The 84539-nt window shown below is 73.3% G+C and carries 88 protein-coding genes (1 of these 88 only partly in view); 59 read left to right on the top strand and 29 right to left on the bottom strand.

The features are described from left to right. Nucleotides 1-640, bottom strand: the 5' portion of a protein-coding gene (locus tag G6553_RS00870) for an MBL fold metallo-hydrolase (protein ID WP_347565428.1). Its footprint begins 50 nt before the window's first position; only the first 640 of its 690 coding nucleotides appear in the window; the start codon lies at nt 638-640; its stop codon lies off the left edge, out of view. Then, the gene (locus tag G6553_RS00875) at nt 637-1374 is read right to left on the bottom strand and encodes a maleylpyruvate isomerase family mycothiol-dependent enzyme (RefSeq protein ID WP_166188283.1); all 738 of its coding nucleotides are present in this window, start codon (nt 1372-1374) and stop codon (nt 637-639) included. The genes G6553_RS00870 and G6553_RS00875 overlap by 4 nt, the downstream gene beginning before the upstream one ends. 165 nt (nt 1375-1539) lie before the next feature. Here G6553_RS00875 and uvrA point away from each other — a divergent pair, with 165 nt between their 5' ends. From uvrA to G6553_RS00930, 11 genes are all read left to right on the top strand, one after another. Beyond that, nucleotides 1540-4593, top strand: coding sequence for an excinuclease ABC subunit UvrA (uvrA, locus tag G6553_RS00880; RefSeq protein ID WP_347565429.1), 3054 nt, complete (start codon nt 1540-1542; stop codon nt 4591-4593). 39 nt (nt 4594-4632) lie between these two features. Next, nucleotides 4633-5118 carry a Rieske (2Fe-2S) protein gene (locus tag G6553_RS00885; protein ID WP_166188285.1) on the top strand — a complete coding sequence of 162 codons (486 nt, stop codon included), beginning with the start codon at nt 4633-4635 and terminating at the stop codon, nt 5116-5118. Nucleotides 5119-5163: 45 nt separating this feature from the next. After that, the gene (gene uvrC, locus G6553_RS00890) at nt 5164-7179 is read left to right on the top strand and encodes an excinuclease ABC subunit UvrC (protein ID WP_166188286.1); all 2016 of its coding nucleotides are present in this window, start codon (nt 5164-5166) and stop codon (nt 7177-7179) included. Then, nucleotides 7176-8048, top strand: coding sequence for an RNase adapter RapZ (rapZ, locus tag G6553_RS00895; protein WP_166188287.1), 873 nt, complete (start codon nt 7176-7178; stop codon nt 8046-8048). Before uvrC ends, rapZ begins: the two co-directional genes overlap by 4 nt. Next, nucleotides 8045-9049: a uridine diphosphate-N-acetylglucosamine-binding protein YvcK gene (yvcK, locus tag G6553_RS00900; RefSeq protein WP_347565430.1), complete on the top strand. Its 1005-nt coding sequence runs from the start codon at nt 8045-8047 to the stop codon at nt 9047-9049. The genes rapZ and yvcK overlap by 4 nt, the downstream gene beginning before the upstream one ends. Before the next feature lie 47 nt (nt 9050-9096). Beyond that, nucleotides 9097-10083 (top strand): DNA-binding protein WhiA, encoded by a 987-nt coding sequence (whiA, locus tag G6553_RS00905; RefSeq protein WP_166188288.1) that lies wholly within the window; start codon nt 9097-9099, stop codon nt 10081-10083. A gap of 104 nt (nt 10084-10187) precedes the next feature. Continuing rightward, on the top strand, nt 10188-11186 hold the full coding sequence (gene gap, locus G6553_RS00910; protein WP_166188289.1) for a type I glyceraldehyde-3-phosphate dehydrogenase: 999 nt from the start codon (nt 10188-10190) through the stop codon (nt 11184-11186). 2 nt (nt 11187-11188) lie between these two features. Next, entirely contained in the window at nt 11189-12427 is a 1239-nt protein-coding gene (locus G6553_RS00915; RefSeq protein WP_166188291.1) for a phosphoglycerate kinase, read from the top strand. A gap of 1 nt (nt 12428) precedes the next feature. Beyond that, nucleotides 12429-13223 carry a triose-phosphate isomerase gene (tpiA, locus tag G6553_RS00920; protein WP_166188293.1) on the top strand — a complete coding sequence of 265 codons (795 nt, stop codon included), beginning with the start codon at nt 12429-12431 and terminating at the stop codon, nt 13221-13223. 29 nt (nt 13224-13252) lie between these two features. Then, the gene (gene secG, locus G6553_RS00925) at nt 13253-13483 is read left to right on the top strand and encodes a preprotein translocase subunit SecG (RefSeq protein ID WP_166188294.1); all 231 of its coding nucleotides are present in this window, start codon (nt 13253-13255) and stop codon (nt 13481-13483) included. A gap of 57 nt (nt 13484-13540) precedes the next feature. Beyond that, on the top strand, nt 13541-13900 hold the full coding sequence (locus G6553_RS00930) for an RNA polymerase-binding protein RbpA (RefSeq protein WP_166188296.1): 360 nt from the start codon (nt 13541-13543) through the stop codon (nt 13898-13900). 34 nt (nt 13901-13934) lie between these two features. Here G6553_RS00930 and pgl read toward each other — a convergent pair whose 3' ends face one another. Genes pgl through tkt form a run of 4 tightly spaced genes read right to left on the bottom strand, consistent with a single transcriptional unit; the run spans nt 13935 to nt 19623 of the window. Continuing rightward, nucleotides 13935-14684 (bottom strand): 6-phosphogluconolactonase, encoded by a 750-nt coding sequence (gene pgl / locus G6553_RS00935; RefSeq protein WP_166188298.1) that lies wholly within the window; start codon nt 14682-14684, stop codon nt 13935-13937. Next, the gene (pgi, locus tag G6553_RS00940) at nt 14681-16372 is read right to left on the bottom strand and encodes a glucose-6-phosphate isomerase (RefSeq protein WP_166188300.1); all 1692 of its coding nucleotides are present in this window, start codon (nt 16370-16372) and stop codon (nt 14681-14683) included. The genes pgl and pgi overlap by 4 nt, the downstream gene beginning before the upstream one ends. After that, entirely contained in the window at nt 16369-17475 is a 1107-nt protein-coding gene (gene tal / locus G6553_RS00945; RefSeq protein ID WP_166188302.1) for a transaldolase, read from the bottom strand. The genes pgi and tal overlap by 4 nt, the downstream gene beginning before the upstream one ends. 48 nt (nt 17476-17523) lie before the next feature. Next, nucleotides 17524-19623, bottom strand: coding sequence for a transketolase (tkt, locus tag G6553_RS00950; RefSeq protein ID WP_166188304.1), 2100 nt, complete (start codon nt 19621-19623; stop codon nt 17524-17526). Between the two features lie 164 nt (nt 19624-19787). On the opposite strand from tkt, the gene G6553_RS00955 reads away from it, so the two are divergent. From G6553_RS00955 to G6553_RS00965, 3 genes are all read left to right on the top strand, one after another. After that, nucleotides 19788-20744 carry a heme o synthase gene (locus tag G6553_RS00955; RefSeq protein ID WP_166188306.1) on the top strand — a complete coding sequence of 319 codons (957 nt, stop codon included), beginning with the start codon at nt 19788-19790 and terminating at the stop codon, nt 20742-20744. Nucleotides 20745-21360: 616 nt separating this feature from the next. After that, on the top strand, nt 21361-22395 hold the full coding sequence (locus G6553_RS00960; RefSeq protein ID WP_166188308.1) for a glycosyltransferase family 2 protein: 1035 nt from the start codon (nt 21361-21363) through the stop codon (nt 22393-22395). 16 nt (nt 22396-22411) lie between these two features. Next, complete coding sequence (locus tag G6553_RS00965; RefSeq protein WP_166188309.1) at nt 22412-23383, top strand: polysaccharide deacetylase family protein; 972 nt, start codon at nt 22412-22414, stop codon at nt 23381-23383. A gap of 39 nt (nt 23384-23422) precedes the next feature. Here G6553_RS00965 and G6553_RS00970 read toward each other — a convergent pair whose 3' ends face one another. Genes G6553_RS00970 through G6553_RS00980 form a run of 3 tightly spaced genes read right to left on the bottom strand, consistent with a single transcriptional unit; the run spans nt 23423 to nt 26072 of the window. Next, entirely contained in the window at nt 23423-24379 is a 957-nt protein-coding gene (locus G6553_RS00970) for a COX15/CtaA family protein (RefSeq protein ID WP_347565431.1), read from the bottom strand. Nucleotides 24380-24384: 5 nt separating this feature from the next. Then, nucleotides 24385-25179: an ABC transporter permease gene (locus G6553_RS00975; protein ID WP_166188311.1), complete on the bottom strand. Its 795-nt coding sequence runs from the start codon at nt 25177-25179 to the stop codon at nt 24385-24387. After that, entirely contained in the window at nt 25176-26072 is an 897-nt protein-coding gene (locus G6553_RS00980) for an ABC transporter ATP-binding protein (RefSeq protein ID WP_166188456.1), read from the bottom strand. Before G6553_RS00980 ends, G6553_RS00975 begins: the two co-directional genes overlap by 4 nt. 132 nt (nt 26073-26204) lie before the next feature. Between G6553_RS00980 and G6553_RS00985 the strand changes: the two genes are divergently transcribed. The 15 genes from G6553_RS00985 (at nt 26205) to G6553_RS01055 (ending at nt 37502) form a co-directional block, all read left to right on the top strand. After that, the gene (locus G6553_RS00985; RefSeq protein WP_207619175.1) at nt 26205-26567 is read left to right on the top strand and encodes a hypothetical protein; all 363 of its coding nucleotides are present in this window, start codon (nt 26205-26207) and stop codon (nt 26565-26567) included. Continuing rightward, on the top strand, nt 26560-26958 hold the full coding sequence (locus G6553_RS00990; protein WP_166188313.1) for a hypothetical protein: 399 nt from the start codon (nt 26560-26562) through the stop codon (nt 26956-26958). The genes G6553_RS00985 and G6553_RS00990 overlap by 8 nt, the downstream gene beginning before the upstream one ends. A gap of 48 nt (nt 26959-27006) precedes the next feature. After that, complete coding sequence (locus G6553_RS00995) at nt 27007-27720, top strand: helix-turn-helix domain-containing protein (RefSeq protein ID WP_166188315.1); 714 nt, start codon at nt 27007-27009, stop codon at nt 27718-27720. Continuing rightward, nucleotides 27717-29135: a Fe-S cluster assembly protein SufB gene (gene sufB / locus G6553_RS01000; RefSeq protein ID WP_166188317.1), complete on the top strand. Its 1419-nt coding sequence runs from the start codon at nt 27717-27719 to the stop codon at nt 29133-29135. Before G6553_RS00995 ends, sufB begins: the two co-directional genes overlap by 4 nt. Nucleotides 29136-29188: 53 nt before the next feature. After that, complete coding sequence (gene sufD, locus G6553_RS01005; protein WP_166188318.1) at nt 29189-30406, top strand: Fe-S cluster assembly protein SufD; 1218 nt, start codon at nt 29189-29191, stop codon at nt 30404-30406. Then, on the top strand, nt 30403-30750 hold the full coding sequence (locus G6553_RS01010) for a non-heme iron oxygenase ferredoxin subunit (protein ID WP_166188320.1): 348 nt from the start codon (nt 30403-30405) through the stop codon (nt 30748-30750). The genes sufD and G6553_RS01010 overlap by 4 nt, the downstream gene beginning before the upstream one ends. Continuing rightward, nucleotides 30747-31508 carry a Fe-S cluster assembly ATPase SufC gene (sufC, locus tag G6553_RS01015; protein ID WP_166188322.1) on the top strand — a complete coding sequence of 254 codons (762 nt, stop codon included), beginning with the start codon at nt 30747-30749 and terminating at the stop codon, nt 31506-31508. Before G6553_RS01010 ends, sufC begins: the two co-directional genes overlap by 4 nt. Then, a complete protein-coding gene (locus tag G6553_RS01020; RefSeq protein WP_166188324.1) occupies nt 31508-32770 on the top strand; it encodes a cysteine desulfurase in 1263 nt (420 codons plus the stop codon). Before sufC ends, G6553_RS01020 begins: the two co-directional genes overlap by 1 nt. Nucleotides 32771-32773: 3 nt before the next feature. Continuing rightward, the gene (gene sufU / locus G6553_RS01025) at nt 32774-33223 is read left to right on the top strand and encodes a Fe-S cluster assembly sulfur transfer protein SufU (protein ID WP_166188326.1); all 450 of its coding nucleotides are present in this window, start codon (nt 32774-32776) and stop codon (nt 33221-33223) included. After that, nucleotides 33220-33600, top strand: a complete 381-nt coding sequence (locus tag G6553_RS01030; protein WP_166188327.1) for a metal-sulfur cluster assembly factor — start codon at nt 33220-33222, stop codon at nt 33598-33600. Before sufU ends, G6553_RS01030 begins: the two co-directional genes overlap by 4 nt. A gap of 7 nt (nt 33601-33607) precedes the next feature. After that, a complete protein-coding gene (locus G6553_RS01035; RefSeq protein WP_166188329.1) occupies nt 33608-34126 on the top strand; it encodes an ASCH domain-containing protein in 519 nt (172 codons plus the stop codon). Then, nucleotides 34123-34755 carry an acVLRF1 family peptidyl-tRNA hydrolase gene (locus G6553_RS01040; RefSeq protein WP_347565432.1) on the top strand — a complete coding sequence of 211 codons (633 nt, stop codon included), beginning with the start codon at nt 34123-34125 and terminating at the stop codon, nt 34753-34755. The genes G6553_RS01035 and G6553_RS01040 overlap by 4 nt, the downstream gene beginning before the upstream one ends. A gap of 92 nt (nt 34756-34847) precedes the next feature. Further along, entirely contained in the window at nt 34848-35780 is a 933-nt protein-coding gene (locus G6553_RS01045) for an ATP-binding cassette domain-containing protein (protein ID WP_166188331.1), read from the top strand. Next, nucleotides 35777-36532, top strand: a complete 756-nt coding sequence (locus tag G6553_RS01050; RefSeq protein WP_166188333.1) for a hypothetical protein — start codon at nt 35777-35779, stop codon at nt 36530-36532. The genes G6553_RS01045 and G6553_RS01050 overlap by 4 nt, the downstream gene beginning before the upstream one ends. A 64-nt stretch (nt 36533-36596) precedes the next feature. Beyond that, a complete protein-coding gene (locus G6553_RS01055) occupies nt 36597-37502 on the top strand; it encodes a phosphotransferase (RefSeq protein WP_166188335.1) in 906 nt (301 codons plus the stop codon). A 58-nt stretch (nt 37503-37560) separates the two neighbouring features. Here the strand turns inward: G6553_RS01055 and G6553_RS01060 are convergent, their stop codons facing one another. Next, nucleotides 37561-38523: a neutral zinc metallopeptidase gene (locus tag G6553_RS01060; protein WP_166188337.1), complete on the bottom strand. Its 963-nt coding sequence runs from the start codon at nt 38521-38523 to the stop codon at nt 37561-37563. A gap of 67 nt (nt 38524-38590) precedes the next feature. Here G6553_RS01060 and abc-f point away from each other — a divergent pair, with 67 nt between their 5' ends. The 4 genes from abc-f (at nt 38591) to G6553_RS01080 (ending at nt 43724) form a co-directional block, all read left to right on the top strand. Then, nucleotides 38591-40189, top strand: a complete 1599-nt coding sequence (abc-f, locus tag G6553_RS01065; protein WP_166188338.1) for a ribosomal protection-like ABC-F family protein — start codon at nt 38591-38593, stop codon at nt 40187-40189. A 73-nt stretch (nt 40190-40262) separates the two neighbouring features. After that, entirely contained in the window at nt 40263-41066 is an 804-nt protein-coding gene (locus tag G6553_RS01070; RefSeq protein ID WP_166188340.1) for an enoyl-CoA hydratase/isomerase family protein, read from the top strand. Nucleotides 41067-41076: 10 nt separating this feature from the next. Continuing rightward, nucleotides 41077-42951: an ABC transporter ATP-binding protein gene (locus G6553_RS01075; protein WP_166188342.1), complete on the top strand. Its 1875-nt coding sequence runs from the start codon at nt 41077-41079 to the stop codon at nt 42949-42951. Nucleotides 42952-42965: 14 nt separating this feature from the next. Further along, nucleotides 42966-43724, top strand: coding sequence for an SDR family oxidoreductase (locus tag G6553_RS01080; protein WP_166188344.1), 759 nt, complete (start codon nt 42966-42968; stop codon nt 43722-43724). Here the strand turns inward: G6553_RS01080 and G6553_RS01085 are convergent. Continuing rightward, nucleotides 43610-44542, bottom strand: coding sequence for an SURF1 family protein (locus G6553_RS01085; RefSeq protein WP_166188346.1), 933 nt, complete (start codon nt 44540-44542; stop codon nt 43610-43612). The genes G6553_RS01080 and G6553_RS01085 overlap by 115 nt on opposite strands. 87 nt (nt 44543-44629) lie before the next feature. Between G6553_RS01085 and moaA the strand changes: the two genes are divergently transcribed. Continuing rightward, nucleotides 44630-45628 carry a GTP 3',8-cyclase MoaA gene (moaA, locus tag G6553_RS01090; RefSeq protein ID WP_166188348.1) on the top strand — a complete coding sequence of 333 codons (999 nt, stop codon included), beginning with the start codon at nt 44630-44632 and terminating at the stop codon, nt 45626-45628. 34 nt (nt 45629-45662) lie between these two features. Here the strand turns inward: moaA and G6553_RS01095 are convergent, their stop codons facing one another. Beyond that, nucleotides 45663-45869 carry an acetone carboxylase gene (locus G6553_RS01095; RefSeq protein WP_166188459.1) on the bottom strand — a complete coding sequence of 69 codons (207 nt, stop codon included), beginning with the start codon at nt 45867-45869 and terminating at the stop codon, nt 45663-45665. A 10-nt stretch (nt 45870-45879) separates the two neighbouring features. Beyond that, a complete protein-coding gene (locus tag G6553_RS01100; RefSeq protein ID WP_166188350.1) occupies nt 45880-46221 on the bottom strand; it encodes a DUF3099 domain-containing protein in 342 nt (113 codons plus the stop codon). A gap of 57 nt (nt 46222-46278) precedes the next feature. Between G6553_RS01100 and G6553_RS01105 the strand changes: the two genes are divergently transcribed. The 5 genes from G6553_RS01105 to G6553_RS01125 all read left to right on the top strand — a co-directional run bounded on the left by G6553_RS01105 (nt 46279) and on the right by G6553_RS01125 (nt 49768). Next, entirely contained in the window at nt 46279-46491 is a 213-nt protein-coding gene (locus tag G6553_RS01105) for a dodecin (RefSeq protein ID WP_166188351.1), read from the top strand. Between the two features lie 65 nt (nt 46492-46556). Next, complete coding sequence (locus tag G6553_RS01110; protein WP_347565433.1) at nt 46557-47294, top strand: beta-ketoacyl-ACP reductase; 738 nt, start codon at nt 46557-46559, stop codon at nt 47292-47294. A 1-nt stretch (nt 47295) separates the two neighbouring features. Beyond that, nucleotides 47296-48102, top strand: a complete 807-nt coding sequence (gene fabI / locus G6553_RS01115) for an enoyl-ACP reductase FabI (RefSeq protein ID WP_166188355.1) — start codon at nt 47296-47298, stop codon at nt 48100-48102. Nucleotides 48103-48133: 31 nt separating this feature from the next. Continuing rightward, a complete protein-coding gene (locus G6553_RS01120) occupies nt 48134-48655 on the top strand; it encodes a histidine phosphatase family protein (protein WP_166188356.1) in 522 nt (173 codons plus the stop codon). A gap of 153 nt (nt 48656-48808) precedes the next feature. Continuing rightward, nucleotides 48809-49768, top strand: a complete 960-nt coding sequence (locus tag G6553_RS01125) for a type IV toxin-antitoxin system AbiEi family antitoxin domain-containing protein (protein WP_207619176.1) — start codon at nt 48809-48811, stop codon at nt 49766-49768. A gap of 131 nt (nt 49769-49899) precedes the next feature. Here G6553_RS01125 and serB read toward each other — a convergent pair whose 3' ends face one another. Both serB and G6553_RS01135 read right to left on the bottom strand, forming a co-directional pair. Beyond that, nucleotides 49900-51108 carry a phosphoserine phosphatase SerB gene (serB, locus tag G6553_RS01130; RefSeq protein ID WP_166188360.1) on the bottom strand — a complete coding sequence of 403 codons (1209 nt, stop codon included), beginning with the start codon at nt 51106-51108 and terminating at the stop codon, nt 49900-49902. Nucleotides 51109-51140: 32 nt separating this feature from the next. After that, on the bottom strand, nt 51141-51881 hold the full coding sequence (locus tag G6553_RS01135; RefSeq protein ID WP_166188362.1) for a hypothetical protein: 741 nt from the start codon (nt 51879-51881) through the stop codon (nt 51141-51143). 61 nt (nt 51882-51942) lie between these two features. Between G6553_RS01135 and G6553_RS01140 the strand changes: the two genes are divergently transcribed. From G6553_RS01140 to G6553_RS01155, 4 genes are read left to right on the top strand one after another with little or no spacing between them, the layout of a single operon-like run. Next, a complete protein-coding gene (locus G6553_RS01140) occupies nt 51943-52752 on the top strand; it encodes an ABC transporter ATP-binding protein (RefSeq protein WP_166188363.1) in 810 nt (269 codons plus the stop codon). A 10-nt stretch (nt 52753-52762) separates the two neighbouring features. Next, a complete protein-coding gene (locus G6553_RS01145; RefSeq protein WP_166188365.1) occupies nt 52763-53224 on the top strand; it encodes an NfeD family protein in 462 nt (153 codons plus the stop codon). A 9-nt stretch (nt 53225-53233) separates the two neighbouring features. Continuing rightward, nucleotides 53234-54418 (top strand): SPFH domain-containing protein, encoded by a 1185-nt coding sequence (locus tag G6553_RS01150; RefSeq protein ID WP_166188367.1) that lies wholly within the window; start codon nt 53234-53236, stop codon nt 54416-54418. Continuing rightward, the gene (locus G6553_RS01155; RefSeq protein ID WP_166188369.1) at nt 54419-55180 is read left to right on the top strand and encodes a sulfite exporter TauE/SafE family protein; all 762 of its coding nucleotides are present in this window, start codon (nt 54419-54421) and stop codon (nt 55178-55180) included. Nucleotides 55181-55228: 48 nt separating this feature from the next. Here the strand turns inward: G6553_RS01155 and G6553_RS01160 are convergent, their stop codons facing one another. The 3 genes from G6553_RS01160 to G6553_RS01170 are packed head-to-tail and all read right to left on the bottom strand — an operon-like array spanning nt 55229 to nt 57339. Next, nucleotides 55229-55600, bottom strand: a complete 372-nt coding sequence (locus G6553_RS01160; RefSeq protein ID WP_166188370.1) for a DUF4267 domain-containing protein — start codon at nt 55598-55600, stop codon at nt 55229-55231. Between the two features lie 48 nt (nt 55601-55648). Beyond that, nucleotides 55649-56596 (bottom strand): alpha/beta hydrolase, encoded by a 948-nt coding sequence (locus G6553_RS01165; RefSeq protein WP_166188372.1) that lies wholly within the window; start codon nt 56594-56596, stop codon nt 55649-55651. Continuing rightward, nucleotides 56593-57339 (bottom strand): glycerophosphodiester phosphodiesterase, encoded by a 747-nt coding sequence (locus G6553_RS01170; protein WP_166188374.1) that lies wholly within the window; start codon nt 57337-57339, stop codon nt 56593-56595. Before G6553_RS01170 ends, G6553_RS01165 begins: the two co-directional genes overlap by 4 nt. Before the next feature lie 50 nt (nt 57340-57389). On the opposite strand from G6553_RS01170, the gene G6553_RS01175 reads away from it, so the two are divergent. Then, nucleotides 57390-58055: a nitroreductase family protein gene (locus G6553_RS01175; RefSeq protein ID WP_166188375.1), complete on the top strand. Its 666-nt coding sequence runs from the start codon at nt 57390-57392 to the stop codon at nt 58053-58055. A gap of 5 nt (nt 58056-58060) precedes the next feature. Here the strand turns inward: G6553_RS01175 and G6553_RS01180 are convergent, their stop codons facing one another. The 7 genes from G6553_RS01180 to G6553_RS01210 all read right to left on the bottom strand — a co-directional run bounded on the left by G6553_RS01180 (nt 58061) and on the right by G6553_RS01210 (nt 65002). Continuing rightward, entirely contained in the window at nt 58061-58549 is a 489-nt protein-coding gene (locus G6553_RS01180; RefSeq protein WP_347565434.1) for a GNAT family N-acetyltransferase, read from the bottom strand. Then, nucleotides 58546-59268, bottom strand: a complete 723-nt coding sequence (locus G6553_RS01185; protein WP_166188377.1) for a gamma-glutamyl-gamma-aminobutyrate hydrolase family protein — start codon at nt 59266-59268, stop codon at nt 58546-58548. Before G6553_RS01185 ends, G6553_RS01180 begins: the two co-directional genes overlap by 4 nt. Before the next feature lie 10 nt (nt 59269-59278). Then, nucleotides 59279-60058: a 3-oxoacyl-ACP reductase gene (locus G6553_RS01190; protein WP_166188379.1), complete on the bottom strand. Its 780-nt coding sequence runs from the start codon at nt 60056-60058 to the stop codon at nt 59279-59281. 96 nt (nt 60059-60154) lie between these two features. Then, nucleotides 60155-61513, bottom strand: a complete 1359-nt coding sequence (locus G6553_RS01195) for an aldehyde dehydrogenase family protein (protein ID WP_166188381.1) — start codon at nt 61511-61513, stop codon at nt 60155-60157. Nucleotides 61514-61549: 36 nt separating this feature from the next. Beyond that, on the bottom strand, nt 61550-62941 hold the full coding sequence (locus G6553_RS01200; RefSeq protein WP_347565435.1) for a glutamine synthetase family protein: 1392 nt from the start codon (nt 62939-62941) through the stop codon (nt 61550-61552). After that, the gene (gene eat, locus G6553_RS01205; protein WP_166188382.1) at nt 62938-64347 is read right to left on the bottom strand and encodes an ethanolamine permease; all 1410 of its coding nucleotides are present in this window, start codon (nt 64345-64347) and stop codon (nt 62938-62940) included. The genes G6553_RS01200 and eat overlap by 4 nt, the downstream gene beginning before the upstream one ends. Before the next feature lie 157 nt (nt 64348-64504). Continuing rightward, complete coding sequence (locus tag G6553_RS01210) at nt 64505-65002, bottom strand: thioesterase family protein (RefSeq protein ID WP_166188384.1); 498 nt, start codon at nt 65000-65002, stop codon at nt 64505-64507. 83 nt (nt 65003-65085) lie between these two features. On the opposite strand from G6553_RS01210, the gene G6553_RS21960 reads away from it, so the two are divergent. From G6553_RS21960 to G6553_RS01230, 4 genes are read left to right on the top strand one after another with little or no spacing between them, the layout of a single operon-like run. Next, nucleotides 65086-66168 carry a PP2C family protein-serine/threonine phosphatase gene (locus G6553_RS21960; RefSeq protein WP_166188386.1) on the top strand — a complete coding sequence of 361 codons (1083 nt, stop codon included), beginning with the start codon at nt 65086-65088 and terminating at the stop codon, nt 66166-66168. Further along, the gene (locus G6553_RS01220; protein WP_166188388.1) at nt 66168-68906 is read left to right on the top strand and encodes a hypothetical protein; all 2739 of its coding nucleotides are present in this window, start codon (nt 66168-66170) and stop codon (nt 68904-68906) included. Before G6553_RS21960 ends, G6553_RS01220 begins: the two co-directional genes overlap by 1 nt. Continuing rightward, a complete protein-coding gene (locus tag G6553_RS01225; RefSeq protein WP_166188390.1) occupies nt 68893-69732 on the top strand; it encodes an ATP-binding cassette domain-containing protein in 840 nt (279 codons plus the stop codon). Before G6553_RS01220 ends, G6553_RS01225 begins: the two co-directional genes overlap by 14 nt. Next, the gene (locus G6553_RS01230) at nt 69729-70376 is read left to right on the top strand and encodes an ATP-binding cassette domain-containing protein (protein WP_166188392.1); all 648 of its coding nucleotides are present in this window, start codon (nt 69729-69731) and stop codon (nt 70374-70376) included. Before G6553_RS01225 ends, G6553_RS01230 begins: the two co-directional genes overlap by 4 nt. On the opposite strand, the gene G6553_RS01235 is transcribed toward G6553_RS01230, so the two are convergent. Beyond that, nucleotides 70342-70974: a hypothetical protein gene (locus tag G6553_RS01235; protein ID WP_166188394.1), complete on the bottom strand. Its 633-nt coding sequence runs from the start codon at nt 70972-70974 to the stop codon at nt 70342-70344. The genes G6553_RS01230 and G6553_RS01235 overlap by 35 nt on opposite strands. Nucleotides 70975-71092: 118 nt before the next feature. On the opposite strand from G6553_RS01235, the gene G6553_RS01240 reads away from it, so the two are divergent. Beyond that, a complete protein-coding gene (locus tag G6553_RS01240) occupies nt 71093-72235 on the top strand; it encodes an LLM class flavin-dependent oxidoreductase (RefSeq protein WP_166188396.1) in 1143 nt (380 codons plus the stop codon). Next, nucleotides 72232-72855 carry an FMN reductase gene (locus tag G6553_RS01245; protein WP_166188397.1) on the top strand — a complete coding sequence of 208 codons (624 nt, stop codon included), beginning with the start codon at nt 72232-72234 and terminating at the stop codon, nt 72853-72855. Before G6553_RS01240 ends, G6553_RS01245 begins: the two co-directional genes overlap by 4 nt. A gap of 85 nt (nt 72856-72940) precedes the next feature. Here G6553_RS01245 and G6553_RS01250 read toward each other — a convergent pair whose 3' ends face one another. Then, on the bottom strand, nt 72941-73474 hold the full coding sequence (locus tag G6553_RS01250; RefSeq protein ID WP_166188399.1) for a YbhB/YbcL family Raf kinase inhibitor-like protein: 534 nt from the start codon (nt 73472-73474) through the stop codon (nt 72941-72943). A gap of 95 nt (nt 73475-73569) precedes the next feature. On the opposite strand from G6553_RS01250, the gene cobA reads away from it, so the two are divergent. Then, nucleotides 73570-74829 (top strand): uroporphyrinogen-III C-methyltransferase, encoded by a 1260-nt coding sequence (gene cobA / locus G6553_RS01255; RefSeq protein ID WP_166188401.1) that lies wholly within the window; start codon nt 73570-73572, stop codon nt 74827-74829. Next, a complete protein-coding gene (locus tag G6553_RS01260; RefSeq protein ID WP_166188403.1) occupies nt 74830-75633 on the top strand; it encodes an RNA methyltransferase in 804 nt (267 codons plus the stop codon). It begins immediately after the preceding gene. A 419-nt stretch (nt 75634-76052) separates the two neighbouring features. Here G6553_RS01260 and G6553_RS01265 read toward each other — a convergent pair whose 3' ends face one another. Continuing rightward, nucleotides 76053-76631, bottom strand: coding sequence for a hemerythrin domain-containing protein (locus G6553_RS01265; RefSeq protein ID WP_166188404.1), 579 nt, complete (start codon nt 76629-76631; stop codon nt 76053-76055). Nucleotides 76632-76959: 328 nt separating this feature from the next. Between G6553_RS01265 and G6553_RS01270 the strand changes: the two genes are divergently transcribed. The 7 genes from G6553_RS01270 to G6553_RS01300 all read left to right on the top strand — a co-directional run bounded on the left by G6553_RS01270 (nt 76960) and on the right by G6553_RS01300 (nt 84007). Then, entirely contained in the window at nt 76960-77820 is an 861-nt protein-coding gene (locus G6553_RS01270) for a resuscitation-promoting factor (protein ID WP_207619177.1), read from the top strand. Between the two features lie 264 nt (nt 77821-78084). After that, complete coding sequence (locus tag G6553_RS01275) at nt 78085-79194, top strand: NAD-dependent epimerase/dehydratase family protein (protein WP_166188406.1); 1110 nt, start codon at nt 78085-78087, stop codon at nt 79192-79194. Further along, a complete protein-coding gene (locus G6553_RS01280) occupies nt 79191-80045 on the top strand; it encodes a UbiA family prenyltransferase (RefSeq protein ID WP_207619178.1) in 855 nt (284 codons plus the stop codon). The genes G6553_RS01275 and G6553_RS01280 overlap by 4 nt, the downstream gene beginning before the upstream one ends. Further along, nucleotides 80042-81256, top strand: coding sequence for a geranylgeranyl reductase family protein (locus G6553_RS01285; protein ID WP_166188408.1), 1215 nt, complete (start codon nt 80042-80044; stop codon nt 81254-81256). Before G6553_RS01280 ends, G6553_RS01285 begins: the two co-directional genes overlap by 4 nt. Continuing rightward, nucleotides 81253-82401, top strand: coding sequence for a 3-oxoacyl-[acyl-carrier-protein] synthase III C-terminal domain-containing protein (locus tag G6553_RS01290; protein ID WP_166188409.1), 1149 nt, complete (start codon nt 81253-81255; stop codon nt 82399-82401). The genes G6553_RS01285 and G6553_RS01290 overlap by 4 nt, the downstream gene beginning before the upstream one ends. Continuing rightward, nucleotides 82398-82943 (top strand): isoprenylcysteine carboxylmethyltransferase family protein, encoded by a 546-nt coding sequence (locus G6553_RS01295; protein WP_166188411.1) that lies wholly within the window; start codon nt 82398-82400, stop codon nt 82941-82943. The genes G6553_RS01290 and G6553_RS01295 overlap by 4 nt, the downstream gene beginning before the upstream one ends. Then, nucleotides 82940-84007, top strand: coding sequence for an NAD(P)/FAD-dependent oxidoreductase (locus tag G6553_RS01300; RefSeq protein ID WP_166188413.1), 1068 nt, complete (start codon nt 82940-82942; stop codon nt 84005-84007). Before G6553_RS01295 ends, G6553_RS01300 begins: the two co-directional genes overlap by 4 nt. Here the strand turns inward: G6553_RS01300 and def are convergent. Beyond that, nucleotides 83974-84539 (bottom strand): peptide deformylase (gene def / locus G6553_RS01305; protein WP_242679817.1); only part of this gene is annotated, 566 nt, incomplete at its 5' end. The genes G6553_RS01300 and def overlap by 34 nt on opposite strands.

Here is an 84539-nt window from a genome sequence, read left to right on the forward strand (position 1 = left end):
TCGTGGAGTCGTCGCCGTGGCCGGGGTAGAACCAGGTGTCGTCCGGGAGCCGGTCGAAGACCTTGGTGGACACCTCGTCGAGCAGCTGGCGGAACGCGTCCGCGTCGCCGAACGTGTTGCCCACGCCACCGGGGAACAGGCTGTCGCCGGTCCACAGGTGCGGGTGGCCCTCGGGGTCGTCGTACAGCAGCGCGACCGAGCCGGGGGTGTGCCCGGCCAGGGCGATGACCTCGAGCGAGCAGCGGCCGACGGTGACGGTGTCGCCGTGGCCCAGCGGCCGCGTGACGTCGACGCCGGTCTGCTCGGTGATGGCGACCGCGTCGGGTTCCCCCGCGAGCACGGCCGCGCCGGTCGCCCGCACGACGTCGGCGAGCGCGCGGTGGTGGTCCCAGTGCTGGTGGGTCGTGACGACCGTGGTCAGGCCCGCGTCGCCGACCAGCGGAAGCAGCGTGTCGGGCTCGGCCGCCGCGTCCACCAGCAGCTGCTCGCCGGACGCGCGGCAGGTCAGCAGGTAGCAGTTGTTCGACATCTGCTCGTCGACGGCGACCTTCGCGATCCGCAGGTGCCCGAGCTCGCGCACGTCGGCGGGGCCGCCCGGCCGCACGGCTCCGGTGTACTCGGTCCCGGCGTGGTCGTTCACAGTCCCTCGATCCTCGGCAGCTCGCCGTCGTCGGTGGTGGGCCCGGCCGTCCCGGGCACGGCCGTCCTGCCGCTCAGCCACCATCCCAGGTCGGCCGCGGTGCCCCGGACGGTGGTGGCGGCGGCTGTCGCAGCCGGGCCGAGCTCCCAGGCATGACCGGTGTCGGTGGCCTCCAGCCGCAGCGGCACCGAGGTCGGTCGGCGCGCGACCATCGCCTCGACGAGGGCCAGCGCGAACGGCTCGGACCAGGAGGCCGGCGTCGCGCCGAGGCCGAGGTCGACGTGGTGCACCTCCACCTCGGACAGACGCATGGCCGGCACGTCGGTCACCGGCCGCGGGCGGACCCCCGGGGTGCGGTCGAACGTGCCCCGCCACCCGTCCTCGGGCAGCGCGGCCACCGCGTCGGCGTACCTCGTGGTGGAGGCGAGGAAGCGGTCCCGCAGCTCGCGGACGTCGAGCGCGGCCCTTGCCTCGATGTCGGCGTCGCGCTGCTCCTGGGAGGCGTACATCGCGACCGGCTCGTCGCGTCCGGCGGCGTCGAGCACACCTGCGAGCGCCTCGGCGTTGAGCGTCAGGTGGGCGACGACGTGCGCGCGGCTCCAAGCGGGGAGCAGGCTGGGTGCCCGCCAGGCCTCGTCGTCCATCTCGTCGACGCTGCGCACCAGCCGCGTGGTCGCCTCCGCGAGGGGTGACGCGTCACTCGTCGTGGCGGGGAAGGGCTCGGGGTCCGGCATGGTTGTCATCCAAGCCGGTCACCGGCCCGGTCGCCACTGTCGGCGGCGTGTGGCAGCGTCGCCGGTGGCTCGCCCTCCGTCCGCCGCGGCCCGGCGGGGGAGGGCCCGGCCGGTACGATGGACGAACACGTGTTCGAACGCCCGCATCCGACTCGAGGGACAAACGTGGCTGACCAGCTCATCATCCGGGGCGCCCGGGAGCACAACCTGAAGGACGTCTCGCTGGACCTCCCGCGCGACTCCCTGATCGTGTTCACCGGTCTGTCCGGGTCCGGCAAGTCGTCGCTGGCGTTCGACACGATCTTCGCCGAGGGCCAGCGCCGGTACGTCGAGTCGCTGTCGGCGTACGCCCGGCAGTTCCTCGGCCAGATGGACAAGCCGGACGTCGACTTCATCGAGGGCCTCTCGCCGGCGGTCTCGATCGACCAGAAGTCCACCTCGAAGAACCCGCGCTCGACGGTCGGCACGATCACCGAGGTCTACGACTACCTCCGCCTGCTCTACGCCCGCGCCGGCCGCCCGCACTGCCCGACCTGCGGCGCCCCGATCGAGCGGCAGACGCCGCAGCAGATCGTCGACCGCGTGCTGGGGCTCGAGGAGGGCCGACGGTTCCAGGTCCTCGCGCCGGTCGTGCGTGCGCGCAAGGGGGAGTACCTCGAGCTGTTCCGCCAGCTGCAGGCGCAGGGCTTCTCCCGCGCCCGCGTCGACGGCGAGACCCACGCCCTGGACGACGTGCCGAAGCTCGACAAGCAGAAGAAGCACACCATCGAGGTCGTCGTCGACCGGCTCGCGGTCAAGGAGTCCTCCAAGCGCCGGCTCACCGACTCGGTCGAGACCGCGCTGACCCTGTCCGGCGGCCTGGTGCTGCTGGACTTCGTGGACCTCGACGTCAAGGACCCGGGCCGGGAGCTGCGCTTCAGCGAGAAGATGGCCTGCCCCAACGACCACCCGATCGACGTCGACGAGCTCGAGCCGCGGTCGTTCTCGTTCAACTCGCCGTTCGGTGCGTGCCCCAAGTGCCACGGCATCGGCACGCGGATGGAGGTCGACCCCGAGCTCGTCGTCCCCGACCCCACGGCCACCCTCGGCGAGGGCGCGATCCAGCCGTGGAGCCAGGCGCACGTCGCCGACTACTTCCTGCGGCTGATGGGTGCGCTGGGCAAGGAGCTCGGCTTCGACCTCAACACCCCCTGGCAGGACCTCGGCACGAAGGCGCAGAAGTCGCTGCTCGACGGTCACTCGACCAAGGTCCACGTCGTCACCCGCAACCGCTACGGCCGCGAGCGGGCCTACTACGCCGAGTTCGAGGGCGTGCGGACCTACGTCGAGCGCCGGCACCGCGAGGCGGAGTCCGACACCAGCCGCGAGCGCTTCGAGGGCTTCATGCGCGAGGTGCCGTGCCCGGCCTGCCGCGGCAGCCGCCTCAAGCCGGTCTCGATGGCCGTCACCCTCGGCTCCAAGGACGGCGGCGGGCTCAACATCGCCGAGGTCTGCGCCCTGCCGATCAACGAGACCGCTGAGTTCCTCCGCGACCTCGAGCTCTCCTCGCGGGAGCGGCAGATCGCCGAGCAGGTGCTCAAGGAGATCCAGGAGCGCCTGCGCTTCCTCCTCGACGTCGGCCTCGACTACCTCTCGCTGGACCGGCCCTCCGGCTCGCTCTCGGGCGGCGAGGCGCAGCGCATCCGCTTGGCGACGCAGATCGGCGCCGGCCTGGTCGGCGTCCTCTACGTCCTCGACGAGCCGTCGATCGGCCTGCACCAGCGCGACAACCAGCGGCTGATCGAGACCCTGGTCCGGCTCAAGGACCTCGGCAACACCCTCATCGTCGTCGAGCACGACGAGGACACGATCAAGGTCGCCGACTGGGTCGTCGACATCGGCCCCGGCGCCGGCGAGCACGGCGGCCAGGTCGTCCACACCGGCACGGTCGAGGACCTCTACTCCCACCCGGACTCGATGACCGGGCAGTACCTCTCCGGTCGTCGCGAGATCCCCGTCCCGGCCGTACGCCGCCCGCGGACCGTGGGCCGCGAGCTCACGGTGGTCGGTGCCCGCGAGCACAACCTCCAGGACGTCGACGTGACGTTCCCGCTGGGCATGTTCGTGGCGGTCACCGGCGTGTCCGGCTCCGGCAAGTCGACGCTGGTCAACGACATCCTTTACACGTCGCTGGCCAAGCACCTCTACCGCGCACGCACCGTGCCCGGCCGGCACCGCAGGATCACCGGCCTCGAGCACATCGACAAGGTGATCCACGTCGACCAGTCGCCGATCGGACGCACCCCGCGGTCCAACCCGGCGACGTACACCGGGGTCTTCGACCACGTCCGCAAGCTGTTCGCGCAGACGCCCGAGGCGAAGATGCGCGGCTACCTCCAGGGCCGGTTCTCGTTCAACGTCAAGGGCGGCCGCTGCGAGGCGTGCGCCGGCGACGGCACGATCAAGATCGAGATGAACTTCCTGCCCGACGTCTACGTCCCGTGCGAGGTCTGCCACGGCGCCCGCTACAACCGCGAGACGCTCGAGGTGCACTACAAGGGCAAGACGATCGCCGAGGTCCTCGACATGCCGATCGAGGAGGCCGTCGACTTCTTCGCCGCGGTCCCCGCGATCAACCGGCACCTCAAGACGCTGGTCGAGGTCGGCCTGGGCTACGTCCGGCTCGGCCAGCCCGCGACGACGCTGTCCGGTGGCGAGGCGCAGCGCGTGAAGCTCGCGGCCGAGCTGCAGAAGCGCTCGGCCGGGCGCACGCTCTACGTGCTGGACGAGCCGACGACCGGCCTGCACTTCGAGGACATCCGCAAGCTGCTGCTCGTCCTCGGCCGGCTGGTCGACCAGGGCAACAGCGTGCTGGTGATCGAGCACAACCTCGACGTCATCAAGACCGCGGACTGGATCGTCGACATGGGTCCCGAGGGCGGCTCCCGCGGCGGCACCGTCGTCGCCGAGGGCACTCCGGAGACGGTGGCGGCCGTCCCGGAGAGCCACACCGGCCGCTACCTCGCGCCGTTGCTCGAGGGCAAGGAGGCTGAGCAGCCGAAGGGCAAGGCGCCGGCGTCGTCCGCGCCCCTGAGCCGCGGCGAGGCCGCCGCCAAGGCGAAGGCCGACGCGGCAGCGTCGCGCGCCGCGGCGAAGAAGGCCGCCACCGCCGCGAAGAAGGCCGCCGTCAAGAAGGCCCCCGCGAAGAGCGCCGCCGCCTCGAAGCGGGCGGCTGGCTAGGGTCGTCCCGACCGCGACCGCCTCGGAAGGACCACCGACGTGACCGAGAAGCACCCGCTCGACTCCCTCACCCGTCGCCGCGCCCTGACCGGGGCAGCCGGCGTGGGCGTCGCCCTGCCGGTGCTCGCCGCCTGCGGGGGTGGCGACGACGACCCGTCGACCGCGTCCGACCCCGCGGCGAGCACCTCGGAGCCGGGGGGTGCCTCGTCCTCCGCCGGTGAGGACGGCGTGCAGGGGAGCGAGGCGCTCGCGGAGACGGCCGACATCGAGGTCGGTGGGGGCGCCATCTACCCGGACGAGGAGGTGGTGGTGACGCAGCCGAGCGAGGGCGAGTTCAAGGCATTCTCGATCGTGTGCACCCACCAGGGCTGCGCGGTCTCGGAGGTCTCCGACGAGGGGATCGTCTGCCCCTGCCACAACAGCGTGTTCTCGATCTCCGACGGGTCGCCGCAGACGGGGCCGGCCACGGTCCCGCTCGAGGAGCGGGCGATCACCGTCGAGGGCGGCCGGATCACGCTCGGCTAGCCCGGCGACGGCAGGACGGTCGGCGCCGGAACGTAGGCTTGCCGGGTGCCTGCTGCTCCATCCCGACGCTCCGCCCGCGGGCCGCTGTCCTACCGCCCGGAGCCCGGGTCGATCCCGACGCAGCCGGGGGTCTACCGCTTCCGCGACGCCCGCGGTCGCGTCATCTACGTCGGCAAGGCCAAGAACCTCCGCGCCCGCCTGTCGTCGTACTTCCAGGACATCGCGAACCTGCACCAGCGCACCGCGACGATGGTCACGACGGCGGCCAGCGTCGAGTGGACGGTGGTCAACACCGAGGTCGAGGCGCTCCAGCTGGAGTACTCCTGGATCAAGGAGTTCGACCCCCGCTTCAACGTCAAGTACCGCGACGACAAGTCCTACCCGTGGCTGGCGGTGACGACCGGCGAGGAGTTCCCGCGGGTGATGGTCGGCCGCGGCGCCAAGCGGAAGGGCACCCGCTACTTCGGCCCGTACAGCCACGCCTGGGCGATCCGCGAGACCGTCGACGTGCTGCTGCGCGTCTTCCCGATGCGCTCGTGCAGCAACGGCGTCTTCAAGCGCTCCGCCCAGATCGGCCGGCCCTGCCTGCTCGGCTACATCGACAAGTGCGCCGCGCCGTGCGTCGGCAACGTCAGCCCCGAGGAGCACCGGGCGATCGTCGACGACTTCTGTGACTTCATGGGCGGCCAGACCCGGCCGTTCATGCGCCGCATCGAGAAGGAGATGTACGCCGCCTCCGACGCGATGGACTTCGAGAAGGCCGCACGGCTGCGTGACGACCTCGGCGCCATGCAGCGCGCGCTGGAGAAGCAGGCGGTGGTGCTCGGCGACGGCGCGGACGCCGACGTCATCGCACTGGCGGAGGACCCGCTCGAGGTCGCCGTGCAGATCTTCTACGTCCGCGGCGGCCGCATCCGCGGCCAGCGCGGATGGGTGGCCGACCGCGTCGACGAGGGGGACACCCCCGAGCTCGTCTCGGACTTCCTGCTCCAGCTCTACGCCGGTGACCCCGAGTCGGTGCCGCGGGAGATCCTCGTGCCGGCGCTGCCGACGGACGTCGCGACATTCGAGGAGCTGCTCACCGAGCTGCGCGGCTCGAAGGTCGCGATCCGGGTGCCGCAGCGCGGCGACAAGAAGACGCTGCAGGAGACCGTCGCCCGCAACGCCTCGCAGGCGCTCGCGCTGCACAAGACCAAGCGCGCCAGCGACCTCACCACCCGCAACCGCGCGCTGGAGGAGATCCAGCAGGCGCTGGAGCTCGACGAGGTGCCGTTGCGCATCGAGTGCTACGACGTCTCCAACCTCCAGGGCACCGAGGTCGTCGCCTCGATGGTCGTCTTCGAGGACGGACTGGCCCGCAAGGGGGAGTACCGCCGGTTCGTCATCCGCGGGGTCGAGGGGCAGAACGACGTCGCCTCGATGCACGAGGTCATCACCCGGCGCTTCCGGCGGCTGCTCGACGAGCAGGCGCGCTCCGAGCTGCGACCCGGCGACGAGACCAGCGGGCCGATGCTGGTCGACCCCGAGACCGGCCGGCCCCGCAAGTTCGCCTACGCACCGGGGCTGGTCGTCGTCGACGGTGGCCCGCCGCAGGTCGCCGCGGCGCAGCGGGCCCTCGACGAGCTCGGCATCGACGACGTACCGGTCTGCGGCCTGGCCAAGCGGCTCGAGGAGGTCTGGCTGCCCGACCAGGAGGACCCGGTCATCCTGGCGCGCTCGTCGGAGGGCCTCTACCTGCTCCAGCGGATCCGCGACGAGGCGCACCGGTTCGCGATCAACCACCACCGCTCGCGTCGGTCGAAGTCGATGGTCGAGAGCGTCCTCGACGACGTCCCCGGCCTGGGCGAGGTGCGCCGCAAGACCCTGATGAAGCACTTCGGCTCGCTCAAGAAGCTGCGCGAGGCGACCGTCGAGGAGATAGCGACCGTGCCGGGCATCGGGCAGCGCACCGCGACCTCGATCAAGGACGCGGTGGCGGCGTCCTCGCCCGCGGGGCGCGGCACAGGCGGCAGGATGAGCGTCAACACCGCGACGGGCGAGATCATCGAGGAGGACGGATGAGCGAGCAGACGCCTCCCGGCGAGCTGGTCGTCGTGACCGGCATGACCGGGGCCGGGCGCAGCACGGCCGCCAAGGAGCTGGAGGACCTCGGCTTCTACGTCGTCGACAACCTGCCGCCGAGCCTGCTGCGCGACGTCGTCCGGCTCGTCGACGAGAGCGCCGGCCCGGGCCAGGCGATCGCCGTCGTCGTCGACGTGCGCTCCGGGTCGTTCTTCCAGACGCTCCAGGCCAACCTCGCCCAGGGCGCCACCGGCCGCAACGCGACGTTGCTGTTCCTCGACGCGACCGACGAGGTCCTGGTGCGGCGCCAGGAGGCGGTCCGCCGCCCCCACCCGCTCCAGGGCACCGGCCGGCTGCTGGACGGGCTCCAGCGCGAGCGCACGGTGCTGGCCGACCTGCGCAGCGGCGCCGACCTGGTCATCGACACCAGCGGCCTCAACGTCCACCAGCTCACCCGCGCGATCGCGGACGCCTTCGGCAAGGCCGACCACGTGCGGCTGAGCGTCAACGTCATCAGCTTCGGCTTCAAGTACGGCATCCCGATCGACGCCGACTTCGTCGCCGACATGCGGTTCCTGCCCAACCCGCACTGGATCCCCGAGCTGCGCCCCGGCACCGGCCGCGACACCGAGGTGTCCGACTACGTCCTGAGCCGCCCGGGCGCCGAGGAGTTCCTCGACGGCTACGTCCCGGTGCTCGCCGGCGTCGCCGAGGGCTACCTGCGCGAGGGCAAGCGCTTCATGCGGGTCGCGATCGGCTGCACGGGCGGCAAGCACCGCAGCGTCGCGATGACCGAGGAGATCACGCGCCGCCTCTGCGAGCAGGGGTACGACGCCCGGCCGGTCCACCGCGACCTGGGTCGCGAGTGAGCACCCCGCCCGGCGCCCCGGTCCGCGCCGCGGACTCCGCCCGCGCCCAGGCCGTCGTGGCGCTCGGCGGCGGCCACGGCCTGCACGCCTCGCTGAGCGCGCTGCGCCGGCTGGTCGACGACCTGACCGTCGACGACCTCACCGCGATCGTCACCGTCGCCGACAACGGCGGGTCCTCGGGCCGGCTGCGCGGCGAGTTCGGCGTGCTGCCGCCCGGCGACCTGCGGATGGCGCTCGCCGCGCTCTGCGGCGACGACCAGTGGGGCGACACGTGGGCCCAGGTGCTCCAGCACCGGTTCGCCGGCAACGGCGAGATGCGCGGCCACGTCGTCGGCAACCTGCTCATCGTCGGCCTCTGGGAGCTGCTCGGCGACCACGTCGACGCGCTCGACTGGGTGGGCAAGCTGCTCGGCGCCAAGGGGCGGGTGCTGCCGATGGCGCTGTCCCCGATGGACATCACCGCCGAGGTCCGCGGCCTCGACGCCGACGACCCCGACGCGCTGACCACGGTCCGCGGCCAGGTCGAGGTCGCGACCACCGATGGCGTCATCTCCTCGATCAGCCTCGACCCGGCCGACCCGCAGGTCTGCCCCGAGGCGGTCGCCGCCGTGGAGGCGGCGGACTGGGTGCTGCTCGGCCCCGGCTCGTGGTTCAGCTCGGTGATCCCGCACCTGATGGTCCCCGACCTCCGGGACGCGCTCGTGCGCACGAGCGCCCGCGTGGTGGTCAACCTCAACCTCGCGGAGCAGGCGGGGGAGACCGGCGGCTTCGGCCCGGCCGACCACCTGGCGGTGCTCGCCGAGCACGCACCGGAGCTGGTCGTCCACACCGTGCTGGCCGACCGGGAGAGCGTCGGGGAGGGGCTCGACGAGCTCGAGCACGTCGTCGCGGCGTACGGCGCGAAGCTCGTCGTCGACGACGTCGCGGTCGGGGACGGGACGCCCCGGCACGACCCCGAGAAGCTCGCCGCGGCGTACGAGCGGATCCTCGCCGCGGGCTGAGGCGGTTGCTGCCCTGGGTCGTTGACCCGCGTGCGAGGATGCGGGTCATGGCGATGACGGCACAGGTGAAGGCTGAGCTGGCGAGCACCCAGATCACGAAGACCTGCTGCCGCAAGGCGGAGGTGGCCTCGATGCTGCGCTTCGCCGGCGGCCTGCACATCGTCAGCGGACGCATCGTCATCGAGGCCGAGCTCGACACCGGCGCCGCGGCGCGGCGGCTGCGCAAGGACATCGCCGAGGTCTACGGCCACCAGTCCGACGTGGTCATGGTGCAGGGCAACGGCATCCGCCGGGGCAGCCGCTACCTCGTCCGCATCGTCCGCGACGGCGAGTCGCTCGCCCGGCAGACCGGCCTGCTCGACCAGCGCGGGCGCCCGGTCCGTGGCCTCCCGCCGGCCGTCGTCTCCGGCGGTGGCTGCGACGCGGTGGCGGCGTGGCGGGGCGCGTTCCTCGCCCACGGCTCGCTGACCGAGCCCGGCCGGTCCTCCTCGCTCGAGGTGACCTGCCCCGGCCCCGAGGCGGCGCTCGCGCTGGTGGGCGTTGCCCGACGCCTCGGCATCTCTGCGAAGGCGCGTGAGGTCCGCGGCGTCGACCGGGTCGTCATCCGCGACGGCGACGCGATCGGCCAGCTGCTGACCCGGCTCGGCGCCCACGAGTCGCTGATGGCCTGGGAGGAGCGCCGGATGCGGCGCGAGGTCCGGGCCACCGCGAACCGGCTCGCCAACTTCGACGACGCCAACCTGCGCCGCTCCGCACGCGCCGCGGTCGCCGCCGGCGCACGCGTCGAGCGGGCGATGGAGATCCTCGGGGACGAGGTGCCCGACCACCTCAAGATGGCCGGCGCGCTCCGCCTCGAGCACAAGCAGGCCTCGCTGGAGGAGCTCGGGCAGCTCCACGAGCCGGTGCTCACCAAGGACGCCATCGCCGGCCGGATCCGCCGCCTCCTGGCGATGGCCGACAAGCGCGCCGAGGAGCTGGGGATTCCCGACACCGAGGCGTCGCTGACCCCCGAGATGCTGGCCGAGGAGGCCTGAGCCGCGGCGGCCCGCCGTACCCCGGACGCCGCCGACCGCGCTCCCAGCCGCTTCGGTAGGGTCCGTCACACCAGACACCCGATGGAGAAGCAGGAGCAACCGCAGTGACTGTTCGCGTAGGCATCAACGGGTTCGGCCGGATCGGCCGCAACTTCTTCCGCGCCGTCCGGGCGTCCGGGCTCGACATCGAGATCGTCGCCGTCAACGACCTGACCGACAACACGTCGCTCGCGCCGCTGCTGAAGTTCGACTCGATCCTCGGTCGCCTTGACGCCGACGTGTCGGCCTCCGCGGACGAGATCCGCGTCGGCGACCAGGTCATCAAGACCTTCGCCGAGCGCGACCCCGCCAACCTGAAGTGGGGCGACCTGGGCGTCGACGTCGTCGTCGAGTCCACCGGGTTCTTCACCGACGCCACCAAGGCGCGCGCCCACGTCGACGCCGGCGGCGCCAAGAAGGTCATCATCTCCGCGCCGGCCTCCAACGAGGACGTCACCGTGGTCATGGGCGTCAACCACGAGAGCTACGACCCGAGCGCGCACACGGTCATCTCGAACGCCTCGTGCACGACCAACTGCCTCGCGCCGATGGCGAAGGCGCTCAACGACGAGTTCGGCATCGTCAAGGGCCTGATGACCACGGTCCACGCCTACACGGCCGACCAGAACCTCCAGGACAACATCCACAAGGACCTGCGCCGTGCCCGCGCCGCCGCCCTCAACGTGGTCCCCACCTCCACCGGTGCCGCGAAGGCCATCGGCCTGGTGCTCCCCGAGCTCAAGGGCAAGCTCGACGGCTACGCCCTGCGCGTCCCGGTCCCGACCGGCTCGGCCACCGACCTCACCTTCGAGGCCGGCCGCGAGACCACCGTCGAGGAGGTCAACGCCGCGATCGAGAAGGCCGCGGACGGTCGCTTCCTGCGCTACTCCACCGACCCGCTGGTCTCCTCCGACATCGTGACCGACCCGGCGTCGTGCATCTTCGACGCGCCGCTGACCAAGGTCATCGGCAACCAGGTCAAGGTCGTCGGTTGGTACGACAACGAGTGGGGCTACTCCAACCGCCTCGCCGACCTGATCGACTACATCGGCGAGACCCTCTGACCGTGGCGTCCTACACCACCCTCGCCGACCTCGTCGAGCAGGGGGTCGCGGGCAAGCGCGTCCTCGTCCGCTCGGACCTGAACGTCCCGCTCGACGGCCCGGCGGACCAGAAGGTGATCACCGACGACGGCCGCATCCGCGCCAGCGTCCCGACCATCCGCACGCTGGCCGAGGCCGGCGCGCGCGTGGTCGTGACCGCCCACCTCGGGCGGCCCAAGGGCGCCCCGGACCCGGCGTACTCGCTGCGTCCGGTGGCCGCGCGGCTCGGCGAGCTGCTGGGCCGGGACGTCCGCTTCGCCCGCGACACCGTCGGCGAGTCCGCCCACGAGGTCGTCCACGGCCTCGAGGACGGGCAGGTCGCCGTGCTCGAGAACGTCCGCTTCGAGGCGGGCGAGACCAGCAAGGACGACGCCGAGCGCGGCGCGTTCGCGGATCGGCTGGCCTCGCTGGCCGAGCTCTTCGTCTCCGACGGCTTCGGCGTCGTCCACCGCAAGCAGGCCTCGGTGTACGACGTGGCGCAGCGGCTGCCGCATGCCGTCGGTGGGCTCGTGCAGGCGGAGATCGAGGTGCTCCGCCGGCTGACCGTGGAGCCCGACCGGCCCTACGTGGTCGTCCTGGGCGGCTCGAAGGTCTCCGACAAGCTGGGCGTCATCGACAACCTGCTCGGCAAGGCCGACAAGCTGCTGGTCGGCGGCGGGATGGTGTTCACCTTCCTCAAGGCCCAGGGCCACGAGGTGGGCAAGAGCCTGCTGGAGGAGGACCAGGTCGAGGTCTGCCGGGAGTACCTCCAGCGCGCCGCCGAGAGCGGTGTGCAGCTGATCCTGCCGACCGACGTCGTCGTCGACACGGCGTTCCCCTCGGGCGACGTGACGCCGTCGCCCCAGGTGGTCGCCGCCTCGGAGATCCCCGCCGACAGCCTGGGTCTCGACATCGGCCCCGAGTCGGCCCGCGCCTTCGCGGGCGCGCTCGTCGGCGCGCGGACCGTCTTCTGGAACGGCCCTATGGGCGTGTTTGAGGTCGACGCGTTCGCCGATGGCACCCGCGCGGTCGCGCAGGCGTTGACGGAGGTCACCGCCGACGGCGGCCTCTCGGTGGTCGGCGGTGGCGACTCCGCCGCCGCGGTGCGGACGCTCGGCTTCGCCGAGGACGCCTTCGGCCACATCTCCACCGGTGGCGGCGCCAGCCTCGAGTACCTCGAGGGCAAGGAGCTGCCCGGCGTTCGAGTCCTGGAGGACGACTGACATGGCAGTGACCCGGACCCCGCTGATGGCGGGCAACTGGAAGATGAACCTCAACCACCAGGAAGCGGTGGTGCTGGTCCAGAAGCTCGCCTGGACGCTCTCGGACAAGCGGCACGACCACGCGAAGGCGGAGGTCGTCGTGGTGCCGCCGTTCACCGACCTGCGGTCGGTGCAGACGCTGGTCGACGGCGACCGCCTCGCGGTGAAGTACGGCGCGCAGGACGTCTCCACGCACGAGTCCGGCGCCTACACCGGCGAGATCTCCGCGGGGATGCTGGCCAAGCTCGGCTGCTCCTACGTCGTGGTCGGCCACTCGGAGCGCCGCGAGCACCACGGCGAGACCGACGAGGTCGTCAACGCCAAGGCGCAGCGCGTGCTCGCCGCCGGCATGACGCCCATCGTCTGCGTCGGCGAGGGGCTCGAGGTGCGGCAGGCCGACGGGCAGGTCGACCACTGCGTCGCCCAGGTCACCGGCTCGCTGGCCGGTCTCAGCGCCGAGCAGGTCGCCGGGCTGGTCGTGGCCTACGAGCCGGTCTGGGCGATCGGCACCGGCGAGGTCGCCACCCCGGACGACGCGCAGGAGGTCTGCGCGGCCGTCCGTGAGTACGTGCGCGCCTCCCACGGCGACGAGGTGGCCGACGCCGTGCGCGTGCTGTACGGCGGCTCGGTCAAGGCCGCGAACGTCGCCGGGATCATGGCGCAGCCCGACGTGGACGGGTGCCTGGTGGGCGGCGCCAGCCTCCAGGCCGAGGAGTTCGCAGGCATCTGCCGCTTCTACGACATGCCGGTCCTGTGACCGGCCGTCGTTGACGTAGGATCCGAGCCGTGGAAACACTCTTCACCGTCATCCTCATGCTCACGAGCGCCTTCATGATCCTCCTCGTGCTGCTGCACAAGGGTCGCGGCGGCGGCCTCTCCGACATGTTCGGCGGTGGCGTCTCCAGCTCGCTGGGTGGCTCGTCGGTCGCCGAGCGCAACCTCGACCGGCTCACCGTCGGCATCGGTGTCATCTGGTTCGCGACCGTCATCGCCCTGGGCCTCCTGCTCGCCTACTAGGCAGCAGACGGCCCCCGACCCCCTGATACCCGAAAGCTCCGGAAAGGGAGTACGCACGTGGCTGGTGGAGGAAACGCGATTCGCGGGAGCCGGGTCGGAGCCGGCCCGATGGGCGAGGCGGAGCGCGGCGAGGCCGCGCCGCGCCAGGCGGTGACCTACTTCTGCTCCAACGACCACCGCTCCGTGGTCACCTTCTCGGTCGAGGCGACCGTCCCCGAGTCCTGGGACTGCCCGAAGTGCGGCCTCCCAGCCAGCATGGACTCCGACAACCCGCCCCCGGCTCCGAAGATCGAGCCGTACAAGACGCACCTGGCCTACGTGAAGGAGCGGCGCTCCGACAAGGAGGCCGCCGACATCCTCGACGAGGCCCTCCAGCTCCTCCGCTCCCGCCGCAAGTCGGGCGACCTGATCTTCTGAGCAGCGCCGGCCCGGCTGGTCGACCAGCGGTCGGTCAGAGGCGGGAGGCGGAGGCGCGGTCGAGGAACCAGATGGTCTCCTCGCCGCCGGTGACGCCGACGGCGGGGACCTCGTGGACGTCGGCCAGCTCGCCACCGGCCCCGGTCCGGCCGGCGAGCGCGCGGGCGACCGCCTCGGCCTTGCCCTCGCCGCTGACGAGGATCCACAACGCTCGGTTGCGGTTGAGGGCCTCGAAGGTGAGGCTGACCCGCTCCGGCGGCGGCTTGGGGGAGTCGTGCACGGCCACGGTGAGCGCGTCGCGCACGTCGAGGGCCGGGTGACCGGGGAACAGCGAAGCGACGTGGGCGTCCGGCCCGAGCCCGAGCATCACCACCTCGAACCCGCCACCGCCGTGCTCGCGCAACGCCTCGGCGTACGCCGTCGCGGCCTCCTCGACGCTGGAGCAGTCCGCGGTGGTCGGCACCTCGTGGACGTGGGCGTCGGGCACCCCGACGGCGGAGAGGAACGCCTCGCGCGCCTGGCCGGCATTGCGGTCGGGCGAGCCGGGCTCGACGTACCGCTCGTCGCCCCACCACACCTCGACACGGGTCCAGTCGACCTCCGCGCCGGGCGCCAGCCGGGCCAGCTCGCGGTGCACGACCTCGGCGATGGTGCCGCCGGTCAGGGCGATGTGCGGGACGCGCCCGGCGGCCTGGGCGTCGGCGAGGCGGGTCAGCAGCTCACCCGCGACGGCGGTGGCCAGCGCCTGGTCGTCGTCGTGGACCTCGATGCGGGGAGTGGTCATCGGCGCCGGTGCTCCTGGTAGTAGGCGATGAGGGCGCGGGTCGAGGCGTCCTGCTCGGCCAGCGCGTCGGCGTCGCCGGCCAGGGCGGGCCCGACCTGCTGGGCCAGCTGCTTGCCGAGCTCGACACCCCACTGGTCGAAGCTGTCGATGCCCCAGACGACACCCTGGGTGAAGGTGATGTGCTCGTAGAGCGCGACCAGCTGGCCGAGCACCGACGGCGTGAGGTCCGGCGCGATGATCGAGGTGGTCGGCCGGTTGCCCGTGAAGACCCGGGCCGGGACGACGGACTCCTCGGTGCCCTCGGCGCGCACCTCGTCGGCGGTCTTGCCGAAGGCGAGGGCGCGGGTCTGCGCGAGGAAGTTCGCGAGGAACAGCTCGTGGACGTCCTCGTCGCCGTCGGCGAGGGGGTACGCCGGGTTCGCGAACGCGATGAAGTCCGCAGGCACGAGCCGGGTGCCCTGGTGGAGGAGCTGGTAGAACGCGTGCTGGCCGTTGGTGCCGGGCTCGCCCCAGAACACCTCGCCGGTGTCGGTGGTCACCGGGCTGCCGTCCCAGCGCACGCCCTTGCCGTTGGACTCCATGGTCAGCTGCTGGAGGTACGCCGGGAAGCGGTGCAGCAGCTGGGAGTACGGGAGGACCGCGTGGGTCCCGGCTCCGAGGAAGTCGGTGTACCAGACGTTGAGCAGCCCCATGAGCACCGGCACGTTGTCCGCCGCCGGCGCGGTGCGGAAGTGCTCGTCCATCGCGTGGAAGCCGGCCAGGAGCTCGGCGAAGCGCTCGGGACCGATGGCGATCGCGAGCGAGGTGCCGATGGCGGAGTCGAGCGAGTAGCGCCCGCCGACCCAGTCCCAGAACCCGAAGGCGTTGTCGGGGTCGATGCCGAAGTCGGCGACCTTGTCCAGGGCCGTCGAGACGGCCACGAAGTGCTGCGCGACCGCCGCGCGGTCGCCAGGACCGTCAGTCAGGTCGCCGACCCGCTCGCGCAGGCCGTCGAGCAGCCACTGCCGGCAGAGCCGCGCGTTGGTGAGCGTCTCCAACGTCCCGAAGGTCTTGCTGGACACGATGAACAACGTGGTCGCGGGGTCCAGGCCTGCGAGCGTCGTGGCCGCGTCGGTGGGGTCGATGTTGCTGATGAACCGGCACTCGAGGCCCTCCTGGCGGTAGGCCGCCAGCGCCTCGTAGGCCATGACCGGCCCGAGGTCGGACCCGCCGATGCCGATGTTGACGACCGTGCGGACCCGCTCACCGGTGACCCCGGTCCAGTCGCCGTTGCGGACCCGGTCGGCGAAGGCGTAGACCCGGTCGAGCACCTCGTGCACGTCCGCCACGACGTCCTGCCCGTCGACGGTCGGCCGCCGGTCGGCCGGGGTGTCGCGAGGCAGCCGCAGCGCGGTGTGCAGCACGGCGCGGTCCTCGGTGACGTTGATCCGCTCACCGCGGAGCATCGCCTCCCGCCGCGCCGCCAGCCCGACCTCCTCGGCCAGGTCCAGCAGCGCGGCGAGCACGTCGTCGTCGACCAACGACTTCGACAGGTCGACCCGCAGGTCGCCGGCGGTCCGGGTCAGCCGCTCGACGCGTCCCGGGTCCTGGTCGAACCACGCACGCAGGTCGGGGGAGAAGCCCTCCGCCAGCGACGCGAGCCGCGCCCAGGCCGACGTCGAGGTCGGGTCCACCGGCGCAGCGGTCACGCCCCGGCCTTCTCCATCTGGCCCCGGACCGTCTCGACCAGCTCGGTCCAGGACTTCTTGAACTTCTCCACGCCCTCCTGCTCGAGCACGAGCAGGACGTCGTCGAAGTCCACCCCGAGCTCGCCCAGCCGCTCGAGGATCGCGCGGCCCTCGCCGCCCTTGCCGGTGACGACGTCGCCAAGGACCTCGCCGTGGTCGGCGAACGCCTCGAGGGTCTTCTCCGGCATCGTGTTGACGGTGTCGGGGACGACCAGGCCCGTGACGTACATGGTGTCGTCGTAGTCCGGGTTCTTCACCCCGGTCGAGGCCCACAGCGGGCGCTGCATGTTCGCGCCCGCCTCCTCCAGCGCACGCCAGCGGTCGGACGCGACGACCTCGGCGAAGGCGTCGTACGCCACCAGGGCGTTCGCGATCGCGGCCTTGCCCCGCAGCGCCAGCGCGACGTCGCTGCCGATCGCCTCGAGCCGCTTGTCCACCTCGGCGTCCACGCGGGAGACGAAGAACGACGCCACCGAGCGGATCGTCGACAGGTCGTGACCGGCGTCGCGGGCCTGCTCGAGGCCGGTGAGGTAGGCGTCCATGACGTCGCGGTACCGCGCCTCGCTGAAGATCAGCGTGACGTTGACGCTGATGCCCTCTGCGATCGCCATCGTGATGGCCGGCAGGCCCTCGACGGTGGCGGGGATCTTGATCAGCGCGTTCGGCCGGTCGACCGCCTGCCACAGCTGGCGGGCCGAGGTGATCGTGCCCTCGGTGTCGGTGGCCAGGTCCGGCTCGACCTCGATGGACACCCGCCCGTCGGCGGCGGTGCGCTCGGCGACCGGCGCCAGGACGTCGCAGGCGTTGCGGACGTCCTCGGTCGTGAGCTCGAAGATCACCTCGTCGACCGAGCGGCCCTCGGCGACGAGCTTGCGCACCTGCTCGTCGTACCGCTCGCCGTCCGCGATGGCGGAGGCGAAGATGGTCGGGTTGGTCGTCACGCCGACGACGGAGCGCTGGTCGACGAGCTCGGCCAGGTTGCCGGTCTCGATCCGCTCGCGCGACAGGTCGTCGAGCCAGATCGACACCCCGGCGTCCGCCAGGGCCTTCAGACGATCACTCATGGTGTTCCCTCCTGAGGTCAGTGCTCCAAGTACCCGGGGCGGGGTCGGTCAGTCGGTGCTGACGCGGATGCTGTCGCGCGCGGCGTCGGCGACCTTCTGCGCGGTCATGCCGTACTCCTCGTAGACCCGCTGGAAGTCCGCCGAGGCGCCGTAGGTGTCGATCGAGACGATCCGGCCGTGGTCGCCGACCAGCTCGCGCCAGCCCTGCGCGACGCCTGCCTCGACCGAGACGCGCGCCTTGACCACCGGCGGGATGACGGTCTCGCGGTACGCCGCCTCCTGCTCGTCGAACCACTCGCGGCAGGGCATCGAGACCACCCGGGCGCGGATGCCGTCCTCGGCGAGCAGGTCGCGAGCGGCGACGGCCACCTGGACCTCCGAGCCGGTGCCGATGAGCACCACGTCGGGCTGGCCCTCCTCCACGTCGCACAGGACGTAGCCGCCGCGGTGGACGTTGGAGGTGTCCGAGAAGCCGTCGGTGCCGCGGGGGAAGACGGGGACGTTCTGGCGGGTCAGCGCGATGCCGGCCGGGCGGTCGGTGCGCTCGAGCACGGCCTTCCACGCGGCGGCCGTCTCGTTGGCGTCGGCCGGGCGGACCACGTCGAGGCCCGGGATCGCGCGGAGCGCGGCCAGGTGCTCGATCGGCTGGTGGGTCGGACCGTCCTCGCCGAGGCCGATGGAGTCGTGGGTCCACACGTAGGTGACCGGCAGGCCCATCAGCGCGGCGAGCCGGACCGAGCCGCGCATGTAGTCGGAGAACGTCAGGAACGTGCCACCGAAGACGCGGGTGCCGCCGTGCAGCGTGATGCCGTTGAGGATCGCGCCCATGCCGTGCTCGCGGATGCCGAAGTGGAGCACGCGGCCCTGCTGCGGGTCGCCCTCCCACTGGTCGGTCGAGCGGGAGACCGGCACGAACGACTTCGCGCCCTCGATGGTCGTGTTGTTGGACTCCGCCAGGTCGGCCGAGCCGCCCCACAGCTCGGGCATGATGCCGGCGACGGCGTTGATCACCGCGCCGGAGGCCTTGCGGGTCGCGACGCCCTTGGGGTCGGCGTCCCACGTGGGCAGCACGTCGTCGAGGCCCTCGGGGAGCGCACGGGTCTGCATCCGCTCCCACACCGCGACGGTCTCGGGCGAGGCCGCGGCCTTCCACTCCGCGAACCGCTGCTCCCACTCGGCCTGCTGCTCCTTGCCGCGGGCCACGAGCGAGCGGGTGTGCTCGATGACGTCCTCCGGCACCGCGAAGTGCTCGGCCGGGTCGAGGCCGAGGATCTCCTTGGTCGCCGCGACCTCCTCCTCGCCGAGGGCGGAGCCGTGGGACTTGCCGGTGCCCTGGGCGTTCGGCGCGGGCCAGGCGATGACGGTGCGCAGCACGATCAGGCTCGGCTGGTCGGTGACCTCGGCCGCGGCCTGGACCGCCGCGTGCAGGGCGGGCACGTCCTCGACGTAGGTCGTCGCGTCCTGCGTCCAGTCGACGGTCTGCACGTGCCAGCCGTACGACTCGTAGCGCTTGGCGACGTCCTCGGTGAACGCGATGTCGGTGTCGCCCTCGATCGAGATCCGGTTGGCGTCGTAGATGACGGTGAGGTTGCCCAGCTGCTGGGTGCCGGCGATCGAGGAGGCCTCGGCGCTCACGCCCTCCTGGAGGTCGCCGTCGCTGCAGATCGCGTAGACGTGGTGGTCGAAGAGCGACTCGCCCTCGCCCGGGTCCAGCAGGCCGCGCTCACGGCGCGCCGCCATCGCCATGCCGACCGCATTGGCGACGCCCTGGCCCAGCGGGCCGGTCGTGGTCTCGACGCCGGCGGTGTGGCCGTACTCCGGGTGGCCGGGGGTCTTCGAGCCCCACGTGCGCAGGGTCTTGATGTCCTCGATCTCCAGGCCCCAGCCGCCCATGAAGAGCTGCAGGTAGAGCGTGATTGAGCTGTGGCCGGCCGAGAGCACGAAGCGGTCCCGCGCGTGCCAGTGGGGGTCGGCGGGGTTGTGGCGCATGACCTTCTGGAACAGCAGGTACGCCGCGGGCGCCAGGCTCATCGCCGTGCCGGGGTGGCCGTTGCCCACCTTCTGCACCGCGTCCATCGCCAGGGCCCGGACGGTGTCCACCGCCTTGTCGTCGAGGTCGCTCCACTCGAGGTCGGGCACAGTCGTCACGAGGAACCTTTCGGGGTGGGGATCAGCTGAGGTCGAGCCGGGATCAGGCCGCGGGAGAGACCGCTCACACCCGCGAGCGGTCGGGCTCGGGCGTTTCCGAGCCTACTGACCCCCGGGGCTAGACTCACACTCGCTCCACGCTCCCGATCCCACCCGAGGACAACGTGACCCACGTCGGCCAGTCGGCCACCGCTCCCGAGCGGCACGAGTCCGGCGAGCCGACCCCGAGGGCGACGGTGCGCGACGTCGTCGCGGCGTACGTCGGGCTCACCAAGCCGCGCGTCATCGAGCTGCTCCTGCTCACCACCGTGCCGGTCATGTTCTTCGCCGACCGTGGGATCCCCGAGCTGGGCCTGGTGCTCGCGACCGTCGTCGGCGGGACGTTCTCGGCCGGGTCCGCCTCGGTCTTCAACTGCGTCTACGACCGCGACATCGACGAGCAGATGCGGCGCACCCGTCGCCGCGCGCTGCCGCGGCACATCGTCTCGCCGGGCGCGGCGCTGGTCTTCGGCTTCGTGCTCGCGGTGCTCTCGACCGTGGTGCTGCTGGTGTGGGTCAACCCGCTGTCGGCGGCGCTCTCGCTGGGCGCCAACGCGTTCTACGTCTTCGTCTACACGATGCTGCTCAAGCGCCGCACCACCCAGAACATCGTCTGGGGCGGGCTGGCCGGCTGCTTCCCGGCGCTCATCGGCTGGACCGCGGTCACCGGCGAGCTGTCGTGGGTGCCGGTCGTGCTGTTCATGGTGGTCTTCTTCTGGACGCCGCCGCACACCTGGGCGCTCGCGCTGCGCTACCGCGAGGACTACGCGAACGTCGACGTGCCGATGCTGCCCGTGGTCAAGCCGGCCCGTGAGGTCGGCCGGCAGATCGTGATCTACAGCTGGGTCATGGTCGCGACCTCGCTGCTGCTGTGGCCGGTCGCCGGAACCGGCGCGGCGTATCCCGTCGCGGCCGCCGTCCTCGGCGCCGTCTTCCTGCTCGAGGCGCACCGCATGCACGCCCGCTCCCGCGGCACCGAGGACCTCGGGACCATCCAGCCGATGCGGCTGTTCCACTCCTCGAACCTCTACCTCTCGCTCCTCTTCGTCGCCGTCGCGCTCGACCCGCTGATCTCCCGCTAGGCGGCGGTCCCGGCCGGCTGAGGAAGCCGTGGCGGCGCCGGGGTCCGGCTGGTCGAGGAAGGCGCGCTAGCGCCTGTCTCGAGACCTGCCCGCGTCTGCGAGGCCGGTGTCGCCGCCCTGCGGCTGCGGGGCGCCTCCGGCTCACTTCCTCGCCGTGCCGGCCTTCCCCGCTTCGCTCCTCCAGACCGCCACGCCTCCGATCTACGTTCGCCCTCCGGCGCCCCGCCGCCTTCGTGCTCGACCTGCGGATCGTTAAGTGGTCCAGACCGGTCGTGACTGCCCGGCCTACCTGCGGTTTCCCGGAGCGGGCATCCCCCGAACGGGTGGTTCCGGTCACGTTCATGTGTCAGCCGTGACTATGGCGGGCATGGCCCGTTGTGACTATGTCGCACCTTGGGTGCGAGCCGCGCTCCAAGGGGGAGGTACGCGGCGTCTGAACTGGGGGGTTCACGATGTCTCACGCTGTCCTGGTGCCAGATGGCACCTCACGTCTTCCTGATCGGGAGACCGCTCCGGAGACGCAGGCCGTCGACGACCCGGGCTGGTGCAGCCTGTGCTGGGTCGTCCACCGGTCGGTCTCCGCGCCCGCCAGCCGCCCCTGAGGGGGCGGCACGCGATGGGCGCGACCTGCATCGCCCTGGTGCCCGCCTACAACGAGGAAGCGGGCATCGCACAGACCATCGAGTCGCTGCTGAACCAGACGCGGCGGCCCGACCTGGTCGTCGTCGTGGCGAACAACTGCACCGACCGCACGGTGGAGATCGCCCGCACCTACCCGGTGCAGGTGGTCGACATGTGGCGGAACCCGGACAAGAAGGCCGGGGCGATGAACTTCGCCTGGGAGCAGTACGCCGCCGGGCACGACTTCGTGTTCACGATGGACGCCGACACCGAGCTGGCGCCGGACGCGATCAAGCACCTGGTCGCCGACCTCGAGGCCGACACCGGCCTCGGGGCGGTGTGCGCGCGGTACTGGGCCAAGGAGGGCGAGGGCCTGGTGTGGCGGCTCCAGAGGCTGGAGTACGCCCGCTTCGACGACACCCGTGACCTGCGCGGCTGGAAGGTGCAGGTCGCCTCGGGTGCCGCGGTGATGTACCGCAACGAGGCACTGCTCCAGGTCTGCCGCGAGCTGGGACGCCCCACCCCGTGGGACGGCACCAGCCTGATCGAGGACTACGCGCTGACGCTCGACCTCAAGACCGTGGGGTGGCGGGTCGCGGCGTCGTCGACGGCCCACGTCCACACCGACACCCCGGCGACGTTCGGCGAGCTGTGGCAGCAGCGGCTCCGCTGGTGCCGGGGCGGGATCGACGAGGTCCGCAAGCGGGGCTGGACGCCGGCGACCCGGCGCGACATCGGCGCCTACGGGTTCTTCGGGTTCTCGACCTTGATGCGAGTGCTGTTCGTGGTCTTCCTCGTCCTGCTGCTCGTCAACGACGGTTCCTGGCGCTTCGCGCTGGTGGGGCTCATCCCGCTGGCCGTCATGTTCCTCGAGCGCGTCACCAGCTTCATGCGTCTGTCCGGCAAGTCGTGGCGCGACTGGTCGGTCGTCGTGGTGGTCCTCGTCGAGGACGCCTACGGCCTCTTCCTGGAGGCCTGCACGTTCAAAGCGATCTACAACAGCCTGCGCACCCGGCGCCAGGCGTGGTAACCGGAAGGATCTCGAGATGTCTGTAGCCGTGCCCACCTCTGTGGACGGCGGACTCGGCGGCGGGGGCGCGGTCGGCGCGGCCGGCGCCGGCGCCGCAGCCGCGAGCGGAGCGCCCGACTGGCTGGTGTGGCTGCTCATCGGCTTCACCGTCCTGATGCTGACCTGGTTGATCTGGCGCGTGGGCAAGCGCGGAGGCAAGCGCGCTCCGCTCACGCTGGCCGTCGTCCTGCTCGTCGGGGTGGGTGCCGTCGTGGTCACCCGGCCGGCGCCCGAGACCGCCGCGGCGGTCGACCGGCAGGCGGCGACCGTCGCGCAGGAGGCCGCTGCCCGCGGGAAGGTGGCTGCCGGGTCCGAGGGGATGGTGGGGCTGTCCTTCGACGACGGCCCCTCGCCCGAGGTCACCCCGGCCATCCTGCGGATCCTGCGCCAGCAGGGGGTCCGCGCGACGTTCTTCCTGCAGGGCACCGAGGTCAAGAAGCACCCGGACCTGGTCCGGGCCATCCAGCGTGACGGCCACGTGATCGGCAACCACTCCTACAACCACCCGGACTTCTCCACGCTGACCTACGACCAGGCGCGGCAGTCCATCGAGTGGACCAACAACCTCATCGAGCGTGTCACCGGCGAGCGGCCGACGCTGTTCCGCTACCCGTTCGGCAACTCCAACCCGGAGACCGACCGGGCGGTCCGCGACCTGGGGATGTGGGACGTCCTGTGGCACTGGAGCGAGCCGGGGACCGGCGACTTCGAGTGCCCGGGCTGGAAGGAGGTCGAGCGCTACGCGATCAACCAGCTGGCCGACCAGGCGATCATCCTGCTGCACGACGGCAACGACGTGATCGGGTGCGGTGAGAAGCAGCTGAAGTACCTCGACCGGCTGATCCGCACCGCGCGCCAGGCCGGTTACGACTTCGGCACGATCGCCACCGCTGACGGCCCGAGCCACATCAACCAGGACTCGTGGGTCCAGGTGGTGGCGCCGGAGTAGCACCGGCCCCGGCCGGCGCCCCGGCGTACGACGTCCGCGTCAGCGCAGGGGCGCCGGCTCGCGCAGCCGGGGGTCGCCGCCGTCCTCGAGGGCGTCGACCAGCCGCTGGCGCGAGGACTGCGGGTGCCGGACGGTGAGCAGGGCCCAGGTGAGCGCGGCGGAGGTCAGCGCGGCGCCGAGCAGGTGGAAGCCGACCAGCACGACGGGCAGGTCGGTGAAGTACTGCACGAACCCGATGGCCCCCTGGCCGAGCTCGACGCCGAGCAGCGCACGCGCCGCGCGCTGGGCCTGGCGCGGCGCGCCCGTGGCGCGCAGTGCGAGCACCAGGCCGATCGTGAGACCGAGCAGCAGGAACACCGCGTCGGCGTGGAGCTGGCTGACCTGGAGCGGGTCCAGGCCGGTGCGGACCGAGTCCTCGTCGCCCGCGTGCGGGCCGGAGCCGGTCACGATGGTGCCGATGTAGAGCACCGCCCAACCGGCCGCGAACATCGCCCACGCCAGCGGGACCAGGCCGCCGCGCGCGGGCGGGCCGACCGGCGCGCGGGCGACCTGCAGGAACCGCACCGACAGGGCGATGATCGCCAGCGAGCAGAGCAGGTGGAACGAGACGACCCACGGGTTGAGGTCGGTCAGGACGGTGATGCCGCCGATGACCGCCTGCGCCGGGATGCCGAACGCCAGCAGGGTGGCGAGCCGGAGCAGGTCGCTGCGCCGGGTGCGCCAGGCGACGAGGAACGTCGCCACGGCGATCGCGACCAGCACGAAGGTCAGCATCCGGTTGCCGAACTCGATCGCGGCGTGCACGGTCAGCTCGCCGTGCGGGGTGTAGGAGTCCTCGGTGCACCGCGGCCAGGTCGGGCAGCCCAGCCCCGAGCCGGTCAGCCGCACCGCGCCGCCGGTCACGACCAGCACGCAGTTGGCGACGAGCGTCGCCCAGCCCATCGGCCGCACCCACCGGGTGGCGTCCTCGACGGTGAACCGGGCCTTGGATCCCACGCTTCTCACTCCCACTTGAACGTCCGGGCGGTCAGCACCGTGCCGACCACCGCCCACCCGGCGAGGGTGAGAAGCGCCACGGGCGCGAGGACGCCGTCGACCAGCGCGTCGCGCATCGCGCCGCCGAGGGCGCCCGACGGCAGCCACTGCACGACGTCGCCGAAGGACCCGTACGCCGACGCCGGCAGCACCACGGCGCCGCCGGCCATGAGCAGCAGGTAGACCAGGTTCGCGGCGGCCAGGGTGGCCTCCGCGCGCAGCGAGCCGGCGAGGAAGAGGCCCAGCGCGGCGAACGCGGCGGTCCCGAGGAGCACCGCCAGCAGGGCTCCGAGCACCGCGCCGACCCCGCCGGCCGGGTCCCAGCCCATCGCCAGCGCGACGGCCGAGATCACCGCGACCTGGAGCGCCTCGACCGCGACCAGCGCACCGACCTTGCCCGCGAGCAGGCCGGACCGGGGGAGCGGGGAGGTGCCGAGGCGCTTGAGGACGCCGTAGCGCCGCTCGAAACCGGTCGCGATCGCCAGCGAGGTGAACGCCGTCGACATCACCGCCAGCGCCAGCACGCCCGGCGTGAACACGTCGATCGCGCGGCCGGTGAGCTCGAGGTCGACCCGGTCCGCGCCCTTGACGGCGCCGACCAGGACGATGACGGGGATGACGACGGCCAGCAGCAGCTGCTCGCCGTTGCGCAGCATGAGCCGCGCCTCCATCGAGGCCTGCGCGCGGACCTGGCTCAGCCAGGGCGCGCCACCGGGCCGCGGGGTCCAGTCGGTGGTGGGGGTCGGGCTCGTCGTGCTCATGGCTGCAGCTCCCGCCCGGTCAGCTCGAGGAAGACGTCCTCGAGGTTGCGCTGCCCCAGCGTCAGCGACTCCGGGAGCACGCCCTGCGCCTCGCACCAGCCGGAGACCTTCGCCAGCGTCGTGGCGTCGGCCGGGCCGGTCACCAGCAGGCTGACCTCGTCGAGGAGGGTCACCTCGATGGCCTCGCCGAGCGCGGCGCGCAGCGAGTCGGGCGCTCCCGGCGGGAACGGCCGGCTGACGACCAGCCTGATCGTCGCGACCGTGCCGCCGCGGGTCAGCTGCACCGGCGAGCCGGAGGCGATGAGGCGGCCGTGGTCGATGATGTGGATCCGGTCGGCGAGCCGCTCGGCCTCGTCCATGTAGTGGGTGGTCAGCACCACGGTCACGCCCGCGTCGCGCAGCTCGCCGAGCAGCTCCCAGGTGGTCCGCCGCGACTGCGGGTCCATGCCGGCGGTGGGCTCGTCGACGAAGACGATCTCCGGGCGCCCGACGAGCGCCATCGCGAGCCCCAGGCGCTGCTGCTGGCCGCCGGAGAGCCGGCGGTACGGCGTACGTCCGCACTCGCCGAGGCCGAGGCGCTCGGCCAGCAGGTCGACGTCCATCGGGTGGGCGTGCAGTCGGGCGACGTGGCGCAGCATCTCCATCGCGCGCACGCCGCTCCAGGCGCCGCTGCCCTGGAGCATGACGCCGATCCGGGGGAGGAGGTCCTTGCGCTGGGCGACCGGGTCGAGCCCGAGCACGCGCACGGTGCCGCGCTGGGGACGCCGGTAGCCCTCGCAGGTCTCGAGGGTCGTGGTCTTGCCGGCGCCGTTGGGGCCGAGGACGGCGGTGATGGTGCCGCGGTCGACGGTCAGGGAGAGTTCGTCCACGGCGACCTTGTCGCCGTACCGCATCACCAGGCCGTCGACGGCGACTGCTGGGGCGGCGTCGGACACCGCACCAGTCTAGGAAACCGCCCCCGCCCCGACCTCGCCGGGCGGGGCGCGACCGCGCAGCCCGCTGCCCGACGGCTTAGGGTTCGAGCCGTGAACGCGGTGCTCCTCTGGCTCGTGCTGGCCACGTCGGTGGTCGCCCTGGTGATGGTCGTCGTCCACCTGGTGCGCGACGAGACCGCCGGCGACCCGACGTTCCTGGCGCTCGCCGTGGTCGAGGTCCTTCTGCTGGTGCAGGCGGTCCTGGGCAGCGTGGCGCTCGCGGGCACCGACCGCGAGATCTCCGGGGTCACCTTCGTCAGCTACCTGTGGTCGATCGTGCTGGTGCTGCCTATCGGCGCCTTCTGGTCGCTGGCCGAGCGCACGCGCGCCGGCACCGCCGTGCTGCTGGTCGCGCTGCTCACCGTGGTCGCCCTCGAGGTCCGCCTGCAGTCGCTCTGGGCCGTCGGTGGGTGAGCTCTCCAGCGGCCCGGGCCGCGTGCTGGTGGCGGTGTACGCCGTGTTCGCGGTCGCCGCGACCGGCCGCTCGCTCGTGCAGCTCGGCACGGACGCCGACCGCGCCCCGCTGGCGTACTCCCTGTCGCTCCTCGCCGCGCTCGTCTACCTCGCCGCGACCACGTGCCTGCTCGTCGGCGGGCGCCGCGGCTGGTGGGCCGCGCTCGTGGCGGTCGTCGTCGAGGCGGTCGGCGTGCTGGTCGTCGGAACGCTGTCGTACGTCGCCACCGACCTGTTCCCGGACCGGACCGTGTGGTCGCACTTCGGGCAGGGCTACGGCTTCCTCCCGCTGGTGCTCCCGGTCGCCGGGCTGGTCTGGCTGCGACGTACGTCACCGGCCCGGAGCAGGTAAGGGGAGCCTTCCTTGAAGGCGCCTGCGCATTAACGTCACACTGGTGTAGTGGAATTCGAGGAAGCCCGTCCGGGCGGTGACCAGTCGACGCGCCAGCGCGTCGCCCGGTCGATCCTCGTCGACGGTCCCTCGACCGCCGCGGCCCTGGCGCAGCGCCTCGCGCTGACGCCGGCCGCGGTGCGCCGCCACCTCGACCAGCTGGTCGAGGAAGGTGCCGTCGAGGCCCGCGAGCCGAACAGCACCGCGGTCCGCGGTCGCGGTCGCCCGGCGAAGGTGTTCGCGCTGACCTCGGTCGGGCGCGACAGCTTCGACCAGCAGTACGACGACCTGGCCGTGCAGGCCCTGCGCTTCCTGCGGGAGACCGGCGGAGAGAAGGCCGTCCGGGAATTCGCGGGCCGTCGGGTGGCGTTCATCCAGGAGAGGTTCGGCGAGGTCGCCGAGCAGCACCCGGAGCTCAGCCCGGTGGAGTCCCTGGCCCGCGTCCTGACCGACGAGGGCTACGCCGCCGCGGTGCGCGAGGGGCCGGTGGGGGAGCAGCTGTGCCAGCAGCACTGCCCCGTCAGCCACGTGGCGCACGAGTTCCCCCAGCTGTGCGAGGCCGAGACCGAGGCCTTCGCCGCGGTCCTGGGCAGCCACGTCCAGCGCCTGGCCACCATCGCCCACGGCGACGGGGTGTGCACGACCTGCATCCCGGCCGGCGCCACCAGCACGAGCACCACCCCGAGCACGTCCATCGAGGAGAAAGGGCAGGTCACTTCATGACCTCCATCGAGGAGCTCAACCCCGAGCTCAAGGGCATCGGCCGCTACGAGTTCGGCTGGGCCGACCCGGACACCGCCGGTGCGACCGCCAAGCGCGGTCTCAACGAGGACGTCGTCCGCGACATCTCCGCGAAGAAGAACGAGCCGCAGTGGATGCTCGACCTGCGCCTGAAGGGCCTCAGGCTCTTCGACCGCAAGCCGATGCCGACCTGGGGCTCCGACCTCGGCGCGATCGACTTCGACAACATCAAGTACTTCGTGCGGTCCAGCGAGAAGCAGGCCGCGACCTGGGACGACCTCCCCGAGGACATCAAGAACACCTACGACAAGCTCGGCATCCCCGAGGCGGAGAAGCAGCGCCTGGTCTCCGGTGTCGCCGCGCAGTACGAGTCCGAGGTCGTCTACCACTCGATCCGTGAGGACCTCGAGGCCCAGGGCGTGCTGTTCCTGGACACCGACACGGCGCTCAAGGAGCAGCCGGAGCTGTTCAAGGAGTACTTCGGCACCGTCATCCCCGTCGGTGACAACAAGTTCTCCGCGCTCAACACCGCGGTGTGGTCCGGCGGCTCGTTCATCTACGTGCCCAAGGGCGTCCACGTGGACATCCCGCTCCAGGCCTACTTCCGGATCAACACCGAGAACATGGGCCAGTTCGAGCGGACGCTGATCATCGCCGACGAGGACTCCTACGTGCACTACGTCGAGGGCTGCACGGCGCCGATCTACAGCTCCGACTCGCTGCACTCGGCCGTCGTCGAGATCGTCGTGAAGAAGGGCGCCCGCGTCCGCTACACGACCATCCAGAACTGGTCGAACAACGTCTACAACCTGGTCACCAAGCGCGCGACCTGCGAGGCCGGCGCGACGATGGAGTGGGTCGACGGCAACATCGGCTCCAAGGTGACGATGAAGTACCCGGCCGTCTACCTCATGGGCGAGCACGCCAAGGGCGAGACGCTCTCGATCGCGTTCGCCGGCGAGGGCCAGCACCAGGACGCCGGCGCCAAGATGGTGCACGCCGCGCCGCACACCTCCAGCTCGATCCTGAGCAAGTCGGTGGCCCGCGGCGGCGGCCGGACGTCGTACCGCGGCCTGATCCAGGTCAACGAGGGCGCCTACGGCTCGAAGTCCAACGTGCTGTGCGACGCGCTGCTCGTCGACCAGATCTCGCGCTCGGACACCTACCCCTACGTCGACATCCGCGAGGACGACGTGTCCATGGGCCACGAGGCGAGCGTCTCGAAGGTCTCCGACGACCAGCTCTTCTACCTCATGTCGCGCGGCATGGAGGAGGACGAGGCGATGGCGATGATCGTCCGCGGCTTCGTCGAGCCGATCGCCAAGGAGCTGCCGATGGAGTACGCCCTGGAGCTCAACCGCCTCATCGAGCTGCAGATGGAGGGCGCGGTCGGCTGACCGCCGGCCCCGTCCCTCCTGCTGCCGACCGTAGAAAGACAGACGTAGTGACCGTGACTGACACCGACCTCGGCACTGACCCGAGCATCGCCCGCGACAGCGTCGCGAGCGCGCTCGAGCAGGACCGGGTGGAGTCCCACCTCAACCCGCCGCCGTCGTACGACCTGGCCGACCACCCGGTCCCCACCGGGCGCGAGGAGGTCTGGCGCTTCACCCCGCTCAAGCGGCTGCGCGGGATCCTCGACGGCGAGGCGTCCGACAAGCAGCTGCGCCGCGAGGCCTCGCTGCCCGAGGGCGTGACGCTGACCGAGATCACCGCCGAGCAGGCGCGCGAGCTCGGTGAGCTCGCGCCGAACGACCGCCCCTCGGCGCTGGCCGTCGCCAATGCCGGCGGCGCGGTGCTGCTCGACGTGCCGGCCGAGCTCGAGGCGACCGAGCCGGTCGTCGTGACGCTGACCGGCAAGAGCGCCGACGACCTCGTGTGGGGCCACGTCGTGGTCCGCCTCGGCCGCTTCTCGAAGGCGACCGTCGTGCTGCGCCACGCCGGCTCCGCCCGATACGCCGCCACGACGACCGTGGTGGTCGGCGACGGCGCCGAGCTCAACATGGTCTCGCTGCAGGACTGGGACGACGACGCGGTCCACCTCGGCCGCGACGCGATCCGGGTCGGCCGCGACGCGAGCGTCAAGCACACCTCGGTGAGCTTCGGCGGCGACGTGGTCCGGATGCACGCGAACGTCGAGTACGACGGTCCCGGCGGCGAGGCTGAGCTGCTCGGCCTGTACTTCGCCGACGCCGGCCAGCACCTCGAGCACCGGCTCTTCGCCGACCACAACCAGCCGCGCACCAAGTCCAACGTCGTCTACAAGGGCGCGCTCCAGGGCCAGGGCGCGCGGACGGTGTGGATCGGCAACGTGCTGATCCGCAAGGTCGCCGAGGGCATCGAGACCTACGAGGAGAACCGCAACCTCGTGCTCACCGACGGCTGCCAGGCCGACTCGGTGCCGAACCTCGAGATCGAGACCGGCGAGATCGAGGGCGCGGGCCACGCGTCCGCGACCGCCCGATTCGACGACGAGCAGCTGTTCTACCTGCGCTCGCGCGGCGTCTCCGACGCCGAGGCGCGCCGCCTGGTGCTGCACGGGTTCTTCAACGACCTGATCCGCAAGGTCGGCATCCCCTCCCTCGAGGAGCAGCTGACCGACACCGTCGAGGCCGAGCTGGCCAAGAACGTCCTCGACGGGCTCGCGCCCGTGGGTGGCGCGCAGTGAGCTTCGAGCGTGCCTGCGCCCTGGCCGACGTACCCACCGACGAGGCGCTCGGCGTCACCGTCGGGGCGTACGACGTCGCCGTCGCCCGCGACGGCGACGAGGTCTACGCGCTGCAGGACCTCTGCTCCCACGCCGCCGTGTCCCTGAGCGAGGGCGAGGTCGCGGACTGCGCCGTCGAGTGCTGGCTGCACGGCTCGCGCTTCGACCTCCGCACCGGCAAGCCCACCGGCCTCCCGGCCACCGAACCCGTCGCGACCTTCCCCGTGGAGGTCCGCGAGGGCCCCGACGGACCCAGCGTCTACGTCGACACCACCACTACCCTGAACGGAGTCACCCCCTCATGAGCGAGCTCGTCATCAAGGACCTGCAGGTGTCCGTGGACACCGAGGACGGTCCCAAGGAGATCCTCAAGGGCGTCACCCTGACCATCGGGTCGGGGGAGACCCACGCGATCATGGGCCCCAACGGGTCCGGCAAGTCCACCCTGGCCTACTCGATCGCCGGCCACCCGAAGTACACGATCACCGGCGGCACCGTCACCCTCGACGGCGAGGACGTCCTCGCGATGTCGGTCGACGAGCGCGCCCGCGCCGGCATGTTCCTCGCGATGCAGTACCCCGTCGAGGTCCCCGGCGTCTCGGTGTCGAACTTCCTGCGCACGGCGAAGACGGCCATCGACGGTGAGGCCCCCAAGCTGCGCACGTGGGTCAAGGACGTCAACGGCGCCCTCGAGCGCCTCAACCTCGACCCGACCTTCGGCACCCGCTCGGTCAACGAGGGCTTCTCCGGCGGTGAGAAGAAGCGCCACGAGATCGCCCAGCTCGAGCTGCTCGACCCGAAGGTCGCGATCCTCGACGAGACCGACTCCGGCCTCGACATCGACGCGCTCAAGGTCGTCTCCGACGGCGTGAACCGCTTCCGCGAGAAGGAGGGCAAGGGCGTCCTGCTGATCACGCACTACACGCGCATCCTGCGCTACATCAAGCCCGACCACGTCCACGTCTTCGTCGCCGGCCGGGTCGCCGCGTCCGGCGGCCCCGAGCTCGCCGAGGAGCTCGAGGCCGAGGGCTACGACAAGTACCTCAAGGCCGCGGCGGTCTGATGACGCTCCCCGGACTCCTCCCCGAGCTGGAGGTCATCCGCAAGGACTTCCCGATCCTCGAGCGCACGCTCGCGGGCGGGATGCCGCTGGTGTACCTCGACAGCGCGAACACCTCGCAGAAGCCGCAGTGCGTGATCGACGCGATGGTCGACCACCTCGAGCGGCACAACGCGAACGTCGCGCGCGCCATGCACCAGCTCGGGGCGGAGTCCTCCGAGGCGTTCGAGAACGCCCGCGACGTGGTCGCGCGGTTCATCGGCGCCCCGAGCCGCGACGAGGTGATCTTCACCAAGAACGCCTCCGAGGCGCTCAACCTCGTCGCGAACACGCTCGCCTGGGCGACCGGCGACCTGGCGATCGGGGAGGGCGACGAGGTCGTCATCACCGAGATGGAGCACCACTCCAACATCGTGCCGTGGCAGCTGCTCACCCAACGCAAGGGCGCCACGCTGCGGTGGTTCGGCCTGACCGAGTCCGGCGAGCTGGACCTCTCCGACATCGACTCGCTGATCACCGAGCGGACCAAGGTCGTCTCGCTGACCTGGGTCTCGAACATGCTCGGCACGATCAACCCGGTCGCCGAGATCGCCCGGCGCGCCCACGAGGTCGGCGCGATCGTCGTCGTCGACGCCTCGCAGGCCGCGCCGCAGCTGCCGGTCGACGTCACCGAGGTCGACGCCGACGTGCTGGTCTTCACCGGGCACAAGGTCGTCGGGCCGACCGGCATCGGCGTGCTGTGGGGCAAGCGCTCGCTGCTCGAGCAGCTGCCGCCGTTCCTCGGGGGCGGCGAGATGATCGAGACCGTCCGCATGGAGCGGTCGACGTACGCGGGCATCCCGCACAAGTTCGAGGCCGGCACCCCGCCGATCGTCGAGGCCGTCGGCCTCGGTGCCGCGCTGGAGTACCTCGCGGCCGTCGGGCTGGACAACATCCACCGCCACGAGCAGGCGATCACGGCGTACGCGCTCGACGGGCTCGCCACGATCCCCGGCCTGCGCGTGCTCGGCCCCCTCGACGTCACGCGGCGCGGGGGAGCGGTGGCGTTCGAGATGGACGGCGTGCACCCCCACGACATCGCCCAGGTGCTCGACTCGCGTGGCGTCGCCGTGCGCGCGGGCCACCACTGCGCGAAGCCGGCGCACGCGCGCTTCGGCGTGCAGAGCTCGACCCGGATGTCGTCGTACCTCTACACGACCCCCGCGGAGATCGACGCCCTCGTGGAGGGCCTCGAGCACACCCGCGCGTACTTCAAGGTGGGCTGAGGAATGAACGCCGAGCTGGACTCGCTCTACCAGGAGATCATCCTGGACCACTACAAGAACCCGCACCACGCGGGCCTGCGCGAGCCGTACGAGGCCGAGGTGCACCACGTGAACCCGACCTGCGGCGACGAGGTGACGCTGCGCGTCCACCTCGCCGAGGGCAAGGTCGCCGACGTGTCGTACGACGCCGTCGGCTGCTCGATCTCGCAGGCCTCCGCCTCGGTCCTCACCGACCTCGTCATCGGCAAGCCGGTCGACGAGGCGATGTCGGTCCACGAGGAGTTCCTGACCCTGATGCAGGGCAAGGGCACCGTGGAGCCCGACGAGGACGTGCTGGAGGACGGCATCGCCTTCGCCGGTGTCGCGAAGTTCCCCGCGCGCGTCAAGTGCGCACTGCTGTCCTGGATGGCCTGGAAGGACGCCACCGCCCGATCCCTGGAGGAGACCCGATGACCGAGCTCGACCACTCCGACCTGCCGGAGGTCCCCGAGGCCACCGGTGCCGCGCCCGCCGGCTCCTCGACCGTGTCGCCCGAGGAGGTCACCGAGGCGATGAAGGACGTCGTCGACCCCGAGCTGGGGATCAACGTCGTCGACCTGGGCCTGGTGTACGACGTGCACGTCGACGAGGGCTCGAACGTCGTCCTCGACATGACGCTCACCTCTGCGGCCTGCCCGCTGACCGACGTCATCCAGGACCAGACCAACGCCGCGCTCGAGGGCCTGGTCAACGACGTCGCAATCAACTGGGTCTGGATGCCGCCGTGGGGCCCCGACAAGATCACCCCCGACGGCCGCGAGCAGCTGCGCGCCCTCGGCTTCAACGTCTGAGCCGCACGTGAGCACCCAGCCGCCGGAGGTCTCGGCCGAGGTCGAGGCCTTCTGGGTCCTCGCGCGCCGGCAGGCGCGGCTGGAGCGGCTGCCCGGCTACTTCGGCCCGTCCGCGCTGGCCTCGCTGCCGCCCCCGGCGTGGTCCTTCGGAGCGACGCCAGAGCAGGCCGACGAGCTCGCCGACCTGGTGGCCGGCGGGGTCAAGACGGCGACGGCGAGCGCCGTGGACGACTACGCCGCGGAGGGCGTGCCGCTGCCCGAGCCGGGCACGCTCGGCATCGTCCTCGACGGCTCCGGCCGTCCGCGCGCGCTCGTGACGACCACCGAGGTCGCGGTCGTGCCCTTCGACCAGGTTCCGGCCGAGCACGCGCACGCCGAGGGCGAGGGCGACCGGTCGCTCGCCACCTGGCGCCAGCGGCACGAGTCGTTCTTCCGCGAGGTCGACCCGCACGGCCGCGGCTTCCGCCCCGACATGCCGGTCGTGCTCGAGCGGTTCCGCGTGCTGCACCCCAAGCCCGGACGGTGAGCACCTCCACCGTCGTGCCGGTGCCCGCCGAGCGGTGGGAACGGTGGGTGCTGAACTTCCAGGGCCGCCACGGCCCGACCGCGCTGGCGGTCGCCTCCGGTGCGCTGACCGGCAGCGCCGAGGACGGGTCGACCTTCGCGGCGTCCCTGCCCTTCGAAGAGGCGTACGCCGGCCTGCCGGACGCCGGCGCGTTCGCCGCTGCCGGAGGCGGGGTCGTGCCGGCCGACTGGGGCGTGCTGCTCGTGCGCAAGGGCGGCTTCGCGGTCGCCCGGCTCGCCGGCGCGACCGTCGTCGACTCCAAGGTCGGCCAGCGCCACGTCCAGGGGCGCACCAAGGCCGGCGGGCAGAGCCAGCAGCGGTTCGCCCGCCGCCGCGACAACCAGGCGCGGGCCGCCTACGAGGCCGCGGCCGGCCACGCCGCCCGCATCCTCGCGGGTCTCGCCGACCTCGACGGCCCGGTCGTCACCGGCGGGGACCGGCCGGCGGTCGAGGAGGTCCTGGGCGGGGCGCCGCTCGACCGGCTCCGCGTGGTCGGTCCCTGGCTCGCCGTACCCGATCCTCGCCGGGCGGTGCTCGACCAGGCGGTCCGCGACGCCTGCTCGCTGCAGGTCGCCGTCGTCAACGCCTGACCAACGGGCCCGCTGCCGAGACGGGCGACCTGCACAGGACCTGCACATCTCGTCCGCCTCTCCTGCGCGGCTCCGCACCTAGCGTCCTGGCCATGATCAGCGTGCGAGGGCTCACGAAGCAGTACGGCGGGGTGCGGGCCGTGGACGACCTCACCTTCGACGTGGAACCGGGCAAGGTCACCGGCTTCCTGGGGCCCAACGGGGCCGGGAAGTCGACGACCATGCGGATGGTCCTGGGCCTCGACCGGCCGACGGCCGGCACCGCGGAGGTCGCCGGCCGTCGGTACGCCGACCTGGCTGCTCCGCTGCGCGAGGTCGGTGCGCTGCTGGACGCCGGTGCGGTGCACCCGGGCCGCAGCGGCCGGGCGCACCTGCGGATCGCCGCCCGCAGCAACGGCATCACCGTGCGCCGGGTCGACGAGGTGCTCGCTCAGGTGGGCCTCGACCGGGTCGCCCGCCGGCGCACCAAGGGCTACTCGCTCGGGATGCGGCAACGGCTCGGCATCGCCGGCGCCCTGCTGGGCGACCCGCCCGTGCTCGTCTTCGACGAGCCGGTCAACGGCCTCGACCTCGACGGGGTGCGGTGGATCCGCGGCCTGCTGCGGGGGTTTGCCGACGAGGGACGCACGGTGCTGGTCTCGAGCCACCTGATGAGCGAGATGCAGCTGGTCGCGGACCGGGTGCTCGTCATCGGTCGCGGACGCCTGCTCGCGGACGCCGGCATCGAGGACGTGCTGCGCGGCCTCGGTCACCGCGTCCGGGTCCGCAGCCCGCGGGCCGAGCAGCTGCACGGCGTGCTCGCCGACCGCGCCGCGGTCGAGCGGGTCACCGCGGAGGAGCTGGAGGTCACCGGGCTCGCCGCGGCAGAGGTCGGCGACCTCGCGCACGCCGCCGGGGTGCCGGTCCACCGCCTGGCCGAGGCCGAGCAGTCGCTCGAGCAGGCGTACCTCGCGCTGACCGAGGGCAGCGTCGAGCACGCCGGACACGCGCCCGAGCGGCCGGCGGCGGCCGAGGTGGGCCGATGAGCGCCCTGGGGTGGGCCGCGGCCGCGGAGTGGAGCCGCATCTGGACCGTGCGGTCGAGCTGGCTGCTGGCCGGGGCGACGATGCTCGTGGTGCTCGGCATCGGCACCCTGGTGGGTCTGGACGCCTCTGGCAGTCCCTCCGACGTACCTGCGGACGCGAGCGCCTGGGACGGCGGCCGACCGACCGCCATGTTCGCGCTGTTCGGTGTCCTCGCGCTGGCGGTGGTGACCAGCACGGCCGACCACGGCCACGGCGGCATGGTCCCGACCCTGCAGTGGACGCCCCGGCGGACCGTTCTGCTCGCCGCCCGCGTCGGCGTCATCGTGCTGACCACGGCGGGGCTCGGGCTGTTGCTGGTCACCGGCGCCTGCCTCCTGGTGTGGGCGATCGTGCCCGAGGTCGGGCTGGGCGTCGACGGCGCTGCCGAGGTGGTCGGCGGGACCGGCTACCTCCTGGCCGTGGGCGCCGCGCTCGCCGTGGGGCTCGGCCTGGTGCTGCGCAGCACCGCCGGGGGCCTGGTCAGCGTGATCGCCCTGGTGCTCGTGCTGCCGATGCTGCTGGCCCAGCTGCCCTACGACTGGTCGCTCGACCTCGCCACCGTGATGCCGGGCTCGGGCGCCCTGTACCTCGTGTTCGGCGAGGGACCCAGCGACGACATGACGACCACGTCCGCCCGGCTCACCCTCGCCTCTTGGGCGGTCGGAGCCGTGGTGGCCGGCGGGTGGCGCCTGCTGCGGTCCGACGCCGGCTGACGCGGGGTGATGCGGTCAGCGCGCCTGCGTGACGTGGCGGCCCGCCGTGGCTAGCGTCCGAGCCATGTGGCAGCCCGAGCCGGGGTGGCTGGCGATGCCCGGCGGGAGCGGTACGTCCACCGTCGGGGTCTGGCGCACGGTCCTCGGCGACCAGCCGGTCGTGGTCAAGCGCCTCGCGCGCCCGGCTCCCGGCGACCCGGCCGAGCTCTCCGACCCGCACCACCCGGCGTACTGGCGACGCGCCGCGGACGTGCTCACGACCGGCATCGTCGTGGGGACGCCCGGCCTGCGCGCCGATCCGAAGGCCGCGGCCGAGGAGGACGAGGACGGGATCACGCTGACCCAGGCGTGGGTGGAGGACGCGGCGAACAGCGGGCTCTTCGTGGCCCGGTGCCTGGGGGCGTTCGCCGGGGCGACGTTCGACGGGCCGGCGCTGGCGCGCGGTCAGCTCAGGCACCGGATGACGCGGGTCGAGCGCAACGGCGGGTGGCGGACGCTCGCGCGCACGACCGTCGCCGACGTCGCCGACCACCTGTGGAGCCGACGGCTGGCGCTGCTCGGCGGGCTGGACGACCTGCCGCAGGTGCCGCAGCACGGGGACCCGACGCCCGCGAACCTCCCCGGCCGCGACGGCGACGACGTCCTCGCTCTCGACTGGGGCACGCTCGGCCACGGGCCGGTGGGCGCCGACCTCGGCTACTACGCGCTGCAGGCCCGCGAGGAGCTCGAGCCGCTGGTCGAGGCGTACCTCCTCGGCCTGCCGGACGGGCTGGCCACGCCCGACCAGGTGCTCCACGGCGCTCGCGTGACCGCCGTGCTCACCGCGCTCAACCGTGCGGAGTGGGCGCTCGCCCGCGTCGCCGGGGGAGAGGGGGCCCTCGCCGGGAAGTACCGACACCCCGCCGTCGCCCCGCACCTGCGCGCCCTCCAGCGCCAGGCCACCCACCTCGAGGCGCTGCTCCGCGGCTGAGTCGCCGCGGCCGGCTGGTGGAGGAGCGCGCGCTGGCGCGCGTCTCGAGACCCGCCGGTCAGAGCTGGCGCGCGGCGAAGGTGTCGCAGGCGTCGAGCGAGCCGGTGTCGTAGCCGGTACGGAACCACCGCACGCGCATCTCTGCCGACCCGTGGGTCCACGACTCCTCGCTGACCTGGCCGCGGGTCTTCTCCTGGATCCGGTCGTCGCCGACGGCCTCGGCGGCGGCGACGGCCTCCTCGACGTCGCGCTGGGTCAGCTCGCTGATGAGCACCTGGCCGTCGGCGTCCTCGGTGGAGGTGGCCGCGCGCGTCCACATGCCGGCGTAGCAGTCGGCCTGCAGCTCCAGGCGCACCGCGTCGCTGGTCGGGCCCTGCTGCGTACGCACTCGGCCCATCGTGCCGAGCAGGTTCTGGATGTGGTGGCCGTACTCGTGGGCGAGCACGTAGGGCTCGACGAACCCGCCGTCCGGTCCGCCGAGCTGGCGCTCGAGCACGGCGTCGAAGAAGGTCGAGTCGAGGTAGATCGAGGAGTCGGCCGGGCAGTAGAACGGGCCGACGTCGGAGCTCGCCCCGCCGCAGCCGGTCTGCGTCGACCCGGAGAACGTCGCGAGCTGCTCGACCGGCTGGAACCGGCCGCCGAGCTCGTCGGACCAGAAGTCGTGCAGCGAGTTCTCGACCGCCACCCGGGCGCAGTCGACGTCGTTGTTGGCGTCCTCGCCGGTCCGGCAGTTCTCGTAGCGGTCGCCGCCGGCGAACCGGCTGGTGTCGTACGACGCCGCGCCCAGGCCCGGCACGCCACCCCCACCGCCGTCGGTCATGCACTGCGTGAGCACCAGGAACAGCACGACGACGAGGACGCCACCGATGCCGCCACCGGCCCGCATGCCACCGGGGATCATCATCGGACCGCCACCGCGACCGCCGCCCAGCCCACCCCCGCGGCCGAGGCCGCCGCCACCGCCGCGCCCGCGGTCGCGGACCCGCCCGGTGTCCAGCCGCGCCTTGGGGTTGAACCGCATGGTGACTCCTCACACGTGCCTGGGGTTTCGTGCGTGGCCCGTACCCACAACTAGACTCGCTGTCCTCATGATCACCGCCACCCAGCTGGAAGTCCGAGCGGGCGCGCGACTGCTCATGGAGGACGTCAGCTTCCGCGTCGCCGCCGGCGACAAGATCGGTCTGGTCGGGCGCAACGGCGCCGGCAAGACGACGCTGACCAAGATCCTCGCCGGCGAGGGCCAGCCCGCGAGCGGGACGGTGACCACGACCAGCGAGGTCGGCTACCTCCCGCAGGACCCCCGCACGGGCGACCCGGAGGTGCTGGCCCGCGACCGCATCCTGTCCGCGCGCGGGCTCGACGCCGTCGTACGCCGTCTGCGTGACGCCGAGGCCGCGATGGGCAGCGACGACCCGGCCGTGCGCGACAAGGCGATGCGTCGCTACGAGCGGGCCGACGCGGAGCTGCACGCCGGTGGCGGGTACGCCGCGGAGTCGGAGGCCGCCGTCATCGCGCACAGCCTGGGCATCGAGGACCGCATCCTCGCCCAGCCGCTGAAGACGCTCTCGGGTGGGCAGCGGCGACGGGTCGAGCTGGCGCGCATCCTCTTCTCCGGCGCCGAGATCCTGATCCTCGACGAGCCGACCAACCACCTCGACGCCGACTCGATCGTGTGGCTGCGCGACTTCCTCAAGGCCCACCGCGGCGGGTTCATCGTGATCAGCCACGACAACGGGCTGCTGGAGGAGACCGTCAACAAGGTCCTCCACCTCGACGCCAACCGCGGCGAGATCGACGTCTACAACATGGGCTGGAAGGACTACCTGGTCCAGCGCGAGAACGACGAGCGGCGCCGCAAGCGGGAGCGCGCCAACGCCGAGTCCAAGGCCAAGACGCTGACCGACCAGGCCAACCGGATGCGCGCGAAGGCCAGCAAGGCCTCGGCCGCGCAGTCGATGCTCAAGCGCGCCGAGAAGATGATGGCCGGCCTCGAGGGGGAGCGGCAGGCCGACAAGGTCGCGCGGATCGCCTTCCCCAAGCCGGCCGCCTGCGGCAAGACGCCGCTCACCGCGGCCGGGCTGTCGAAGTCCTACGGCTCGCTGGAGGTCTTCACCGACGTCGACCTCGCGATCGACAAGGGCTCCCGCGTCGTCATCCTGGGCCTCAACGGCGCCGGCAAGACCACGATGCTGCGCATCCTGGCCGGCGTCGACCGGGCGGACACCGGCGAGGTCGTGCCGGGGCACGGGCTGAAGGTGGGCTACTACGCCCAGGAGCACGAGACGCTCGACACCGACCGGACCGTGCTGGAGAACATGCAGTCCGCCGCGCCGCAGCTCACCGACACCGAGGCGCGCTCGGTGCTGGGCTCGTTCCTCTTCTCCGGCGAGGACGCCCACAAGCCGGCCAAGGTGCTCTCCGGCGGCGAGAAGACCCGGCTCGCGCTGGCCTCGCTCGTTGTCTCCAGCGCCAACGTGCTGCTGCTCGACGAGCCCACCAACAACCTCGACCCGGCCTCGCGCGAGGAGGTGCTCGCGGCGATCCGCTCCTACGAGGGCGCGATCGTGCTGGTCACCCACGACGAGGGCGCCGTCCGCGCTCTCGAGCCCGACCGCGTGCTGCTGCTCCCCGATGGCGACGAGGACCTCTGGAACGAGGGGTACGCCGACCTGGTCTCGCTGGCCTGAGGGCTCGTCCCGCCCCGCGCGGCCCTGCTGGCCGGAACGGACGGTGTCGGTGGGCGGACCTAGGCTCGCCGGCATGACCACCCCCACCCCGGAGACCTTGGCCGCCGCCGGCCTGCAGCTCGGCCTGACCGGACCGGTCGCGACGATCACCCTCGACCGGCCGGACGTGCGGAACGCCCAGACCCCGGCGATGTGGCGCGCGCTGGCCGACCTCGGGGCCGGGCTGCCCGGCGACGTACGCGTCGTGGTGGTGCGGGGCAACGGCCCGGCGTTCTCCGCCGGCCTCGACCGTCGGCTGCTCGACCCGTCCTCGGTCGGTGGCGAGGAGGAGTCGGTGGCGGGGCTGGTCGCGCTGTCCGACGAGGAGCTCTCGGCGACGATCGACGCCTACCAGCGCGGGTTCACCTTCCTGCGCGAGCCGCGGTTCGTCTCGATCGCGGCGGTGCACGGGTACGCCATCGGCGCGGGCTTCCAGCTGGCGCTCGCGTGCGACCTGCGGGTGCTGTCGACCGACGCCCAGCTGTCGATGAAAGAGGCCGCGCTCGGGCTGGTGCCCGACCTGACGGGAACAAAGCCGCTGGTCGACAGCGTTGGGTACGCCAGGGCACTCGAGATCTGCGCGACCGCGCGGATGGTCGGTGCCGACGAGGCCGTGCGGATCGGCCTGGCGCTGGCCGCCGTGCCGACCGAGCAGCTGGACTCGACGGTCGCCGACCTGGTCCAGGCCCTGGTCGCGCCCCTCCCGGGCGCGGTCACCGAGATCAAGACGCTCCTCCGGGGAGCGGACCAGCGGGACCTCGAGACGCAGCGGCGGCTCGAGCGCGAGGCGCAGGTGCGCCGGTTCCGCGAGATGGCGTCCCTCGCGGGAGGCCGGTGAAGGAGCAGCCATGTCGGGGATGTACGGCGCGGGCGCCGCGTGGCGCCACCTGAGGTCGGACCGGAGCGTGGTCGACAACCGGATCAGCCGGGAGACGCTCGGTCGGGTGCTGGGCTTCGCCCGGCCCCACCGCGGCATCATCACCGCCTTCCTGGTGCTCACCGTCGTCGACGCGGCCATGGTCGTCGTCACGCCGCTGCTGGTGCAGCGGGTCGTCGACGACGGGATCCTCGAGGGCGACGGACGTCTGGTCACGATCATCGCGCTGGGGATGGCGGGCGTGGCGGTGCTCAACGCGGTGCTCGCCGTGCTCGGTGGCTGGTTGTCGTCCCGGATCGGTGAGGGACTCATCTACGACCTCCGCACCCAGGTGTTCGGGCACGTCCAGCGCCAGTCGCTGGCGTTCTTCACCCGCACCCAGACCGGCGCCCTGGTCTCCCGGCTCAACAACGACGTCATCGGCGCCCAGCGGGCGTTCACCTCGACCCTGTCGAGCACGGTGTCGAACTCGATCGCCGTGGTCGTCGTCGGCATCGCGATGTTCGCCCTGAGCTGGCAGGTCACCCTGCTGTGCCTGGCGATGTTCCCGATCCTCTTCGGCGTCTCCCGCTTCGTCAGCGCACGGCTCGCCGGCCTGACCCGGCGGCAGATGGACGGCAACGCCGACCTCGGCAACGTGATGACCGAGCGCTTCAACGTCGGCGGCGCGATGCTGCTCAAGCTCTTCGGCCGCCGCGGCGAGGAGGACGCGCTCTTCGCCTCGAAGGCCGCGAACGTCCGCGACCTCGGTGTCCGGATCTCCCTGATCACCCGGATCTTCGGCGCCTCCATGATGCTCGTGCCCGCGCTGGCGACCGCCCTGGTGTACGGCGTCGGTGGCCACCTGGTCATCGACGGCACGCTCACCGTCGGCACGCTGCTGGCGCTCGCGACCCTGCTGCTGCGGCTGCTCGGCCCGCTGCAGGGTCTCTCGAACGTCCGCATCGACGTGATGACCGCGCTGGTCAGCTTCGAGCGCGTCTTCGAGGTGCTCGACCTGCCGTCGTTGGTCCGCGAGAAGCCCGGTGCGGTGGCGCTCCCGCCGACCGCGTCCAAGCTGGAGTTCGACCACGTCTCGTTCACCTACCCGCGCGCCGACGACGTGTCGTTGGCCTCGCTGGAGACGGTGGCGCGGCCCGAGGCGCGCGACACCGCTGAGGTGCTCCACGACCTCACCTTCTCCGCCGACGCCGGCCAGATGATCGCGCTGGTGGGGCCGTCGGGCGCGGGCAAGACGACCGTCACCCACCTGGTCGCCCGGTTGTACGACGTCGACCGGGGCGCGGTGCGCGTCGGCGGCCACGACGTGCGAGACGTGACGCTGCAGTCCCTGGAGGACGCCGTCGGGTACGTCACCCAGGACGCCCACATGTTCCACGACACGATCCGCGCCAACCTCGGCTACGCCCGACCCGGTGCCACCGAGGACCAGATGTGGGAGGCGCTCGAGGCCGCCCAGGTGGCCGGCCTGGTCCGAGCGCTGCCCGACGGGCTCGACACCGTGGTCGGTGACCGCGGCTACCGGCTGTCCGGCGGCGAGCGCCAGCGCCTGGCGATCGCCCGCCTGCTGCTCAAGGCGCCGTCGATCGTCGTGCTCGACGAGGCCACGGCACACCTCGACTCCGGGTCCGAGGCCGCTGTGCAGTGCGCGCTCGACGCCGCCCTCGCCGGTCGCACGTCGTTGGTGATCGCCCACCGCCTCTCGACGGTCCGCGACGCCGACCTCATCCTCGTGCTCGAGGACGGGCGGATCGTCCAGTCCGGCACGCACGCCCAGCTGCTGGCCCAGGGCGGGCTCTACGCCGAGCTGCACCGGACGCAGTTCTTCGAGGACGTCCCGGCGTAGGGCAGGCTGGCCGCGTGGACCTCTCGCTGACTGATCGTGTGTACGTCGTCACGGGCGGCGCCCGCGGGCTCGGCCGGGCCACGGCGGACGTCCTCGTGGCCGAGGGGGCGCGGGTCGTGCTCTCGGGCCGCTCCGAGGACGCGCTCGCCAACGCCCGCTCTGAGCTGGGGGCCGACCGCGTGGCCACCGTCGTCGCCGACAACGCCGACCCGGCCACGCCCGGCCGGCTGCTCGAGGCCGCGACCGGTTCGTTCGGCCGGGTCGACGGCGCGCTGGTGAGCGTCGGCGGGCCGCCGAAGGGGCCGGTTATCGGGACGACCGACGAGCAGTGGTCGACCGCCTTCGACTCGGTCTTCCTCGGCGCGGTGCGGATCTGCCGCACGGTCGCCGCCGCGCTGCCCGCGGGTGGCTCCATCGCGCTGGTGCTGTCCTCCAGCGTCCGGTCGCCCCTGGCCGACATGGCGATCTCCAACGGGCTCCGCCCCGGCCTGGCCATGGTCGCGAAGACGCTGGCCGACGAGGTCGGGCCACGCGGCGTACGCGTCAACGGGCTGTTGCCCGGACGCCTGGCCACCGACCGGCTGACCGAGCTCGACGCGCTCGCCGACGACCCCGACGAGGCGCGGGCCGAGGCGGAGGCCGCGATCCCGCTGCGTCGTTACGGGCGGCCGGAGGAGTTCGGCCGGGCGGCGGCGTTCCTGCTGTCGCCCGCCGCGTCGTTCGTCTCCGGCGTGATGCTGCCGGTCGACGGCGGGGCGCTGCGCACGCTTTGACGCTCGCGCGGGGGCCGGGGCGGACGCTTGCCGGTCCGCGGGTCGGCCTTCGGCCGCGGCGGGCGCTTGCCACGCGGGCCGCGCTCGCCAGGGGCGCCCCTCTTGAGCTCGTCGTAGGCCAGGTAGAGGAAACCGAAGATGGCCAGCACGCCGAAGAACCACCACTGGAGGCCGTAGAAGAAGTGCGGCCCGTTGTCCTGCTCGGGCAGGGCGCGCGGCGTCAGCGCCTCCGCGGGCTCGGGGTCCTCCGAGCGCAGGTCGACGAAGCCGCCGTACGTCGGCCGGTCGATCGCCTCGCCGATCTCGGTGCTCGAGACCGCCCGGGTGCTGCCGTCGACCACCTTCGTGCTGTCGCCGGTGCCGTCGGCGCGGACGTAACCGGTGATCGTGACCTCGCCCGACGGCGGCTCGGGCACGCCCGAGGCGTCCCCGCCGCGGTTGTCGGTGGCCAGCCAGCCGCGGTCGACGACGAGCGCCGTGCCGTCGTCGGTGACCAGCGGGACCACGACCTCGATGCCCGACTGGCCCTCGCGGGTGCGGTAGCGGACGATGACGGTGTCCTCGACCGCGTACTCGCCCGTGGCCGTGACCACGCGCCACTCCTGGTCGTCGGGGACCTCGCCCCCGGGTGAGAGGACGTCCTCGACCGGCGCGGGCTCGAGGTTCTCGTTGCGCTCGACGACCCGGTTGGACTCCTGGCGGTCGTCGAGACGGTCGAACTGCCAGTTCCCGAGCCACCAGGTCGCCCACGCGACGACGACGATGGCCACGGCGAAGAGGGCCCACCGTCGACTCATCAGGAACCGGAAGCGACGCACCCCTCGAGGCTATCCGGGCGGTGCCGCCGGGCCACGGCGGGTGCGCGTGATCCTCGACTCCCGGGGTGCGCCACCTAGACTGCTGGAGTGACGACGAGACCCCTGGAGGACCGGTACGGCCGGGTGGCCACGGACCTGCGCGTCTCGCTGACCGACCGGTGCAACCTGCGGTGCAACTACTGCATGCCGGCGGAGGGTCTCGACTGGCTGCCCGACGACTCGGTGCTCACCGACGACGAGGTCGTCCGGCTGATCGGGATCGGTGTGGAGCACCTCGGGATCCGCGAGGTCCGGTTCACCGGCGGCGAGCCGCTGGTACGCCGTGGCCTGGTCGGCATCGTCGAGCGCACCCGCGCCCTCGGCCCTGACCTCGAGCTGTCGATCACCACCAACGCCCTCGGCCTGGCGCGGACCGCCGACAAGCTCGCGGCGGCCGGCCTCGACCGTGTCAACGTCAGTCTCGACACCGTCCGCGCGGACACGTTCCACACGATCACCCGTCGCGATCGCTTCCACGACGTGGTCGCCGGCCTCGAGGCGGCCCAGGCCGCCGGGCTCGGACCGGTGAAGGTCAACGCCGTGCTGCTGCGCGGCACCAACGACGACCAGGCCGGCGAGCTGCTGGCCTGGTGCCTCGAGCGCGGCTACGAGCTGCGGTTCATCGAGCAGATGCCGCTGGACGCCCAGCACGGCTGGTCGCGGACCGGCATGGTCACCGCCGAGGAGATCTTCGAGCGCCTGGCGCGCGACTTCGTGCTGACCCCGGCGGTCGAGCCGCGGGGGAGCGCCCCGGCGGAGCTGTTCCTCGTCGACGGCGGCCCCGGCACGGTCGGTGTCATCGCGTCGGTGACCCGGCCGTTCTGCGGCGACTGCGACCGGGTGCGGCTCACGGCCGACGGGCAGGTGCGCAACTGCCTGTTCGCCCGCGAGGAGTCCGACCTGCGGGCGGCGCTGCGCGCCGGCGCCCCCGACTCCGAGATCGCGGACCGCTGGGTCGTCGCCATGCGCGGCAAGCGCGCCGGCCACGGCATCGACGACCCCGCGTTCCTGCAGCCCGACCGCCCGATGTCGGCCATCGGCGGCTGACGCCGGCTGTTGCTCCCGGCGGGTGCTCCGGGCGCTACTCCGGGTGCGTGCTGCCGTCGTGCGGCACGACGTCCTTGAGGAAGCCGCGCGCGCCGAGGAAGTCCGACAACGACCCGCGGTGGTCGTCGCAGGCGAGCCACACCTTGCGGCGCTCCGGCGTGTGCAGCTTCGGGTTGTTCCACTGCAGCTGCCACGCGGCCGGGGCCTGGCAGCCCTTGGCCGAGCAGGTGTCGGGGTCCATCACGCGAGGATCATCGCGCGGGGCGGCCCACCTCGGGCTCGCGGGGGGCGGCGCCGAGCTGCGGCGCGGCGTACGCCGCGTCCTGGAGCGCGAACCCCTCCTTGCGCGTGGCCTGCACGTTCGCCAGCACCACCGCGACGTACGGCAGCACGATCGCCCCGGCGATGAGGAACGGCCACACCCACTGCCAACCGGCGAGGGCGGTCACGACGGCCCCGACGAAGCAGATCGACCGGATGCTCATCGACAGCAGGTAACGCTTCTGCCGAGCGGCGATGTCGGCGTTGCGGCTGGCCGCCGCCGTGGTGATGCGCACCGCGTCGTCGCGGTCCCTGCGCTGGTCGCGGGCCATGTCCTCCAGCGTACGTCGCTAGGCTGCGCTTCCCACGCGTCCAACGGAAGGCTTCCTATGACGAACCGCACGTACCGCGTCACCGAGATCGTCGGCACCTCGCCCGAGGGCATCGACGAGGCCATCCGCAACGGCGTCGAGCGCGCCGCGCGCACCCTGCGGCACCTCGACTGGTTCGAGGTCACCCAGGTCCGCGGCCAGGTCAAGGACGGAACGGTCGAGCACTTCCAGGTCGGCCTCAAGGTCGGCTTCCGCCTCGAGGACGACTGAGGTCGAGCGGGGGCGCCGACCGCGCCATTCGGCGTACCTGGCGGTAATCACTAGCGTCCTTGGACGTGAGTGAGACAGACCCCGGGGAGGGGCTCCCGACCGGCCGTTCGGTGCTGGTCACCGGCGGCAACCGAGGCATCGGCCGCGCCATCGCCGAGGCGTTCCTCGCCCAGGGCGACCGGGTCGCGGTGACCACGCGGAGCGGCGGGGCGCCCGAGGGTGCGCTCGACGTCCGCTGCGACGTGACGGACCCGGCGGCGGTCGACGCGGCGTTCGCCGAGGTCGAGGCGGCGCACGGCCCGGTCGAGGTGCTGGTCGCGAACGCCGGCATCACCCAGGACACGCTGCTGCTGCGGATGAGCGAGGACGACTGGTCCTCGGTCATCGACACCAACCTCACCGGCTCCTACCGCCTCGCCAAGCGGGCGGCGAAGGGCATGCTGCGGCTGCGGCGCGGCCGGATCATCCTCATCTCCTCGGTGGTGGGCCTGCTCGGCTCCGCGGGCCAGGCCAACTACGCCGCGTCGAAGGCGGGCCTCGTCGGCATGGCCCGGTCGTTGGCGCGGGAGCTGGGATCGCGCTCGATCACCACGAACGTCGTCGCGCCCGGCTTCGTCGAGACCGACATGACCGGCGTGCTCACCGACGAGCAGCGCGACACGATCAAGGCGCAGGTGCCGCTGGGGCGCTACGCCGTGCCGGCCGAGGTCGCCTCCGCGGTGACCTGGCTGGCCTCCGACGACGCGGGCTACGTCACCGGGGCCGTGATCCCCGTCGACGGCGGCCTCGGGATGGGGCACTGACATGACCGACTCCACTGCAGCCACCGGCACCGGCATCCTCGCCGGCAAGCGCATCCTCGTGGCGGGGGTGACGATGGACTCCTCCATCGGCTTCGCCACCGCGAAGGTCGCCCAGGAGCAGGGCGCGACCGTGCTCATCTCGAACTTCGGGCGAGCGCTGGGCATCACCCGGCGCATCGCCAAGCGGCTGCCGGTCGAGCCGCCGGTGCTCGAGCTCGACGTCACCGACCCCGAGCACCTCGAGCGGCTGCCCGACCTGGTCCGCGAGCACCTCGGCCCCGACGCCGGGCTGGACGGGGTCGTCCACTCGATCGCGTACGGCAACCCCGAGACCCTGCTGGGCGGTCGCTTCCTGGACGGTCCGTGGGAGGACGTCGCGCAGGCGGTCCAGGTGTCGGCGTACTCCCTGAAGTCGCTGGCGCTGGCATGCAAGCCGCTGATGGGGCGCGGCGGGTCGATCGTCGGGCTGACCTTCGACGCGACGGTCGCGTGGCCGGCGTACGACTGGATGGGTGTGGCGAAGGCCGGGCTCGAGTCGACCTCGCGCTACCTGGCCCGCGACCTCGGCCCGGACGGCATCCGCTGCAACCTCGTCTCCGCGGGGCCGTTGCGGACGCTCGCCGCCAAGGCGATCCCCGGGTTCAGCGACCTCGAGGACATGTGGGGCACCCGCGCGCCGCTCGGCTGGGACAACACCGACCAGGAGCCGACCGCGCGGGCGGTGTGCGCGCTGCTGTCGGACTTCTTCCCGGCCACGACGGGTGAGATCGTCCACGTCGACGGCGGCTTCCACGCCATGGGCGCCTGAGCCCACCGCGGACCTGACACACTTCGGCACCGTGAGCGCAGACGAGGGCACCCGGACGCTGGTGATCGTGCGGCACGCGGAGGCCTTGGCGGACGGACCGAGCGACGCCGAGCGCCGGCTCTCCGAGCGGGGACACGCCGACGCGTCCGCCGTCGGCGCCTGGCTCGCCTCGCGGGGGATCTCGCCCGACCACGCGCTGGTCTCCGCCGCCGTCCGCACGCTCCAGACCTGGGAGGACCTCGCCGACGCCGCCGGCTGGGACCTCGAGCCGGACGTCGACGAGAGCCTGTACGCCGCCGGCCCCGAGACCGCCCTCGACCTCCTGCGCATCGTCCCCGACGACGTCCGCACGCTCGTCGTCGTCGGCCACAACCCCACCGTGGCCTCCCTCGCCCAGCTCCTCGACGACGGCGAGGGCGACCTCGACGCCGGCAACCGCCTCGCCCTGGGCTACCCGCCCTCCGCCACCACCGTCCTCTCCTACGACGGCGACTGGGAGCACCTCGCCGACGCCTCTGCCTCCGTCGTCGCGTTCTTCGTGGCTGGGCGGTAGGTGAGGTGCGCGTACCACCTATAGGTGGTACGCGCACCCTTCTGGGGCGATACATCGACCCAGAAGCGGGTGCATAGCCCCAGAAGCAGGCACGTTGTCCACAGGCCAGCCAGGCCCGGTGTCCGAGGGGCAGTGGCCGGGCATCCGCGTCGCATGATGATCCCCAAGACGACCAGACCCGCCGACGACCCGCGGAACGGTCCCGTCGTGCTGCGGCGTGACCTGCTTGCGAACGGCTACACGAGCAACTCCATCCAGCGGTTGCTGTCGCGCGGGGACCTCGTCCGCGTGCGGCCCGGCGCCTACGTGAGCCCCGATGTCTGGCGAGCGCTCGACGAGGTGGGCCGCTTCGGCCTGCGCGGGCGGGCGGTGCAGGGTCAGGCCAAGACGACGATGGCGTTGTCCCACCTTTCTGCGCTCGCCGAGCTGGGAGCGCCGCTGTGGGGCTTTGACCTCAGTGACGTGCACGTGACCCGCACCGACGGCTTGTGGGGACGGCACGAAGCAGGCGTCCACTCACACGTCGGCCGGATCTGCCCTGCGGATCTCGCGACGGTGAACGGCGTGCTCGTGACCAACCCCGCTCGTGCTGCGCTCGAGGCTTGCGCGGTCGGCCCCTCAGAGGCGGCCTTCTGTGTCCTGAACGACCTCCTGCACCGAGGCATGGTCACCGAGACGGACCTTCGTTCCCAGCTGGTGGAGATGGAGTCGTGGCCGGGGACGGTGGCGGGCGAGGTCCTGCTCCGCCTGGCGGACGCACGGATCGAGTCGGTCGGTGAGAGTCGTACCTTCTGGCTGCTCTACCAGCAGCACGTGCCGAAGCCGGTGCTGCAGCACGAGGTCAAGGACAGCACCGGCCGGGTCGTCGGTCGTCTCGACTTCGCGTGGCCCGAGCTGGGCGTGTGGTTGGAGTTCGACGGTCGGGAGAAGTACGAGAAGCATCGCCGGCCCGGCGAGAGCGTGGCCGACGCCGTGGTACGCGAGAAGAACCGCGAGGACCTCGTCCGTCGGATCACCGGCTGGCGTTGCGTCCGGATCACGTGGGCGGACCTCCGGGACCCGGCGCGGGTCGCAGCGATCATCTGCTTGGCGCTGTTTCCCGCACGGGTCTGACCCTCGAGCGGAGGTTGAGGTCGTCAAGCGCGAACTTCAGGGCCTTTGCCACCCCTTCTGGGGCAATGCATCGGCCCGGAAGGGGTCGCGTACCACCTATTGGTGGTACGCGCGCCCCACTGGACGAGCCCTCAGACCGGCGGGGCGGGGGTGACGATGCCGGCGGCGGCGTCGGCGGCCTCGATCTCCTCGCGGGAGATGCCGAGGAGGTAGAGGATGGCGTCGAGGTAGGGGACGTTGACGGAGGTGTCGGCGGCGTCGCGGACGAGGGGCTTGGCGTTGTAGGCGATGCCGAGGCCGGCGGCGTTGAGCATGTCGAGGTCGTTGGCGCCGTCGCCGATCGCGATGACGGCGTCGAGGGGGACGCCGATGTCGGCGGCGAACTCGCGCAGGGCGCGGGCCTTGCCGGCCCGGTCGACGACCTCGCCGACGACGCGGCCGGTGAGGTGGCCGTCGACGACCTCGAGCTCGTTGGCGCGGGCGTAGTGGATGCCGAGGTCGGCGGCGAGCCGGTCGGTGACCTGGGAGAAGCCGCCAGAGACGATCGCGAACCGGTAGCCGAGCCGCTTGAGCGTGCGGACCATGGTGCGGGCGCCGGGGGCGAGCTGGAGGTTGTCGTACACCGAGTCCAGCGCGGACGACGGCACGCCCTCCAGCAGCGCGACGCGGGCGCGCAGCGACTCCTCGAAGTCGACCTCGCCGCGCATCGCGCGCTCGGTGACGGCGGCGACCTCGGCCTCGCAGCCGGCGTGGGCGGCGAGCATCTCGATGACCTCGCCCTGGACCAGCGTGGAGTCGACGTCCATGACGATGAGCCGCATGCCGCGCCGCAGCAGGTTGGCGGGCTGCACGGCGATGTCGATCCCGCGCTCGGAGGCCTCGGTGGCCAGCACGGTGCGCAGCGCCTCGGGGGAGGCGCCGGAGACGTGCAGCTCGATCGCGGTGACGGGGTAGCGCGCCATCCGCTCGATCCGGTCGATGTTCGCGCCGCTCTCGGCGATCCGCCCGGCGACGACGGCCATGTCGGTGGCGCGCAGGGGGGTGCCGAGCACGGTGACGTGCGCACGCCCGCCGGCGCGGGCGCGGTTGTCGCCGGTGCCGCGCTCGACCTCGACGCTCATGCCGAGCTCGGTGGCGGTCGAGGTGACGGCGTCGCGCAACTGCTCCCAGTCGCGCGGCACGGTCACGAGGACGCCGAGGATCAGTCGCCGCCGCAGCACGATCTGCTCGATGTCGACGACCTCGACACCGGTGCGGGCGAGCGTGGCGAAGATCGCCGAGGTGACGCCCGGGCGGTCCTTGCCGGTGAGCGTGATGAGCAGGGTCTCCGGGGTCTCCATCGCGGGCGAGGCTATCGCCCGTGGGCCGGGGCTCAGGCGGGCGGCCAGACCTCGGGCGAGCAGGCGGCCACGAGTGCCCGCCGGCCGGCCCGCGCGAGCGGCACCAGCGCGTCGCGCCGCGCGGTCATCTCGTACGCCGTGACGGCGCCGCCGTCGTCGGCGAGCGCCAGGTCGGCGATCCCGAGCGCCTGGAGCCCGCGGGCGGCGAGGTCCACGCACCGGTCCGGCACGCCGGGCGGAGCCGCCAGGGCGGGTCGGTGCCGCAGGTTCATCAGCTGGTCGGCGACCTCGGGGTTCCACCGGGCGACGTCGAGCTCGGCCAGGAGCCCGGCCGACTCGAGCAGCGCCGCGCGCAGCCCGCGGTCGGCCTCACCGACGTCGGGCAGCTGCCGCCGGGCGGCGGGGTGGAGCACCCAGGCGACGGCCGCGCCGGTCCGCTGGGGCACCAGCCCCAGGTCGGCGCCGGCCACGACGACGGCCGAGCCCGCCTCGAGGGCGGCGGCGTTGAACGGCGCCGGCCCGCCGAGCCCGACCGGGTCGCCCTCGGCCGGGAACGCCGCGCCGAAGGCCGTCGCGCCCTCCGCCCGCAGCCGCGCCAGCCCGCCGACCAGCGTGTCGGTGCCCTGGAACGGGTCGGCGACGGTGTGCGTCGCGTCGCCGCCGATGACCGCGTCGACGAGCAGGTCGGTCACCACGGCACCCCGCAGCCAGGCGGTGCCCCACCAGGCCAACCGGGCGGCGGCCGGGAGCGTCTCGGTGTGGTCGTCGGGCACGGCCCGAGACTGTACGACGGGGCGCCGCGGGAGCGGCAGCGCACTCGCTAGGGTGAGGGCCATGGCCGCAGTCCTCGAGTTCGCCGACGTGACCGTCCGCCGGGGCCAGGCCACCCTGCTCGACGAGGTCTCCTGGACCGTCGAGGAGGACGAGCGCTGGGTGGTCCTCGGCCCCAACGGCGCCGGCAAGACCACGCTCCTCCAGGTCGCCGCGGCCCAGCTGCACCCGACCTCGGGCGTCGCGGGGATCCTCGAGGAGGTCCTCGGCACGGTCGACGTCTTCGAGCTCCGCCCGCGCATCGGCCTGACCAGCGCGGCGCTCGCCGACCGCCTCCCGCGGCACGAGAAGGTCCACGACGTCGTCGTGTCCGCGTCGTACGGCGTGGTCGGGCGCTGGCGCGAGGACTACGACGACCTGGACCACGAGCGGGCGCGCGACCTGCTCGCGGAGGTGCGGGCCGACCACCTGGTCGACCGCACCTTCGGCACCCTCAGCGAGGGGGAGCGCAAGCGCGTGCAGATCGCTCGCGCGTTGATGACCGACCCCGAGCTGCTGCTGCTCGACGAGCCGGCGGCCGGCCTCGACCTCGGCGGGCGCGAGGACCTCGTCTCCACGCTGAGCGTGCTCGCGATGGACCCCGACTCGCCTGCCACGGTGCTGGTCTCCCACCACGTCGAGGAGATCCCGCCGGGCTTCAGCCACGCGCTGCTGCTGCGCGAGGGCGCGGTCGTGGCGGCCGGGCTGCTGGACCACGTGCTGACCGAGGAGAACCTCGCCGCGACGTTCGGCATGCCGCTGGTGCTCACCCAGGAGGACGGCCGCTGGGCCGCCCGGCGGCGTACCCGCGCCCGCTCGGACCCTTACCGATAGGGTCGGGGACATGGACTGGCTCGGAGACAACGCCTGGGCGGTGTGGCTCGGACTCGGGTTCACCCTGGGGGTCGCCGAGCTGTTCAGCCTCGACCTGATCCTGCTGATGCTGGCCGTCGGCGCGCTCGCCGGCATGGTCGCCGGGCTGCTCTCGGCGCCCCTGGTGGTGCAGATCCTCGTGGCTGCGGCGACGTCGGTCGCGATGCTCGCGCTGGTGCGCCCCTCGGTGGTCAAGCGCCTGCACAGCGGGCCGGACCTCGAGATGAGCCACCACAAGCTCGTCGGCCAGCAGGGCGTCGCCGCCAAGCCGATCAGCACGCTCGAGCCCGGCATCGTCCGGGTCTCCGGCGAGGACTGGACAGCCCGCCCGTACGACGAGCACGTCACGATCGCGGAAGGAGAGGCCGTCGAGGTCCTCCAGATCCGCGGCGCCACCGCCTACGTCCACCCCGTCCCTCGCCTCGAGAGCTGAGGAGCTCCCATGCCCGTCGTCCTCGTCCTGCTGGCGCTGCTGCTGGTCTTCGTGATCACCGTGCTCGCCAAGACGGTGCGGATCGTGCCCCAGGCGCGCGCCGGCATCGTCGAGCGGTTCGGCAAGTACAAGCAGACGCTGCCCGCCGGCCTCAACATCGTGGTGCCGTTCATCGACAAGGTGCGCTACCTGATCGACCTGCGCGAGCAGGTCGTCAGCTTCCCGCCGTCGTCGGTGATCACCGAGGACAACCTGACCGTCGAGATCGACACGGTCATCTACTTCCAGGTGATCGACCCCGTGGCAGCGACCTACGAGATCGCCAACTACATCCAGGCCGTCGAGCAGATCACCATGACCACGCTGCGCAACATCGTCGGTGGCATGGACCTCGAGCAGACCCTGACCAGCCGCGAGACGATCAACTCCGGCCTGCGCGGCGTGCTCGACGAGGCCACCGGCAAGTGGGGCATCCGCGTCGGCCGGGTCGAGATCAAGAGCATCGACCCGCCGCCGTCCATCAAGGACACGATGGAGAAGCAGATGCGCGCCGACCGCGACAAGCGCGCCGCGATCCTCACCGCGGAGGGCCAGCGCCAGTCGGCGATCCTCACCGCGGAGGGCCAGAAGCAGTCCGCGATCCTCCAGGCCGAGGGCCAGCGCGAGTCGCAGATCCTGCGCGCGCAGGCCGACCGCGAGGCCGCGATCCTGCGGGCCCAGGGTGAGGGCCAGGCGATCCAGACGGTCTTCCAGGCGATCCACGACGGCCAGCCCGACCAGTCGCTGCTGGCCTACCAGTACCTCCAGATGATGCCGAAGATCGCCGAGGGCGACGCCAACAAGGTCTGGATCATCCCGAGCGAGTTCAACGAGGCGCTCAAGGGCCTCGGCTCGACGATGAGCCAGCTGCAGGGCATCCCGCAGGAGGTCGACGGCCCGAGGACCCGCGTCGACATGGGGCCGGCCGAGCCGCAGCTCCCGCGCGGCGCCAACCGCGACGACGGCGAGCTCAGCGAGGCCAACGAGGCCGTGCAGGCGGCCATCCGCGAGGCCGCGACGGCCGCCGAGCCGCGCTCGCGCTCGGGCTCGGCAGGTACGCCGGGCACGCAGGCCCAGGGCACCGACCCGTCCATCGACTCCGTCGACGTACCCCCGGAGCCGCCGGCACCCCCGGCAGCGCCTCCGGTCTCCTAGGTGCTGCTGGAGTCGGCGGCGATCCTGCTGGCGGGGGTCGCCGCCGGCACCATCAACACCGTCGTCGGTTCGGGCACGCTCATCACGTTCCCGACCCTGCTCGCCTTCGGCGTGCCGCCGGTGACCGCCAACGTCTCGAACAACATCGGCCTGGTGCCCGGCTCGATCTCCGGCGCGATCGGCTACCGCCGCGAGCTCGCGGGCCAGCGCGCCCGCGTGCTGCGCCTGGTCTCCGGCTCGCTGCTCGGCGGCCTGGTCGGCGCCGTGATGCTGCTGGTGCTGCCGGAGGGCGCGTTCGAGACGATCGTGCCGGCGCTCATCGGCCTCGGGATCGTGCTGGTCGCGGCCCAGCCGCGGATCTCGCGCGCCGTGGCCCGGCGGCGGGAGGCGCGGCCGGTCGAGGGGACCCGTCCCGACCCGTGGTGGATCTGGCCCGCGACCGCGCTGACCGGTGTGTACGGCGGCTACTTCGGCGCCGCCCAGGGCGTGCTGCTGATGGGCGTGCTCGGCATCGGTGTCGAGGAGTCGCTGCAGCGGCTGAACGCGGTGAAGAACATCCTCGCCGCGGCGGTCAACGGCGTGGCCGGCCTGTTGTTCGTCGTGGTGGCCGACGTCGACTGGCGGATCGTCGCCCTCATCGCGGTGGGCTCGGTCATCGGCGGCCAGATCGGCGCCACCGTCGGTCGGCGGCTGCCCCCGGCGGTGCTGCGGGCGGTCATCGTCGTGGTCGGGCTGGTCGCGCTGGTGTCGTTCGCGCTCTGAGACGAGCACCAGCGCGACCGCAGCCGCGGGTCAGCGCAGGAGGGGGCGTCAGTCGGTGACGGTCTTCCCCGTGCGCAGGCCGAGGAGGCCGGCGACGACCGCGCCCGAGGCCACGGCGGTCATGCCCTGGCCGGCCTTGACCGGCGCCGAGCCGTCCTTGACAGCGAGGTAGCCGGTGGCCGCGTCGGCCGCGTCCACGAGGATGCCGAGCAGCACCAGCGTGCGCCGCGCCTTGCCGGTGGCGAGCAGCGTGGCCGCGCCGAGGGCGATCTCCCGGGTGCCGAACAGGCGGGTCACGTAGGGCACCTGCGGGTTGCTCCGCGGGTCCAGCATCATCTGCTGCGCGGCCATGGTCGGGTTGGCGAGCGAGGCGACGCCGATGGCGATGCGGCCCAGGGAGAGTCCGGTCACGGGGTTCATGCCGCCGGACACTAGCGGGACGGTGGGCCGCCGCGTGGAGGGGTCCGGTCAGCCGACCCAGGCGTCGTGCCACCGCCCGATCGCGTCGTACGCCGCGGCGCGCGGCGCGGGCAGGGACAGCACGACGTCGTGCCGGGCGTCGGGCACGGCGACGTACGTGACGTGCGGGCCGACGGCGGGGGACCACCGGCGGATCTGGGGCACCTCGAGCACGATGTCGTGGCGGTGCACGTCGTCGCCCATGGCGCTCGGCTGCGCGCTGGCGCCCGACGACAGCACGAGCACCGGGCAGGGCACCGCGAGGCCGGCGTGGAGCCGGGCGTGCCCGCGGCGGACGGCGCGCAGCCAGCCGGCGTGCACGGTGAACGACTCGAGCGGCTTCCACGCCAGGTCGAAGTCCCACTCGCCCTCGTGGTCGCGGTGCAGGCTGCGGGCGTAGAAGCCGCTGACCGAGCGCGGTAGCACCCGCTTCGGGGTGCGGCGGCCGACCTGCTCGACGACGACCGTGCCGAGGGTGCGGAGCAGGACGCTGCCCTGCATGTCGAACCAGGGGGAGTTGAGCACCATCCCGGCCAGCTCGTCCGGCTTGCGCGCGTCGGCCCACAGCGACGTGGTGAGCCCGCCGGTGGAGTGCCCGGTCAGCACCACGTGGTCGTGGCTGTCGCGGCCGGTGACGAGCGCCCACGCGGCGTCGAGCTCCGCGGCGTACTCCGACAGGTCCGCGACGTAGTTGGGGGTCTGGTGCGGGCGGATCGAGCGGCCGTACTTGCGCAGGTCGAGGGCGTAGAAGTCGTAGCCGCGCCCGGTCCACCACTCGGCGTACCCGGTCTGGAAGAAGTAGTCGGCGAAGCCGTGCACGTGCAGGACCGCCCGCCGCGTCGGCGTCGCCGCCCGCCGCTGGACCAGCGTCGCGACGACGGGGCCCTCGTCGTCGTCGGGCAGGACGATCTCCTCGGCCAGGTAGGGCTCGCCGAGGACGTCGGGGGTCGTGCTCATGCCCGGATTCTGCCGGTACGCCGTCCGCGGATCGCGAGGGCCTCCTGCGGACGGTTGGTGGTCACTAGCCAGGCGCGGCCGGGCCGCAGCCAGTGGCGCAGCGAGCCGGGGGTGTCGATCGTCCACACCAGCAGCGGCATCCGGCGCCGGCGGGCGAAGCCGGCCAGGCCGGCGCGGGCGAGCCAGTGGTGCGCGACGACGAGGTTGGCCCGCGACTGGCGGTAGCGCAGGTGCGGCCACACCTCGGACGCGCGCACGCGCAGCTGCCGCCAGACCGGGAAGCCGGTGACCTTGCGGCCCAGCGAGAGACCGACGAGCAGGTCGGGGAGGCCGTTCGCCTCGGCCCAGTCGCGGACCTCGCGCACCGACTCGTCGTCGAGCGTGGTCACGATGAGGTTGTCGCCGCCCAGCCGCTCCACGGCCCGGGCGGTCGCCTCGGCGCAGCTGCCGACGAACTTCAGGTCCAGGTGGGCGCGGCGGCGGCCGGCGAGGGCGTCCAGCACCTCGTCGTACGTCATCAGGTCCGGCACCGCGGCTCGCAGCTCGTCGACCGTCATCGAGCCGAGGGCGACCTCCTCGCCGGCGACCTCGACGACCGAGTCGTGGAAGACCACGAGCGTGCCGTCGCCGCACCGCTCGACGTCGAACTCCACGAAGTCGACGTCGAGCGCGAGGGCCTGGTCGACGGCTGCGCGGGTGAGGCAGCGGTGGGCGCTGAGCTGGACGGGCGCGGGTCGCGTCACGGGCACCATCCTCGGGTGCCCCGGCGGGCGGCGCGTGAGACGGTGGCGTGATGGATCTCTCCGAGGCGATGCGCACGACGGCCGCCGTGCGGGAGTTCACCGACGACCCGCTGCCCGACGAGGTGCTGCACCGCATCCTCGACGACGCCCGGTTCGCGCCGAGCGGGGGGAACCGCCAGGGCACCCGGGTGGTGGTGGTCCGCGACCGGGCGACCCGGCAGCGGCTGGCCGGGCTGAACGAGCCGGCGGTGCGGCGGTACGTCGCGCAGTCGAAGGCGGGGGAGAGCCCCTGGAACCCGGTGCACCCGCCCGGGCCCACGCCCGAGGAGATCGCGGCGACCCGGGTGCCGGCGTCGTTCACCGAGCCGGTGCTGCGCGCGCCGGTCGTGCTGGTCTTCGTCGTCGACCTCGCAGTCGTCGCCGCGATGGACCAGGACCTCGACCGGGTCGGCATCGTCGGCGGCGCGTCGGTCTACCCCCTCGTGTGGAACGTGCTGCTCGCCGCCCGCGCCGAGGGCTACGGCGGCACGATCACGACCATGGCCACCGCGATGGAGCCGGAGGTCAGGGCGCTGCTCGGCGTGCCGGAGACGTACGCCGTCGCCGCGGTCGTCCCCCTCGGCCGGCCGGTCAAGCAGCTGACCCGCTTGAAGCGGCTGCCCGTCGAGGAGCTGGCCGTCCGCGAGCGGTTCGACGGCGAGCCGTTCGGCCGCTAGGACCGTCACCCGGCGCCGAGCCCGCGGGTCAGGAAGACGCTGTGCGGGTCGAGTGCGTAGTCGCCGAACGGCGGGCACTCCTCGAAGCCGCGCGAGCGGTAGAGGGTGCGGGCCGGCGCGAAGTACGGCTCGGTGCCGGTCTCCAGGCTGATCCGCTCGTGCCCGGCCGCCTCGGCCTCGGCCAGGACGCGGTCGAGCAGGCCGGCGCCGACCCCGCGCCGGCGGGCCGCGGTGGCGGTGCGCATCGACTTCAGCTCGACGTGGCCCGCGCCGAGATCCTGGAGCGCGACGCAGCCGAGTACTGCGCCCTCGTCCGACCGCGCGGTCCAGAACGCCGTGCCCGGAACGGCCAGCGCGGCCGGGTCCAGCGCGTGCACGCTCTCGGCCGGGCTGGTCGCGTGCATGTCGCGCAGGTGCTCCTCCAGCAGAGCGACGACCTCGGGTCGCAGGGGCGAGTCCGGCGCCACGGTCCAGGCCGCGAGCACGTCGCTCACCGGGCGGTCCGCTCCACGGCGTACGCGGCGGCGGCGCGCACCAGCCCGGCGAGCAGGCCGACGTCGGCGGCGGTCTCGGGGTGCCACTGGACCGCGACGCAGAACCGGTCGCCGGGCACCTCCATCGCCTCCAGCGTCCCGTCCTCCGCGCTGGCGGCGGCGACCCAGCCGGGGTGGGTGGCCACCGACTGGTGGTGGTGGCAGCTGACCTCGAGCGTCTCGCCCACGAGGCCGGCGACCAGCGTGCCCGGCACCGTGCGGACCGGCACGTGGCCGAAGACGTCGCCGCCGGGGGAGTGCTCCTCGTGCCCGACCAGGTCGGGCGTGTGCTGGTCGAGTGATCCACCTGCGTGGACGGCCATGAGCTGCATCCCGCGGCACACGCCGAGCACCGGCAGGCCGGCCGCCGCGGCGGCGTCGAGCAGCGCGAGCTCCCACGCGTCCCGGTCCGGGCGCCAGCCGGCCGTGCGCGGGTGCGGCTCGGCGTCGTACTGCGCCGGGTCGACGTCCGCGCCGCCGGCGACGACGAGGCCGTCGAGGCGGCGCACCACGGCGTCGGCCGCGCCGACCTGCGCGACCGGCGGCAGCAGCACCGGCACGCCGCCGGTGGCCTCGACGGCCTCGGCGTACTGGGTCGGCAGCAGGTCGGCGCGCTGGTCCCACACGCCCCAGCGCGCCGGCTCGCGATAGGTCGACAGCCCGATGACCGGTGCGCTCACCCGACGGCCCTCACAGCGGCGTGACGTAGGCGCCGGAGATGCCGCCGTCGACCAGGAAGGTGTTGGCGGTCATGAACGAGGAGTCGTCGGAGGCCAGGAACAGCACCGCCGACGCCATCTCCTCCGGGTCGCCGAAGCGGCCCATCGGCACGTGCACGAGCCGGCGCGCGGCCCGCTCGGGGTCGCTGGCGAAGAGCTCCTGCAGGAGCGGGGTGTTGACCGGCCCCGGGCACAGCGCGTTGACCCGCACGCCCTGACGCGCGAACTGCACGCCGAGCTCGCGGGTCATCGAGAGCACGCCGCCCTTGGAGGCGGAGTAGGAGATCTGCGAGGTCGCGGCGCCCATGACGGCCACGAACGACGCGGTGTTGATGATCGAGCCCTTGCCCTGCTCGAGCATGTAGGGCAGTGCTGCCTTGCAGCACAGGTACACGCTCGTCAGGTTGACCTCCTGCACCTTGCGCCAGGCGTCGAGGTCGGTGTCGAGGATCGAGTCGTCCTCCGGCGGGCTGATGCCGGCGTTGTTGAAGGCGATGTCGACCGAGCCGTAGGTGTCCTTCGCCGTCCGGAACAGCGCGTCGACCTGCTCCTTGTCGGTGACGTCGACGTGGACGTACGTCGCGAAGTCGGTGCCGCCGAGCTGCCCCACCAGCTGGTGCCCGCGCTCGTCGTCGATGTCGCCGATGACGACCTTCGCGCCCTCCTCGACGAAGCGCTGGACGGTCGCCAGGCCGATGCCCGAGCAACCGCCGGTGACGACCGCGACCCGGTCCTGGATGCGTCCTGCCATGCGTGTGTCCCTCCTGGGGTCGGGTCGTGTGCCTCACGACGCGCGGGGGCGCGTCCTCGGGCACACGACCCCGGGGTTGGTGTGCGGGTGCTGCGGTCAGTGGGCGATGAAGACGTTCTTCTCCTCGGTGAACGCCTGGGGCGCGTCGGGTCCGAGCTCGCGGCCGAGGCCGGACTGCTTGTAGCCGCCGAACGGCGTCCAGTAGCGGACCGAGGCGTGGGAGTTCACCGAGAGGTTGCCGGCCTCGACGGCGCGGGCGACGCGGAGGCCCCGCCCGAGGTCGCGGGTGTAGATCGAGCCCGACAGGCCGTAGTCGGTGTCGTTGGCCCGGGCCACCGCGTCGGCCTCGTCGTCGAACGGCATCACCGCGACGACCGGCCCGAAGACCTCCTCGCGCCAGATCCGCTGCGCCGGGTCGTCGACCGCCACGACGGACGGGGCGACCCAGAATCCGTCGCCACCGGGCGTCGAGCCGCTGATGGTCACGTCGACCTCGGACAGGTAGCCCGCGACCGTGTCGCGCTGGCGCGCCGAGATCAGCGGGCCCATCTCCGAGGCCTCGTCGGTCGGGTCGAGCACCCGCAGGCCGGTGACGCCGGGCTCGAGGAGCGAGAGGAACTCGTCGTACGCCGAGCGCTCGACGAGGATCCGCGAGCGTGCGCAGCAGTCCTGGCCGGCGTTGTCGAAGACGGCGTACGGCGCCGCCGCGGCCGCCGCGGCGAGGTTGGCGTCGGCAAAGACGATGTTGCTGCTCTTGCCGCCCAGCTCCAGGGTGACCCGCTTGACCTGGTCCGCGCAGCCGGCCATCACCCGCTTGCCGACCGCGGTCGACCCGGTGAAGCAGACCTTGCGCACCAGCGGGTGGGTCACAAACCGCTCGCCGACGACGTCGCCGCGGCCGGGCAGCACGGTCAGCACCCCCTCGGGGATGCCGGCCTCGAGCGCGAGCTCGGCCAGCCGCAGCGCGGTCAGCGGGGTGAGCTCGGCGGGCTTGAGCACGACCGTGTTGCCGGCGGCCAGCGCGGGGGCCATGCCCCACGCGGCGATCGGCATCGGGAAGTTCCAGGGGACGATGATCCCCACGACGCCGAGCGGCTCGTGGAAGGTCACGTCCGTGCCGCCGGCGACCGGGATCTGCCGGCCGAAGAGCCGCTCGGGCGCGCCGGCGTAGTAGTTGAGGCAGTCGCGGACGTTGCCGGCCTCCCAGCGGGCGTTGCCCCAGGTGTGGCCGGCGTTGCGGACCTCGATCTCGGCGAGCTCCTCGACGTGGGCGTCGACGACCGCGGCGTACCTGCGCAGCAGCGCCGCCCGTTCGCCGGGCGCGACGGCCCGCCAGCTCGCGAACGCCTCGTGGGCGCGCGCGATGGCGGCGTCGGCCTCCTCCACCGAGGCCAGCGGCACCTCGGTGATCGGGCGTGCGGTGGCCGGGTTCACCACGGTGAACAGGTCGGTCATGCAGCTCCCCTCGTCGGGCCGGGGGTCACATGCGGCTCACATGCGTTCGAAGCCCCGGCGCAGCTCCCAGTCGGTGACGGCCGCGTCGAACGCCTTGAGCTCGACGTCGGCCATGTTCGTGTAGTGGTCGACCACGGCGTCACCGAACGCAGATCGTGCCACCTGCGAGGACGTGAAGGCGTCCCGGGCCTCCCGCAGCGTCTGCGGCACCAGCTCGAGGCCCTGGTTGTAGGCGTTGCCCTCGGTGGGCGGGACGGGGTCGAGCTCGTTCTCGATGCCGTGGAGGCCGCCGGCGATCATCGCGGCGATGGCGAGGTAGGGGTTGACGTCGCCGCCGGGCACGCGGTTCTCCAGGCGGGCCGAGGGGCCGGACCCGACCAGGCGCACCGCGCAGGTCCGGTTGTCCATCCCCCAGGCGATCGCGGTCGGCGCGAACGAGCCGTCGGCGAAGCGCTTGTAGGAGTTGACGTTCGGGGCGTAGAGCAGCGTGAAGTCGCGCATCGTGGCCAGCAGGCCGGCGATGAACTGGTCGTAGACGCGGGTCCGGTCGTCGCGCTCGGCGTCCCAGAACACCAGCTCGCCGTCGGTGCCGCGCAGCGAGAGGTGGATGTGGCAGGAGCTTCCCTCGCGCTCGTTGAACTTCGCCATGAACGTCAGCGACTTGCCGTGCAGCGCCGCGATCTCCTTGGCCGCGGTCTTGTAGACGACGTGGTGGTCGGCGGTCACCAGCGCCTCGTTGTAGAGGAAGCCGATCTCGTGCTGGCCCAGGTTGCACTCGCCCTTGGCGCCCTCGACGTCCATGCCGGCGGCGTACATGGTGTTGCGGATGTCGCGCAGCAGCGGCTCGACGCGTGTGGTGCCGAGGATGGAGTAGTCGACGTTGTACTGGTTGGCCGGCCGCAGCTGCTGGTAGCCGCGGTCGAAGGCCTCCTCGTAGGTGTCCTCGAAGACGATGAACTCCAGCTCGGTCCCGGCGTGCGCCTCCCAGCCGCGCTCGCGCGCCCGGTCGAGCTGGGTCTTGAGGATCGTGCGGGGCGACTCGGCGACCGGCGTGTGGTCGGGCCACACCAGGTCGCACTGGACCATCGCGGTCGCCGGGAGGTGGGGGAGCAGCCGCAGCGTGCTCCAGTCCGGCAGCCACTCCATGTCGCCGTAGCCGCGCTCCCAGGAGGAGATCGCGTAGCCGTCGACGGTGTTCATGTCGACGTCCACCGCGAGCAGGTAGTTGCAGCCCTCGGTGCCGGCCTCGAGCGCCACGTCGAGGAAGTACGCCGCGTGCAGCCGCTTGCCCTGGAGCCGGCCCTGCATGTCGGTGAAGGCCATCACCACCGTGTCGACCTCGCCGTCGGCGACGAGCCGGCGCAGCCGGTCCAGCGTGAGCATCCGGTCGTTGACCGGCTGCTCGGTCCCTGCGGTCAGGTCGGTCACGAGAGTCCCTTCTCGGCGTCCTCGATGGCGGCGAACTCCTCTTCGGGAGCCCCCGCGACGATGTGGTGGCGGCTGTACAGGGCGAAGTAGGCGATCGCCAGCGCGAAGACGCCCGCGGTGATGAGCACCGCGGTGGAGTTGACGAAGAAGCCCGCGACGACGGCGACGCAGGCGAGCACGAAGCCGATGCCGGTGGTGACGACGCCGCCCGGGGTGCGGTAGGGCCGCTCGAGCTCGGGCTCGCGGATGCGCAGCACGATGTGGGAGAGCGTCATCAGCACGTAGGAGATCGTCGCGCCGAAGACCGCCACGAGGATGAGCAGGTCGCCCTCGTTGAGCATCGCCATGACGAAGCCGATGATGCCGGGCACGATCAGCGCGAGGTACGGCGTCTTGCGGCTGCCGGTGCGCGAGAGCACCTTCGGCAGGTAGCCGGCCCGCGAGAGCGCGAAGGTCTGGCGCGAGTAGGCGAAGATGATCGAGAAGAAGCTGGCGACCAGGCCGAGCAGCCCGACGACGTTGACGAACGTGCTGACCGCCGTGGAGCCGCCGTACGCCGTCTCGAGGGCGTCGACGAGCGGGTTGCCGGACTCCTGGAGCGACTCCGCGCCGGCCGCGCCGGGGGCGACGAGCAGGATCATCGCGGCGAACGCCAGCAGCGTCAGCATCGCGGCGATGATGCCGCGCGGCATCGAGCGGGCCGGGTCCTTGGTCTCCTCGGCGGCGAGCGGCACGCCCTCGACGGCGAGGAAGAACCAGATCGCGTAGGGGAGGGCGGCCCAGATGCCGATCAACCCGAACGGCAGGAAGTCGCTGGCCCCGGCGGCGTCGGTCGGGGTGATGTCGACGAGGTTGGCGGCGTCGAACTTCAGCGCGGCGGCGACGACGAAGGCGAGCAGCGCGATGACCGCGATGGCCGTGATCGCGAACATCAGCTTCAGCGCCTCACCGACGCCCCACAGGTGCAGGCCGATGAACACGAGGTAGAAGACCGCGAAGACCAGCGGGCCGTCGATGCCGACGAGGGAGTCGACGTAGGCGCCGATGAAGTTGGCGATCGCGGCGGGCGCGATGGCGTACTCGATGAGGATGGCCGTGCCGGTGAGGAAGCCGCCCCACGGGCCGAGCGCGCGGCGCGCGAAGCCGTACCCGCCGCCGGCGGTCGAGATGGTGGAGGACATCTCCGCCAGCCCGAGCACCATGCACAGGTACATCACGCCCATGATGACCGTGGCGACCAGCAGGCCGCCCCAACCGCCCTCGGCGAGGCCGAAGTTCCAGCCGGCGAAGTCGCCGGAGATGACGTAGGCGACGCCGAGCCCGGCCAGGAGGACCCAGCCGGCCACGCCGCTGCGCAGCTGCCGCTCCTCGAAGTAGGCGGCGTCCTCGTGCTCCCGTGTGGTCATGTCGAGTCCTGTCTGCCGTCACGGTGGCGGGGCCCGAGCCCACCGGGGTTGCTAGACGGTAGTGACCACTTCCGGCACCCGACAAGCATCGTGTCGGCGCGGCGACAGGACGGATCCCGCGACGGGTTCCACGACGGGCCCCGCGCGGGCCCCGTGCTCAGCGCAGGCCGAGGCACCCGGAGACGTCGGGCTCCCAGGGCAGCTCGGCGTGCTCGGCGATCCGCCGGTCGAGCCCTGCGGCGACCTCCTCGGGCCACGGCGCCGTGCGGCGGGTGGTCATGTCGATGTGGAGGAAGACCTCCTCCATCACGTAGCTGAGTCGCTGGTGGGTGTCGTCGAGCAGGTGCACCAGCGCGTGCGCGGCGCGGTCGGAGCGACCGAGCAGCCGCACCCGCGCGGACATCCGGTCACCGGTGCGGAGCTCGGCGACGTAGCGCAGGTGGTGCTCCGCGGTGAAGCAGGCGTGCCCCAGGGCCGGCCAGTTCTGCGGGATGCCGAGGTCGACGAGCGACTCGTCGAGCCCCTCGCTGGCGATGCCGGTGTAGTGGCGCACGTTGAGGTGCCCGTTGGCGTCCTCGAAGGCGATGGGGACCGGCTGCTCGGCGTAGGCCGGGAGGGTGGCCAGCTGCTCGTAGGTGGGGTGTGGGGTGCTCACGCTCCGCGACACTAGCGGCCGGCTCCGGCGTGCCCGGTGGAGAACGCGTCCCGCGGGTCGTCCGCGCCACTAGTCTTCGGGCCGTGGGCCGGTCCGGGACGTTCGTCAGCGACTGGCGTTCGGGTTCCTGGGACAGCCAGGTGCGCGTCCTCGCGCTGCTCGTCGTCGGCGTGCTGGTCTCGGGGGTGGTGTCGTGGGTGGACTACGGGACGCTGCCGGCGGCGACGTACGTCGTGTGGCTCATCCTCGGCATGCTCACGCTCCGCTTCCAGCCGCTGGTGCCGCTGACCGGCCTCGTGCTCGTCGTGGCGCTGGTCGCCATGGCCCACGACGGCCCGCTGACGGACGCCCGGGTCTCGGTGGCGATCACGCTGCTCGTCTGCGCGGCCCTCGTCCTCGTCCAGTCGGGACGTCGGCGCAGCGGCCTCCCGACGCTGCTGAGCGAGTCGCTGCTGACCGAGCTCAAGGGCCGGCTGCAGGCACAGGGCACGGTGCCGGAGCTCCCGGCGGGCTGGTCGGCGCAGAGCGCGATGATCGCCTCCCACGGCACGGGCTACGCCGGCGACTTCCTCGTCGCCGACCTCACCGACGACGGCCACCGGCTGGAGATGGTGCTCGTCGACGTCTGCGGCAAGGGCATCGCGGTCGGGCCACAGGCGCTGCAGTTCGCCGGCGCGCTCGGCGGCCTGATCGGGGCGCTGCCGCCCGAGCAGCTGCTGCGCGCCGCCAACGCCTTCCTGCTGCGGCAGCGGGCCGACGAGTCCTTCGCCACCGCCGTCCACGTGCTCGTCGACCTGCGCGACGGGCGGTGGACGGTCACGAGCGCGGGCCACCCGCCGGCCCTGCGGTACGACGCGGCCGACCGCGCCTGGCACGTGGACGGCGCCCGCGGCACGGCGTTGGGGGTGGTGCCGGAGCCCGAGCTGCACGCCTCCACCGGCACGCTCGCGCCCGGTGACGCGTTGATGTTCTACACCGACGGCGTGGTCGAGTCGCGCGGCACCGACATCGACGCGGGCATCGTCTGGCTCCAGCGGACCGCGGGCGAGGCCGTCGACGGCCGCCACGGTGGGTTCGACGGGGCCGCCCGCCGGATCATCGACCAGGTGCCGCGGGGCGACGACGACCGTGCCGTGCTGGTCCTGCACCGGGCCGGCGGGCAGTAGTGCCGACCCCGCACCGGGGGCGGCACCCGCTCTGGACGACCGCGCCCGCCCGGCTCCTGCACTCGCCCGGCTGGCTCGTGCTGGTGCTCCTCGCGGCCTCGCTGCTGGTCGCCTCGGTCGTCGCGCCCGCGCTCTTCCGCACCAGCGCGCGCACCGCCGCGCTCGACGCCCGGGTCGAGACGGCGGCGGCCGAGCCGGCGCCGGGCGCGTCCGCGGACCTCCGCGCGTCGTGGGTCGGCGGCGTCCTGCCGACCCCGGGCGAGGGGCTGGTGCTCGAGCGCCTCGACGCGCTCCCCGGCTTCGGCCCGCCGGTCCTCGGCGCGGCGGGGGCGGCGCAGGAGCGGCGGCTCCGGGCCGTCGTCCGCGTGGGCGGGACGTCGACGGGCGCGGCGCTCTTCACCCACGACGGCGTCGTCGAGGCGCTCGGCGGCGACGAGGACGACCGAGGCGTCTGGCTGCCCACGGAGATCGCCGAGGGGCTCGGCGTGGTGCCGGGCGACCGGGTGCGCGTCGGGCTCGAGAGCGTCTCCGCGACCTCCGCCGCCTCGCGGTACGCCGGCGCCCCGCTGGCCGGCACGTACGACCCCGCCCCGGGCTCCGTGCTGCCGGCCGCCGTCGCCGACACGCCCGGGAGCGAGGACTGGGTGCTGCCGCTCGACCCGGCCCGCCCCGGTTCCGCCAGCCCGCTCGTGGTCACGGGCCGGGCGACGTTCGCCCGACTCGCCCGCGCCGTCGACGAGGAACCGTTGTACGCCGTGGACCTCGCGGCCGACCCCGCCCTCGACCCGGACCTGGCCGAGGGCGCCGTCGCCGCGCTCCAGCAGCTCGCGGTCGAGGCGTTCGACGACAGCACCGAGCTCGCCCGGGCGACCCAACGCGCCGTGCCGATCGGGACGCGCCTCGAGCTGGCCTCCGGCCTGCCCGACCTGGTGGACGAGGCGACGGAGGCCGCGTCGAGCGCCGAGCAGCAGGTGGGGCCCTACGCCACCGCCGGGCAGGTGCTCGCCGCCGCGCTGCTCCTCACCGCGTGGGTGCTCGTCGGGCGGAGCCGCCGCCGGGAGGAGGCGCTGTCCGCCGGCCTCGGCGTCCACCCCGCCGCGACGGGCGCCCTCACGCTGCTCGAGCTGCTGCCGGTCGCGCTGGTGGCCGTGCCGCTCGGCACCGTGGCCGCGGTGGTGGCGATCGACGTCGCCGGCCCGCCCGCCGACCTGGGCCTCGGCGACCTCACGGCCGGTGACCGCGGCCTGGCCCTGCTCGGCGGTGGGCTCGTGCTGCTGCTGCCGAGCCTGGTCGCGGTCCTGGCGGCGCTCCGCGCGGAGGTGGGCGGGCGCGGCCGGCTCGGCGCCCGGGTCCGCGCCGTCCCGTGGGGGCCGCTCGTCCTCGTCGCGACCGCTGTGGTGCTCGTCGGGGTCCTCTCCACCGACCCGGCCCGCCGGGGCGGTTCGCCGCTGACCACCGTGCTGCCGCTGCTGGTCGCCGCCTCCGCGGCCGCCGTCGTCGTGCGGCTCGCCGGTCTCGTCCGGCTGCCCGGCGCACGGCCGGGCGGCGCTCGCTGGCTCGCCGGCCGCCGGTCCGCCGGGGCGGCCGCCGCCGACCGCGGCCAGCAGGCGCTGACGGCGGTGCTCGCCGTCACGCTCGGGTTGTTCGCCTACACGCTGACCGTCCACCGCGGGCTCGTCGAGGGCGCGGACGACAAGGTCGCCGCGCTCGTCGGCGCTCCGACCGTCACGTCCTTCGAGGACGCACTCCGCGGCACCGGTCGCCGGGCCATCCCGCCGCCGGTCGACGGCTCCACGCTGGTCTGGCGCCAGCGGGCGACGCTGCCGCCGGTCTTCGGCGCGCAGCAGCTGCTGACGATCGACCCGCCCACCTTCGGCGACGTCGCCGACTGGGGCTCGACCGGCACGCTGGCGCCGGGGCGCGACCTGATCGACCGGCTCGCGGACCCGGCCGCCGACGGCGTACCGGTGCTCCTCGCCGGTGACACCGAGCGCGCCGTCGGGGACCGGGGGACGCTGGAGGTCAACGAGGAGATTGGCCTCCCCTACATCGTGGTCGGCGTCCTGCCCGCCTTCCCCGGCTCCGAGGCCCGCACCGGGGACGCGGCGGTGGTCGCGAGCAGCCGCGTGGTCTTCCCGCGGCTGCCGGGCTACCTCGACCCCCGTGACCCGCTGTCGGTCGACGCCACCGGCCCCTTCACCGCCGAGGTCTGGTCGCAGGCGGCGCCCGAGGAGCTCCGCGACCGGCTGCGCGGCATCGGCCTGGTCCCGGACGACGTCGTCACCATGGCCGGCGCCGCCGTCGGCGAGGGACTCCTGTCGTCGTCGTGGGCGGCGCAGTACGTCGTCGTCCTCGGGCTGGTCGTGCTGCTGCTCGCGCTGGCGAGCGCGCTGGCCCTCGGTCTCCGGCTGGCCGACCGGGACGCCGTCTCCGACGTGCTGCTGGCCCGGATGGGCTGGCGGCCGCGGCAGCTCGCCGCGGCGCGGACCTGGGAGGTGGTGCGGGCCGTGCTCACCGCGGGTGTCGCGACGCTGGTGACGACAGCGGCGATGCTGCTCGGCCCGAGCCTGGTCGACCAGGTGACCTCCGTGCTGCCCGTCAGCCGCCCGCGGGTGGGCCTGACCGAGGTGCTGGCCGTCGCGGCGCTCGGCGTCGCGATGGTCCTCGCGTCCGCCGGGGTCGGCCTGGCCCGGGCCCGGGGCCGATCGAGTGCGGAGGTGCTGCGTGGCAACGGGTGACGTGCTCCCCGGGCCGGTCGTGGAGGCCGCCGACCTGACCCGGGTCTACCGGTCGGCGACGGGGGAGACCTACGCCCTGCGCGGCGTGGACCTGGCGCTGCTGCCCGGCTCGCTGACCGTCGTGGCCGGCCCGTCGGGCAGCGGCAAGAGCAGCCTGCTGACCCTGCTGTCGGCCCGCGAGCGCCCGAGCGCGGGCGAGCTCCGCGTGCTCGGCGGCGACGTGGCGGGTGCCTCCGCGGCGCTGCTGCGCCGGCTGCGCCACCGGCGGATCGGCTACGTCCCGCAGCGCGCGTCCACCGGGCTCTTCCCGCACCTCACCGCCGCCGCACACGTCCGCCAGGTCGCCAGCTGGCGGCGCGACCGGCACGCGGACGTCGACGCGGTCCTGGACGTCGTCGGGCTCGGGGCCCGGGGCGGCCACCGCCCGGCCACGATGTCCGGTGGCGAGCAGCAGCGGCTCGCGGTCGCGATGGCGCTGGTCGCCCGCCCGGCGCTGGTCGTCGCCGACGAGCCCACCGCCGAGCTCGACCACGGCCACGCCGACCGGGTGCTCGACGCGCTCGCCGCGGCCGCCGACGAGGGCAGCGCGGTGGTCGTGAGCAGCCACGACCCGCGGGTGACCGAACGGGCTGGGCGGCTGCTGCGGCTGCGCGACGGCGTGCTGTCCAGCGAGACCGCGCAGTCCCGCGAGACGGTCGCCGTCATCGACAACGCGGGGCGGCTCCAGCTGCCGCCGGCGCTGCTCGCCCGGTTCCCGTCGCGCCGGGTGGTCGTCGAGGCCGACGGCGAGCACGTGCGGCTCCGGGCGCCCGAGGACCCGGCATGAACGGCAAGACCGGCCTGTCGCTGCGCGGCGTGAGCCACGGGTACGGCGCCGGCAGCCGCCGCGTCGCGGTCCTCCACGACATCACGCTGTCGGTCGAGCCCGGCGAGCTCGTGGCGCTGCTCGGCCCGTCGGGCTCGGGCAAGACGACCGTGTGCCACCTGGCGGCCGGGTTCGAGGAGCCCGAAGTCGGCACGGTCGAGGTCGACGGCCGGTCGCCCGCCGCGGCCGCGGACTGGTCGCTCGTCGCCGTCGTGCCCCAGCAGCACGGGCTCGTCGAGGGGCTCGGCGTCGAGGAGAACGTGCTCCTGCCGACGTACCGTTCCACCACGCCGGCCGTGCCCTTCGCCCGCCTCGCGGACGAGCTCGACCTCGGCGCGTTCGCGCACCGGCGGGTGGGGGAGACCTCGCTCGGTGAGCAGCAGCGGATCGCCGTGGCGCGCGGGCTGGTGCTCTCGCCGCGGGTGCTCGTGCTCGACGAGCCGACCGGTCACCAGGACGACGACCGGGCCGAGCTGGTCACCGCCGCGCTGGTCGGGGCGGCGCGGGCCGGCAGCGCCGTGCTCGTCTCGAGCCACGACGCGCGGGTCCGGGCCATCGCGGACCGGGTGCTCAGGCTCGAGGAGGGCCGGCTGCTCCACGACTGACGCTCCGCGCCACCAGGAACCCGGCCACCAGCGCGCCGAGCGTCCCGAGCGCCTCGTCGCCCAGGGTGTCCTCGTACGCCGTGTCGGCCTCGGTGCCGTGCCGGATGAACGTGAACCACTCACCGAGCTCCCACCCGATCGCCAGCGCGGCGCCGAGCCCGGTCACGAGCACGACCACCGCCCAGGCCGGGCGGACCGAGCGGCACAGCAACAGCCCGAGCCCGGCGCAGAGCAGGAACCAGTTCACGAGGTGGTTGAGGTCGTCCCACCACACGACCGCGTCGTAGAGGTCGAGGCTGTTGCCGGTCACGTCGACCAGGAACGGCAGCATCACCAGCGTGAACGCGCCGTGCGGCGCCCCATCGGCTGGTCGAGGAAGGCGCGCAGCGCCGGTCTCGGAGCCCGCCGACGACGCCTGCCGGGCCCACAGGAACCACACGGCGGGCGCCAGCAGCATCAGGAGGGGATAGGCGACCAGCCGCGCTCCGAACGCCTTGCCCTCGAAGCGCTCGATGCCCGGCACCCACTGGGCGACGGCGAGCTGGGCCACGGTCGCGAGGAGGACGAGGGCAGGGATCCACCACGGCACGCGACGCATGCCGCCACTGTCGCGGAATAGCCTGACCGGATCCCTCGTTGACACGGATAGTTCGCCTTTCAACCAGCCATTTCCATCACGCCGAGCCGCGGAGCGACCGCGAGAGACGGGGACCGTCATGCAGATCGGGATCTTCAGCGTCGGGGACGTCACCACCGACCCGACCACCGGACGCACGCCTACCGAGCACGAGCGGATCAAGGCCACGGTGGCGATCGCCAAGAAGGCCGAGGAGGTCGGGCTCGACGTCTTCGCGACCGGCGAGCACCACAACCCGCCGTTCATCTCCTCCAACCCCACCGCGACGCTCGCCTACATCGGCGCGCAGACCGAGCGGATCGTGCTGTCGACCGCGACCACGCTGATCACCACCACCGACCCGGTGCTGATCGCCGAGGACTACGCCAAGATCCAGCACCTCACCGACGGCCGCGTCGACCTGATGATGGGCCGCGGCAACACCGGTCCGGTCTACCCGTGGTTCGGCAAGGACATCCGCCAGGGCATCAACCTCGCGATCGAGAACTACGCGCTGCTGCACCGCCTGTGGCGCGAGGACGTCGTCGACTGGTCCGGCCGCTTCCGCACGCCGCTGCAGGACTACACCTCCACGCCGCGGCCGCTGGACGGCGTACCCCCGTTCGTGTGGCACGGCTCGATCCGCAGCCCCGAGATCGCCGAGCAGGCGGCGTACTACGGCGACGGCTTCTTCCACAACCACATCTTCTGGCCGGCCTCGCACACCCAGCAGATGGTCGACCTGTACCGCCGCCGCTTCGAGCACTACGGCCACGGCCCGGCCGACACGGCGATCGTCGGGCTGGGCGGGCAGTTCTTCATGCGCCGCAACAGCCAGGACGCGTGGAACGAGTTCCGTCCCTACTTCGACAACGCCCCGGTCTACGGCCACGGCCCCTCGATGGAGGACTTCACCGAGGCCACGCCGCTGACCGTCGGCTCGCCCCAGCAGGTGCTGGAGCGGACGCTGTCGTTCCGCGACTACGTCGGGCACTACCAGCGCCAGCTGTTCCTCGTCGACCACGCCGGCCTGCCGCTGAAGACGGTGCTGGAGCAGCTCGACCTGCTCGGCGAGATCCTCCCGGAGATGCGCAAGGGCTTCGCCGAGGGTCGTCCCGCGCACGTCCCGGACGCGCCCACCCACGGCTCGCTGGTCGCGGCCGCCGGCGGGGCCAAGGACGCCACGGTGTACGCCGCCGCCGACTCCGCCACGGGTCACCGCGCCGAGGACGTGCTCGCATGACCTCGGTCGTGGTCGTCTCCGCGGGCCTCTCGAACCCCTCGTCGACGCGGCTGCTGGCCGACCGGCTCGCCGCCGCGACGTCGCAGGCGCTCGAGGAGGTCGACGTCACCGTGGTCGAGCTGCGCGACGTGGCGCACGAGCTCACCGACCACCTGCTGACCGGCTTCCCCGGCCCGCGGCTGGCGGCGGCGATCGACGCGGTCCGGTCCGCCGACGGGCTGGTCGTCGTGACGCCGGTGTTCTCCGCGTCGTACTCCGGGCTGTTCAAGACGTTCTTCGACGTGCTGGAGCCCGGCACGCTCGACGGGACGCCGGTGCTGGTTGCCGCGACCGCCGGCACGGCCCGGCACTCGCTGGTGCTCGACCACGCCCTGCGGCCGCTCTTCGCCTACCTGCGCGCCGTCGTCGTCCCGACCGGGGTGTTCGCCGCGACCGAGGACTTCGCGAGCCCGGAGCTGGAGCAGCGGATCGCCCGCGCCGCCGGCGAGCTGGCCGCCCTGGTGGGCAAGGTCAGCCCTGCCGACGCCGCCGGCCCCGCCCGCCGCTCCGTCGACGACGAGCTGGCCGCGCCCACACCGTTCGAGGAGCTCCTCCGCCGCGCCTCGGGCTCCGCTGGTTGAGCAGCGACCGAAGCGAGCGTGTCGAAACCCCGGTGACGATGGGCCGGGCCCCACGCCCGTCACCGGGTCTCGACACGCCGGTTGCTCAGTGCTGGTATGTGCCCTGGAGGATCGCGCGGGCGGCGGTCTTGAACGCCAGGTTGAACGACACGACGGCGGGCGAGGCGTCCGAGTCGACGCCGAGGGTCTCCTCGGTGACGGCGTGGACGACGAAGAAGTACCGGTGGACCTGGTCGCCCTGCGGCGGCGCGGCGCCGGTGAACGCCTTCGACCCGCCGTCGTTGCGGCACATGAACGCCGACCCGGGCAGCTCGCTGCCTTCCGCGCCGATGCCGGCGGGGAGCTCGGTGACGTCGGCGGGCACGTCGACGAGCACCCAGTGCCAGAACCCGCTGGGCGTCGGGGCGTCGGGGTCGAAGCAGGTGATGGTGTAGCTCTTCGTCCCCTCGGGCGCACCCGACCACGACAGCTGCGGCGAGGTGTCGCCGCCGTCGGCCACCTGGTCCTGCTTCAACGGCTGCCCGTCGGTCACGTCGGTGCTGGTGACGGTGAACGACGGCACGGCCGGCAGCAGGTCGTAGGGGTTCGGGCTCACCGGGCGGTCGAGGGACGAGGACATCGGGCTCCTATCGCAGAGGCGGGTCGCGACCGAACGTAGTCCGGTCCCCGAACCCGTACCACCAGCCGCCGGCCCGCACACGGGAGGATGGGCGGGTGGACGACTTCCCGACGTACCCCTCCGGCCTGCGCCTGGCCGGCCGCCGTGTCGTCGTGGTCGGCGGGGGACACGTCGCCCAGCGGCGCGTGCCGCAGCTGATCGCGGCCGGCGCCGACGTCCACGTGGTGGCCCCGGAGGCCACCCCCGCCATCGAGGGCCTGGTCGGGTCCGGCGAGCTGACCTGGCACGAACGTGAGTTCGACGACGCAGACCTCGACGACACCTGGTACTGCATCGCCGCGACGAACCTGCCCACCGTCAACGAGCGGGTCAGCCGCGCCGCGGAGGCGCGGCGGGTCTTCTGCGTGCGGGCGGACGACGCCACCCGCGCCACGGCGTGGACCCCGGCGACGGGTCGGCACGACGGCGTCACGGTCGCGGTGCTGAGCAACCGTGAGCCGCAGCGCTCCGCGTCGATCCGCGACGCGGTCGTCGAGCAGCTGCGCGAGGGGGTGCTGGCGACGCGCCGCGGACGCGACCGTGCGCCGGGCGTCGTGCTGGTCGGCGGAGGTCCGGGGGAGCCGGAGCTGATCACCGTCGCCGGCCGCAAGGCGCTCATGGACGCCGACGTCGTGGTCGCCGACCGGCTGGCGCCGCGGGAGCTGCTCGGCGACCTGCCGGCCGACGTGGAGCTGGTGGACGTCGCCAAGCTGCCCCGGGGGCGGAGCGCGCAGCAGGAGGAGATCAACCGCGTCATCGTCGACCGCGCGCTCGCCGGCAAGCGGGTCGTGCGGTTCAAGGGCGGCGACAACTTCGTGTTCGGCCGTGGCTACGAGGAGGTCCTCGCCTGCCGCGAGGCCGGCGTGCCGGTGACGGTCATCCCCGGGCTGACCAGCCCGGTGTCGGTGCCCGCGGTCGCCGGGATCCCGGTGACGCACCGCGGCGTCGCGCACGAGTTCACCGTGATCTCCGGCCACCTGCCGCCCGGCCACCCGGAGTCGCTGACCGAGTGGGCGGCCGTCGCGCAGCTGCGCGGGACGCTCGTGCTGATGATGGCGGTGCAGAACGCTCCCGCGATCGCCGACGCGCTCGTCGCCGGCGGTCGCGACGCCGGGACCCCCGTCGGCGTCGTGTGCGACGGGACGATGCCGGGGGAGCGGACGGTGCTCTCCACCCTCGGTACCCTCGCCGCCGACCTCGAGGCGGAGCGGGTCAAGCCGCCGGCGATCATCGTGGTCGGCGACGTCGTCGCGGTGGCCCACCCCGAACGCTTCGGCGACCGCGCGGGTGGCTCCTCGGGCGGGGACGGCGCCTGAATGGCCACGATCGTCGAGATCGCCGACCCCGCCGACCCACGGCTCGCGGACTACCGGGACCTGCGCGACGTCGAGCTGCGCAAGAACCTCGAGGCCGAGCACGGGCTGTTCCTCGCGGAGGGCGAGAAGGTCGTCCGCCGCGCGGTCGAGGGCGGCCACGTCCCGCGCTCCTTCCTGATGGCGCCGCGCTGGCTGGACGGGCTCGCCGACGTGCTCGACCGCTCCGACGCACCCTGCTACGTCCTGTCCGAGGCGCTCGCCGAGCAGGTCACCGGGTTCCACGTCCACCGCGGCGCGCTCGCCTCGCTCGAGCGGCGCTCCCTGCCGTCGGTCGACGACGTCCTCGACGGCGCCCGGTCGGTGCTCGTGCTCGAGGACGTCGTCGACCACACGAACGTCGGGGCGATCTTCCGTTCCGGTGCCGCGCTCGGCTTCGACGCCGTCCTGCTCGCCCCGCGCTGCGCCGACCCGCTCTACCGGCGCTCGATCAAGGTCGCGATGGGCACGGTCTTCAACGTGCCGTGGACCCGGCTCCCGGACTGGTACGACGCCCTGCCCGACCTCTCCGCGCGCGGCTTCACCACCGTCGCCCTCACCCTCGCCGACGACTCGTCCCCGATCGAGGACGCCGTCGCGGGGCTGGACAAGGTGGCGCTCGTGCTCGGGTCGGAGGGCCACGGGCTCTCGCCGCGCTGGGAGCAGTCCGCCGACCGGCGCGCGATCATCCCGATGGCCGAGGGGGTCGACTCGCTCAACGTCGCCGCCGCCACCGCCGTCGCCTGCTACGTCACCGCCCGCCGCTGACGCCGCTCGCGTCGCACCACTCCCGGGGTGGTTGCGCTGCCGGCGGCGGCACGGCGTACCCGGCCCCGCGGCTGGCCTGGCGCTCACTCGCCCCGGCCGCCCCGGCCGCCCCGGCCCCACGGGCGTCGTGTGTCTCTGGACGCGTTCCGGCGCGTCCTCGGGCACACGACCGCCGCTCGGTCATCGGGCACACGACCGCCGCTCGGTCATCGGGAGCACGACCGCCGCTGGGTCATCGGGCTGCTGGGGTCACCGGCCGCTGTCGGGCCGCCACGGGGGTCGTGTGCCTCTCGACGCGGCCGGCCGCGGCCTCAGGCACACGACCAATCCCGGCCGACCGCATATCCAGCCGACCGCGGACGACCGACCGCCTCAAGCAGGCCGGCGCAGGCCGGCGCAGGCCGGCGCAGGCCGGCGCGTCAGCGGGTGACGGCGCGGATCGCGTCGCGGGTGCGGTCGACCAGTGAGGCGACCGGTCCGGCTATCCACTGGGCGGCGGGGGAGCCGGCGGTCGAGGGGTGCGGGTGTGTGGGGGCGACCGCCTCCGCGGCGAGCAGCGCCTTGCCCATCACTCGACGCATCGGCTGGTCGCAGGTCTCCAGGATCCGCGGGAGCTCCTCGCGCTCCTCGGCCTCGGCGTGGTCGACCACCATCTCCTGGAACGCCCGGAGCCGGTCGCCAAACTCCGCGCTCGCCACGTCGAGGTGCTCGAGCTCGGCGAGCACGACGTTGGACTCCGCCTCCTCACGGTTGCGCGCGTCGGCCACCCCCGCGTCGGTCCGGGCGGTGACCGGCCGGAGGATCATCTCCTCGGCGGTCTCGTGGACCGCGAGGAAGGCGCGCAGCCGGTCGAAGTGCTGCTGCCGGTGCTCCCCGTCGGCGTCCGCGACCGTGCGGAACATCTCACGGATGCGGTCGTGCTGATCGAGCAGCACCGCGACGACGTCGCCCTCCGGCAGCTCGGCGGCGCGGGCACGCAGGTCGGTGGGCTCGGTCATGGCAGGTGCTCCTTCCGGGTGCGGACGCGAGCCGGGTACCCGGCCCCTCCACCCGCACACGCGACCGACGTCACACCGGCACCCCTGGAACGCCGCCAGGCCCGGCTCCTCGGCTGTCCGCCCGGCGGCCGTGGCCGGCCGGATCGGCGGTCCGGCGTCTCCTGATTCGACTCACCCGGGGGCCTCACGTACCGTCGACGGCCGTTCCGCCGGGCGGCCCCTGATGCCGTTCCGGGCGGGCTCCCGCGGCCGCACGCCGGCCGTGTCACGACCCGGAGACCCTCGCAGCACGGCGAGGGCGTCGACATCCCGTTTGGACCTCCCCCTCATGCACCTGCACCCTGTCCTGCCTTCCGTCCTGCCCATCGGCCGTCCGTCCCGGCTCACGGCCACCTCGACCCTCACGGCAGCGGTCGTCCTGGCGCTGCTGCCCGCCACGGCCACGGCCGCCGAGAGCGGGCCCGCGCCCGCCGGCACCGAGGCCGTGGCTGCTGCTGCCGACCCGTCGGAAGCCACGCCCGTCCGCCTCCGTGTCGGCCGGAACGACACGCGACCGGTGCGCACCTCCGCCGCGTGGCCGGCGGGCGTCCTGCGCCAGCAGGGCGTCGAGGTCTCCCGGCGCGACCAGGTCCGCGTCCTGCGCGCCGACCGCCGCGTGAGCGGCGAGCAGCGCCGGCTCCGCCGTGGGGACACCGTCAAGGTCGTCCGGGTCGAGCGCAAGGTCGACACCCGCCGCGTCAAGGTGCGCGCCGGCGTCGAGGAGCGGCGTACGACGTCGCTGCGACCCGGCCATCGGCGCGTGGTGCGTGACGGCCGCCCGGGGGTGCGCAAGGTGCGCGTCATCCGGGTGACCCACAACGCCCGCGTCGTCGACCGCGCCGTCCGCAAGCAGATGGTCCGGGACCCGCGGCCGCGCCGGGTGCTCGTCGGCGCCCCGCGCCGGTCCGTCCCGGCCGCCGACCACCTGAACTGGCGTGGGCTCGCCCGCTGCGAGTCCGGCGGCAACCCGCGGGCCGTCAACGCGGCCGGCTACTACGGCCTGTACCAGTTCGACACCGGCACCTGGCGCAGCGTCGGCGGCCGCGGCATGCCGCACCGGGCCTCGGCGGGGGAGCAGACCTACCGCGCGAAGCTGCTCTACAAGCAGCGCGGCCGGTCGCCGTGGCCGCACTGCGGTCGCTACCTGTGACCCGCACCCCCGCCGGCTGAACCCGGCCCGCACCGCCACCGGCGCTCGACCACCCGCACGACACGGTGTCCCGGGTCCCTCGACCGGGGGTGCGAGGTACGCCTGGACGGGCCAGACCGCCCGGGCTCCCGCGCTCCCGAGCCACCGGGCGGGCGGTCGTGTGCCCCACGACGCGGTTCGGCGCGTCCGCAGGCACACGACCGCCGGTCGGCGGACACCGCGAGAAGCCGTGTGAGGCCCCCGCGCGCGGGGCACCGAGCGCTCATGCGCATCGCGATCACCGGAGCGTCCGGCAACATCGGCTCGGCGCTGGTGCGACGACTGCAGGCCGACGGCACCCACGACCTGGTCGGCCTCGCCCGGCGCCCACCCGAGGACCACGACAGCGACCACGACAGCGACCACGACAGCGACCACGACAGCGCCCACGGCGACGGGGTGACCTGGCACAGCGTGGACCTCAGCACCGACGCCTGCCACGACACGCTGGTCGAGGCGTTCCGCGGGGCCGACGCGGTGGTGCACCTCGCCTGGGGCTTCCAGCCCTCTCACGACCTGACCTACCTCGCCGAGACCGGCATCGGCGGCACCCGTCGGGTGCTCCGCGCGGTGACCGAGGTGGACGTGCCCCACGTGGTCCACATGTCCTCGGTCGGCGCCTACGCCCCCAAGCAGGACGACCGGCCCGTCGACGAGTCCTGGCCCACCGAGGGCGTGCCGACCAGCCGCTACAGCCGTCACAAGTCCGCCGCCGAACGGCTCCTGGACCAGCACGAGACGGCCCACCCCGACCGGGTCGTCACCCGGATCCGCCCCGGCATCGTCGGCCAGCGCGCCGCCGGGTCGGCGCTGCTGCGCTACGGCGTACCCGCCCTCGTCCCGTCCCGCGCCCTGAGCCTGCTGCCGGTCCTCCCGATGGACCGTGGCCTCGTCATCCCGATGGTCCACACCGACGACGTGGCCGAGGCGATCGCGACCGTGCTCCGCCAGGGGGCGGCCGGGCCGTTCAACCTCGCCGCCGACCCGCCGGTCACCGCGCAGGTGATTGCCGACGCGCTCGGCGCCAGGCTCGTGCACGTCCCGTCGCAGGTCGTCCGGGCGGTCATGTCGGCCGCCTGGCACGCCCGCCTCCAGCAGGTCGACACCGGCTGGCTCGACATGGGCTTCGCACTGCCGACCATGGACACCACCCGCGCCCGGGTCGAGCTGGGCTGGGCACCGACGAAGGACGGTCCGACCGTCTTCGCCGAGGTCGTCGCCGGCATGAAGGACGCCGCCTCCGGGCGCACGCCCGCCCTGCGCCCCCGCTCGGTCATCGGGGCGGTGAGCGACGCCGTACGACGCGGGCCGGTCGCCGTGCGGCGCCGGCCGTGACGACGAGCGCGGTCCCCGCCCGATCGGGTCCGCGCGCCCGGCCCCGGTCCGGGCGCGTCGCCGCGCTGCTCGCCGCCGCCCACGGCGGCCCCGCCCTCGCCGTCACCACGATCGCCGGACTGCTGGCGGTCCGCAGCGACCTCGGCGCGACCGACGCCATGCTCGTCACCGCCGCCGTGCTGACCGGCCAGCTCACCATCGGCTGGGGCAACGACCTGCGCGACCTGCCGCGCGACCGCGCGGTCGGCCGCACCGACAAGCCGCTGGTCACCGGCGCGCTGCCGGTGCGGTGGGTGGTTGTCGCGCTCGGCACCTCGGCCGTGGCCTGCCTCGTGCTCTCCGGGTCCGTCGGCTGGCGCAGCGCGCTGGTCAACGTCGTGCTCGGCGCCGGCGCGGGCCACGCATACAACCTCGGGCTCAAGGCGACGTGGTGGTCCTGGGCGCCCTACGCCTGCGCCTTCGGCACGCTGCCCTCCGTCGTCACCCTCGCCGGGCCGGACCCCGCCTGGGCGCCGGCCTGGATGACCGCCGCGGGCGCGCTGCTCGGCGTCGGCGCCCACCTGCTCAACACGCTGCCCGACCTCGACGACGACGAGCGCACCGGCGTGCGCGGACTACCGCACCGGATCGGGGCGACGCCCTCGCGCGTGCTGGCCGCCGCCCTGCTCGCCGGCGCCTCGGTCGCCGCCGTCCTCGGCCCGGCCGGCAGCCCGCCGGCGTGGGCCTGGGCGACCCTAGCGCTGGCCGTGGCCCTCGCGGCCGTGACGCTGGTGACCCGAGGACGGACGCCGTTCCGGGCTGCCGTCGCCGTCGCCCTGCTCGACGTCGTGCTGCTGGTGGCCGCCGGATGAGCCCGCGCGAGGAGCGCCGGGACAAGGAGCGCTGGGACCTCGTCGTCGTCGGCGCCGGGCCGGCCGGCGCCGCCACCGCGATCGGCGCGCTCCACGCCGAGCCGCGGCTGCGGGTCCTCCTGCTGGACCGCGCCGACTTCCCCCGCGACAAGGCGTGCGGCGACGGCGTCGCCCCGCACGTGCTCGACCTGCTCGCCGAGGCCGGCGTCACCGGGCTGCTCGCCGACCGGACGCCGGTCGACCGCCTGCGGCTGGTCCGCGGCGGCGTCGAGGCGGAGCGGACGATGGCCCGACCGGCGTACGTCGTCCCGCGGGCCGTCCTCGACGCACGCCTGGTCGAGGCGGCGGTCGCCGCGGGTGCCGAGCTGCGGCGGCACCGGGTCCGCGCGCTGCACGAGGAGCCCGGGTGCGTCGTGCTCGACGGCGAGCTGCCCGCGGCTGTGGTGGTCGGGGCGGACGGCGCGCACTCGGTCGTCCGGCGGGCGCTGGACCGGCCGCGCGGACCGGTGGCGCTGGCGATTCGCGGCTACGCACCGGTCACGGCGGCCCACGCCGGCCGCCAGGTCATCGAGCTCGGCACCGAGCACCAGCCGTCGTACGCCTGGTCCTTCGACTCCGGCGACGGCACCGCCAACGTCGGGTACGGCGAGGTGCTGCACGACGACCGGCCCGCCCCCACCCGCGCAGAGCTCTTCGAGCGGCTCGAGCGGCTGCTGCCCGGCGTGACCGCCGGCGGCACCGACTGGAAGGGACACCACCTGCCGCTGTCGACCGCCTGGTGGCGCCCGCGCAACGGCCGCGTCCTGCTCGTCGGCGACGCGGCCGGCCTCGTCAACCCGCTGACCGGCGAGGGGATCTTCTACGCCGTCGCGACCGGGCTGGCCGCGGGCCGCGCCGCCGCCGAGGCACTGCGCCGGGGGAGTCCCGAGCGCGCCGGGGCGCTGCACCGCCGGTCGACCCGGACGATCCTGCTGCCGCACCTGCGCCACACCGCCCTGGCCGCGACCCTGACCCGCAGCAGCCGGGTGCTCGAGGCCGGCATCGCCGCCGCTGCGGCGGACCAGCGCGTCTTCGACGACCTCGTCGAGCTCGGCCTCGCCCGGGGCCGGCTCACCCCGTCCCTCGCGCTCGGGCTCGGCCGCGCGCTGCTCAGACCTCCGCCCGCCACCCGCCTCGACCCGCGACCGCCCGCCCTCAAGGAGCCCGCATGACCGCCACCAGCCTCCCGAGCCGCCCGAGCCGGGTCGTCAGCGTCCGCGGGGCGCTGCCGGAGCACCGCTACGCGCAGAAGGAGATCACCGCCTCCTTCACCGACACGCTTATCGAGGGGTCGGTCAACCCAGCCGTCGTCGAGCGCTTCCACGGCAACGCCTGCGTGGACACGCGGCACACCGCGATGCCGCTCGAGGAGTACGCCGGGTTGGGCGACTTCGGGGAGTCCAACGACGTGTTCATCCGCGCCGGCGTCGAGCTCGGCGCCCGGGCCGTGGTCGACGCGCTCAAGGCGGTCGGTCTCACGCCGGCCGACGTGGACGTCATCGTCTCCTGCACCGTCACCGGCCTCGCCGTGCCGTCGCTGGAGGCACGGGTGGCCCAGGAGATCGGACTGCGCCCCGACGTCGTCCGGCTGCCGCTGGTGGGCCTCGGCTGCGTGGCCGGCGCGGCGGGCGTCGCCCGGCTCCACGACCTCCTGCGCGGCCGCCCCGACGGGGTCGCGGTGCTGATGTCGGTCGAGCTCTGCTCGCTCACCCTGCAGCGCGACGACACCTCGGTGGCCAACCTGGTCGCCAGCGGCCTGTTCGGCGACGGCGCCGCCGCGGTGGTGGCGGTCGGCGCCGACCACCCGCTCGCGCAGGTCGCCGAGCCGACCCAGCCCGAGGTGCTCGCCTCGCGCAGCCGGATGTACCCCGACTCCGAGCGCACGATGGGCTGGGACGTCGGCGCCGGTGGCCTGAAGATCGTCCTCGACTCCTCGGTGCCGGACCTCGTCCGGCAGCACGTCGGCGACGACGTGAGCGGCTTCCTCGCCGACCACGGGCTCACGCACGACGACGTCGAGTGGTACGTCGCGCACCCGGGCGGCCCGAAGGTGCTCGAGGCGCTGCAGGACGCGCTCGAGGTCGACCGCGACGCGCTCGAGATGACGTGGGACTCGCTGCGCCGCATCGGCAACCTGTCCTCCTCCTCGGTGCTGCACGTCATGGCCGACACGCTCGCCGACCGGCCACCCCGGCCCGGCTCCTACGGGCTGATGCTCGCCATGGGCCCTGGCTTCTGCTCCGAGCTCGTGCTGCTGCGTGCGCCGGACGCGGGGACCGCCCGGGACGCCGTGGACGCCCCGGGGGCCACCGCGTGAGCCTGGAGGTCGCCTTCACGCTGCTCGTGGCCGCCGTGGCCGTCGAGCGGGTCGCGGAGCTCGTCGTGTCCAACCGCAACGCAGCGTGGAGCCTGGCCCAGGGCGGTGTCGAGTCCGGGCGCGGTCACTACCCGTTCATGGTCGTGCTGCACACGGGTCTGCTCGTCGGCGCGCTCGTCGAGGTGTGGGTGCGCCGGCCCGAGCCGCCCGCCGCGCTGGTCTGGTCGATGTTCGTGCTCGTCCTCGCGTCCCAGACGCTGCGCTGGTGGTGCATCCGCACCCTCGGCCGCCAGTGGAACACCCGCGTCATCGTCGTCCCCGGCGCACCCCGCGTGACCGGCGGTCCCTACCGCTGCATCCCGCACCCCAACTACGTCGCCGTCGTGGTCGAGGGCTTCGCGCTGCCGCTGGTCGGCGGCGCGTGGATCACCGCGGTCGTGTTCACCGTGCTCAACGCCGGCCTCCTGGCCACCCGGATCCGCGCCGAGGACGCCGCGCTGGCGAACCTCACCGGCCGCGTGCCCGGCGGTGCTGCGGCGTGAAGGACCTCGTGGTCGTCGGCGGGGGACCGGCCGGCCTCGCGACCGCCCTGCACGCCGCCCGCGCCGGCCTGGACGTCACGGTCCTCGAGCAGCGCGCCGGCACCGTCGACAAGGCCTGCGGGGAGGGGCTGATGCCCGGCGCGGTGGCCGCGCTGGCCGACCTCGGCGTCGACCCGGCCGGGCACGACCTGCTCGGGATCCGGTACGTCGCCGGCGCCCGCCGGGTCGAGGCCGACTTCCGGTCCGGCCGCGGCCGCGGCGTGCGCCGCACGACCCTGCACGACGCGCTCAGCCGGGCGGTCGCCGCCGCCGGCGTGGGGGTCGAGCACGTCGGGGTGCACGGGCTCGAGCAGGACGACGAGGGCGTCACGGTCGGTGGGCACCGCGCGCGGTACGTCGTCGCGGCCGACGGCCTGCACTCCCCGCTGCGCCGCTCGCTCGGCCTGGACCGCCCCCGGCGGCGCCAGCTGCGGCGGGGGCTGCGCCGCCACTACGCCGTCCGGACCTGGTCGGACCACGTCGAGGTGCACTGGGCGCGCGACGCCGAGGCCTACGTGACCCCGGTGGCCGACGACCTGGTGGGCGTCGCGGTGCTCACCACCCGCACGGGCTCGTACGACGACCACCTGGCCGCCTTCCCCGAGCTGCTCGACCGGGTCGCCGGCGCCGCGCGCTCCGGCTCGGACCGCGGCGCGGGACCCCTGCGGCAGGACGCCACCGCCCGCACCGCCGGCCGGGTGCTGCTCGTCGGCGACGCGGCCGGCTACGTCGACGCGCTGACCGGCGAGGGGATCGCGCTCGCGGTGGCCCAGGCCGGCGCGGCCGTGCAGGCGGTCGCCCGCGGCGACGTCGCGGCGTACGAGCAGGACTGGCGACGCCTGACCCGGCGCTACCGCTGGCTCACCTCCGCGCTGCTCGGCGCGACGAGCCGGCGGTCGAGCCGCTCAGCGCTCGTGCCGACCGCGGAGCGGCTGCCGTGGCTCTTCGGGGCGACCGTCGACGCGCTCGCCCGCCCGGCCCACGCCGGGACTCACTCCTCGCCGACGGGCCAGTCCGCGGGGTAGTCGCCGGCGAGCTTGTCGTGCTGCTTCTGCAGCTTCTTGCGCAGCTTGGTGGGCAGCCGGTCGCCGAAGACCGTGCCCCGCGTGTGGTCGGTCTCGTGCTGGAGGCACCGCGCGAGCAGCCCGTCGCCGGAGAACGTGACCGGCTCGCCGTCGAGGCCGGTGCCGGTCACGGTCGCGAAGTCCGGGCGCGCGCACTCGACGAACGCGCCGGGGAAGGACAGGCAGCCCTCCTCGGACTCCTCGAGCCGGCGGTCGCGGCCCTCGGGGAGGACGAGCTCGGGGTTGCACACCACGCCGACGGTCCGCTCGCCGGAGTCGTCGGGGCAGTCGAAGACGAAGACGGCCCGGTCGACGCCGATCTGGCACGCGGCCAGGCCGACGCCGTCCGCGGCGTACATCGTCGCCACCATGTCGGCGACCAGCGACCGCAGCTCCGCGTCGTACGCCGTCACCGGCTGCTGCGGGCGGTGCATCACCGGCGTGCCCCAGCGGGTCATCGGGCGGACCTTGCCGCCGGTCGGCAGCGGGCCGT

Origin of the sequence: Nocardioides sp. IC4_145, from assembly GCF_011250565.1 — a bacterium.
GTDB lineage: Bacteria > Actinomycetota > Actinomycetes > Propionibacteriales > Nocardioidaceae > Nocardioides.

Excerpts from the sequence above, each read along its gene's own strand:
- G6553_RS01105 (WP_166188351.1), top strand. The coding sequence starts at position 46,279 with ATGACGAACCGCACGTACCGCGTCACCGAGATCGTCGGCACCTCGCCC.
- G6553_RS01020 (WP_166188324.1), top strand. The coding sequence starts at position 31,508 with ATGACGCTCCCCGGACTCCTCCCCGAGCTGGAGGTCATCCGCAAGGAC.
- G6553_RS01045 (WP_166188331.1), top strand. The coding sequence starts at position 34,848 with ATGATCAGCGTGCGAGGGCTCACGAAGCAGTACGGCGGGGTGCGGGCC.
- G6553_RS01195 (WP_166188381.1), bottom strand. The coding sequence starts at position 61,513 with ATGACCGACCTGTTCACCGTGGTGAACCCGGCCACCGCACGCCCGATC.
- G6553_RS01145 (WP_166188365.1), top strand. The coding sequence starts at position 52,763 with ATGGACTGGCTCGGAGACAACGCCTGGGCGGTGTGGCTCGGACTCGGG.
- eat (WP_166188382.1), bottom strand. The coding sequence starts at position 64,347 with ATGACCACACGGGAGCACGAGGACGCCGCCTACTTCGAGGAGCGGCAG.
- G6553_RS01245 (WP_166188397.1), top strand. The coding sequence starts at position 72,232 with ATGACCTCGGTCGTGGTCGTCTCCGCGGGCCTCTCGAACCCCTCGTCG.
- whiA (WP_166188288.1), top strand. The coding sequence starts at position 9,097 with ATGGCGATGACGGCACAGGTGAAGGCTGAGCTGGCGAGCACCCAGATC.
- G6553_RS01125 (WP_207619176.1), top strand. The coding sequence starts at position 48,809 with ATGATGATCCCCAAGACGACCAGACCCGCCGACGACCCGCGGAACGGT.
- G6553_RS01250 (WP_166188399.1), bottom strand. The coding sequence starts at position 73,474 with ATGTCCTCGTCCCTCGACCGCCCGGTGAGCCCGAACCCCTACGACCTG.
- G6553_RS00960 (WP_166188308.1), top strand. The coding sequence starts at position 21,361 with ATGGGCGCGACCTGCATCGCCCTGGTGCCCGCCTACAACGAGGAAGCG.
- G6553_RS01075 (WP_166188342.1), top strand. The coding sequence starts at position 41,077 with ATGTCGGGGATGTACGGCGCGGGCGCCGCGTGGCGCCACCTGAGGTCG.
- G6553_RS01165 (WP_166188372.1), bottom strand. The coding sequence starts at position 56,596 with ATGAGCACGACCCCCGACGTCCTCGGCGAGCCCTACCTGGCCGAGGAG.
- G6553_RS01190 (WP_166188379.1), bottom strand. The coding sequence starts at position 60,058 with ATGGCAGGACGCATCCAGGACCGGGTCGCGGTCGTCACCGGCGGTTGC.
- serB (WP_166188360.1), bottom strand. The coding sequence starts at position 51,108 with ATGGAGACCCCGGAGACCCTGCTCATCACGCTCACCGGCAAGGACCGC.
- G6553_RS01175 (WP_166188375.1), top strand. The coding sequence starts at position 57,390 with ATGGATCTCTCCGAGGCGATGCGCACGACGGCCGCCGTGCGGGAGTTC.
- G6553_RS01240 (WP_166188396.1), top strand. The coding sequence starts at position 71,093 with ATGCAGATCGGGATCTTCAGCGTCGGGGACGTCACCACCGACCCGACC.
- G6553_RS01050 (WP_166188333.1), top strand. The coding sequence starts at position 35,777 with ATGAGCGCCCTGGGGTGGGCCGCGGCCGCGGAGTGGAGCCGCATCTGG.
- G6553_RS01055 (WP_166188335.1), top strand. The coding sequence starts at position 36,597 with ATGTGGCAGCCCGAGCCGGGGTGGCTGGCGATGCCCGGCGGGAGCGGT.
- G6553_RS01140 (WP_166188363.1), top strand. The coding sequence starts at position 51,943 with ATGGCCGCAGTCCTCGAGTTCGCCGACGTGACCGTCCGCCGGGGCCAG.
- tpiA (WP_166188293.1), top strand. The coding sequence starts at position 12,429 with ATGGCAGTGACCCGGACCCCGCTGATGGCGGGCAACTGGAAGATGAAC.
- G6553_RS01060 (WP_166188337.1), bottom strand. The coding sequence starts at position 38,523 with ATGCGGTTCAACCCCAAGGCGCGGCTGGACACCGGGCGGGTCCGCGAC.
- G6553_RS01275 (WP_166188406.1), top strand. The coding sequence starts at position 78,085 with ATGCGCATCGCGATCACCGGAGCGTCCGGCAACATCGGCTCGGCGCTG.
- fabI (WP_166188355.1), top strand. The coding sequence starts at position 47,296 with ATGACCGACTCCACTGCAGCCACCGGCACCGGCATCCTCGCCGGCAAG.
- G6553_RS01160 (WP_166188370.1), bottom strand. The coding sequence starts at position 55,600 with ATGAACCCCGTGACCGGACTCTCCCTGGGCCGCATCGCCATCGGCGTC.
- G6553_RS01290 (WP_166188409.1), top strand. The coding sequence starts at position 81,253 with ATGACCGCCACCAGCCTCCCGAGCCGCCCGAGCCGGGTCGTCAGCGTC.
- sufU (WP_166188326.1), top strand. The coding sequence starts at position 32,774 with ATGAACGCCGAGCTGGACTCGCTCTACCAGGAGATCATCCTGGACCAC.
- sufC (WP_166188322.1), top strand. The coding sequence starts at position 30,747 with ATGAGCGAGCTCGTCATCAAGGACCTGCAGGTGTCCGTGGACACCGAG.
- G6553_RS01095 (WP_166188459.1), bottom strand. The coding sequence starts at position 45,869 with ATGGACCCCGACACCTGCTCGGCCAAGGGCTGCCAGGCCCCGGCCGCG.
- abc-f (WP_166188338.1), top strand. The coding sequence starts at position 38,591 with ATGATCACCGCCACCCAGCTGGAAGTCCGAGCGGGCGCGCGACTGCTC.
- G6553_RS00875 (WP_166188283.1), bottom strand. The coding sequence starts at position 1,374 with ATGCCGGACCCCGAGCCCTTCCCCGCCACGACGAGTGACGCGTCACCC.
- G6553_RS01100 (WP_166188350.1), bottom strand. The coding sequence starts at position 46,221 with ATGGCCCGCGACCAGCGCAGGGACCGCGACGACGCGGTGCGCATCACC.
- G6553_RS01030 (WP_166188327.1), top strand. The coding sequence starts at position 33,220 with ATGACCGAGCTCGACCACTCCGACCTGCCGGAGGTCCCCGAGGCCACC.
- G6553_RS01260 (WP_166188403.1), top strand. The coding sequence starts at position 74,830 with ATGGCCACGATCGTCGAGATCGCCGACCCCGCCGACCCACGGCTCGCG.
- G6553_RS00975 (WP_166188311.1), bottom strand. The coding sequence starts at position 25,179 with ATGAGCACGACGAGCCCGACCCCCACCACCGACTGGACCCCGCGGCCC.
- G6553_RS01230 (WP_166188392.1), top strand. The coding sequence starts at position 69,729 with ATGAACGGCAAGACCGGCCTGTCGCTGCGCGGCGTGAGCCACGGGTAC.
- G6553_RS00980 (WP_166188456.1), bottom strand. The coding sequence starts at position 26,072 with ATGCGGTACGGCGACAAGGTCGCCGTGGACGAACTCTCCCTGACCGTC.
- G6553_RS00965 (WP_166188309.1), top strand. The coding sequence starts at position 22,412 with ATGTCTGTAGCCGTGCCCACCTCTGTGGACGGCGGACTCGGCGGCGGG.
- G6553_RS01265 (WP_166188404.1), bottom strand. The coding sequence starts at position 76,631 with ATGACCGAGCCCACCGACCTGCGTGCCCGCGCCGCCGAGCTGCCGGAG.
- pgl (WP_166188298.1), bottom strand. The coding sequence starts at position 14,684 with ATGACCACTCCCCGCATCGAGGTCCACGACGACGACCAGGCGCTGGCC.
- G6553_RS01070 (WP_166188340.1), top strand. The coding sequence starts at position 40,263 with ATGACCACCCCCACCCCGGAGACCTTGGCCGCCGCCGGCCTGCAGCTC.
- rapZ (WP_166188287.1), top strand. The coding sequence starts at position 7,176 with ATGAGCGAGCAGACGCCTCCCGGCGAGCTGGTCGTCGTGACCGGCATG.
- G6553_RS01285 (WP_166188408.1), top strand. The coding sequence starts at position 80,042 with ATGAGCCCGCGCGAGGAGCGCCGGGACAAGGAGCGCTGGGACCTCGTC.
- tal (WP_166188302.1), bottom strand. The coding sequence starts at position 17,475 with ATGAGTGATCGTCTGAAGGCCCTGGCGGACGCCGGGGTGTCGATCTGG.
- G6553_RS01235 (WP_166188394.1), bottom strand. The coding sequence starts at position 70,974 with ATGCGTCGCGTGCCGTGGTGGATCCCTGCCCTCGTCCTCCTCGCGACC.
- G6553_RS01270 (WP_207619177.1), top strand. The coding sequence starts at position 76,960 with ATGCACCTGCACCCTGTCCTGCCTTCCGTCCTGCCCATCGGCCGTCCG.
- sufB (WP_166188317.1), top strand. The coding sequence starts at position 27,717 with ATGACCTCCATCGAGGAGCTCAACCCCGAGCTCAAGGGCATCGGCCGC.
- G6553_RS01150 (WP_166188367.1), top strand. The coding sequence starts at position 53,234 with ATGCCCGTCGTCCTCGTCCTGCTGGCGCTGCTGCTGGTCTTCGTGATC.